The organism is Nonomuraea fuscirosea, from assembly GCF_003001935.1.
GTDB lineage: Bacteria > Actinomycetota > Actinomycetes > Streptosporangiales > Streptosporangiaceae > Nonomuraea > Nonomuraea fuscirosea.
The window spans coordinates 113,695-229,037 of the sequence record NZ_PVNG01000014.1; the positions used below are offsets into that span (position 1 = coordinate 113,695).

Genomic DNA, 115,343 nt, shown 5'->3' on the forward strand with positions numbered 1-115,343 from the left:
GCCAGGTCTCCAGCAGGGCGTGCGAGACCAGCGACAGCGCGCCCACCTGGCCGCGCGCCTCGTCCACGATCAGGTCGACCAGCTCCGGCTCGACCTTGACGCCCGCGTGCCTGGCCGGGCCGACGATGACGGCGCGCAGGTCGTCGTCCTCCATCGGCCCGATCAGCACCTGGTTGTCCTGCAGCGCGGCGACCAGTTCCTCGTGGTGGGCGCAGTGCCCGTAGAAGTCGGCCCGCACGCCGAGCACGACGCGTACGCGCGGCTCGCGGGCGGCGGACAGCAGCACGTCGACGAAGCGGCGGCGTTCGTCCTCGTCGTGGCAGAGTGTGAAGATCTCCTCGAACTGGTCGACGGCGATCACCAGGCGGGCCTGACCGGCCGCTCCGGTCAGGCTCTGCTCCCAGAGCAGGTGTACGGAGCTCGCCGGGTCGAGCAGCACACCGTGGACGGAGTCGGCCGCGACGGCGCACGCCTGGGCCAGGTGCAGCGACAGCTCCCGCAGCGGCCGCTCACCTGGGGTGAGGAACACGACCCGCGAGCCGTTCGCGGGCTCGGCGAGCGCGGGCAGCAGCCCCGCCCGCAGGACCGACGACTTTCCCGATCCCGAAGGGCCGAACAACGCCAGCAGCGGCGATTCGGCGAGCCGTTCCTGTAAGTGGCGGACGAGGCGCTCGCGGCCGAAGAATAAAGGCGCGTCGGCCGGCCCGAAAGGCACCAGCCCCAAATAGGGAGCCGCTTCCCGGGCCCGGGACGGCGTTTCGGCCGGGGGAAGTTCGTTCATCAGGCAATGCCATCGGCTTTCCCATTGCCGGGTATCGCCGTCGCACGCCTCGACGTAACCGAGGGTGACCGCGAGGCTGGGCACGACCACTCCGCCGGCCGCCTCGGAAAGCGCCGTCACCGAGAAATGCGCGCGTTTGGCCAGCTCACGGTAACTGGGCTGACCGGCCTTGACCCGCAGCTGCCTGAGCTCGTGCGCGAACCGGTGGAGCGGGTCGTTGTCCGGATCCAGCACCCGCTCAGGACGTGCCATCGCCCGCATCCCCCGTGACAGAGAAGGTCAATGTCAGCACAAGCCGCTGTCAGCATATCGGGTCGTGTGGGCGGCGCCACCGCTTATTTCCGCGCCATTCCCTGGGCCGGACGACGCCCCGCTGTCGTTTGTCCGGTCTTCTCGACGGTGTCCGGACAACGGCTCGCACTCCCGCGACGGAATCGATTCGCGGACCCCCGTGAATCGACGCGGGCGCCTATTCGGGAAAGGCGGGTTCTGGCGTGGCCGGTGAGAGGTCGTGGTCCGGCAGCCGCGCCCGTACGTCGTCGGCGGCGGGGTGCCCCAGCTCGACCAGGATGGCCAGGGAGCGCCGCCAGGTGTGCGCCGCCTGGCCGGTCCGGCCGGCGGCCTGGAGCGTGTCGCCGAGGTGGAGCAGGATCTCGGCCTCGTCGTAGCGGTGGCCGAGCGCGCCGCACGAGGCCAGGGCGCGGCGGAAGTGCGCGATCGCGTCGTCGTGCTCGCCCCGGTGGTGCCTGATCATCCCCAGCGTGTCGAGGATGTGGCCCCGCACGGACTCGTCGCCCCGTTCCGTGGCGATGGCCATCGCCTTCTCGCCGGCCTGGAGTGCTCGCTCGTGGTCGCCGAGGGCGCACCGGCACCAGGCGATCAGGTTCAGGACGTAGGCCTCCGTGACGGTCAGGCGGGCCGCGCGCAGGGGTTCGAGTGCGGCCCGCGCGTGGCCCAGCGCCTCCTCCATCCGTCCCCCGTGCACACAGGCCAGGCCGATGTCGAAGAGGGAGAAGGCCTCCTCGGCCAGGTCGCCGGCCTCGCGGGCGTAGGCGAGCGCCCGGCGGAAGTGCGTGTACGCCTGGTCGGACTCGCCGCGTTCGGCGGTCACCGGGATGAGCCAGCGGTGCGTGGCCGCCCGCGCCCGCTGATCGCCCGTGCGGGCGGCCGCCTCCAGGGCCACGCGCAGGCAGTCGAGGTGTTCCTGCCGGTGTCCTCTGCGCATCAGCCAGAACTGCAGCGCCGAGACCAGCCGGACCGCCTGGGCGTGGCGGCCGTCGGCCATGGCCTGGCGGAGCACCGCCGCCAGGACCGCGTGCTCGGCCTGGAACCAGGCCAGCGCCTGCCGGTGTCCCGCCGGGGATTCGGCGCGGACGCCGGGCGCGGGCGGCCCGGGGGGCAGCAGCCACTCGGCGGGCACGTGCAGGCGCAGGGCGGCCTCGTACGCGGTGTGCAGGTAGTGATCCAGGACCCGGTCCGCCGCCGCTCGCCGCACCGCCGCCTCCCCCGCCCCGCCGGCGGCGCCCGCGGCGCCGATCTCGCCGGCCTTCACGGCCCCGTCCGCAGTGCCGATCTCGCCGGCCTTCGCGGCCCCGTCCGCGGCGCCGATCTCGCCGGTCCCCGCGGCTCCGTCCGCCAGCTCCAGCGCGAAGGCGCGGAGCAGGTCGTGGCAGGCGTAGCGGCCGTGCGTCACCTCCGTGATCAGGTGCGCGTCGAGCAGGGCGGCGAGCAGCCGCGAGACCCGGGCCTCGTCGACGCCCGCCAGGCTGGCCGCCGCCGCCACGGTGAGGTCGGGTCCCGGATGGACGGCGAGCAGCCGGAACAGGCCGGCCACGTCGCCGGGCAGCACGTCGTAGGAGCGGGCCAGCACGAGCCGCAGGCTGGTGGCCGGGTCGCCGGTGCTCAGCCCGCCCAGGTCGCCGCCGTCCCGCCGCAGGTCCGCGGCCAGGGCGTCGAGCGGCAGGACGGGGCTGGTGACCGCCCGTCCCGCGGCGATGGCCAGGGCCAGGGGCAGCCGCGCGCACGCGTCGATGATCGCGTCGGTGGCGGCGGGGGCCGCCTCGATCCGGTCGCGGCCGAGGCGGTGGGCGAGCAGGTCGCGTGACTCCGTCCGCGAGAGCAGGTCCAGCGTGACGAGACCGGCCCCCTCCGCCGTGATCAGGCCGCTCAGGCTGCGCCGGCTGGTGACGATGACGCCGCAGTCCGGGCCGCCGGGCAGCAGCCAGCGCACCTGCTCGGCGTCGCGGGCGTTGTCGAGCACGACCAGGACGCGCTTGTCCGCCAGCGTCGTCCGGTACAGCGCGGCCCTGGCCGCCTGCTCCTCCGGGATGCGCCGCGGCGGCACGCCCATGGCCTCCAGGAACGCCCCCAGCGCCTCCCGCGGATCGACCGCGTCGCCGGCCGGCCCGAACCCCTGCAGGTTCAGGTAGAGCTCGCCGTCCTCGAACCGGCCGCGCGCCCGGTGCGCCCAGTGCAGCGCCAGGGACGTCTTGCCGACGCCGGCCGTGCCGGTGACGACGCAGATCCTCGTCCCGCCCGCGCCCGCGTCGAGGTGACGGTCCAGCTCCTCCAGCGCTCCCGTACGCCCGGCGAACCCGGCCACGCCGACCGGCAACTGCCGGGGCCTGGGCGGGACGGGGGCGATCGCCTCGGGCGGCTCGTCGCCGTCCCGCTCATCAGGCTCCGCGGCCGGTACGGCCTGCGAACGGGCCACGGCGGTGAGCACGTCCTGCTCCCGCGGGTCGAGCCCGAGTGCGTCGGCCAGCAGCCGGAGCGAGGCTGCGCGGGGCCGCTCCACGAGGTCGCCTTCGAGCCGGCGGATGGTCCTGGCGTTGACGCCGGCCCGGTCGGCGAGCTGTTCCTGGGTCAGCAGCGCCCGGTCCCGCCACGCGCGCAGGAGTGTTCCCAGGCTGCGGCCCGCCTCGCCGGAGCCCTCTGCTGTCCCAATTGACATGACACTCCCTCGATCCCCGATGCCGGCGGCGGGCACTCGCCATGACACCACAATGTCACGCGGCCATCGCCCACGAGTCCGGATGAACGGGGCACTCCACCCGACGGCCTCGCGCCCTGGGGAGGCGAGTTTCGCCGCCGATGCACCGGGCGATGGGGAGTCGGAGCGCAGGCGGGTCCGATCCTCCCTCGCTGCCGGTCCTCCGGGCGAGGGAGCCGGGTCAGGGGCGACTCCTCCGTGCTGGCGATCCTCCGGTGGTGGGGAGCCGGGTCAGCGGCGGGTCCGGTCCTTGCCCCTGCCGATCCTCCAGGCGATGCCGATGGCGATCATGATGCCGATGGCGGAGATGATCCAGCCTGCGGTGTCCATTGAGCCTCCTCGTCGTCGGACGGACGTCCGGCGGCGCCGTCCGGCGGTCGCGTCGTCCGCGTCCCGCCGTCAGCCCGCCGATCCCGCAAGGTGGTAGCGCTGCCCCGATCCGCGCCGGGCCAAACAGGACGGCCGCCGATCACCCGCCAGCCCCGCGCATTAGATTGGTGACCACGTCGTCGTGCGGGAGGGCCGCCGCATGGCGGGCCGCGCCCCACTGTCGTGCCGCACGAGGCGAAGGGCGTGCCGATCGGCGACGGCAACACCCAGACCGACACGTTCACCTGACCCGCCGGCCGGCGGGCGTCAGTTCACGGCCCGGTCGGACTCGGCCTCGGGCAGCGACTCCTCCTCGGGCGGGGCGGACGGGGTGATCTTCGTGGGGCGGATCCGGCCGCCCAGCTTCGTCCGCCAGTACGGACGCCCCCGCCGTGCCCCGCCTGCCGTACCCCCTTCCGGGCCGTGCTCCGCGTCGTGCTCCGGCTCGCTCGCCGGGACGGGCTCGGCGCGGGCCGAGGAGACCGGCGTCGAGGACGCCGGCGTGGCGGTCGGGGGCGTGCGGCCGGGCTCGGCCTCGCCGTGTTCGCCGTGCCAGTGGGCCAGCCGCCCGCCCCTGCCGACGGCGCGCAGCCGCTGCTCGACCCGGCCACGGGTGTCGGGCGTGGTGACGATCAGGACCTCGTCGCCTTCCCGTAGGAGCGTTCCCGGCTCGGGGACGAGCGTGTCGCCGTCGCGGACGATGAGGGTGACGATGGACGGCTTCGGCAGCCGCAGCTCGAAGATCTCCACGCCGTGCAGCCGCGAACCGGGCGGAACGGTGAGCGTGAGCAGTTCGGCGGCCAGGACGTCGAGGGGCGCGGACTCGATGTCGACCTCTCTGGCCTCGTGCGGCTGGACGATGCCGAGCAGGCGGGCGAGCAACGGCAGCGTCGGCCCCTGGAGCAGCGTAAACAGGACGACCAGGACGAAGACGATGTTGAGCAGCTGGCGGCTGCCCGGCACCTCGGCGACGATGGGGTAGGTGGCCAGCACGATCGGCACCGCCCCGCGCAGCCCGGCCCAGGAGATGAAGACGTGCTGCCGCCAGCCGGTGCGAAAGGGGAACAGGCTGGCCAGGACGGACGCGGGCCGGGCCACCAGCAGCAGGACCGCGCCGATGACGACGGCGGGCAGCAGCACGCCGGGCAGCTCGCTCGGGGTGACCAGCAGGCCGAGCATGACGAACAGGCCGATCTGGGCCAGCCAGCCGATGCCGTCGGCGAAGGAGCGGGTGGCGGCGCGGTGCGGCAGGACGGCGTTGCCGAGCACGAGGCCGGCCAGGTAGGCGGCGATGTAGCCGGAGGCGTGCACGGCACCCGCCGCGGCGAAGGAGATCACGCCCAGGCCGACGGTGGCCAGCGGGTAGAGGCCGGTGGCGGGCAGGGCCACGTAGCGCAGCGCGAGGGTGCCGGCCCAGCCGCAGGCCAGCCCGATCGCGGCCCCCGCCACCAGCTCGAAGGAGATCTGCCCGGCGATGGCGAGCGGTTCGCCCAGTTTGTCGGGGGTGGCGGAGAACACCAGCACCAGGATGACGGTGGGGGCGTCGTTGAAGCCGGATTCGGCCTCCAGCATGCCGGCCACGCGGCGGGGCAGGGGCAGCACGCGCAGGACGGAGAAGACGGCGGCGGCGTCGGTGGAGGAGATGATCGCGCCCAGCAGCAGCGCCAGTTGCAGGTTCATGCCGAGCAGGTAGTGCGCGCTCACGGCCGTGATCACCACGCTGACCGTGACGCCTACCGTCGCCAGCAGGGCCGAGGGCAGCAGCAACCGGCGGATGTCGGCCCACCGGGTGCTCAGCCCGCCCTCGACGAGGATGACGGCCAGCGCCGAGGTGCCCAGCGTCTGGGCCAGCTGGGCGTCGTCGAAGTCGATGCCGAGCACGTCCTCGCCGAGCAGCACGCCGAGGGCCAGGAACAGCAGCAGGCTGGGCAAGCCGAGCCTGCTGGCGGTGCGTGCCGCGGCGATGCCGGCGAGCAGCACCATCCCGCCGGCCAGTAACACCCCGTACAGCTGCTGCAGACTCATCGTGAACCCTTACGTGACGGCGGAAAGTGTCTGGATCTGTGACGATACGGGGCATAGCTTCGCGTCGGCACGTACCGGATCACGGTGTCGTCGATGCGTGAGCGGCGCGCGAACGGTTCCACGCCGGCGCCACCCCGGGGCTGTACCCATCAGGAGCGGAAGTGATGTCCACGGTTTTGGCCAGGTACGGTCTCGGAAATGATCGGGATGCGGGGCGCGGTCTACGCGTACCGGGACATGACGTGAGGTGGCCGGTGGAGATCGAGCAGACGGCGTTGCCAGGGATCGGACTACGACATTTGTTCGGGACGAGCTCGGGGCGGCGCATCGGGGTGGTGTCGTACCGCACCGGCCGCCGGGACCTGGTCATCTACGACGCCGACGATCCGGACCAGGCGGGCGCGGTCGTCGTGCTGAACGACAACGAGGCCGACGCCCTGGCCGAACTGCTCGGCGCGCCGCGCATCATCCGGCGGCTCGACGCGCTGCACGACCAGGTGGAGGGGCTGGTCAGCGAGAAACTCCCCATCCAGGCCGGCTCCCCGTACGCCGGCCGGCCCATGGGTGACGCGCGGGTGCGCACCCGTACCGGCGCGTCGATCGTGGCGGTGGTGCGCGGCGCGCAGATCGCCTCCAGTCCCGGGCCCGAGTTCACGCTGGCCGCCGGCGACGTGATCGTCGTCGTGGGCAGTGAGGAGAGCGTGCACGAGGTCGCGGGCATCCTGACGGGCGGGTAGGCCCGTCCGCTCCCGGCTGCGGTGTCGCCTCGTGATCGGCGGCCGTCCTACGATGTGCTGCGGCCGACACCCGACGTACCCCACCAGGAGCGGTTCATGGAGCTGGACCTCGGCGCCGTCAGGACCTTTCTCGCCGTCGTCGAGGACGGGCACTTCACCGAGGCGGCCGCCCGCGTGGGCATGAGCCAGCAGGCCGTGTCCAAGCGGATCGCCAAGCTCGAATCCGACCTGGGCGTGTCGCTGCTGCTCAGGTCGCGCACCGGGGTCAGGCCGACCGAGGACGGAGCGGCCTTCCTTCCGCACGCCCGGGCGCTGATCAGCATGGCCGACCAGGCCGCGGCGATGCTCCGCGCGCGCCGCCGGGCCCTGCGCATCGACGTGCTCGGCCGTGACACGGCCTCCATGGACCTGGTCCGGGCCTTCTACGAGGCGGGTGACGCCGACGTCGACATCGTCGTCTCCCGCGGCGCCGGCGCGCGGGGGTCGATGCTCGCCGAGGGCTCGGTGGACGCGGCGTTCGGCCGCGCCATGGAGCCGCTCGCTCAGGGGATCCGGCGCGTCCCCGCCTGCCTGGAGCCGATCCCCGTCCTGGTCGGGCGGCGGCACCGGCTGGCCAGGCGCAGGCGGGTCCGGATGGAGGAGTTGTCGGGCTCGACGGCGTGGATGCCGGGCAACGCCGCCCACGACAGCGAGTGGGCGGACTTCTACCGGTTCCTCAGCGCCGAGTTCGGCGTGCGCATCGACAGCTCCGGCCCGTTCTTCGGCCGGGACCACATCGCGGAGCGGGTCGCGGGCTCGCCCGAGGTCGTCACGTTCGGCAACAAGCGGCAGTATCCGTTCCCTCTCGACGTCGTCGAGATTCCGATCGTCGATCCCACGCCGGTGTACCCGTGGTCGCTCATGTGGCACGAGGCGAACCGGCATCCGTCGCTGCCGCTGCTCATCGCGTACGTGAAGGAGCGGTTCCGCCCGTACGCCACCGGGGACCACTGGCTGCCCGGCCCCGACCGCGCCCTCTTCCCGGCCTGATCAGCGCCTGGCCGCGCCGGCGGCATGGACATCGCGCCGTTCGGCGGGCTCAATGGTGATCAGAACCGCGGGTCGGCGGAGGAGGCCGGAGTTGCCGTACGACGGAGATCACCCTGTCGAGCCGGCCCCGGCCTGGACGGACGACCTCGACGCCCTGCGCGCGATGGCCGCGCTGCTGGCCGCGGAGCTGCGCTGCTCCCCCGCCGATCTGGACGCGAACCGGGACGGCCGGCTGGCCCCCGGGCAGCGGCGCCGGCTGATCCGCCGCCTCGCCCTGCACGTGGCGGGGCTGGCCCTGGGCGGCGTGGTGGTGCTGGTGCTGCTCGTCGTCCCCCTGCTGGTCTCACTGATCAACGTGGTGATCGGAGCGCCTCGCACCGGCGACAGCCTGTTCGTCCTCGTCTTCTTCGGCCCGTTCACCGTGCTCCTTCTCATGGGCATGGTCGTGGGCCTGACCCACAGCCAGGCGCGTGACCTGCTCGGCGTGCTGCGCGCTCCGGCCCCCGTGCGGCGGGTGGTGGGAGAGGTACTGGACGGCGACGGCGGCGGCCGGGAGGTGCGGCTCGGCACCTTGACCTCCGCGTTGACGGCGAGGGTGGACGCGGCCCTGCTGGCGCCGGGCCGGTACGCGGCCTACCACGTCGGGTCTCCCTACGACTCGCCCATCCTGCTGTCGGCCGAGTTGCTCGCGGCCGAGACACCCGGCTGAGCCGCCCGATACTCACCGCCACATTCCGGCAGGCGACGCGATGACCGCCGCCTCCAGCGTCTCCGCCGGCCGGCGGAAGACGATCGGGCTGATCGCCGTCGAGGTGGCGGGCCCGCTCGCCGTCTTCTACGGGCTGCGCGGCGCCGGCGCCGGCCAGTTGCCCGCGCTGCTGGCGGCCGCCACCTGCGCAGACACGGCCTCGGCCGGCGCGGCGCCGAGATCTACCGCCTCTCCGACGAAGCACGCCCACGACGAGACCGACATCCGACCCGATACCCCCGCCCATGACCGGGATCGGCCGCCGGGCCGGGCCCGTCGCGCTCGTCACGGGTGGGGGTGGTGGCATCGGCTCCGCCGTGGCCCGGCGGCTGGCACGCTCGGGTGTCCGGGTCACCGTCGCCGGCCTCGACGCCGTCCGGGGCGGGGCCGTCGCCGACGAGATCGGCGGTCTGTTCGTCCGGCTGGACGTCACGCGGCCCGAGGAGAATCACGCCGCCGTCGCCGAGACGATCTCCGCCTACGGCCGGCTGGACGTCGCCGTGCTCAACGCCGGCGGCCCCGGGAGCTGCGGCCGGCACGACTTCACCGCCGAACGTTACCGCGCGACCATGGCCGTCGACCTCGACGGCGCCGTCTACGGGCTCCAGGCCTGCCTGCCGGCGTTCCGCGCGCAGGCGTCGGGCTCCGTCGTCGTGGTCTCCAGCATCGCCGGGCTCAGCCCCTCCCCCGACGTCTTCTACTCCGCCGCCAAGCACGCGCTGATCGGACTGGTCCGCTCATCGGCCCTGGTGCCGGCCGCCGACGGCATCCGCGTCAACGCCCTGTGCCCCGGCCTGGTGGACACGCCGATCCTCGCCCTGGTCGAGCCGCCCCACGTCGCCCTCGCCACCACGGAACGGTGAGTCGGTGTGGTGGTGGACAAGGACTCCAGGTTGCCTGCCGTAGACGTGCGCGTACCCGCCGGCGGTGTGCGGAGCGGGCAGGATCGAGATCACCGCGCGGCTGACGGCCGGAGGCGTCGAGGCCGTCTCAGGTGCCGTATCGCTCGATGAGCGCGTTGCCGATCAGGGTGAGGTGGTCCCGCACACCGGGTGGGCCGGTCACTTCGAGCCATTCGACGAGCCCGGCGAGCTCGCCCGCGAGCGCGTACTCGTTGTAGCCGCGGATCACGACCTCGATGCGGCCGTCGACCGTGGAACCGCCCACCTCGAGCCGGTCCCCGAGCGACATCCGGAGCTTGCCGACCCCTTCGGGAGTGCACACGGCCCGGGCTTCGAGGGGTGTTCGCATGCGGTCGACTCTGTCGGCGATCTCCCTCCAGCTCTCAGCGAGGTTGAACCCGTCGGGTCGGTGCACGGGATCGCCGGTCGGCTCGACGGATGACACGCGGTCGATCCGGAACGTCCGTCGGCCGGCGTCAGTGTGAGTGACGAGGTACCACGTCGATCCTTTGGCGACGATGCCCAGCGGATGGACGGTTCGCTCGGTTTCGGCGCCTTCGCGGTCGACGTAGCCGAGCCGCACCTGGACGCCGCGGATCACCGCGTCCTGGAGTTCGTCGAGGCGGCGAGGCGGCCGGTGCTCGACCCGGCTCGACCCCCATCGTTGCGGGTCCATGACCAACGACGACGCCGCCGCCTCGGCCTGCACCCGGAAGGGTTCCGGCAGGGCATGGACGAGTTTGCGCAGCGCCGCTTTCACGGCCGGCGTCGCCACCGAGGCCTGGCCGGCGACCAGGAACAGGGCGCGGGCCTCACTCGCGGTCAATCCGGACAGGTCGGTGCGGGCGCCGCCCACGAGGCGCCAGCCGCCGCTTCGGCCCTGTATGGAGTACACGGGCACCCCGGCCATGGCCAGGGCGTCGAGATCGCGGCGGGCGGTGCGCTCGGAGACCTCCAGCTCCCGGGCGACCTCTGCCGCTGTCACCTGCTCGCGCCGTTGCAGCATGAGGAGGATGGCCACCAGCCGGTCCGTTCGCACGCCGCCAACACTTCCACAGAAAACCGGTCATGAGGTGACCGGTTTCGGTGGGCAAGATGGCGACCTGATCTCACCGACGAGGTCGACCGCGAGCGGACACCAAGGGTGCGCCGACGTTTTCTTCGGGACCTTCGTCGCCCGATCGCCCCGAAAAGACAGAGAGGAAACGCGATGCTCAATCCCACCGATTTTCCCGAGCCCACTCTTGTTCCGGTCAACGGTGTGGAACTCGAAGTCTTCGAAGCGGGCCGGGAAAACGCGGGAAAACCCATCGTGCTCTGCCACGGCTGGCCGGAGCACGCCTTCTCCTGGCGCCACCAGATGCCCGCCCTCGCCGCGGCCGGCTACCACGTCATCGCACCGAACCAGCGGGGTTACGGCAACTCGTCCCGCCCGGCCGAAGTGACGGACTATGACATCGAACACCTGTCAGGTGACCTCGTCGCGCTCCTCGACCACTATGGATACGAAGACGCCACCTTCGTCGGCCATGACTGGGGTGCGTTCGTCGTCTGGGGACTGACCTTGCTGCACCCCGGCCGGGTGAACAAGGTGATCAACCTGAGCCTGCCCTACCAGGCGCGCGGAGAGAAGCCGTGGGTCGAGTTCATGGAAGAGATGTTCGGCGGCGACTTCTACTTCGTCCACTTCAATCGGCAGCCGGGCGTCGCGGACGCCGTGTTCGACGACCACACCTTCCAGTTTCTCCGCAACCTGTACCGGAAGAACGAGCCCCCGGGAAAGCCTCGGCCGGGCATGGCGCTGATCGATCTCGCCAGAGCGGAAACACCACTCGGTGAGCCCGTCATGAGCGACGGCGAACTGGCCGTCCTCGTCTCCGCCTTCGAATCATCGGGATTCACGGGCGGCATCAACTGGTACCGGAACCTCGACCGCAACTGGCACCTGCTGGCGGACGTGGACCCGATCATCCGGCAGCCCGCCCTCATGATCTATGGCGACAGGGATGTGATCGCACGGGGTGAGAACCTGGCGGAGTTCGTCCCCGGCGTGGAGGTGATCAGCTTTGACTGCGGTCACTGGATCCAGCAGGAGAAGCCGGAGGAGACGAACCGGGCGATGGTGAAGTGGCTGGAACAGCAGGATGCCGCCTGAGCGCGATACGACCGGCCGGCATCCGGGAAGTGGCCGTTCCGCTCGGCGCCGGCCGGCCACGATCAGCCCCCGTCGCCCCGAAGCAGTTCGGCGAGCACGGCCGCTTCGCTGATCTCCGCCTGCTTGGTGGCGGTGAGCAGGGTCAGCGCGCCGCCCTCCGCGAGCTCGCGCAGGTGCGCCAGGGCGGCCGCCCGTTCCGGCTCGGTGAGCTCCTCGCGGTAGCGGCGGCCGAACTCGGCGAACAGGTCGGGGTCGTGGTGGTACCAGGTACGCAGCTCCGTCGAGGGGGCGATCTCCTTGCACCACTCGTCGAGGTGCGCCCTCTCCTTGGTCATCCCGCGCGGCCAGATCCGGTCCACCAGCACCCTGGTGCCGTCGTCGCCGGCCGGCTCCTCGTAGACCCGGCGCACCTGCACCCTGTCGTCACCCGCCATGATGTGCCCCTTCCCGCCGGGGCGTGCCCGCCGCTGTCCCTCTCATGGCATCGACGCTACGCCGGTGGACGTCAAGCCGGGTTCAGGGACTCCTCCACGGCGGTGCAGCCCCTGACAAGCGGGTCACCGTACCCGTACTCACTCGGAACGGACCTCCCGTGGCGATCGGGTGACGCTGTCGGCGAACCAGCGGGTGAGGGTCGTGGGGTGCGTGATGGCGGTGCCGACGACGACGGCGTGGGCGCCCGCCTCGATGGCCGCACCGGCCTGCTCCGGCGTGTGGATGCGGCCCTCGGCGATCACCGGGACGGGCAGGTCGCGGCTGAGCGCGGCGACCAGGTCGAGGTCCGGGCTCGGTCCCGGCCGTGAGTACGGGGTGTGCCCGGACAGGGTCGTCCCGACGACGTCCGCGCCCGCCTCGGCGGCGGCCACGCCCTCCTCGTAGGTGGAGACGTCCGCCATGACGAGCCTGCCCGTGCGGTCGTGCACGGCGGCGACGATCTCCGCGAACGTACGGCCGTCGGGGCGCGGCCGGAGGGTGCCGTCCACGGCCACGATGTCGGCCCCCGTGCCGGCGACGGCGAGGGCGTGATCGAGGGTCGGCGTGATGAACACCTCGCCGTCGCCGTCCTTCCACAGGCCGATGAGCGGCAGGTCGAGCGCGGCCCTGATGCGGCGCAGATCCTCGATGCCCTGAGCCCGGATCCCGGCGGCCCCGCCTTCTGCCGCGGCCTGGGCGATGCGGCACATGGTGCCGGGGTCGCGCATCGGCTCGCCGGGATAGGCCTGACAGGAGACCACGAGCCGGCCACGGATCGCCTCCAGCACCGCCGGATGACCGGGGGTCGTGGACGTCATGGGGCCTTGCTGGTGGGACGTCATGGGTTCTTCCTGGTGAATGGTGGTTCTTCCGCCGCCGCGTCCGTCACTGAGCGGGGCAAGGTGTCCGCCGCTGTCTGGGGCAAGGTGCCTGCCGAGGTGTCCCCCGTTCCTGTCGCTGTGACCATCGCCGTCTGGCTCATGGTGCCTGCCGGTGTGTCCGGCGTTCTTGTCGCTGTGGCCGTCGTCATAGCCGTCGGTGTGGTGGTCAGGGGCAGGCGGGCGGCGCCGAGGAGGGCGGCGGTCGAGGAAAGGGCGGCGGGCACGATCGGGACGTCGCGCAGGGCGGGCAGCGTCTCGGCGGCGATGGCCGCGCGTACCGGCTGCCACCAGGGGTCGCCGCAGCCGGTGACGCCTCCTCCGATCACCACGATCTCCGGGTCGATGACGTTCATCAGCCCGCCGATCGCCTGGCCGAGCGCGGTCCCGCCGGTGATCAGGACGTCCGTGGCCAGCGGGTCGCCGGCGGCGGCGAGCCGGGCGACCCCGGCGAGGTCGGCGGCGCGCGTCCCGCCCCTGCGCAGGTACTCGGCGAGGAGCGCGGGGCCGGACGCGACCGCCTCCACGTGTCCCGTTCCGCCGCAAGGGCAGGGCGCGCCGGCCGCCGCCGGTACGGGTACGTGGCCCGCGTGCCCGGCCACGGCGTGCGGCCCGTGCCGTACCCGGCCGCCGAGCACGATGGAGGCGCCGACGCCGGTGCCGACGGCGATCAGCAGCACGTCCGCGCATCCCGCCGCGGCGCCGCGCCAGTGCTCGCCGAGGGCGTGCGCGTGCACGTCGTTGGCGGTCGCGACAGGCAGGCCGCCGAGTCTGCGGGACAGGCCGCCGCGCAGGTCGGTGCCCGCCCAGCCGGTCAGGGAGGTGGTGGCGGAGACCACCACCCCGCGTTCCGGATCGATGACACCCGCGCTGCCGACGCCGACCGCGGTGACGCTCCCCCACCGGTCACCGGCGACGGAACGGACGAGCTCGGCGGCGGTGTCGAGGATGGCCTCGCACCCCTCGGCGGCGGGGGTCGGCCGGGTCGCGCTGGCCAGCAGGGCACCGGACGGGTCGACCAGCCCCGCAGCGGTCTTCGTCCCACCGATGTCCACCCCGACGACCAGCCCGGCGGAGGTCTTCGTTTCGCCGAAGTCGGTTCCGGCGACCCGATCGGGGGCGGTTTTCGCCTCGCCGACCCGTCTGGCAGTGGCCTCCGTTCCGCCGAAGCCGGCTCCGGCGACCGGGCCGGGCACGCTGCTCATCCCTGTGGCCCTCACTGCGGCGTCCTTCCTCCGTTCTTTGCGGAGCTCTCTTCCGGGGTCACAGTAGACGGGCCGCTTCCGGGCACTGGGCCGGGGGACGGAGTCATGGGGGTGAGGCCGAGGGTGGCGAGGGCGGAGGCGCCGCGTTCGGCGTGGTCGCCGCCTGCGAGCACCAAGGTCCGGGCGGACTGGTAGGGGCAGCCGGCGGCGGCGAACGCGTCCGCCGTGGCGATCAGCGTCTCCTCGTCGCCATCGAGCAGGGCTTCGGCTCGGCGCACGATGGCGGCGGCGACCGGGTTGCCCTCGACCAGGTCTCCGGCCTCGGTCAGCCGGGCGCGGGCGTCGAGACTTCCGGCTAGTACGGCGGCCTCGGCCCGGAGTGCGACGTACCAGTGGAGCCAGATCCAGGTGACCCACTTCCACACCTGGCGGGGCTCCGGGGCCATCCGCTCCAGTGCCTCTGCCGCCTGCCCGTGGTGCAGCAGGAGGATCGCGTCGAAGACCGCCCCGTAGCCGTAGGTGTGCTCCGGCGGGGTGCCGAGTTGCCGCACCACCTCCTGCCATTCGTGCCGGGCGTCGTGATCGCCGCGGAGGCCGTGGATCATCGCCACGCCGGCCGCCGCCGGAGACAGGATCTGCCGGGAGGGGCTGCCGGCCCGCCGCCATGAGTCGAGGAACCGTACGCTGCCGGTGAGCACCTCACCCACGTCGCCCGCCAGCGCGTCGACCATCAGCAGCCGGCACGTGGCACGATGACCCGCCTCGGCCAGCGACGGATGGTCGGCCAGCCGACGCGCCCACTGACGGGCGCCGAGCACGTCCCCCGCACCGAGGCCGGCCTCGACGGCGATGCCGAGCGCGTCGATCATCTCGTGCGTAGCGGCCGGCGAGAGCATCTCGTGCGTGCCCGTCTGCGACGTCGGCTCACGGGTACCGGTCAGCCACATCGTCTCGTAGGTGCCGGTCGACAGGGACGACAGGAGCGCGATCCGGTGCCGGGCCGTGGCCGCTGTGGCGAACGTGTCGCCGGCCCAGCTCAGCGCTCCGGTGAGCGCGTCGAGTGCGGCCGAGACGGCGAGCGGGTCGCCGGTCTCGCGGGCCAGCTCGACCGCCCGCTCGGCGCGCGCGTTCGTCTCCGGTACGGCGTTGCCCGGCGGCCCCTGGGCGGCCCCGAACGTATCGGTGATCACCGCCGCCTCAGCCAGCGCCACAGCAGCCCGTACGGCCGGATCCGCTCCGACCAGACCTTCATCGGCCGAATCCACCCCAGCCGAACCCTGCCCGACCGGACCCGCGCCAGCCGGGCCCTCGCCGACCAGGCCCGCGCCAGCCGCGTGTGCGCCAGCGGGACCCGCTCCAGCCGGGCCCTGGCCGGTCAGACGGTCACCGGGCGGATGGCCGGTGGCTGCCTTGCGTGCCCCGGCGATCAGGGTGAGTGCTTCGTCCCGGGTCGGGAGTCGTGTGAACGTGCTGGAGAAGCGGAATGCGATGGTGGCGGCGGTGGCCAGGTCGACGGCGGTGCCGGCCGTGTCCCCGGCCTCGCGGGCGGCTTCCGCGGCTGCGCGGCGCAGGCGGTACATGTCGTCGCCCGCCGTGCGGCAGCCGGCCACGGCTGCGGCCTGCCGGAGCATCGCGGCGGTGACGGCGGGGTCGGTCGCGAGTCCGGCCGCCTGCTCGTAGCGCCGCTGGGACTCGCCGGTCAGGTTGCGGGTGAAGGTCAGCTCCGCCAGCATTCGGGCCAGGTCGCAGGCGTCGGCGCGCTGTTCCGGCTGCTCGGCCGCCCATGCCAGGGCCGCGCGGAGGTCGTCGGCCACCAGGTCGAATCTGGCCCGCCAGTCCTGCCGGACCACGGCCAGCCCGGCGGCTTGGGCCAGGCACCAGCGCAGGTGACGGGTCCGGGTGGCAGCCAGTTCGCCGGCCTCGGTGAGGCGCTCCGTCCCGTACTGGCGGATGGTCTCCAGCGCGCGGTACTCCGTGCCGGCGGCGGAGGCCGTCACCGTCAGCAGGCTCTGCTCGGCGAGCCGGGCCAGCCCGTCCGCGACCAGGCCCTCGTCCGAACCGGCCACCTCGGCCGCCGCCGCGACGGTGAACGGCGCCACGAACACCGACACCCGGCGCAGCAGCGCACGGTCGGACGGCTCCAGCAGGGTGTGGCTCCAGTCCAGCGCCGCCCGCATCGAACGGTGGCGCTCGTCGGCCCGCGACCCGCCGGTGAGCATCCTGAGCGGATGGGACAGGGCCGCGGTGATGCCGTCCAGGCCGAGCGTGGGATACCGGGCGGCGGCCAGCTCGATCGCCAGCGCCATCCCGTCCAGCCGCTCGCAGATCACGGAGATCCGCTCCCTGAGCGAGGCCCCCGGGAGGGCGTCTGGTGAGAGGGATGTGGTGCTTCGGGGATCCGGCACGGAATCCTGCGCAGGATGGCTCTCGTGACCGGCCGACAACGGATCGGTTCCGGGTCCGAATCCGGGTCCGGTTACGGGTCCGGTTACGGGTCCTGGCCCGGTTCCGAATCTGGGTCCGGGTCCGGGATCCCGCGTGCGGCCCGGCTCGGCATCGGTGCTGGAATCCGGCGTGCCGCCCGACGCGGGATCGGTCCCAGGGGTCGGCGTACTGCTCTGCGTGGAGGCGGTCCCGGGGGCCGGCGTGCCGCCCGACGCGAAATCGGTCCTGGAGGGCGGTGGGTGGTTGTGGCTGGGGGGGGGGGGGGGGTTCGGGGGGTGGCCGGTCGCGGCGGCGCGTTCCAGGAAGAGGGCGACCGCGTCCGAGCTGCCGTCGGCGCTCAGCGACAGGCGTGGGACCGGGTACACCCGTTCGAACGGCACCATCAGCCGGGCCCGGCTGGTGGCCAGCACCGTGAGGCGGGGGCAGGCCGCGAGGAGGCGTTCAAGGAAGAGGGCCACCCCGTCCACCACCTGCTCGCAGTTGTCCAGGATGAGCAGGGCGTGCCGGTCGGCCAGGGCGGCGAGGACGGACTCGGTCAGGTCGCGGCCGGGCTGTTCGCCGAGGCCGAGTGCGCCGGCGACCGCGGTGGCGATCATGCCGGGGTCGGCGACCGGGACCAGGTCGACGAACCAGACGCCGTCCGCGTAGTCGCCGGCGGCGTCGGCGGCCACCGCCAGTGCGAGCCGGGTCTTGCCCACCCCGCCGGGCCCGACGGCGGTGATCTGGCGGTGCGTTCTGATCAAGTCGGTCAGCTGGGCCCGCTCGGTCACCCGGCCGACGAACGAGGTCAGCGGGGCCGGCAGCACCGGGGCCGGGCGCGAGGGGCCGGATCCCGAGGAGCCGGATCCGGCCGGTTCGGGTGCGCGCTGGGCCAGTGCCCGCCGGTCCGGCGCCTCCAGCTTGCGCAGCAGCGAGGAGACGTGGCTCTCCACGGTACGGACCGAGATGCACAGCTTGGCCGCGATCTCGGCGTTGCTGAGGTGGGCACCGACCAGCTCCAGTACCTCGGCCTCGCGAGGTGATATCTCCACTTCTGCCAGCACCGTCCTAGTTTGCCGCACGTCAGCATGTCCCCTCCGCGTCGCCCCTGTGCCACCCCTTCGCGGCGCCCCGTACGTCTCTTCGGGCGTGTGTCCGTGCGCAGCGATCCGTACGGATCCGTGACGTGCATCCGTACCGGGAATCCGTGGTCGGTTCCGTGGTCACCACGGATGTGGGCGGGGCGGTCCCGGCGAGAGGCTGTGGACACGAAGACAGCGGGCCGCCCACCGGCCCCCGACCACAGGAGCGACCATGACCGCCTCGTCATCCCAGGGCATCAAGACCGTGCTGCACCCCGTGTCCGACCTGTCGAAGGCCAAGGCCGTCTACACGGCCCTGCTCGGCGTCCAGCCGCAGACCGACGCGTCCTACTACGTCGGCTTCGACGTCGCGGGCCAGCACATCGGCCTGGTGCCGGGTGGCGGGCCGCAGGGGATGACGGCGCCGGTGGCGTACTGGCACGTGGAGGACATCGAGGCGAAGCTGGCCGAGCTGACCGCCGCCGGCGCCACCGTGCAGGAGCCCGCGCACGAGGTCGGCGGCGGCCGGGTGACGGCCACCGTGATCGACCCCGACGGCAACGTCCTCGGGCTGCTCCAGGACCAGTGAGCACACTCGACCACCCCACATCACGACAAACCTGGAAGGACCAGTCATGACCACTCTCGCCTCCGTCACCCTGGAGACCCCCGACCCCGCGTCCGCGGACGCCTTCTACGCGGCGTTCGGCCTGAGCTCGTACGTGAGCGTGCGCGCCTCCGACGCGCCGGCGGCCGGTTTCCGCGGGTTCGCGCTGTCCCTCGTGGTGTCCCAGCCCGGCGACGTGGACGCCCTCGTCGGCGTGGCGCTCGACGCCGGCGCCACCACGCTGAAGCCGGCCACGAAGAGCTTCTGGGGGTACGGCGCCGTCGTCCGCGCCCCCGACGGGACGATCTGCAAGATCGCCACCTCGAAGAAGAAGGACTCCGGCCCCGTCACCCGCCGCATCGACCAGGTCGCGCTGCTGCTGGGCGTGGCGGACGTCAAGGCGAGCAAGCGCTTCTACGTCGATCGCGGCCTGGCCGTGGCCAAGAGCTTCGGCGGCAAGTACGTCGAGTTCGACACCCCGTCCTCGGCCGTCACGCTCGCGCTCTACCCGCGCCGCGCGCTCGCCAAGGACACCGGCATGCCTCAGGAGGGCACCGGCTCGCACGGGATCGTGATGGGCGGCGCCGCGGGTCCCTGCACCGACCCGGACGGTTTCGTCTGGGAAGCGGCGTCCGTGCCCGCCTGAGCCGGAGCACGCCCGCGCAAAGAGCGAGCGACCTCCTCTTGAGCCGGAGCACGCCGCGCGAGAAACGGCGCCCTCCGCCTGAGCCGGAGCAAGCCGTGCGTGGAGCGGCGGCGTCCGTCTGAGGCGAGGCCGCAGGGTGGCGAGGTCTTCCGTGCCCGCCAGTGGGTAGGTGACCACGCGTTAGCGCGTTCCCCCCGCCAGGCAGGGCCGGACGCGGTGGCCCCAGGCCACCGTGCCCGCCGATCGGAGGGACCTTCAGATGACATCACCGGCTGACGGGCGGCCCGACGCCGAGCGGCGGATGCTGGGCGGGGCGCCGGGCGAGCCCGCGCTCGGCCGCGGCCCCGCCCCCGGCGACTACTCGCGCCACGACTACCACCATCCGGCCGCGGGATGGGGCGCGTCGCGCAGCGTGGCGCACGTGCTCCGGCGCGCGGGCGAGCCCGTGGAGGGCCTGCGCGCGCTGCTCGTGATGAACCACGAGGACGGCGGGTTCGACTGTCCCGGCTGCGCATGGCCGGACGACCCGAGCGGGCTGCGGCTGGACATCTGCGAGAACGGCATCAAGCACGCGACGTGGGAGCTGGCGCCGGCCAAGGCCGATCGTGACTTCTTCGCCGCCCACACCGTCGCCGAGCTGTCCCAGTGGAGTGACCACGACCTGGAGGCCGTGGGCCGGCTCGCCGAGCCGATGGCGTACGACCCCGGCAGCGACACGTACCGGCCGATCTCCTGGGAGGACGCGTTCGCGCTGGTCGGCGAGACGCTGCGCGGGCTGGACAGCCCGCATCGGGCCGCGTTCTACACCTCGGGGCGGCTCGGGAACGAGGCGACCTTCCTCTACCAGCTCTGGGTCCGTGAGTACGGCACGAACAACATGCCGGACTGCTCCAACATGTGCCACGAGGCCAGCGGCCGGGCGCTGACGGCGGCGATCGGCACCGGCAAGGGCACGGTCGACCTCAACGACTGGGAGCAGGCGGACGCGATCTGGCTGATGGGCGACAACGCCGCCACGAACGCCCCGCGGATGCTGACGTGGCTGGCCGAGGCCGACCGGCGCGGCGCGCAGCTGATCCACGTCAATCCGCTGATCGAGGCGGCGTCACGGCGGACGATCGTGCCGCACGAGTTCATCGACATGGCCACGTTCCGGACGACCAGGACCGGCACGATGAATGTCCAGGTGCGCATCGGCGGCGACCTGGCCCTGATGCGCGGCGTCGCCAAGGCCGTGCTGGAGCGGGCGGAGCAGACGCCCGAGGTCCTCGACCGCGACTTCATCGCCCGCTACACGCACGGCTTCGAGGAGTACCGCGCGGCCGTGGCGGCCACCCCGTGGGCGGACCTGGTCAGCGGGTCCGGCGTGGAGGAGCAGGCGATCCGCCGGCTGGCCGACTCCTACCTGGCGTCGGAACGGGTGATCATCGCCTGGTGCCTGGGCCTGACGCAGCACGAGCACGGCGTCGACACCATCAGGGAGATCGTCAACGTGCTGATGCTGCGGGGCAACCTCGGCCGCGAGGGGGCCGGGCCGTGTCCCGTCCGCGGGCACAGCAACGTGCAGGGCAACCGCACCTGCGGCGTCAACAACCGCCCTGACGCGGCGTTCCTCGACCGGCTGGCGGAGGTCTGCGGGATCGATCCGCCGCGCGAGCCCGGCCTGGGCACCGTGGGGACGATCGAGGCGATGCGCCGGGGCGAGGTGAAGGTGTTCGTCGCGCTGGGCGGCAACTTCGCGCTGGCCACGCCCGACCAGGCGTACACGTTCGAGGCGCTGCGCGCGTGCGAACTGACCGTGCAGGTGAGCACCAAGCTCAACCGCAGTCACCTCGTGCACGGCCGGCGCGCGCTCATCCTGCCCTGCCTGGCCAGGACCGACGAGGACCACCAGGCCGGCGGGGTGCAGGGCGTCACGGTCGAGGACTCCATGTCGATGGTGCACATCTCGTACGGGATGAAGCCTCCGGCCTCGCCGCACCTGCGTTCCGAGTGCGCGATCATCGCGGGCATGGCCGAGGCGACGCTGCCGGGCAGCCGGACGCCGTGGCAGGACTACGTGGACGACTACGACCGGGTCAGGGACACGATGGCCCGGGTGCTGGACGGGTTCGAGGACTTCAACGCCCGCGCCCGCCATCCGCACGGCTTCCGCATCCGCCAGCTCGCCCGCGAGCGGGTCTTCCTGACGGCGTCCGGCCGCGCCGAGTTCGCCTGCCCGCCGCTGCCCGACGACACCGACCCGGGCGAGGGGCGGCTGCTGCTGACCACGGTGCGCTCGCACGACCAGTTCAACACCACCATCTACTCCAACGACGACCGCTACCGCGGCGTCAAGGGGCTGCGCACGATCGTGTTCATGAACGAGGGCGACATGCGCGAGCGCGGGCTCGGGGAGTTCGACCTGGTCGACATCACCAGCATCTCCAGGGACGGATCGCGGCGGACGGTGCACGGCTACCGGGCGGTCCGCTACGAGATTCCGCCGGGGTGCGCCGCCGGCTACATGCCGGAGCTCAACGTCCTGTGCGGGATCGCCGACGTCAGCACGCAGAGCGCCCAGCCCGTCACGAAACACCTCGTCGTGGAGGTGACACCCGCCCGCGAAACGGGCGCGCCCGGCTGACGACGGCGGACCGGCTCAGGATTCCGCCGCCACGAGGGTGAACGTGGCCGCGGCGCAGGCGACCAGCAGGATCACGCCGACGGCGAGGACCCAGCCGGGACCGGCCAGGACGGTCATGGCCACGCCGGCGACCAGCGTGACACCGGCGAACGCCGCGTGCCGGCCACGCGCGATCGAACGTCCGGCGGCGCCTCTGGCAGGCCCGGCGGAGGGCCCCGCGGCGGCTTCGGCGGCGGCGGGGGCGGCGCCGTGGTCGAGGTCGCCGCGCAGGAAGAGCCGGAACAGCAGGAACAGCGCGGGGAACAGCACGACCACCCCGATCACGGCCGTGACGATGACGGCCGTCAGGGTCGAGCGCCCGGCCGCGGCCTGGTCGAGGGTGAGCCCGCGCAGCACGTACGGCCGCTGCGCCAGGGCCCAGCCGGCGACCATGGCCGCGACGGCGAGCGCCGCCGAGGCGCGGGCGGGACCGAAGCGGTGCCGCCAGACCAGCAGCAGGGTGGCCAGGCCGGCGAGCCCGGAGACGGCCACCATCACCGCGCCTCCGTCACTGGTCAGCCCGGCGGACAGCGCGGGCGCGTCGTACCGGACGAGGATGAGCCCGGCCAGCGCGAGCGCGCCCGCGCAGCCGCCCGCGACGAGCGCACGGGTGCGGAAGGCAGACTCCAGCGAGCGGGATCCCACCCGGTGGGCGTCGGCGGCCAGGTAGACGGCCGACAGGTAGGCGCCGGTGGCGACGGCGAGCGCGCCGATGAACACCGAGGTGGGGTTCAGCCAGCTCGTGACGAGGTCCCCCGCGGCGTTGCCCACCGGGACGCGCCCCGAGGCGATGCCGCCCACGACCGTGCCCAGCGCGAACGGCGTCAGGATCGAGGAGAGCGCGAACAGGTACTCGACCGGCCGCTCGCCGGGAGCGCCGTCGAGCTGGCCGCGCAGCGCGTACGAGGCGCCGCGCAGGATGATCCCGACGGCCGCGAGGAACAGCGGCACCGCCAGCGTGGACATGATCGAGCCGAACGCGACCGGGTACGCCGTCCAGCACACGACCAGCACGAAGATCAGCCAGACGTGGTTGGCCTCCCAGACGGGGCCCATCGCGTGCCGGGCGTAATGGCGCAGCTCGTCGCGGCTCTCCCGCCCGCCGGCCAGCAGCGTCCACAGGCCCGCGCCGAAGTCCGCGCCGGCCAGCACGGTGTAGGCGGCGAGACCGGCCAGGATGAGCAGCATCGGGATCTCAGTCATGGTGCTCCTCCAGCGGCACGCGGCTGAAGCGGTGCAGCAGCCACCAGACTCCGCCGGCGAGTCCCAGGTAGACGACGATCAGCGTGCCGTAGCCGATGGGGATGCCGGACGCGCCGGTCACCGCCTGGCCGGTCCGCATCACGCCGTACACGATCCAGGGTTGCCGGCCGACCTCCGTGGTGACCCAGCCGGCGAGGAGGGCGACGACCGACAGAGGGCCGGCCGCCACGACCGCGCGGTAGAACCAGCGCGAGCCGGGCAGCCGTTTGTGGCGCAGGCGTACGTAGAGGAAGACCAGGCCGAGCAGGGCCAGCAGGGTGCCGATGCCGACCATGCTCTGGAAGGCCAGCCGGACGACGTTGACCGGCGGGATATCCTGCACCGGCACCGTGTTCAGGCCGGCGACCGTCGCGTCCGGGTCGTGGAAGGCGAGCAGGGACAGCAGCCGCGGGATCTCGATGCCGTAGACGACCTCGGCGCCGTTGTACCAGCCCAGCAGGTGCTCGGACGCGCCTCTGGTGGTCTTCCCGAGCCCTTCGAGCGCGGCCAGCTTCACCGGCTGGTGCCGGGCGATCTCGCGCGCGGCCCAGTCGCCGATCACGATCTGCAGCGGCGCGGCGACCGCCGCGGCCGACAGCCCGACCGTCAGGGCCGTGCGGTGGTACCGGCTCCAGCGGCCGCGCAGGAAGCTCCACGCGTACGGGACGGCGATCAGGAAGCCGGCCACGATGTACCCGGCGAAGTACATGTGCACGAACTCGTGCCAGAAGAACTCGTTGGCGAACAGCGCCGACCACGGGCGCGCCTCGACCGCCCGGCCGTCCCGCAGCGCGAAGCCGCCGGGATGGTTCATCCAGCCGTTGACGGAGATCACGAACCACGATCCGGTGATCCCCGCGGCCACCACCGGGATGCCCATGAGGAAGTGTGTGCGCGGCCGCAGCCGGTCCCAGCCGTAGACGTAGATCGCGATGAAGATGGCCTCGATGAAGAACGAGAAGCCCTCCATGGTGAAGCCGAGGCCGAACACGTTGCCGAAGCTCGCCATGAAGCCCGGCCAGAGCAGCCCGAGCTCGAAGCTGAGGATGGTCCCCGTCACGACGCCGATGGCGAACAGCGCCAGCATCACCTTCGCCCAGCGCCGGGCCAGCGTGCGGTAGAGCGCGTCGCCGGTCCGCAGCCAGCGCCACTCGCAGAACAGCACCATCGCCGGGAAGGCGATGCCGAAGCACACCAGCGGGATGTGCACGATGAACGACAGCGCCTGCATCTGCCGCGCCTCGAACAGGTATTCCTGGTCCGCTGCCGCGAACGCGCCCGCGACGGCCGTGATCATCCGCACTCCCCTCGCTGTGTGCCTGGCCGGCACGCGGGGGAGGTCGGAGCTGCGTACGGCCCTGTTTCCGCAGGTTACGCCGCAGGTGGGGGTGAGAGGGCGTTCTCGCGTGGTGTGTCGCGGTTCCGCTCAGCCGGACTGTGGGGCTTCGAGCGGGACACGGCCGACGCCGCCCAGGATGCCGCCCTTGTCCAGGCCGGGGGCGACGATCGGGTCGTCGTTGCGCCAGTCCTGGACCGGCACGAGACCGGGTTCGAGCAGCTCCAGGCCGTCGAAGTAGGCGCGCACCGTGTCGCGGTCGCGCCAGTGCAGCACGCCGGCGGTGGTGCGCCGGTAGACCTCCTCTGTGCCGGCCTTGCGCTCGCCGGAGCTCTGCCCCTCTTCCACGTACGCGTGCGAGATGATCAGGTGGCTGCCCGGCACCAGCGGCTCGCGCAGGGTCCGAACGATGCCGGCCACCTCGTCGTCGTCGGCCAGGTAGTGGAACAGCGCGACGGCCAGGACCGCCACCGGCTCGCCGAAGTCGAGGTGGCGGGCGGCGGCGTCGAGCAGGCCCTTGGGGTCGTGCGCGTCGCCCTCGACGATCACCGTGTGCGGGTCGCCGGTCAGCAGCGCGCGGGCGTGGACCAGCACGACCGGGTCGTTGTCGGAGTAGACGACCCTGGCGTCGGGGACGATCCGGTGGGCGACCTGGTGCACGTTGTCCTGGGTGGGCAGGCCGGTGCCGATGTCGAGGAACTGCCGCACGCCGGCCCTGGCGGCCGCCTCCACCGCGCGGACCAGGAAGCCCCGGTTCGCCCGCGCCATCTCCCGTACGTCGGCGCCGCCCTTGCCGCTCAGCTGGACGATGCGCTCGGCGGCCTCGCGGTCGGCGGGGAAGTTGTCCTTACCACCCAGGAAATAGTCGTACATCCGGGCGACGGTGGGGACGTTCGGGTCGATCTTCCCCGCGGGTCGCTCACTCTCGGTCACGCGTCACCCTTCTCTGCCTTATGACCGCATCTTAGGGGGAATCGGCGTTCTGTGATCGGATCTTTCGCGGTCTTCCTCCCGGTTATCCCACCGGGCTCAGGCGTCTCAGGACCGCCCCGAGGACGGCACCCACAACGGGGCCCAAGACGGGCCGGACGCGACGGGTCGCTTCTGCTGAAGGCAGCGTCACACCTGTGATAGAGTTCTACACGTTGCAGTTATGGCACCCATAGTGACTTTGCGCGCCTGACAGACATGATCTGCAGGCGCGTTTTTCGTTTACCGGTCTTCTCCGGATGGGCTCATCGCGGCGACACGAGATCCGCGCGGTGCGGATTCTCTCGTTCCTGCAATTTCTGAAGGAGATCGACATGGCTACTGGCACCGTGAAGTGGTTCAACTCTGAAAAGGGCTTCGGCTTCATCGCGCAGGACGGCGGCGGCGCCGACGTCTTCGCGCACTACTCCAACATCGTCTCCAACGGTGGCTACCGCGAGCTGACCGAGGGTCAGAAGGTGTCGTTCGACGTCGTGCAGGGCCAGAAGGGCCCGCAGGCGGAGAACATCGTAGCCGCCTGATCAGGCGAGCAGCATGAGGCCGGGCCCGCACCCCTCGGGGGGCGGGCCCGTTCTCGTTCCGTCTCCGGAACCCCGGAAGAGCGTTTCCCGAATCCGGCGAGCCGTTCCCGGCACCCGGCGGGTAACCGGAAGGCCGGCTTACCGGCACTTCCCCGCCATCTCCAACAGGCCAGGGTATGAATTCCACCAGTATCTGGTGGTTTCGGTCGCTTTATCTCCCGGTAAGGACCATAATCAAGCCAATGAGGCCCTATCAAGCCGCCACCCGGCGCCAGCTGCCTACCAGCCCCTTCAAAGTCCCCGACGTACCCCCGCCCGCGATTGAGCAATTCGTCACGGGAGACCGGGTGAGCCACGACAAATACGGCCTCGGCCGCGTGATCGCGGTGCACCAGGACGTCGCCGTGATCGTCGACTTCGGCTCGGAGACCTACCGGCTGACCGCGCCGTACGCCAAGCTCGAGAAGCTGTAGTCACCGCGCGCGACCACCGGACGCCGCCACCGGACGCCGCCACCGGGCGTCGCCGGCACCGCGCGCGACCGCCGAGCGCCGGCACCACGCGCGATCCGCAGGCGCGTGGTCACCGCGGGCGCCGCGGCGCCGCGCTCCGAGCGCGCGGGAAGGCGGGCACGGGCCGCCGCCCGCACCCGCCCCTTGTCATCGTCCTAGCCGCAGTGCTCGGACGGACTGTCGTAGACGTTCGTCCCGGCCTTGCCGCCCCACTTGACGCACTGACCGGCCGCCGAGGCACGCACCGGGCCGGCGTAGTAGGCGAAGTTGCCGCTGTCGGTGACCCGCGCCTTGCCCTTGACCTCCAGGTACGCGCTGGTCGCGCTGGCCGTGCCGATCGAGGTCTTCTTGATCGTGGCCACGCAGTTGTAACCGTTGCCCGAGTTGTAGAGCAGGTAGACCGTGCCGGCCGAGCCCAGCGCGGCCGAGTCGATCACCTTGTAGCCGCTGCCGCACACCGATTCCGGCGTGTGCGGGTTGGTGGGGCCGCCGCCGCCACCGGTGACGTACTGCATGTAGGTGTTCCAGTTCCAGTTGCCGCCCGGGTCCGTGTGGTCGGCCCCCGGGACCTGGCTGTGGCCGACGATGTGCGTGCGGTCCTTGGGGATGCCGTACCGGTCGGCGATGTTGCGGGTCAGCGCGGCCGAGGAGCGGTACATCGCGTCGGTGAACCAGGACGCGTCGTTGACGAAGCCCTCGTGCTCGATGCCGACCGAGCGCCGGTTGTAGTCGCCGGCGTGGAAGGCCCGGTCCTTCTCCCGCACCATCTGGGTGACGGCGCCGTCCGACGAGCGCACCACGTAGTGGGAGCTGACCTTCGCGGACGGGTTCTGGAACCAGGAGATCGTCCCGGCGTAGGAGCCCTGCGCCACGTGGATGACGATCCGGTCGATCTTGTCGCTGGACGGGCGGCTGGACACCGCGTAGTTGGCGCTGTTGGCCGCCACCCACGTGGCCTGCGGGTAGTCGACCGCGGCGGCGAGGGTGCCGGGGCCGTCCAGGTCCTTGGCCTTGGCGTACGGGCCGCGGTCGGGCTCGACGGCGCGCGGCTTGACCGTGACGCTCTCGCCGCCGGTCGTGGTGCCGCGCACGCCCTGGGCCAGCAGGTCGTAGACGGTGTCGGCGTACAGGCGGGCCACGTCGGGGGAGGTGGCGCCGCCGTAGCGGGCGACGGGCTCGTACCAGCGGGCGGCGTCCTTGCGGGCGGCGGCGTCCAGCCCGGCCTCGTCGGCGTAGGCGCGCAGCACGGCGGCGCCGCCGGCGATGTTGGCGGCGTCGTCGCTCTTGAGCGCGGACACGGGCCGCCCGGTCAGCTTGGCCGCGCGCTCCAGCGTGCGGGAGGTGACCAGGTGCATCACGCCGTAGCCGCCGCTGGCGCTGGGCTCGCCGGCGTGGCCGTCCAGATGGGTCTCGGCGTAGGCGAGGGAGACCAGCAGGTCACGCGGCACCTCGTAGGTGGCCGCCGCCTCGGCGAACGCCCCCGACACGGGGTCGGCGGCGGCCGTGGCCGCGGCGGGATGGCCGATCAGCAGCGAGGCGGGGATCAGCGCGCCGGTCAGCAGCACGGCTGAGCGGCGCAGTCGGGCTCGCACAGTGTTCTCCTCAGGAAGGGGGGTGTCGTAAGGGAACGCGGGGCGCCCGGCACGGCACGATGCGCGCGGGCGCCGTGTGGTGTCAGCCGCAGTGCTCGAAGTCGCTGTTGTACGTGCTCGACCCGGCCTTGCCGCCCCACTTGACGCACTGACCGGCCGCGGAGGCACGCACCGGGCCGGCGTAGTAGCCGAAGTTGCCGCTGTCGGTGATCCGCGACTTGCCCTTGACCTCCAGGTACGCGCTGGTCGCGGTGTTCTTGCCGAGCGAGGTCTTCTTGATCGTGGCCACGCAGTTGTAGCCGTTGCCCGAGTTGTAGAGCAGGTAGGCGGTGCCGGCCGAGCCCAGGGCGGCGGAGTCGATCACCTTGTAGCCGCTGCCGCACACGGACGTCGCGGTGTGCGGGTTGGTGCTGCCGCCGCCGCAGCTGTTCTTCGAGGTCAGGGTCTGGTTCGGGTAGCCGAACGTGGCGCCGTTGAAGACGGCCTTGCGCACGTTGGCCGGGTAGCTGGCGCCGTTGCGGACCTCGTAGTGCAGGTGCGGGCTGATGTTGTTGCCCGGCTTGCTGGTGTTGCCGACCGTGCCGATCTTCTGGCCCTGGCGGACCTGGGTGCCGGCGCTGACGGAGCGCGCGTTCAGGTGCGCGTAGTACGACGTCCAGCCGCCACCGTGGTCGATCTTGACCAGGTTGCCGTAGCCGTTCGTGGAGCCCTGGTGGGCGGAGATGACCACGGTGCCGGCCGCGGCGGCCACGACGGTGTCGCCGAGGTCGGCGGAGGCGGTGCTGCCGCGGTTGAAGTCGATCTCGTACGAGCGGTGCGCGCTGCTGCCGCTGGAGTTGCCGGTCCAGCTCTGGCCGCAGGGGAAGGGCAGCTGGAAGCTGGGCGCGGCCAGGGTGGAGACCTCGGGAACGTCGACCTGGTCCGGCGGGTTGTTCTGGTCCTGCCCAGGGCCCGTGGTCGGCGTGCCGCTCGGAGCCGCGCTCGGTGTGGGAGCGGGCGTGGGGGCGGCGGAGGCCGTCTGCCCGGCCACGAGCCCGCACGTAAGGACGAACCCCACCGTAAGCACCCTGCTGGCTCTCATAAGGATCCTTTCCGTACGGCTCCGGGGACGAGGTCGACCCGGAGCCGAGCATGATCAAATGGATCTCACGACGTGCGCTTGCTGGGGGTCAAGATTGCGAGTACGGCATACAGAGAACATCCAAAATCGGTATAAAGACTCAGCCAGCCCGAACGAACAACCCGGCAATGGTTGCAATACCTCCAGCTGAGGAGTAGGTGCGGTCATAGTGGTTGATCAGCCAACATTCGCCGTCCTTGGCCCGTTACAGGTCAGGGCCGCGGACCAGAGCGTGCGCATCGCGGGCACCAAGCCGCGGCTGCTGCTCGCCACGCTGCTGCTCGACGCGAACCAGGTGGTCGCCTCCGACGCCCTGATCGAAGTGCTGTGGACCGGCACCCCGCCCTCGTCCGCGACGGCCAACCTGCGCACGTACGTGAGCTCCTTACGCGGCGTCCTCGGCGCGACGGAGGCCCGCATCGCCGCCCACCCGTCCGGTTACGCCGTCGAGGTGGAGGCGGAGCGGCTGGACCTGCTGCTGTTCGAGGACCTGGTGACCAGGGCGCGGGCGAGCGCGCGTACCGAGGAGGCGGCCCCCCACCTGCGCCGGGCGCTCGCGCTGTGGCGCGGCACCCCGCTCGGCGACCTGCCCGCGAGCCCCGTGTGGGACGCGCGGCTGCGCTCGATCACCCAGGCCAGGCTGGCCGCCGCCGAGGAGCTGATCGCGGTCAAGCTCGCCGCGGGCGAGCACGCCTCCGCCGCCGAGGACCTGCGCGAGCTGGTCGGCGAGCACCCCTACCGCGAGGACCTCTGGCAGCGGCTCATCCTGGCGCTGCACCACACCGGCAGGCGGGCCGAGGCGCTGCACGCCTACACCGCCGTCAGACGGCAGCTCATCGAGGATCTCGGCGTCGAACCCGGCCAGGACCTGCGCGAGGCGCACGCCCGCGTCCTGGCCGGAGAGCCCGTGCCCGCCCTCCTGCCCGCCTCTGTGCCCGCCTCTGTGCCCGCCTCTGTGCCCGCCGCCCCGCCCCCGCCCTACCAGCTGCCGGCCGACATCCCGGACTTCACCGGCCGGGCCGCGGCCGTCGCCGCCCTGACCAGGTCACTGTCCGCCGAGGAGCTCGCGCCCGAGGGGCCGCCGTCGATCGCCATGGTCGTCGGGCCGCCCGGCGTCGGCAAGACCGCGCTGGCCGTGCACTGCGCCCACGCCGTACGGGGCGGCTACCCGGCCGGGCAACTGCACCTGTGTCTCGGCGGCACCGACGCGACCCCCGCCGACCCGGCGGAGCTGCTGGCCGAGGCGCTGCGCGCGCTGGGCGTCGGCGCCGCGGCCCTGCCGCCCACCGTGCACGAACGCTCCGCGCTCTACCGCTCCCTGCTGGCGGAACGGCCGATGCTCGTCTTCCTCGACGACGCGGCCGACGCCGCCCAGGTACGCGCCCTGCTGCCCGGCAACGGCTGCGCGGTCCTGGTCACCAGCCGCCGCCGCATCACCGAGCTGCCCGGCACCCGGCTGCTGGAGCTGGACGTCCTGCCGCCGGAGGAGGCCGAGGAGCTGCTCGGGCGCATCGTCGGCCCGGCGCGGCTGGCCGCCGAGCGGCAGGCGGCCCTGGCCATCCTCGACTCCTGCGGCCACCTGCCCCTGGCCGTCCGGGTCGCCGGCGCCCGCCTGGCCGGCCGTCCCGGCTGGCCGCTCAGCGTGCTCCAGCAGCGCCTGGCCGACGAGTCCAGCAGGCTGGACGAGCTACGCGCCGGCGACCTGGAGGTACGCGGCTCCTTCGAACGCAGCACCCGCCGCCTGACCAGCGAAGCGGCCGCCACCTTCCGCGCGCTCGGCCTGCTCGGCCCCGCCTCCGTGCCCGGCTGGGTGGCCGACGCCGTGCTCGGCCGCCGGCGCGGCGAGGCCGTCGTGGACTCCCTCGTGGACGCCAACCTCGTCCGGCTGGACGGCACCGACGCCCTCGGCCAGCCCCGCTACCGGCTGTACGACCTGATGCGCTGCCAGGCCAGGCAGCAGAACGGCGGCGAGGCGGAGCGGCAGGCGCTCGCCCGCGTGCTCGGCGGCTGGACCAGCGCCACCGGGCACGCCACCGCGCGCCTGCCCACCACCCTGTTCAGCCTGACCCCCGAGGAGCCCGCCCCCTGGAGCCTGCCGGAGGAGACCCTGGCCCGGCTGACCTCCGACCCGCTGCCGTGGTTCGAGGCCGAACGCCAGTCGCTGGTGGAGGCCGTGCAGCTGGCCGCGGGCACCGGGCTGGCCACCTCCGCGTGGGGACTGGCCGCCGCCCTCGTCCCCTACTTCGACCTGCACTGCCGGTTCGACGACTGGCAGCTCACGCACCGGCTGGCGCTCGACAGCGCCCGCGCGGCCGGCGACCGCCGCGGCGAGGCCGCCATGCTCCGCGGCCTCGGCCAGGTCTGCCTCTACCAGGACCGTTACGCCGAGGCCTGCGACATGCTCAAGCGCGCCCGGACGATCTTCCACGAGCTGGGGGACGTACGCGGCGAGGCGATCTCGATCTGCGGGCTCGGCGCGGCCAGCCAGTTCTCCGGCGAGCACCTGCGGGCGCTCGGGTCCTTCCGGCACGCCCTGGCCATGTTCCTGGCCGTCGGCGACCGCGGCGGCGAGGCGTACGCGCGGCAGGCGATCGGGCGCATCTACCTGTCGCTGCAGGACCTGCGCCAGGCGTCCCGGTGGCTGTCCGAGGCGCTGCGGCTGGCCAGGGAGCTCGGCGACACCCACCGTGAGGGCTGCGTCTCGATGCACCTGGGCCGCCTGCACGACCTGAAGGCCGACGCCGACGAGGCGATGCGCTGCCAGGGCCGGGCGCTGGACATCTTCGAGACGCTCGGGGACCGGCACTGCGGCGCGTACGCGATGCAGAGCCTGGGCGGCCTCCAGGTGGCCAGAGGCGAGCGGTCCGACGGATCCGACCGGCTGCGGGCGTCGCTGGCGGTCTTCCAGCAGCTCGGCGACCGCAGCGGGGAGGCGGCCACGTTCCAGACGCTCGGCGAGCTGTACCGCTCGGCCGGGCGGACCGCGCTGGCCTCCACTTACCTGCACCGGGCCGTCGAGCTGCGCCAGGAGCTGCGCGAGGGCGCCGGTCTGTGATGACGGCGCCCGGATCGCGTGCGGTGCCGGGGCCGGCCCGCGGTGGCCCGCCGGGGGGTCACCGGGAGCCGACGAGAGGTTACGTCAGGGTCGTCCTCACGGCTCTGTACGCTGCCCCTCCGTCTCGGTACGGTAGGGATCGACAGCGGCCGGTCAGGCCGCTTCGGCTCCTCACGTCAGGGGAGGGTGCACGTGCGGGAACTGACGTTCGCGACACAGAGACTGCCCGGGGTGAGCGTGATCTCCGTCGCGGGTGAGATCGACGCCGCCACCGCCGGCCAGCTGGACCGCTACCTTCAGGCGAGCCGGCGCGCGCCGCACGAACATCTGGTCATCGATCTCAGTGACGCGCAACTGCTGGGCAGCGCCGGGCTCCGGGTCCTGCTCAACACGCACGCCTTCGCCCGCCAGCACGGCGGCAGCCTGCGTCTGGCCGCGCCGCATCCCAAGCTGGCCAGCATGATGCGGATCACCTGCGCGCACACCGTGCTGAGCGTCCACGACTCCGTGGAACAGGCCGTCCTGGCCGCGCTCCAGTCCGGTGAGCCCGCCGCCGCACAGGTGTGAGGGCCACCGGTCGTCCGGCGCGGACAGGTTTCGCACGACATGTCCGCGAACACGACCAGACCCGCCGTCCCGGGGCGGATGTTCATCCCGGTCCGGCGGGTCAGCGCACTGGCGTGGCAGCGAGCGTCCCTGACGGAGGTCAGCTCAGCTCTTCCGGCCACCACCAGTTACCGTCGTCGTACTTGTCCGGCTTCACGTCCTCCTTGACCGGCTCCTCCTTGACCGGCTTCACCACCGGGGCCGGCTTGACCTCCTCGCGGCGCTCGAAGCGGTGCCTCGGGTGGTGGTTGCGCGAGTGGTTGCGGTTGTCGACGATGACGTCGATCCGCGGCGGACGGTAGTGCGGGTTGCGCAGGATCGGCTTCTCCCGCGGGACGTACCTCGGCTTGTAGACGTGCTTGACCGGCGCCGGCGGGCCTCCGGCCTGGACGGTGGAGAAGCCGGCGCTCGCGCTGGCCACCCCCATGCCCAGGGGCAGAAGCATGACGCTGGCGGCGGCACCGGTCAGAGCTAGCGCCGCGAACAGCCCATGGCGCGGCGCGCGCGATTGCGAAATTCTAGTATTCACGTGCTCTCGTTTCCGTTCATGGATATTTCGGCCAGAAGCCGGCGTCCGCCCTATAAGCGGGCGCCCAGACGGAAGCAGACGTACCCATGCAGATGTTCTCAGTTACCTCCTTAAACCCAAACAACCCGTCAAAGCCCACAGACCCCATTCGTTGCGAGCGTCCCACCGCGCGACGAACCGCCCCGCTTGTCTGCCTGGTGCCGCCGGCCGCTCGCCCGTGAACGCCGGGTCAGCCGGTCGATTCACGGGCGACCAAGGAGAAGGGGCTGACGAACTCGCGCGGCGCCTGCCTGGCCGCGCCCTTCTCCGCCATCCGCTTGACCAGGAAGCCGACGGCCGTGCCGGCCATGAGCGCGTGGTCGGGGTCGATCGAGGACAGCGACGGCACGCTGTAGGCGCCTTCGGCGATGTTGTCGAAGCCGATGACCTTGACGTCGTCCGGCACCCGCAGCCCGCTGTCGGCCAGGCCGCGCAGCGCGCCGAGCGCGACCGTGTCGGTCACGCAGAAGACGCCGTCGAACCCGGCCCCCGAGCCGGCCAGGCGGCGCGCGGCCGCCGCTCCCCGCTCCATGGTGAGCTGCTCGATGGGGGCCACGAGCGCCGGGTCGAACGGGAGGCCCGCCTCGTCGAGCGCCTCGCGGTAGCCGTCGTAGCGCAGGCTGGAGACGTCGACCTCGCCCCGCTGCGGGCCGTCGATGAGTGCGACGCGACGGCAGCCCCGTTCGAGGAGATGGCGGGTCGCGGCCCTGGCGCCCGCGCTGTTGGGCATCGCCACGTGGTCCACGGGCCCGTCGAAGATGCGCTCCCCCAGGATGACCACGGGGTGGTCGACCCTGAGCAGGTCGGTGTCGGCCGGGCCGAGCCCGACCGTGCTGAGGATGAGGCCGTCGTAGAGCCGGTTGCGGGACAGCGCGAGGGCGGCGAGCTCGCCCTCGCGTGAGGCGCCGGTCTGCTCGATGGCGACCCTGAGGTGGTGCCCTGCCGCCACCTTGATGATCTCGGCGGCGAGCTGCCCGTAGTAGGGGCGGTCGATCTCGGGGACGGCCAGGCCGATCGTCCCGGTACGCCCGGTGCGCAGGTTGCGGGCCGCGACGTTGACCCGGTAGTCCAGCTCCTCGATGGCCCGCAGCACGCGCTCGCGCGTCTCGGTCCTGACGTGCGGGTGGTCGTTGATGACGTGGGAGACGGTCATGGGCGAGACCCCTGCGGCCTTCGCCACGTCCTGTATCGTCACCACGCCAGCATCCTTTCACGGCCGCACGGCCCGAAACCCCGCCGCCGCCGTGCCCCCGCCGCCGTGCCGCCGCCGTGCCGCCGCCGTGCCGCCGCCGTGCCGCCGTTCCCCGTCTCAGTGCCACCGCATGCGCTTATTTGCGCGCGGATATCGGCGTTTTTTGCAGTATGTTGCGGTTTGTGGCATTGCGAGAGCTTTCATGAGCGCCCCCGACGTCGAGGTGATGCGGCAGGCGGTGCTGCGCTTCCTCGGCTCGCTCGACCCCGAGCGGAAGGCCGCGGCGACGGCGGCGTTCGACGCGGCCGAGCGTACCGAGTGGTCGTATCTGCCCGGCCCCCGTCCGGGCCTGCCGCTGGTCGAGATGACCCCGGCCCAGGAGGAGCTGGCGCTCGCCCTGCTGGAGATCGGCTGCGGCGTCAGCGGCGCGCGTACGGCCAGGGGCGTCATCGAGCTCGAACGCGTCCGCCGCCGCCTGGTGACCGGCGTGGACGAGATCGACGGCGACCGCTACTGGTTCCGCGTCTTCGGCGATCCGGCCGGTGCGGCCCCGTGGATGTGGCGGATCAACGGCCACCACCTCGCCGTGCACATCACGGTCGCCGGCGACTCGATCACGGTCACGCCGAGCTTCCTCGGCGCCGAGCCGGCCCTGGTGCTGTCCGGGCCGCGGCGGGGCCTGCGGCTGCTCGCCGAGGAGGAGGAGCTGGGCCGGGCGCTGCTCGCCGGCCTCGCGCCGCACCAGCGTTCGATCGCGATCACCAGCCCGGTCGCTCCCGACGACGTCCTGACCCGTAACGACCCCGCGGCCGACGCCGCCCTCATCCCCCATGGGCTGCCGTACGCCGACATGACGGCGACGTCGCGGGACATGCTCGAACGACTGGTCCGCCGCTACTTCGACCGCGCCCCCGGCTGGTACGGCGAGACCTGCTGGCGGGACGCGCGAGACGCCGGACTGGACCGGGTGACCTTCGCCTGGATGGGCTCGGACCGGCGCGGGCAGGGTCACTACTACTGCGTCACCGGGCCGACGTTCCTGCTGGAGTACGACAACACGCAGGACGACGCCAACCACGTCCACTCCGTGTGGCGCGACCTGCGTCACGACTGGGGCGGCGACCTGCTCGCCCGGCACTACGCCGACCAGCACTGATCGCCCCCGGCCGCCTTCGGCGGTCCGGGAGGTCGTGGCGGCGCGGCCGCTCAGCGGTCGTCGTCGGCCGCGGCGCCGAGATAGGTGAGGACGGCGCGCACCCGGCGGTTGATGTCGTCGTCGGCGGCCAGGCCGAGCTTGGCGAAGATCGTGGTCGTGTACTTGCTGATCGCGCCCTCGCTGAGGAACAGCCGGCCCGCGACGGCGGCGTTCGACAGGCCCTCGGCCATCAGTTCCAGCACCGAGCGCTCCCGTTCGGTGAGCGTGGCGAGCGGATCGGCGCGCGCGGGCCGGCCCAGCAGCTTGGCGACCACCACCGGGTCGAGCGCGGTGCCGCCGCCGGCGACGCGGTCGAGCGCGTCCATGAACTGGGCGGCGTCGAGGACGCGGTCCTTGAGCTGGTAGCCGACGCCGCCGTGGCCGTCGGCGAGGAGTTCGCGCGCGTACAGCTGCTCGACGTGCTGGGACAGGATCAGCACGGGCAGGCCCGGCACCCGCTCGCGGGCCGCGAGCGCGGCCTGCAGCCCCTCGTCGGAGAACGTCGGCGGCAGCCGCACGTCCACGATCGCCACGTCGGGACGGGTCTCGACCAGCGCCGCGAGCGTCTCCGGCCCGGTGCCGACCGCCGCGACCACGTCGTGCCCGTACGCGCCCAGCAGGCGCACCAGCCCGTCGCGCAGCAGGAACAGGTCTTCGGCTACGACAACGCGCATGGCACCGCCACGGTGACGCGGGTGGGCCCGCCGGCCGGGCTGTCGATGTCGAGGCGCCCGCCGAACGCCGCCATCCGGCGTCCGATCCCGCTCAGCCCCGAGCCCGCCGACAGGTCGGCCCCGCCGGCTCCGTCGTCGGTCACGGTCGCGCTGAGCGTGCGGTCCGCGTAGCCGAGCTCGACCGTCGCGCGGGTGGCGCCGGCGTGCTTGGACACGTTCGCCAGCAGCTCGGCCACGGCGAAGTAGAGGGCCGACTCGACCGGCCGCTCGGGCCTGGACGGGACCGCGCTGCGCACGGCGACCTCGACGGGGGCGTCGAGCGCCAGGGCGCGGACGGCGTCCACCAGGCCGCGCTCGGCGAGCACGGGCGGGTTGATGCCGCGGACCAGCGAGCGCAGCTCGGTCAGGGCGGCCACGGACGAGGCGCGGGCCTCGGCGAGGATCGCCTTGGCGGCGGCGGGGTCGGCGTCGACGAGGTGCTCGGCCGCCTGCATCGACATGCCCATGGCGACCAGCCTGGCCTGGGCCCCGTCGTGCAGGCCGCGTTCGATGCGGTCCAGCTCGGCCGCCTGAGTCGCGGTCATGTCGGCGCGGATGGCCTCCAGCTCCTTGATCCGCCGGCCGAGCCGCGAGCTCGGGATCGGCCCGAGGAACCGGCCCGCCACCGGCCCGATCACCCGCCACGCCCATGGCGCGGCGGCCAAGCCGGCGACGACCAGGAGCACGCCGTACGCGAGCAGGCCGGGGGTGAGCGCCAGGTAGCCGCCGGCAGCACGGTCACGCCCGCGACCAGGTTCCACAGCCCGTCCCAGTACACCTGCGGATCGTGGATCCTGGCGTGCTGCCTGGCCTTGCGGCGGGCCTCGCGCTCGGACCTGTGGTATTCGCGGCCGTCCCACCAGTAGCCGGTGGACATGGAGGTGACCGGCGGCACGGGCCGGTAGTCGACCTCGATGCGGGTGCCGAGCCAGCGCCGTACGAGGCGGCGGGCGGCCCGGCTGAACGCGCGGCTGGTCACCGCGTGCGTCATCCAGAGGGTGGCGGCGATCCACACGCCGACCACCAGCGTCTCACCGGCCGCGGCCGGCACGCGCAGGACGAGAGGGGCGGTCATCCCCGCCGACCAGGAGTAGGCCAGCCGGGAACCGAAGTACCCGACGGTCACGGCGGCGGCCGGCATGAGGACGGTGAGCCCAGTGAGCACCGCCGACCGGTAGAGGCCGGGCCCGATCCCGGAGCACCAGCGCAGGAGGCGGCCTCCCGTGGACCGTCTCATCCGCCTGCCCCTTCGACCACGTCAGCCATTGTGCCAGCGCCCCCCGCAGCCGCTCGCGGTCGGGCGTGCGGGCCGGTCCGCACCGGCAGCCCGTGATCTGTCATGTCCGCCCTCCCCCACTTCCCGGGCGCTGTCCGATGCGCCCGACATGGAGAAGGTACGGCCGGCGCTCGCGCGCCGTCATCCCGCTACGCCCCGCGCCCGGTGGGTCCAGCCCCACTCCCCGGCCGTACCGCCTCCACCTGGTACGCCGCGCCTCCCAGCGGACCGACCCGGCGCAGCGGCAACGCCCAGCCGCGCGGCAGGCCGCGGGAGGCGGCGGGCAGGTGCAGCAGGCCCCGGGCCGCCTGCCAGGAGGCGACGATCACGAACGTGACGCTGACCAGCAGCGCCCACGCCCCGAACTTGGCCGGATGCACCAGCTGCCAGGTCTCCCGCTGGTACGGGTACTGCCAGGCGCCGAGGTAGGTCGCCAGGTTCTCGGCCACCCACAGGAAGAACCCGATGAGCGTCAGCGACAACGCCAGCGGCATCTGGTAGCGGTGCGCGCCCACGGTGAAGTGCACCACCGTCCCCCAGGTCGCCAGCACGAGCAGCACGGCCAGCGGCAGCCGCAGGTCGATCCACCAGTGCTGGCTGACGAAGTTCACGTAGATCGCCAGCGCCACCAGCGTGACCGGCACGGTCCGGTAGGCCACCAGGCGCAGCGAGAAGATCCGCCAGGCCGTGCAGACGTAGCTGCCCACCGCCGCGTAGAGGAACCCGCTGTAGAGCGGCACCCCGCCGATCTTGGTGTGGGCCGGCTCGGGATAGCTCCACGACCCGAGCCGTACCTTGATCAGCTCGAAGGCCAGCCCGACCAGGTGGAACCCGGCGATGACGGCCGTCTCGCCACTGCTCTCCCAGCGCAGCGCGCGCAGCGTCACGGTGACCGCGACGGCGTAGATCAGCAGCGCGTCGTAGCGCGGGATCGGCAGCGGCACGACGGACGAGGCGGCCAGACCGGCGAACATGGCCACCGCGAACAGGCACGATCTGGCCTCGGCCCAGGCGAACCGGAAGAGTTGCGCGACGAAGAACCTCACGCCCTTATCCGACCATTCGCACCCTGCCGGAGTTGCTCGGGTTTCGGGGAGGTCCTGTGAAGAAACGCAGGCCCATGACGAGCGAGGTCCCGGCGGGCGGGACCGCCGCTCGCGCCACGCCGCGCGGCACACTCTACAGACTGTAGAGTAAGCCTTCGGTGATCGGACGGAAAGGGTGGATCGTGCTGCGCTGGTTTCGACTCGTGGCGGTGGCCGAGGCGTGCTCGTGGGCGGGGCTGCTGGTCGGGATGTTCTTCAAGTACGTGACGGAGACCAGCGAGCTCGGGGTGAAGGTGTTCGGGCCGATCCACGGGGCGCTGTTCGTGCTGTACGCGGCCGGGGTGCTGCTGTCGGCGCGGGAGGCGGGCTGGAGCCGGGGCACGGCGGTGCTGGGCCTGGCCTGCGCGGTGCCGCCGTTCACCTCGGTGTGGTTCGAACGCCGGATGGCGGCCCGCACGGCGACGGCGGCGGCGGCCACCTGACCGGAACGCGTCCGCCCGGCGGAGCCGGCACCTGACCGCCTGGCCCGGTGCCGCCCGACCGGGCGAATGCCACCGCCCACCGGCTCCAGACGCTAGAACATCTGGGCCACTGCCACGATGACGGCGATCAGCGTGATCGGGCCGAGCACGGCGGTCGAGACGACGATCGCGCTGCCGCCGGGCAGGATGCGGGCGAGCGCTCCCGAGGCGGCCCTGCGCACCGGGGCCGCGCCGGGCAGCACGAACAGTCCCAGTGTGAACAGGCCCGCGCCCAGGCTCTCCGCGTGGCCGGCGTTCAGCCGTCCGGCCATGTGGAGCAGGCCACCGGCGGCCAGCCCGAACGCCACCGACAGCAGCAGGTGGCCCACGGCCACGAGCCCGGCCGTGGAAAACGGCGGCCGGTCCTCGGCGAGGTAGTGGTCGGCGGCGCGCAGCGCCAGCGCGAGCGCCGCCGCCCCCAGCCCGCCGGAGACCGGGTTCATCACGGTCAGCGCCATGAGGATCACTAGCATGAGCAGGCCGACGAAGCCGCTGCCGTGCACGAACCGCCTCAGGTCGAACGGCTCCGCAGGAGGCGCGGGCGGACGCCGCCGCTCGGGCTGATCGGACTGGCCGGAGTGCTCGGACCAGTCGGAGCTGAGGGTCGGCGCGGGGACGGCGGGCCGCTCCTCCCGCGGCCTGGTGGCGTAGGTGACCGGCGGCAGCAGGTCGGAGAGGGTGTCCATGGCCTGGGTGCGGTCCGGGCGCCGCGGGGCGCCGCTCGCCGGGTCGAGCGCCCTGGCCGTGCGCAGCAGCTCGCGGGCGTCGGGCCTGGCGGTGGGATCGACCTGGAGGGCGTTGCTCAGCCAGCCCCGCAGCCAGGCGGGCGCCTTGTCGATCTGCGAGCGCCCTTCCATGGTGTTGTAGCAGACCGCCTCGAACGTCCCCGTGCCGAACGGCGGCAGCCCCGTCGCGGCGAAGAACACCGTCGAGGCCAGGGAGTGCACGTCGGCGGCCTGGGTGACGTGGGAGGCGCGGATGATCTCGGGCGCCAGGTAGCCGGGCGTGCCCACGACCATGCCGGTCGCCGTCAGCCTGGCCGCGTCCACCAGGTGCGCGATGCCGAAGTCGATGACCAGCGGCTGGCCGCCGACCAGCATGACGTTGGACGGCTTGAGGTCGCGGTGGATCACGCCGGCCTCGTGGATGTCCACCAGCGCCTGGGCCAGCCCCTGGGCGAGCGTGACGACCTCGTGCGCCGCCAGCGGGCCCTGGGTCAGCACGGTGTCCTCAAGTGTGCGGCCGGGGGCGAACCTGGTCACCACGTACGGCTTGCCGCCGGCCAGCTCGGCGTCGAGCACCTCGGCGACGAAGCGGCTGCGGACCCGCCGCATGGTCTCCACCTCGCGGAACAGGCGGTCGCGTGCCTTGAGGTCGGCGGCGACGTGCGGGTGCAGCACTTTGATCGCGACTTCCCGGCCCGCGGCGTCAAGACCGAGGTGGGCGACCCCCATACCGCCCTCGCCGATCTTCCGGATCATCCGGTAGGGGCCGAGTTGTTCCTGCGTCTGAGCACCCATTCCCGACTTCATCCTCCGTGTTTCCCCCGGAACGCCGCGGCCCCGCCACTCGGGACGGCCCGGACATTCTCCCGTAATGCATCCCCCGAGATGCACAGTAAGCGAGAATCCGCCCGCGCGCGGCGGGCTCGGCGATGCCGGCCGCACCGAAAGCCCCGCTCGGAGAGCTCCGCCGAAAGGCCGGCCTCAGGTCGAGACGGGGTAGTTGGCGCGGAAGGTGCCGTCCGGGTCGTGCCGGCGTTCGAGATCCCGGAGGCGCTGGAGCGCGGCGGGAGCGAAGGCGTCGGCGGGCGTCTCGCCGGGGCCGAGGAAGGTGAAGGGTTTGCGGCCGCTCACCGGGAGGGCGCCGGCGAGCGCGCGCTGCCTGGCCGCGATGGCCGCGGCCGTCGCCGGGTCGGCCGGCACGCCGAACAGGTAGAGCGCGTACGGCTCGGTCAGGGGCCCGTGGGGGCTGTCGGACGGGCGGGCGAACGCGCCGCCCAGGTGCCGCAGCTGCACGTTCATCAGCGGGGCGATCGGGTCGGCCAGCAGGGTCTTGACCACCGCGTCGTCCAGCTCGGTGAGCAGTTCGGCGCGCGAGGAGCCCGCGCTGGGCTCGGTGGGCTCCGCGGTGATGGCGCCGAGTTCGGCGACCGTCATGGTCCGCCTGCCGTCGGCGAGCGGGCGGGGCAGCCGATCCAGCGGGGCGAGCAGGTCGCGGGCCGCGTCGTCAGGGCCGAGGTAGGTGGCGTCGACGGCGACGAGGGGGTCGGAGCCGGGGAAGTGCAGCAGGTCCAGCCAAACGGTCAGGTCGTCGGGCGCGATGGCGGTGATCCGGCGGTAGGCGTCCATCACGTCCAGGGCGTGCTCGGCGGGCCACATCATCCGGCCGCCGTACAGGTGCGGCGCGGGGTGGAGGGTGAGCTCCAGGGCCGTGACGATCGCGAGCGATCCGCCGCCGCCGCGCAGGGCCCAGAAGAGGCCGGGGTCGGTGTCGCCGGTGACGCGCCGCCGCTCGCCTTCCGCGTCCACGATGTCGAACGCGGTCACGCTGTCGGCGACCCAGCCGTACCTGCGGCCGAACCAGCTGAGCCCGCCGCCGAGCGCGACCCCGGCGACGCTGACGACCGGGGAGCTGCCGGGCAGGCCGGTCAGGCCGTGCGCCGCCGCGGCGGCCTGGAGGACGCCCGAGGCCACGCCCGCGCCGACGCGGGCTCGCCGGGCGGCCGGGTCGATCTCGACGGAGTTCAGGTGGCGGGTGCGCAGCAGGACGGCGCCGTCGAGGCCGGTCGTGGCGCCGTGGCCGTTCGGCTGGGCCGCGACGGCCAGGCCGCGGGCGCGGGCGAAGCGGACCACGGCCGCGACGTCGGCGGCGTCGGCCGCTTCGACGACGGCGGGGACGAGCTGTTCGACGGCCCGGTTCCAGGGCTGCCTGGCCTCGTCGAACCCGTCGTCCCCGGGGAGGAGCACCCGTCCGCGGACGAGGGCGCGCAGGTCGTGCAACGTGTCGGTCATCTGTCTTCCGATCGTGAGGTTGGGGAACGTCGCCATCCGGGTGGGCGCGTTCCACTCTGGTCCGCGGGGAGGCGCCGATCAATGGGGCCCTGTGCGAGAATCGTGAAGCTGGAGTTAACGATCGGGGGGGTCATGCTGGAGCGCCACGAGCTGGAGGCGTTCCTGACGCTGGCCGAGGAGCTGCACTTCGGCCGCACCGCCGAGCGGCTGCGCGTGTCCACCGCCCGGATCAGCCAGACCATCGCCAAGCTGGAGCGCCGGGCCGGGGTGCCGCTGTTCGTCCGCACCAGCCGCCGGGTGGAGCTGACCGCCGTGGGCCGGCGGCTGGCCGAGGAGGTCGGGCCCGCCTGGGAGCAGATCGGCGCGGCGTTCGCGCGGGCGGTCGACACCGGCCACGGCCTGACCGGCGTCCTGCGGGCGGCCTTCGTCGGCGCGGCGGCCGGTCAGTTGCTCGCCGGCGCCGCCGAGTCGTTCCGCCGCCGGCTGCCCGGCTGCGACGTACGGCTGCGCGAGGCGCAGATGGTCGATCTGATGCCCTGGCTGCGTGACGGCCAGGTCGATCTCGCGCTGGGCACGTTCCCCATCGACGAGCCGGACATCGCCACGGGTCCCGTGCTGGTGTCGGAGGCGCGCATGCTGGCCGTGCCGTCCGGGCACGCGTTCGCCCGCCGTACGTCGATCTCGCTCGAAGACCTGGCCCGGGTGAAGCTGCTCCAACTGCCGGACACGCTGCCCGTCACACTGCGGGCCGACCGCACCCCCAGCGCGACTCCGGCGGGACGGCCGATCGAGCCGGGCCCTTCCGCCGCGACGTTCAACGAGATGCTGACCCTCATCGGCGCCGGCCAGGGCGCCTTCCCCGTCGGGGCCCAGGCCAGGCGCTACTACGCCCGTCCCGACGTCGCCTACATCCCGATCAGTGACGCTCCGCCGCTGCGCTGGGGCCTGCTGTGGCGGACCGACGGCGCCACCGCCCGGGTCCGCGCCTTCGCCCAGGCCGCCCACGACCTGGTGCTCTCTGCCTGAACGACCGCCCGGTCCGTGATTTCCTGGGCCGGCTGTAACGGCGGGCACTGGCAGGAGGGGCGGCGCTGCGCACGATGGGTGACGGAATCCAGCACCCAACGGAAGGTGAAATCGTGCGTCTGCTCGCCGGGTTGACGATGAGTACCGTGCTCGCCGCCGGGCTTCTGGCGGCTCCGCCCGCCCTGGCCGCCCAGGCTGTCCCCTTCTCCGCCGACTCGGGCGACTCGTGCCGCCGCGGGTTCACGGAGGGCACGATCGAACGGTACGACGGGCCGGTGATCCGGCCCCGCGTCGACGTCGAAGGGTTACTCTCCGACGAAGCCACCCCGACCATCTGCCGTCCCGACGACATGCACTCCCTGGCCACCTTCAGCGCCTACCGCGGCAGCGAGCTGGTGGACAGCGCGACGCAGAAGGCCGACGACGAGCAGGTCAAGTTCGCCTTCTCGCTGTCCGACCAGGGGTCGGTGCGCACCATCGACCGGGTGGTCGTGCAGGTGTGCCGCCGCAGCAACTCGCCCATCGGGATCGGGTACTGCGGCAAGGCGCAGGAGTACCGGATCCCTTGACCTCCTCCCCGGTCTGAAGGCCGAGGATGCTCCCGTCGCGTCGCGGTTAAGCGGCGCGCGGGGGTTGACGCTTCGCAGACCGGGTGAGCCCGAGGTCTCCACGTCCTGACACCGCAGGTCCTGCGGCGTTGTTGATGTTGATCGCGGCGTTGGTGTCGGCATGGCCGACCCACCCGCACACGGGATTGACGCAGGCCAGCACGGTGCCGTTGCGGCTGGCCGGGTCGCGGTGCCCGCACCGGTGGCAGGTCTGTGAGGTGCCCGGCGCGGGAACCTTCACGACCTGCCCGCCCCGCTCGGCGCTCTTGTATGCGAGCAGGGTGACGGTCCGGCCCCATGCCTGGTCGCTGATCGACCGGTTCAGGCCCGCCTTCTGGGCGACGTTCCTGCCAGGGGCCTCGACCGTGCCCTTGGCGGATTTGACCATGTTGAGGATGGCGAGTTTCTCCACCTTGATCACCGCAAACGTGCCGGCGAGTTCGGTGGTGGTCTGGTGCTGCCAGTCGACGGCTCTGCGCTTGGCTTTCGCGCGGAGCCGGGCGATCTGGTCGTAGGTGCGCTGTTCGCGTCCCGAGGGGCGGGTCTTCCTGGGCCGGGCCGCGCGCTGACGGGCCGACTTCTTCTCCAGGCGGCGTAGGTGTCCGGCCTCGCGGCCGGTGAGCCAGGGGCTGTGCTCGCGCATGGTCCCATCGGACAGGGCCAGCGCGACCGTGATGCCCCGGTCGATCCCGACCTGCTCGCCCGGGTGCGGGGCAGCGGGTTCGGCAAGAGTCTCGGTGCGGAACACGATGCTCCACCCGAACGCGTCCTTGACCAGGCGGGCTCCGGTCACCTTCCCCGCGGGGCAGTTCTTTCCGACGCCGGGCAGCCCTTTGGTCCACCGGAACCGGACCCGACCCACCATCGGCAGGGTGAACTGTCCCCACTTGGCCGACAGGCGGACGATCCGCATGGTGCGGGCCTGCGGCACGTCGACCGCCGGCCGAGGCCGGTTCTTCTTGGACTTGAAGGTTGGCCGCTTGGCAGGGTGGCCGGGGTTGAAGAAGTTCTCCCACGCCTGCCGATACGTTTTCAGGACGGCCTGGGCGGCCTGGGCGGGCAAGGCCGCCAGGAACGGGACATCCGTGCGGGCTTGGCGGATCGCCTGATCGGCCTGGGCCAGGGTCGGCCTTCTGCCGGGGAAATGCGTCCAGTAGGCGTGCAGGCAGTTCCATAGGGTGATCGCGGCGGACGCCTGCTCCTCCAGGATCGCGGACTGGTCGCGGGTCAGCTCCAGACGCGCTCTATGCCCGCGCTGCCGTTTGACCAACTCCCGCCCGCTCATGACCATAATTTTCCCTGATCTAGCATTGGGTTATGGCCAATACAGCGAGATAAGGACCGGCAGATACGATGTTTTCCTGCTGCACGCTCACTTGGTTTTCGTGACCAAATACCGGCACCGGCGTCCCGGCGGATGCGCCAAGAGTTCCCCGAGCTGGCCGCCCACTACTACCGAGCCATCAAGCTATGGTCCGGCTCGTACTTCGCGGGGAGCGTGGGGGGCGCTGCCCTCGCCCCTGCCGGGGAAGGGCTCGGCCGCGTCCACGGGGACCCTGTTGAGGCTGCCGGGCCGTGACAGCCGTTCCGTGATCATCGAGCTGTGATCGCGTAGCCTGGGGCGCATGGTGCGTTACGCGGTCGGGCTGCCGAATCTCGGCGAGTTCGGGGATCCTCAGGTGCTGGTCGAGCTCGCCGTGGCGGCCGAGGAACGGGGCTGGGACGGCGTCTATCTCTGGGACCACCTGCTCTACCACGACCGCGACTGGCCCGTGGTCAACCCGACGGTGGTGCTGTCGGCCATCGCGGCCCGGACCAGCCGGATCAGGATCGGCGTGCTGATGACGGCGCTGCCGCGGCGGCGGGTGCAGATGGTGGCGAAGGAGACCGCGACGCTGGACCTGCTGTCCGGGGGGCGGCTGGTCGTCGGCGCGGGCCTCGGCTCGGTCGACGCGGAGTACGCCGACTTCGGCGAGGACCCCGATCTGAAGGCGCGCGCCGCCAAGCTGGACCAGGGGCTGGAGGAGCTGACGCGGCTGTGGAAGGAGCTGCCGCCGTCGCCGGTCCAGCGCCCGCGCATCCCGATCTGGTGCCCAGGACGCTGGCCGACCAAGGTCGGCTTCCGGCGGGCGGCCCGGTGGGACGGCGCGATGCCGACCTTCCACGAATACGGCCAGGACCTGCCGCCGGTGCCGGTCTCCGAGTTCGCGCGGGTGGTGGACTTCCTGGCCGAGCAGCGGGGCTCGCTGGACGGCTTCGACATCGCGCTGGAGGGTCGTGCCGCGGACGGGCTGGTCGACGGGTACGCGGCGGCGGGCATGACGTGGTGGGTGGAGGCGATGGGCTGGTGGCGCGGCGGCGTCGCGGACGCCCGGGCCACCATCGCCGCCGGCCCACCACGGTAACGGGGCGGTTCAGGCGGCCGGTCGGGCGCGCACAGGCGGCCGGGCCGGCCGGGCAGGTAGCCCCGACGGGCCGGGCGGGCCGGGCGAGCAGACCGGGCGGGCCGGGAGGTCAGCGGGCTCTGGCGGTGGTGCCCCGGGGGACGAGTACGGGGGTCGGGGCGGGGCCGTGCTCCGTCTCGCCCCGGCCGACGAGGTCCATGAGGCGGCGCGTGACCTCGGCGCCGAAGGCGAACACGTCGTGGCTCATGGCCGACAGCGGCGGATGGGTGAGCCGGCAGAGCTGGGAGTCGTCCCAGGCCAGCAGGGACAGCTCGGCCGGCACGGGCACGCCCATCTCGGTGGCCACCGACAGGCCGGCCACGGCCATGATGTCGTTGTCGTACAGGATCGCGGTGGGCCGCCGGGCGGAGGAGAGCAGCGCGCGGGTGGCGCGGGCGCCCTGCTCGCCCGAGAAGTCGGTGGTCAGGATGCGGGCGGGTTCGAGGTTCAGGTCCGCGATCGCCCGGGTGAACGCCTCGCTCCTGAGCGCCGTATGCCCGAGCCTGGCCGGGCCGGCCACGCGGGCCAGGCGGCGGTGGCCGAGCGCCGCCAGGTAGCGGGCCGCCTCGGTGACGGCCGCCGCGTCGTCGGTCCAGACGGACGGCAGCCCGCCGGTCAGGTCCGGATGCCCGACGGCGATCACCGGCAGGCCCAGCGCCGCCACGGCGGCGACGCGCGGGTCGTCGAGGGTGAAGTCGACCATGACGGAGCCGCTGATCTGCCTGCTGCGGCTCCATCCGTCGAGGACGTCGATCTCCTCCGCCACGTCGCGGACGAGCCGCAGCAGCAACGAGTGGGACCGCTCGGCCAGCACGCTCTCGATGCCGGAGACGAACTCCATGTAGAACGGTTCGAGCCCCAGCATGCGGGCCGGCCGGGCGATGACCAGGCCCACGTTGCTCACCTGCGTGGTGGCCGACGACAGCGACCTGGCCGCCTGGTTGGGCAGCCAGCCCAGCTCGCGGGCGGCCTCGCGCACCTTCCGCCGCGTGGCGGCGGACACGCCCGGCTTGTCGTTCATGGCCAGCGAGACCGAGCCCTTGGACACCCCGGCCAGCTGGGCGACCTCGGCGATCGTCACCTTGCCCGCCGGCCGGGCGGCGCGCGTCATGGCCGGGCGGCCTCCTCCGCCGCGTTGACGCTGAACAGCGCCGACCGCACCGCGGCCTCGTCGATCGCGCCGGTCTGGCCGGTTCCACCGATTTCGCCGGTTCCGCCCGCGCTGTCGGCCCCACCCCCGGCCTCGCTGTCGGCGCCGTCGGCGCCGCCTGCTCCCCGCGCGTTCAGGCCGGTCACGGTGATCGTGACGGTCTCGCCGGGCAGCAGCGTGACCAGGCCGCGGTCCGCCACGGCGCCGGGGGCGAGCCGGTCGGCCTGCAGCAGCAGGTCGCGGACGAAGGCGCGGGCGGTGATCACGACGCCGAGCGTGTCGCCGGAGGGGTCGAGGCGCAGGTCGAGGTCGGGAGCCGGGTAGGCGAAGTCCTTGTCCGGGCGGCCGAGCACGACGTCGCGCAGCCCGTCGGCCTCCGCCACCAGCAGTTCCTCGCTCGCGTCCTTGAACTCGGCGACCGTCAGGGGCAGCAGCGCGACCGTGCGGGCCGGCACCTCGAACGGCACCCGCTCCTCCGCCAGCGTCGTCCCGTCCGCGCGCAGCCTGCGCACGAGCGCGCTGCCCCGCCACGGCTCGGGCGACTGGTTGTCGACGGCGAGCACGCGGGCGTCGTCCCGGACCTGGAACGTCAGCAGCCGGTCGGCGTAGAGACGGCGCAGCTCGTGGTAGAGCGGCTTGGGCCGGGCCTCGCCGTCGATGGCCGCCCACGAGGTGACCGGCCAGCAGTCGTTGAGCTGCCAGACGACGGTGCCGGCGCAGAGCGGCCAGTGGGAGCGCCAGTGCGCGACGCCGGTCGCGATGGCGCGGGCCTGGTTGACCTGGGTGAGGTAGTGCCAGTGGTCGAAGTCGGCCGGCGCGGTGAAGTGATGGGCCAGGCCCCGGGCCAGCTTGCCGTTGCCGTCCTCGGCCTTCTGGTGGTGCAGCATGGCGGGCGAGGCGGCGTCGAGCTGGTCGTCGCCGAGCGATTCGCGCAGGGTGGCGTGCACGGGCGGCGCCTGCCAGCCGAACTCGGCGGCGAAGCGCGGCACGTCGTCGAGGTAGCCGGTGTAGTCGCGCCGGTTCCACACCTCCCAGAAGTGGGACGGGCCGTGCGCCGGGTCGTTGGGATGACGATCCCATGAGCCTGACCAGGGGCTGCCCGCCTGGTAGGGGCGGGTGGGGTCGAGGTCGGCCACCACACGCGGCAGCAGCCCGAGGTAGTAGCCCTCGCCCCAGCTCTCGCCGGCCAGCTCCGGCTCCCAGCCCCAGTCGCGAAAGCCCCACAGGTTCTCGTTGTTGCCGTTCCACAGCACCAGGCTGGGGTGCGGGGCGAGCCGGACGACGTTCTCGCGGGCCTCGGCCTCGACCTCGCCGCGCAGCGGCTGCTCCTCCGGGTAGGCGGCGCAGGCGAACAGGAAGTCCTGCCACACCATCAGGCCCAGCTCGTCGCAGGCGTCGTAGAAGGCGTGGTCCTCGTAGATGCCGCCGCCCCAGACCCGGACCAGGTCGACGCCCGCCTCGGCGGCCTGGGTCAGCCGGTGCCGGTAGCGCTCGGGGGTGAGGCGGACGGGCAGGGCGTCGTCGGGGATCCAGTTGACGCCACGGGCGAAGATCGGCCGGCCGTTGACGCGGAAGGTGAAGGCGGTGCCGTGCTCGTCCGGAGTCCGGTCGAGCTCGATCGTGCGGAAGCCGACGCGCCGCCGCCAGGTGTCCAGGACCTGGCCGGTGGCGGCGTCGGACAGGACCACCGCGCACTCGTACAGGGGCTGATCGCCGTGCCCGCGCGGCCACCACAGGTCCGGTGCGGGGATCTCCAGGACCGCCACGGCGCTGCCCGCGCCGGCGGGCACGGTCCGGGTGGCCGTCCGCCCTCCCGCCTCGATCGTCAGCGTCAGCTCGCGGTCCGCGCCGCTCTCGGTGCGTTCCAGCTCGACGTGCGCCTCGATCCTGCCGTCGGCCCGGGTGCCGCCGCTGCCTTCGCCGGCGCCGCCGGTGACCGTGACCAGGGGTCTGACCTGCGCCAGCCGGGCGGTGCTCCAGCTCTCCAGGCGGACCGGCCGCCAGATGCCGGCGGTGACGAGGGTGGGTCCCCAGTCCCAGCCGAAGCCGGCGGCCATCTTCCTGATGAAGTTGAACGGTTCAGGGTAGGCGTTCGGCCGCGCGCCCAGCCGTTCGCGCTGCGCCTCGGCCTCGGTGTAGGCGGAGGTGAACAGCACCGACAAAGCCGAGCCGTCCCGTACGCGCCCGGTCACGTCGAACCGGTACGAACGGTGCATGTTCCTGGTCCGGCCCAGCTCCTCCCCGTCCAGCAGCACCGTGGCGACCGTGTCGAGCCCCTCGAAGACCAGGTCCGTCCGCTCGAAACCGGCCGGCGCCGCCGCCAGTGCCGTCTCGTAGCGCCAGTCGGCCCGGCCTGCCCAGGCCACCTCCAGCTCGTTGAGCCCCTGGTACGGATCCGGGATCAGCCCGGCCGTCAGAAGGTCCGCGTGCACGCAGCCGGGCACCCGGGCCGGCACGGCCTCGCTCGTGAGCCGGTCGAGGCCGGCGGCCGGCGCACCGCCCGCCAGGCGGAGCGTCCATCCCGAGTGCAACGACGTGCTCTGCTTAGCCAAGTCCTGCTCCTCAATCACGAGAATGGGGCAAATGTCCCGATAAATCACGATCAACGTACCGAGCGCCCCTGAACCTGTCTAGACCGTTTCAGTCCAGCACGGAACCCCGGCCCTTGACACCCTCGTGCGCCGGTCCCCTTGCCGTGCTTACCCGGTAAAGCCACCCGGACGACGGGGGCCGCTATTCCGCCCACACCCCCGCGCGCGCGGCGGCCAGAGCCGTCTCCGCCGCCCGGTCGGCCGCCGCCTCGTCGAGAGGTTCCCCGGTGTTCAGCAGCGCGTAGTACAGCGGCGCGGAGACGCCGGCGATGACCCGCCGGGGATCGGTCCCCGAGGGCAGTTCGCCCCGTTCGACGGCGTCCGCGACGCAGCCGGCCCACTCGTCGATGCGCACGGCGTAGAAGCGGCGCAGCGCCAGGGCCGCCTGCTCGTCGCAGAGCGAGGCGGCGATGAGCGCCTTGAACAGCCGCCCCTGGCGCGGATCGGTCAGGGTCCTGACCACCAGGCGCGCGTTCTCCCGCAGGTCGTCCCGTACGTTCCCGGTCCTGGACCGGGGCAGGGACTGCGCGGCCATGTCGTCGAGAAGGTCGGCGGCGAGCGCTCCCGGGCTGCCCCAGCGGCGGTAGACGGTGGTCTTGCCCACCTCCGCGACCCGGGCGATCTCGGCCAGGTCGAGCGCGTCGAACCCCTTCTCCACGAGGGTGTCGGCGGCGGCCCGCAGCACGGACTCGCGCACGCGGGCCGTCCGCCCGCCGGGACGGACGGCCCCGCGCGGTGGCACGTCGGCCATACAGAACTCCTTATCGGGACTCTGGTTCCATTAAAAGCCATCGCGATGCTACATTCCCTAACGGAACCATAGACCCGTTAAGAGCATCTCCGAACACCATGCCGGAAGGACGTCCCGTCATGTCCACCCTCGCCTCCGCCCCCGCCCGGCCACCACGGCTCACCGGCCGGCTCAAAGTCGTCCTCGCGGTCCTGCTGGTCGCCCAGTTCACGCTCGCCGTCGACTTCTCGATCCTGAACGTCGCCCTCCCCCTGATCGGCGACGGCCTCGGCTTCTCCCTGGCGAACCTGCAGTGGATCGCCACCGCCTTCGCCCTGTCGGCGGCCGGGTTCACCCTGCTCTTCGGCCGCGTCGGCGACCTCGTCGGCCGCAAGCGCGTCTTCCTCGCCAGCCTCGCCCTGCTCGGCCTCGCCTCCCTCGCCGGCGGCCTCGCGCCGACCCCCGAGATCCTCATCGCCGCCCGCGTCGCCCAGGGGCTCGCGACGGCCGCCGCCACACCGGCGGGCCTGGCCCTGCTCACCACCTCCTTCCCCGAGGGGCCGCTGCGGCAGAAGGCGCTCGGACTGAACGGCGCCCTGATGTCGGCCGGGTTCACCACCGGCGCGATCCTCGGCGGCGTGCTGACCGACCTGCTCTCCTGGCGCTGGGCCTTCTTCGTCAACGTGCCCGTCGCGCTCGCCGTCCTGCTGGTCGCGCCCGCCGTCATCGAGGAGTCACGCCCCGCCGACCGGCCCAGGATCGACCTGCCCGGCGCGCTGTCCGTCACCCTCGGCCTGCTCGCCCTGGTCTACGGCCTCACCCAGGCCGGAGAGCACGGCTGGACCCATCCGGCCACGCTCGCGGGCCTGCTCGCCGGCGCCGTCCTGCTGGTGGTCTTCTACGCGGTCGAGAGCCGGGCGGAGCAGCCGCTCATCCCCGTGCACGTGCTGCGGAAGCGCACGGTGGCGTGGGGCAACGTCCTCGGCCTGCTGGCGTTCGTGACCGAGACGTCGCTGGTGTACCTGCTCACCCTCTACCTGCAGAAGACGCTGGGCTTCTCCGCCCTGGCCGCCGGGGTCTCCTTCGCCTGCCTCGGCCTCGGGACGGTGCTCGGCGGCCTGCTCGCCCCCAGGGTCATCGCCCGCGCGTCCGCACGGGCCGCGCTGGTCGGCGGCGGACTGCTGCAGGCGGCCTTCACCGCCGTCCTGCTCCTCCTCGGCGGTACGCCGGCCTCCCTGTGGCTGCAACTGCCCGCCACCTTCCTCGGCGGGGTCGGCAACATGCTGGTCATCGTGGGCTTCATGGTCACCGCCACGGCCGGGCTGCCCGATCGCGAGCAGGGGCTGGCCACCGGGCTGGCGTCGATGTCGCAGCAGGTGGGCATCACCATGGGCACGCCGATCATGTCGGCGATCGTCACCGCCACCTCGGCGGGGGCGGTGAGCGCCGGGGCGGTGCTGCACGGCGTCAGGGCCGCCGTCGCCGTGAACGCCGCCCTGGTCCTCCTCGGCGTGCTCGTCGCCGTCGCCGCCCTGCGCGGGGCGGGCGCGCGGGGCGCGGACCCGGCACATTAACGTACATCTGTAGGTTATCTTTGCCGTCGGCAACCACATCGAATGGCACACCGAATGGGGAGAATTTTGACGATTGACCCCGCTGCGACGCTCGAAACCACCCGCGGCTGCCCGTACGCCCCACCCGAGCAGCACCTGCGTCTTCTGCGGGAGCAGCCGGTCGCCAAGGTCACGCTGCCCGCCGGAGGCGAGGCGTGGGTCGCGGCCCGCTACGACGACATCAGGACGATCCTGACCGACCCGCGCTTCACCGCCGACCGCCGCCATCCCAGCATGCCGCGGCTGGCCCAGGACACCGGGAGCGGGCTGGCCGACTCGCCGCTGCCCAAGATGATGCTGGAGATGGACCCGCCCGAGCACGGGCCGGCCCGGCGCGCCGTGATCGGCGAGTTCACCGTCCGGCGCATGGCGGCGCTGCGCCCGCGCATCCAGCAGATCGTGGACGAGCACCTGGACGCCATGCTCGACGGGCCGAAGCCGGCCGACCTGGTCCGCGCGCTGGCGATGCCGGTGCCCTCCCTGGTCATCTGCGAGCTGCTCGGCGTGCCGTACGCCGACCACGACTTCTTCCAGCTGCACTCGGCGCGGCTGCTGGACCGCAGGACCACGCAGGACGAGCGCGGGCACGCCGTGCTGGAGCTGGCCCTCTACCTGGACAAGCTGATCAAGGCCAAGGAGCAGGAGCCCACCGACGACCTGCTCAGCCGGCAGATCGCCAAGCAGCGCGAGAACGACGGCGCGGTGGACGGCCCGGCGCTGCTCAGCCTGGCGTTCCTGCTGCTCATCGCCGGGCACGAGACCACGGCCAACATGATCTCGCTCGGCACGTACCAGCTGCTGCGCGACCCTGAGGCGCTGGCCGCGCTGCGTGCCGACCCGGCGAAGACGGTGAACGCCGTCGAGGAGATGCTGCGTTACTTCACCATCGCCGAGTTCGCCATGGTGCGGGTGGCCACGGCCGACGTGGAGCTCGGCGGCACGGTGATCCCGGCGAACTCCGGGGTGCTCATGCTGGCCAACGCCGGCAACCGCGACCCGGAGACGTTCACGGACGCGCAGCGCTTCGACGTCGACCGCGGCGCCCGCAACCACCTGGCCTTCGGCTACGGCGCCCACCAGTGCCTGGGGCAGAACCTGGCCCGGGTGGAGCTGGAGATCGTCTTCGAGACGCTGCTGCGGCGGATGCCCGGGCTGCGGCTGGCCGTGCCGGAGGAGGAGCTGGCGTTCAAGGAGGATTCGACGGTGTACGGCATGTACGAGCTGCCGGTCACCTGGTGACCGTCGGAGCGTTAGTTTCAGCTAGTTTCCGATAGTTACCGAAAACTCGCGGCACGTACGCGCTGTACAGCGGCTCAATACCGAGCAAGCCCTCCGAAATTTTTCGGAGTCTTCTTGACATGTTTCGGAGGGCTTCCCACACTGATCGCCAACGCCCCCACCCGGGAGGGAGAGCTCTGGTGATCATCAGCTTGGTCCGCTCCAGGATGCTCGCACGAGTCGTCGCCCTGGCGGCCGCGACGACGCTCACGTTCGCCGGAGGGGCGCCGGTGGCGGGGGCCGCGGCCGTGCCGCCCGTTCAGGCCGCCGCGGCGCACGGAGCCGTCGCGGCTGCTGCCGGTGACGAGAACGAGGGCGCCGACTGTGTGGTGCCCGGTCTGCCCGACGCCGGCTCGCTGCCGTCGATCTCCCGGCTGCCCGACCCGTTCAGGAAGCTGAACGGGTCGCGGATCACCAGCAGGGCCGACTGGCGGTGCCTGCGCGAGGAGACCAAGCGGCTCGCGGAGAAGTTCGTCTACGGCGAGAAGCCGCCCAAGCCGTCGAGCGTCACGGGGACGGTCTCGAGCACCGGCATCACCGTGAACGTGAGCCACAACGGCAGAAGCTCCAGTTTCTCGGCGAGCGTCTCGCTGCCGAGCGGCACCGGGCCCTTCCCCGCCGTCGTCGTCCTCGGCGGGTTCGGCGCGGACACGGCCGCCATCAGGGCCGCCGGCGCCGCCGTCATCAGCTACGACCCGTACGCGGTCGGCCGGGAGGGCACGCCGCGCAGCAACAAGCAGGGCGCCTTCTACAGCGTCTACGGCTCCTCCAGCAGCACCGGGCTGCTGCTCGCCTGGGGCTGGGGCGTGAGCCGGATCATCGACGTCATCGAGCAGTCGGGCGGCGATCTGCTCAAGGCGGACGCCACCGGCGTCACCGGCTGCTCCCGCTTCGGCAAGGGCGCCTTCGTGGCCGGCGCCTTCGACCAGCGCATCGCGCTCACCATGCCGATCGAGTCGGGCAGCGCCGGCGTGCCGATCTTCCGGGGCATCCCAGGAGAGGGCGCCCAGAGCCTGAGCAGCGCGTACGGCGAGCAGCCGTGGCTGGGCGACGCGTTCGGCTCGTTCACCGGCAGCCCGGCCCGGCTGCCCGTGGACACCCACCAGCTCGTGGCCATGGTCGCGCCGCGCGGACTGTTCGTCATGGACAACCCGCACATCACCAACCTCGGCCCCAGGTCCGCGAGCGTGGCGGCGCTGGGCGGAGCCGAGGTGTACAAGGCGCTCGGAGCGGGCGAGAACATCACGTACTGGTCCGACGTACAGGACGGCAGCCACTGCGCCAACCGGCCCGAATGGCGCACCCCGCTGCAGCAGCACATCCAGAAGTTCCTGCTGCGGACGGGCGACGCGCCCGGCGCCATGCGGATCTCGGCCAGGGCGGCCGGCAACCTGGCGGAGTGGCGCGACTGGCAGACGCCCGCGCTCGGCGGCGGCTCCGGCGACACGACCGCGCCGAGCCCGCCCGGCACCCCGGCCGCGTCCGCCGTGACCGCCACCGGCGCCACGCTGACCTGGGCCGCCTCGACCGACGACACCGGCGTCACCGGGTACGACGTGCTGCGCGCGCCCGGCGCGAGCGGCGGCACGTTCACACAGGCCGGCTCCTCGGCCACGACCTCCTTCAGCGACACCGGGCTGTCGCCCGGCACCACCTACCGCTACCAGGTCAGGGCGCGGGACGCCGCGGGCAACGCCTCGCCGGTGTCGGGCACCGTCCAGGTCACCACCCAGCCCGGCCCCTCCACCGGGGGCTGCACGGCCCTCGCCACCGTGCAGACCCAGTGGGCCACCGGGTACGTCGTCCAGCCCCTGACCATCACCAACACCGGCACGTCCGCCATCGGCGGCTGGACGGTCACCTTCACGCTGCCGGCCGGGCACACGCTGACCGGCTCGTGGAACGTCGCCGCCACCGTCAGCGGGCAGACCGTGACCTTCAGGAACGCCGCCCACAACGGCTCGCTCGCCCCGGGGGCGGCCACCACCAGCGTCGGCTTCCAGGCCACCCGCCCGAACGGCGACACCGCCCTTCCGTCCGGCTACACCTGCGCCTGACCGCCTTCCGGACCTTCCGGCCCGCCCGGGACCTCCTGGCCCGCTCGCGGGACGGAGGGTCAGCTGGTGACGGTCACGTCGCGCAGCAGGAAGTAGCTCATGGAGTCGGCCTGCATGTAGAGGTGGAACTTCTCGGCCCTGGCCTTGGCCGTCTTGTCCGCCGTGACGATGGTGACGACGACGTACTTCTTCGAGGGGTTCGTCCGGATCGCTCCGTAGGCGAACGTGGAGAAGGTCATGTCGCTGCGGATGTTCACCGCGTTCGAGTTGAGCTTGGCCAGCCGGGTCGCCGCGGCCTTGGCCGCCGTGTCCGTCGGGAACATCATCATGACCTGCACCGCCTTGAGGTGGCCCCGGTAGGCGGTGTAGGCGACCTGGACGGCGCTCGTGCACTTGTTCTTGGCCAGCACGCCCCGCCCGTCCACGGGGTCGCAGCTGTCGTACGTCCAGCCGGCCACCTTGGCGGCGGAGAACCTGACCCCGCTCAGGTTGAACTTCCAGTCGCCGAACTCGGTGTGCGCGATCGGCGAGCCCGGCTGGGCCCGGCCGGAGGCGGGCGGGGTGGCCGTGGGGTCGGCGGCCGGCTCCGACGGCTCACCCGACGGTTCGGCCTCCGGTTCGTCGGAGGCCCCGGCCGACGCCTCGTCCGCGGGCCCGCCCGACGGCTCGTCACCGGCGTCGCCGGCCGCGTCGGAGGGCGCGTCGGACTGCCACGGCGCCGTCGTCGGGAACGAGGTCGCGCTGCTCGGCAGGGCGGCGGGCGCCTCCGGGGAGCCGAGGTAGGTCACCGCGCCCACCGTGCCGCCGGCCAGCAGGAGCAGGCCCAGCCCGATGGACAGGCCGATGACCAGGGTGTTGCCGCGCCGGGGCGCCGTGCCGTAGTCGTGCCGGGGCAGCCCGTACAGGTCGGCCTGCCCGTACTGGGTCGCCCGGCCGTAGGCGTCACCCTGCCCGTAGGCGTCGCCCCGCCCGTCAGCATCGCCCCGCCCGTAGGCGTCAGCCTGTCCGTGGCCGTTGCCCCGCCCGTAGGCGTCGCTCTGTCCGTACGTGTCTCCCTGCCCGTAGGCGTCGGCGCGTCCGTGCCGGGTCGGCCGGCTGTACCGGTCCTGCGGCTCGTACGGGCCCGCCTGCCCATGCCGGCCCGATCGGGCGTACTGGTCCCCCTGTTCGTACGAGCCCGCATGCCCGTGCCGGCCGTACTGGTCCGCCTGCTCGTAGGGACCGGGCGGGCCGGGTAAGCGGGGTGAGCCGAAGTCGGGTGGCGGGCCGCCCTGCCGGGGCTGTGGGCCGTTGCCGGGCCGGCCGGGGCCTGAGCCGGCTGACCGGGGGCCGTGGCCCGGCCATGGCGCGGCGGGAGCGGGCTGCGGCCTGCCGTCCGGGGTCCCCTGCGCGGCCCGGGGATCTTGCGGATGATGAGGTGGAGGGTAGGTCATGGCCTCATTGTGCGGCGGCGATCCGGCCCTGGACCGGCTCCACGGCAGTCCGGCATCAGAGTGAACCAGCGCCGCGCGGCCGTACGTACTAGAGCGATACCCGCACGCGACCCCGGCCGAGGATGCTGCGGAGAGTGCGGCGGGCGGCCGGATGACCGGAGAACATCCCGGCGATCTGTCCCGGCCGCCCGGCGCGGGTCAGGAGTTGCAGCCGCAGCTGCAACCGGCGGCACATGAGCAGGACGATCCGTGTCCGCAGGAGCAGGACTTCTTCGTGGTTGCCGTCATGCAGGCATTTATTGCGCGAAGTGAGCACCGCCTAACTCTCCGCGAGGCGACAAACCCCCTCCCTTCCCGCGACAGCCCCCTGCACGCCGCCGTCCCCCTCCCCTGCCCGGAGACCTCGATCAACGGGCGGGAAACGTCCCGTGTTAAGGGCACGACCTGCGGGCAGGGGTCGCCTCATGGCCCGCCGACGCCGGGCTGTTAAGGGGGATGCGTCATGGGGGGAAACGCCGGCAGGATGCGCGCCGTCGCGTACCGGAAGAGCCTTCCGCTGGACGACGGCGAGAGCTTGGTGGACGTCGAGCTGCCCGTCCCCGAGCCGGGACCGACCGATCTGCTGGTCCGGGTGGAGGCCGTCGCGGTCAACCCCGTCGACTACCAGACGCGTAAGTACACCGACCCGGGAGGCGAGCCCAAAGTGCTCGGCTGGGACGCGGCGGGCACGGTCGTCGCGACCGGCGACCGGGCCGAGCTGTTCAGGACCGGGGACGAGGTGTACTACGCGGGCGCGCACGACCGTCCCGGTTGCGACTCCGAGTACCACGTCGTGGACGAGCGGCTCGTCGCCCGCAAGCCCGCCACGCTGACCTTCACCGAGGCCGCCGCGCTGCCGCTGACCTCGCTGACCGCGTGGGAGGGCCTGTTCGAACGGCTGGGCCTGCGCCGGGCGTCGCTGGAGCGGGCCGGGGCGCTGCTGGTCACCGCGGCGGCGGGCGGCGTCGGCTCGATGGTGGTGCAGCTCGCCGGGGCACTCACCGCGCTCACCGTGATCGGCACCGCCTCGCGGCCCGAGACCGTGGAGTTCGCCCGGCGCATGGGCGCCCACCACCTGGTCGACCATCACGAGCCGCTGCCGCCCCAGGTGGCCGGGATCGTGCCCGACGGTCTCGACTACGTCTTCAGCACCGCGGGCACGGACCGGAACCTGCCGGCGTACGCCGAGATGCTCAGGCCGTTCGGCGACATCGTCGTGATCGACGACCACGACACGCTGCCCGTCGGGGTGCTGCAGTCGAAGGCGATCTCGTTCCACTGGGAGCTGATGTTCACCCGCTCCCTCTACGGCACGCCCGACCGGATCGCGCAGCACCGCATCCTGACCCAGGTCGCCCGGCTGGTGGACCGCGGTGTCCTGACCACCACGGCGACCAGGGACCTGGGCCGGATCGACGCCGCCCACCTGCGCGAGGCGCACCGGATCATGGAGTCCGGCACGGCCGTGGGCAAGGTGACGCTCACCGGTTTCGGCGACTGACCGGCCGGCCGTCACAAGGCCGACCCCTCACGAGGCCGGCCGATCAGCGGCACTGGTTGATCAGCGACGCTGGTTGATCAGTCGACCTCCACGGCGGCCTGGGCGAACTGGGCCGAGTACAGCCGGGCGTACGCGCCGTCCGCCGCCAGCAGCGACTCGTGCGTGCCCTGCTCGACGATCCGCCCGTTCTCCATGACCAGGATCAGGCTGGCGTCGCGGATGGTGGACAGGCGGTGGGCGATCACGAAGCTGGTCCGCCCCTCGCGCAGCGAGCTCATCGCCCGCTGGATGAGCACCTCGGTCCTGGTGTCCACCGAGCTGGTCGCCTCGTCCAGGATGAGGATGGCCGGCTCGGACAGGAAGGCGCGGGCGATCGTGATCAGCTGCTTCTCGCCCGCGCTGACCGTGTTGCCCTCCTCGTCGACCACGGTGTCGTAGCCGTCGGGCAGCGTGTGGGCGACGCGGTCCACGTGGGCGGCCCGCGCGGCGGCCTCGATCCGCTCCTTAGTGGCGTCCTCGGCCCCGTAGCCGATGTTCTCCGCGATGGTGCCGCCGAACAGCCAGGTGTCCTGCAGCACCATGCCGATGTTGGCGCGCAGCTCCTCCCTGGACATCTCGGCGATGTCGACGCCGTCCAGCGTGATGCGCCCGCCGGTCACCTCGTAGAAGCGCATGACGAGGTTGACCAGCGTCGTCTTGCCGGCGCCGGTCGGGCCGACGATGGCCACGGTCTGGCCGGGCTCGACGGTCAGCGACAGGTCCTCGATCAGCGGCCGGTCGGGCGCGTACCGGAAGGACACGTTCTCGAACGCGACCCGTCCGCGCACCTCGGCGGGCCGCGCGGGCTGCTCCGGCTCGGGCGACTGCTCGGGCGCTTCGAGCAGCTCGAAGACCCGTTCGGCGGAGGCGACGCCGGACTGCACGAGGTTCGCCATGCCGGCCACCTGGGTCAGCGGCTGGCTGAACTGCCGCGAGTACTGGACGAACGCCTGCACGTCGCCCAGCGAGATGGAGCCCGAGGCCACCTTGAGCCCGCCCACCACGGCGACCAGCACGTAGTTGAGGTTGCCGATGAACATCATGGCCGGCTGGATCATCCCGGAGATGAACTGGGCCTTGAAGCTGGCGTTGAACAGGTCCTGGTTGTGCTCGGCGAAGGTGCCGGCGGCCTCCTTCTGCCGGCCGAACACCTTGACCAGCGTGTGGCCGCCGTACATCTCCTCGATGTGGCCGTTGAGCTTGCCCGTGGACGACCACTGCTTGATGAACTGCGGCTGCGACCGCTTGCCGATGACGGCGGTGACGTAGACCGACAGCGGCACCGAGATCAGCGCGATGAGCGCGAGCACCGGTGAGATCCAGAACATGACGACCAGCACCGCGATGACCGTCAGCAGCGAGGAGATGAGCTGGCTCATCGTCTGCTGCAGCGACTGGGCGATGTTGTCGGTGTCGTTGGTGGCGCGGCTGAGGATCTCGCCGCGCGGCTGGCCGTCGAAGTAGCTCAGCGGCAGCCGGCCCAGCTTGGCCTCGATCCGCTCGCGCAGCCGGGACGCGGCCCGCTGGACCACGATCGTGGTGAGCCGGAACTGCACGATGCCGAGCAGCCCCGCCAGCACGTAGACCGCCAGCACCCAGCCGAGCACATGGGCCAGCGCGGTGAAGTCGATGCCCTGACCGGGCACCACGCTCATGGCCGAGACCATGTCGGCGAAGGTGTCCTGGCCGCGGGCGCGCAGCCCGGCCACGGCCTCCGCCTTGGTGCTCCCGGCGGGCAGCTGGGCGCCGATGATGCCGGAGAAGATCAGGTCGGTGGCGTGGCCGAGGATCTTGGGGCCGGACACGGTCAGCGCCACGCTGGCCGTGCCGAGGGCCAGGATGACGGCCAGCATCGCCCGCTCGGGGCGCAGCAGGCGGACCAGGCGGCGCAGGGTGCCGCCGAAGTCGAGGGCCTTCTCGGCGGGCCCGCTCAGCATCCGGCCCGGGCCGAATCCTGGCTGGGGACGGCGCGGGGGCGCCTGGGTGGTCACGCCGCGGCCTCCTGTTCGGTGAGCTGGGACAGCACGATCTCCCGGTACGTCGGGCACGTGCTCATGAGTTCGGCGTGGTCGCCGCTGCCGATGATCCGGCCCTCCTCGATGACGAGGATGCGGTCGGCGTCGCGGATGGTGTTCACCCGCTGGGCCACGATGACGATGGTGGCGTCGGTGATCTCCTCGGCCAGGGCGGCGCGCAGCCGGGCGTCGGTGGCGTAGTCGAGGGCGGAAAAGGAGTCGTCGAAGAGGTAGATCTCGGGCCGGTGCACCAGGGTCCTGGCGATGGCCAGGCGCTGGCGCTGGCCGCCCGAGACGTTCGTGCCGCCCTGGGCGATGGGCTCCTCCAGGCCGCCGGGCATCGCCTCGACGAACTCGCGGGCCTGGGCCACCTCCAGGGCCCGCCACAGCTCCTCGTCGGTGGCGTCGGGCCTGCCGTACCTGAGGTTGGAGGCGATGGTGCCGGAGAAGAGGTACGGCGACTGCGGGACGAGCCCGACGGCGCGGGCCAGCGCGGCGGGGTCGAGGTCGCGCACGTCGACGCCGTCGACCAGGACGTCGCCGGAGGTCGCGTCGAACAGGCGCGGAATGAGGTTGAGCAGGGTCGTCTTGCCGCTGCCCGTGCTGCCGATGATCGCGGTCGTCCGGCCCGGCCGGGCCGTGAAGCTCACGTCGCTCAGCACCGGCGCCTCCGCGCCCGGATAACGGAAGGCCACGGAGCGCAGCTCCAGCTCGCCTATCTGCCGGTCGGGGGTGACGGACCGGGCCGGCGGGTGGACGGTCGGCTCGGTGCCGAGCACCTCCTCGATGCGCTCGGCGCAGACCTCGGCCCGCGGGATCATCATGAACATGAACATGGCCATCATCACCGACATGAGGATCTGCATCAGGTAGGAGATGACCGCGGTCAGCGCGCCGACCTGCATCGTCCCGTCGGCGATGCGGTGACCGCCGAACCACACCACGGCGACGCTGGACAGGTTCACCACCAGCATGACGGTGGGGAACATCAGCGCCATCAGCCGGCCGACCCGCAGCGACACGTCCGTCAGCTGCTCGTTGGCGACGGCGAAGCGCTCGCGCTCGTGCCGGTCGCGGACGAACGCCCTGATCACCCGGATGCCGGTGATCTGCTCGCGCAGCACCTGGTTGATCCGGTCGATGCGCTCCTGCATCGTCCGGAACAGCGGCCGCATCAGCACCACGATCGTGCCCACGACGGCGATCATCAGCGGCAGCACGACGAGCAGCAGCGAGGACAGCGTCGTGTCCTGGTTCAGCGCCAGCACGATCCCGCCGACGCACATGATCGGCGCCGCCACCATCATCGTGAACGTCATGAGCACGAGCAGCTGGATCTGCTGCACGTCGTTGGTGGTCCTGGTGATCAGGGACGGCGGCCCGAACCGGTTGACCTCCTGGGCGGAGAAGTCCTGCACCCGGTGGAAGATCGCGGCCCGCAGGTCGCGGCCCAGGGCCATCGAGGTGCGGGCGCCGTAGTAGACGGCGACGATCGAGCAGACGATCTGGACCAGCGTGACGGCCAGCATCACCATCCCGACACGCATGATGTAACCGGTGTCGCCCTTGACGACGCCGTCGTCGATGATGTCGGCGTTGAGGGTGGGGAGATAGAGCGTGGCCAGCGTCTGCACGAACTGGAAGAGGACGACGAGCGTGATCTCTTTCCCGTACGGCTTGAGCTGGTCCCGCAGCAGGCGGAACAGCATCAGCAGGGGCTTTCTGTCAAAGGGGTGAGATCGGGCCGCGTGAGCAGCCCGTCGAGCAGGACGGAGACGATCTCCTCGTCGTCCATGCCGCCCAGGTCGTCTCCGCCGAGGCCGCCGAGGCCGTGGTGGACGGTGACGGCGACCAGCATGAGCAGCAGTTGTGCCGTGGCGCCAGGAGAGCGGCGCAGCCGCTCGCGGTCGGGTTCGACCAGGGTGGCGATGGCTTCCATGATCCGGCGGCGGCTCTCCAGCATGCGCTCGCCGAACTCGGGGTCGTCGGTCAGCAACTCCCTGGGTGCGGCGTGCAGCTTGGCGTTGGCGTGCATGCCCTTGCGCAGCATCGCCACCGCCTCGCACAGCCGCGCGCGCAGCTCCGGCGTGGTGCCGACGGTGGCCAGGGCGCTCACCGCCGGCTCCGGGTCGAAGGCGGCCATCAGGGCGGCCCGCAGCAGCGAGATCTTGTCGGGGAAGACGCCGAAGATCGTGCCCTCGGCCACGCCGGCGGCCTCGGCGATCTGGCGCGTGGTGACGGCGGTGCCGTGTTCGCGCAGGAGGGGGATGGTGGCGGCGATGAGCGCGGCCCTGCGGTCCTCAGGCGCCATGGCCGGCACCCTTCGCCTTCTCGTCATGGGGACGAATCGTAATGAGCGAGTACTCACTCGTTCAAATGGTTTTCGCGTGTATCGCCGCCCGTGCAGGGGGTCCCGGGTTAAAGTGACCAGGTCAGCGGGCTGATCGCGGGGGGAAATGCCGATGCTGGACGTGGCGCGATCCGGAGCGCAGCAGACGGAAACAGACCAACGCGACCTTCCGGCCGCCGGGGCGGCGGATCAGCGCCATCCGGCGACCTCTCGGGCGGCGGCGGATCAGCGGGATCCGGTGGCGGGCAGGGCGGCGCAGGCGGATCCGGTGGCGGCCGGGGTGGCCGGGGTCACGATCGTGTGGGCCGACAACAACGGCATCCCGCGCTCCCGTACGGTGCCGGCCGGCCAGTACGACGCCGCCGTCGAGCGCGGGGTCGGCATCACGCCGCTGTTCGCGGTCTTCGACTCCCACGACGGGATCACCTTCGAGCACGCCCCGCTGGGCACGCCCTCGGGCGACATCCGGCTGATGCCCGTCGCCGACCGGCTCGTCCGGCTCGCGGGGCAGCCCGGGTTCGCATGGGTGCCGGGGCGGCAGGTGGCGGCCGACGGCTCCGCGTGGCCGTACGACCAGCGGGGTGTGCTGGAGCGGCAGGTCGCCAGGGCCGCGGCGCTCGGGCTCGACCTCCTGGCGGGCTACGAGATGGAGTTCCATCTGAGCCGGGCGGGCGACGACGGCGACGGCGACGTGCGTCCGGTCTACGACGGGCCCTCCTACGGCCCGGCCAAGATGCTGGCCGTGGACGCCTTCGCCGAGCAGTTGCTGCGCGACCTCGACCGCAACGGCGTCCCCGTCGGCCAGTTCCACGGCGAGTACGGCCCCGGGCAGTTCGAGTTCAACATCGCCCCCGCCGACCCGGTCACCGCGGCCGACCGGCAGCTGCTGGCGCGGCAGACCGTGCACGCGGCGGCCCGCGCCCACGGCCTGCGGGCGAGCTTCGCCCCGCTGGTGACGCTCGGCCAGGTGGGCAACGGCTGGCACCTGCACACCTCGGTGTCCCGCGCGGGGGCCAACCTGCTGTCGGGCGGCGACGGGCCCGGGGGCCTGACCGCCGAGGGCGGCGCCTACCTGGCCGGCCTGCTGCGCGACCTGCCCGCGATCGTGGCCGTCAGCGCGCCGAGCCTGTCGTCGTTGCAGCGCAGGCGGCCCGGGTACTGGTGCGGGGCCTACACGTTCTGGGGGGTCGAGAACCGGGAGGCGTCGCTGCGGTTCGTACCGGCCACTCCCCTGCTCGGCGCCGGGCACGCCAACGTCGAGCTCAAGCCGTCCGACGCCTCGGCCAACCCCTACCTCGCGCTGGCCGCCGTGATCGCGGCGGGCGTCGCCGGCGTCGAGGACGGCCTCACGCCGCCCGATCCGGTGCAGGAGGATCCCGGCGGCTGGAGCGAGGAACGGCGCGCGGCGCACGGCATCCGCCGGCTGCCCGTCACGGTCGAGGAGCAGCTCGCCGAGCTGCGGGCTAACGAGCGTATCCGCGCGGCGCTGGGCGAGGAGCTGGTCGGCGCCTTCATCGCGGTACGCGAGTCCGACGCCGCCCGCGCGACCGGCCGGGACGCGGCGGACGTGGTGCGCTCCTACCGCTGGCTCTACTGATCAACGCGGACGGGCCTCTCCCAGGTCAGTGCGGGGGCCTCTTCCGGGTCAGTGCGGGTGGGCCTCTTCCAGGGGCAGTCCGGCCAGCCGGGCGTCCAGGGCGGCGGTGAAGTTGTGGCAGGCGGGCAGCTCGTCGTGCGGGCAGCCGAGCGCGTGGGCGACGGCCTTCCTGGCGATCTGGGCCCTGGCGATCTGTTCGTCGAGCTCGGCGAGCTTGCGCCGGACCAGCTCCCGCCAGTCGTCGCCGCGCGTCTGTGCGGCCAGGAACTCCGTGCACTCGTGCAGCGAGAATCCGCAGTCGCGCAGCAGCAGGATCGTGCCGACGAGCGCCGTCGCCGACTCCGGGTAGCGGCGCCGGCCCGAGATCCGCTCGGGGGCCGGGATCAGGCCGAGCTCCTCGTAGTAGCGCAGCGCCGAGGTGGCGACGCCGGTGCTCCTCGCCAGCTCGCCGATCGTCAGGTGCCGTTCCCCCATGATGCCTTCGAGCGTACGTCAGGAGGCGGGGCGGCGCCCGGCGTGGACGTACGCGCGATTATGCTCTATAACTCGTAGTACTACGATAAGTAGAGCAGAAGCGGGGGCCGCGCATGCGGGTGATCGTGGCAGGAGCGGGGATCAGCGGGCTCGCCACCGCGCGGGGGCTGATCGCGGCGGGACACGAGGTGACGGTGCTGGAACGCGCGCCGCGGCCGCGCACCGGAGGCGGAGCCATCACCCTGTGGTGCAACGGCACCGCCATCCTGCGCGACCTCGGCGTCGGCCTGGAGGGGACCGGGCAGCGGCTGACCACGCTGCGGTTACGGACCTCGCGGGGGCGCGAGGTGCTGGAGATGGACCTGGAGGCGCTGGCGGAACGGTTCGGCTCGGAGGCCCGGGTGATCCCGCGATCGTCGCTGATCGGCCTGCTGGCGGGCGGGCTGCCCGAGGGCACCGTCCGGTTCGGCGCGCGGGTCACGGGCCTGCGGGCCGACGGTGACGGCGTACGGGTGCGGACCGAGGAGGGGCAGGAGTACGACGGCGACTTCCTGGTGGGGGCCGACGGGGTGCGCTCGCGGGTGCGCGCCCTGGTGCTGGGCGACGGCGAGGCGGCGCTGACCGGGGTGGCGATCTGGCAGGGGCTGACGCCGGCGCCGTTCGACCCCGGGCCCACCTCGACGCTGATGATCGGCCGGCAGGGCGACTTCGGGTACATGGGAGCCGGTGACGGGCTCATGCAATGGTTCTTCGACGTGCCGTACGTGCGGGGGGCGCCCGCCGCCGACCCGGTGCGGCTGCTGCGCCGGCGGTTCGGCCGCTGGGCGGCGCCGGTCGAGGAACTGCTGGCCTCGCTCGGTGAAGGCGACGCCGAGTGGTTCCCGCACACCCGGCACAAGGTGCCCTCCCGCTGGGGCGCGGGCCGGTGCGTGCTGCTCGGGGACGCCGCGCACGGAATGCCGCCCTTCATGGCGCAGGGCACGAACCAGGCGCTGGAGGACGTGGCGACCCTGGTGCACTGCCTGGCCACCGTGCCCGACCCGGCCCAGGTGGTCGGCGTCTACTCCGCCAAGCGCAAACGGCGCGCGGCCCTGGCCTCGACGATGGCCACGCACGGGCTCGCGGTGTCGGGGCCACGGTCGCTGATGCAGAGCGAGTACGTCATGCGCATGAACGCGGCCACCTCTCCACGTGTGGCCACCCGGGTATTCGGCCGCCTCCTCAGCACCCTCAGCGACCGCATCTGACCCACCTCCGGAACCGCCCCCTTGAGGCTGCGGGGCCGCCGGTGTCCGAAGACGGTCAGTGGGAGGATCCGGCGGCCGTGAAGGCTGTCCTGGGCCCGGGCGGAGATCTACGATGCGGCCATGCGACTGGTTGATATCCGGGTTTATCCGGTCAAGTCGGGGGCTGGGCTGCCCGTGGCGGACGTCGCCGTGGAGCCGTGGGGGCTGGCCGGGGATCGCCGGTGGGCGGTGGTCGACGAGGCGGGTGAGCACCTCTGGCTGGCCGACTACCCCCGGATGGTCTCGGTCCGTGCGCGGAACCTCGACGGCGGCGGACTGCTGCTCTCCGCCCCAGGACGGCCCGACCTGGAGGTCTCCCCGCCCACGGGCGAGCCGGTCCCCGTGAAGTTCACCGGCCTGGACCACGCGGTGCCCGCCGGTGACGCCGCCTGCGCCTGGTTCACCGAACTGCTCGGCCGCCCCGCCCGGCTCGTCTGGCTGGACGACCCCGGCCGCCGATCCATCGACCCCGCGCACGGCGGCCTGCCCGGCGAGGTGGTCAGTTTCGCCTGGGACGCCCCGCTGCTGCTGACGTCCGCCGCGTCGCTCCGGCTGCTGGACGAGCAGATCGGCGGCGACACGCCGCTCGACATGGCACGGTTCCGACCGAGCGTGGTGGTGGACGGCGGCGAGCCCTACGCCGAGGACGCGTGGAAGGAGGTCAGGATCGGCGAGGTGGACTTCCGCGTCTCGGAGGCGTGCGACCGGTGCGCGGTCACCACCATCGACCCGGTCACCGGGGCCAGGGGCAAGGAGCCGCTCAGGACGCTGGCCCGGCATCGCCTCCGGGACGGCAAGACGTGGTTCGGCATCCGCCTCGTGCCCAGGGGACCCGGCCGGATCCGGCTCGGCGATCCGGTGACCGCCTGAACGACGCCGCGGCTTCCATCCGGTGACCGCCTGAACGGCCTCGGCCCCCGGACCCGGGTGAAGGCGGTCAGGAGCCGGCGGTGGCCTGGTCGAGGAGTTCCAGGAGGTGCTGGTACGGCTTTCCGGTGGCGCGGGTCATACCGAGCTCGCACGTCCGGTTGACCGAGGCGTGGGCGGCGAAGTCCCCGGCCGTCACGGTGGCGGCCTCGGCCCGGGTGGCGGAGGCGGTGAGTTCGGGGTGGAGCAGGCCGCGGTCCCCGGCGAAGGCGCAGCACTGCCAGCCCTCCGGGATCACCACCTCGTCGGCCACGGCCCGTGCGATGCCGTCGATGGCCGCGTCCAGGCCCAGCCGGGTGGAGGAGCAGGTGGGGTGCAGGGCCAGGGACGGCAGCCGGCGGGCGGCGGGAAGCCGGGGCAGGAGGTGCTCGGCGGTGTAGGCGACGGCGTCCAGCACCTTCAGGTCGGGGACGAGGTGGGCGTACCCCTCGGTGCAGGAGGCGGCGTCGGTGACGACCGGGACGCGGCCGTCGCGGGTGGCCCGGGCGAGGGCGTCGCGGACGCGCCCGGCCATCGTCTCGTGGCCATCGGCGTACCCCTTGGACGACCAGGGGGTGCCGCAGCACAGCCCGGCGATCTCGGCGGGCACGCGCAGCGTGACGCCGGCCCGCTCGGCCAGACGCTGGAAGGCGGTCATGACGCCGGGCCCGTCGCCGGCGGGGGCGAACATGGTGTTCAGGCAGGACGGGAGGTAGACGGCGTCGGGGTCGGTGGCGGGGACCGGGCGGCGCCTGGCCCCGCCCCTGGGCAGGTCGCGGCTCCACTGCGGGACCGTCTCCGAGCCGGCCAGCGCGCGGGCGGCCCGGCTGCCGGCCTCGGGGAGGGCGGGCGGGGTCGCGGCGGCGGCGTCCAGGGCCAGGTTCATCGCGCGGGTGAGGCCGTCCCAGTGCCTGGCGGCGCTGTTCCAGCCCTTCTTCGCGGCCCGGCCGTGCCGCTCGGCGCGCAGGCGCTTGGTCAGGTCGCCGGTGTTGATCAGGACGGGGCAGGCGGTGGCGCACATGCCGTCCACGGCGCAGGTGTCCACGGCGTCGTAGCCGTAGTCCTCCTCCAGCGCGCGGGCCAGGTCGTGATCGCCGGCCGCCTCGGCGGCGGCCATCTCGCGGCGCAGCACGATGCGCTGGCGCGGAGTGGTGGTCAGGTCGCGGCTGGGGCAGACGGGCTCGCAGTAGCCGCACTCGACGCAGCGGTCGACCTCGGGCTCGACGGTGACGACCCGCTTGAGGTCGCGCAGGTGGGCGTCGTCGCGGTCGGTGAGCACGACGCCGGGGTTGAGCGTGCCCGCCGGGTCGCACAGGCGCTTGATCTCGCGCATGACGTCGTAGAGCTCGTCGCCGTACTGGCGGCGGACGAACGGGGCCATGACGCGGCCGGTGCCGTGCTCGGCCTTGAGCGTGCCGCCGCGCCCCAGCACGGCCTCGACCATGTCCTCGGTGAAGTCGGCGTAACGCTGCAGCTCGGTGCCGAAGCGTTCGTTCAGCATGAAGTGCAGGTTGCCGTCCTTGGCGTGGCCGAAGATGACGCTGCGCTCGTAGCGGTGCTTGGCGAACAGCTCGGTGAGGTCGTCGCACAGGTCCGCGAGGACGGGTACGGGAACGGCGACGTCCTCCAGCAGGGCGGTGGTGCCGCTGGGCCGGGCGCCGGCCACGGAGGCGTACAGACCCTTGCGGATGTGCCACAGCGCGGCCCTGACGCCGGCCTGCCTGCCGAGCCGGGCGGGGACGGACAGGGGCAGCCCGGCGAACGCCAGCTCGGCGGCCCGCTCGCGCTCGGTGAGCAGGTCGGCGTCGGACTCCTGCCACTCGACCAGCAGCGCGGCGTGCCCGGCGACGTCGAGGGAGCGCAGCACGTCGTCGGCCTTGGGGTCGGCCTGGGCCACCCGCAGCGACTCGGCGTCCAGCAGCTCGACCGCGGCCGGCCCGGCGGCGACGAGTTCGGGCATCGCGGCCATCGCCGCGCGCAGCGTCGGCAGCACGAGCAGGCCGGTGGCGGCCAGGCGGTGCGCGGGGACCGTGCGGAAGACCGCCTCGGCGACGAAGCCGAGCGTGCCCTCGCTGCCGATGATCAGGTGGGCGAGGATCTGCGCGGGCGAATCGTGGTCGAGGAGGCTGTTGAGGCCGTACCCCATGGTGTTCTTGAGCGAGAACTGGGCGGTGATGCGGCGCACCGACTCGGCGTCGCCGCGCACGCGGTCGCGCAGCCGGGCCAGCCCGTCGGCGAGCGCGGGCTCCAGCGCCCGCAGCCGCTCGTCCGCGTCGGGGGCGCCGGTGTCGACGACGGTGCCGCTGGGCAGCACGACCGTCATCGACTCCAGGGTCCGGTACGTGTTCGCGTGCGTGCCGCAGGTCATGCCGCTGGAGTTGTTGGCCACCACGCCGCCGATCGTGCACGCCGACTCGCTGGCCGGGTCGGGGCCGAGCTTGCGGCCGTACGGGGCCAGGCGGGCGTTGACCTGCCGCAGCACCGCGCCGGGCTGGACACGGACGCGCTCGCCCTCGTCCAGCACCTCGATGCCGCGGAAGTGCCGCCGGGTGTCCACCAGCAGGTGCTCGCTGACGCCCTGCCCGCTCAGGCTGGTGCCGCCGGAGCGGAAGGTGAGCGGCAGGCCCGTCCGCAGCAGCGCGGCGACCTGCTCGGCGCTCTCCGGGACCAGGACGGCCTGCGGGGTGAGCAGGTAGTGGGAGGCGTCGTGGGCCATGCCGAGCCGGTCGCCGGCCCGGGTACGGGCGATACCCGGCACGGCGGCCTCCACCGTGGCCAGGACTGCGGGATCCGGCGCGTTCATCACGTTTCCTACTCTTTCATCGGCACGATCCGCGCCGAACTCCGGCCCACCGGGCGCGGAGCTGTGGAAGCCCCCGGCCTAGCGGCGCGGGTCTATGTGGATCTTGGGGCCCGGGCCGGCGGCGGGCGGGCGGTGTCCGGCCAGGATGCCGGGGGTCTCGGCCAGGCCGACCGTGGTGGCCACCAGCGGCCGGGCGTCCACCGAGCCGTCGGTGTAGGCGGCGGCCGCCGCGGCCAGTCCGGCCGAGCCGCCCAGGATACCGACGGCGGTGACGTCCTTGAGCAGCAGGTCACGGGTGTCGAGGGTGCTCGGCATGCCGGCCAGGCCGATGTAGACCACGCGCCCGGCCGGTTCGACGAGGTCGGCGGCGAGCGCGGGTAACTCGGGCGCGTTGGAGGCGTCAACGACCGCGTCCCAGGCGAGCGGCGGCAGCTCGGGCCTGGTCCAGACGCCGGCGAAACCGAGCGTGGCGGCCAGGCGCAGCCCTTCCCGGTCGCGGCCCATCAGGTGCGTCTCGACCCCCCTGGCCCGCGCGAACAGCGCCGCCAGCAGGCCGATCGTGCCGGTGCCGAGGATCAGCAGCCGCCCTCCCCGGCCGAGCCCGGCGGCCTCGACGGCCCGCACGGCGTTGCCGCCCGGCTCCACCAGCGCGCCGAGCGCCGGATCCAGCTCGGCGGGCAGCGGGCGCAGGGCGGCGACCGGCACGGCGAGCCGTTCGGCCAGCGCTCCGGCGAAGCCGCGGCTGATGCCGATCTCGGCCAGGTCCGCGCACACGTGGTGGCGGCCGGCCAGGCAGCGCGCGCAGTCCCCGCAGCCGAGCATGGTGTCGCCGGTGACCCGGCGGCCCAGCCAGCGGCGCTCCACACCCGCGCCCACCCTGGTGACGATCCCGCACCACTCGTGGCCGGGGCGCAGCGGGTACCAGGAGCGGCCGGTGCGCAGGTAGCTCATCTCGCCGGTGAACAGCTCGACGTCGGTGCCGCACACCCCGGCCCGCTCCACGTCCACGACGACCTGCCCGGCCCCGGCGACCGGCGGCTCGACGTCGTGCACCGCGGCCTCTGCAGGACCGGTGATGACGAGGGCGCGCACCTAGCGGGGCCCCACGACCCGCTGACGCTGGCTGCCCAGGCCGTCGATGCCCAGCTCCATCACGTCGCCGGGCTGGAGCCAGATCTGCGGCTTGTGACCCATGCCGACTCCGGGCGGAGTGCCGGTGTTGATCAGGTCGCCCGGCTCCAGCACCATGAACTGGCTCAGGTGGTGGACGAGGAAGTACGGGTCGAAGATCATCGTCGCGGTGCTGCCGGTCTGGCGGCGGGTGCCGCTGACGTCCAGCCACATGCCCAAATTCCGTACGTCGGCGATCTCGTCGGGGGTGACCAGCCACGGCCCGGCCGGGTTGAACGTCTCGGCCGACTTGCCCTTGCTCCACTGGCCGCCGCGCTCCATCTGGAAGGCGCGCTCGCTGACGTCGTTGACCACGCAGTAGCCGGCGATGGCGGCGCCGGCCTCCTCGACGGAGTCGAGGTAGGAGGTACGCCGGCCGATGACGATGCCCAGCTCCACCTCCCAGTCGGGCTTGGTGGAGCCGCGGGGGATGCGCACGTCGTCGTACGGGCCGATGAGGGTGTTGGGCGGCTTGGTGAACAGGATCGGCTCGTCCGGCACGGCCTGACCGGTCTCGGCGGCGTGGTCGCTGTAATTGAGCCCGATGCACAGGATCTGGTGCGGCCTGGCGATCGGCGCGCCGATCCGCTCACCGGCGAACGCGCGGCGCTCCCCGGTCGCCACCCGCTCGGCGAGCAGCGCGGGGCCGCCCGCGGCGAAGAATCTCTCGTCGAAGTCGGGGGTGACGTCGGAGACGTCGACGTAGTGGGTGTCGTCCACGCGGACGACGGGCTTCTCGGCGCCGGGCGGGCCGATGCGCATGAGGTACACGAAGGATCTCCGCTGTCAGGAGGTCGGCGAGGCCGGGGCCGCCATGCGGGTGACGCCCGGCTCGGCCACCGGATCGGGCATGTTCCGAACCTTAGACCACCGTTCACGAAGCCGGAATACGGGGGTGAATCAGGCGAACCGCACCTCGGCGCTGACGAGCGCGCCGCCGTCGGCGTCGAGCACCCACAGCCGCGCCCCGTCCGGCTCGGGCCGGCCGGCCAGCCTGACGGGGGTACCGAGGTGGACGGGGGCGAGGGCGCGCATGGAGTACGTCGCCGGGGTACGGCCCGGACTGCGGCGCAGGGCGAGGTCGAGCAGCAGCATGCTGGTGAGCGGGCCGTGGACGAGCAGGCCCGGCTGCCCTTCCACCTCGCGGGTCCACGGGTCGTTGTAGTGGACGAGGTGGCTGTTGTAGGTCAGCGCGGAGTAGCGGAACAGGTGCACGGGGCCCAGTTCGAGCGGCTCGTCCCAGGTCAGCTCGGCCGGGCCGGGGCCCGGCTGGGGGCGGGCGGGGGCGGTGGGGCCGAGGAAGACGTCGTGCTGGCGTACGGTCACGGCGGGCCCGTCCGGTCCGCCGATCGTCCTCGCGATCGTCACGAACACGAGCCTGCCGCTGCGGCCCCGCTTGTCGTCCATCCGGTCGAGCGTGGCGGTCAGATCGAGCGTCTCGCCGTAGCGGATCGGGCGGTGGAAGGTCATCTCCTCCCCCGCGAACAGGCGGCGCGGCAGGTCGATGTCCGGCACGACGCCGTCACGGGCCGGGGTGCCGTCGGGACGCAGCGCGTCAAGGCCGAGGTCGGGCAGGAAGTAGAGCCCGTGCCGGCCTGGCGGCAGCGCCCCGCCCTCGACCGGCTCGGGGTCGTCCGGCGCGAAGGTGTCCCGATAGGCCCGCGCGGGCCACAACCGGATGGTGTCGGTCCTGGTGATCGTGCTCACAGGGCTCCTCCCGTGCGGGACGTCGGTCCGGATGGTGATCGCAAGGCCCTCCCGTGCGGGTCGGCGGTCACAGGTTTCTCCAGGTCCAGTGGCCGGCGAGGAGGGTGCCCGCGACGGGCATCGTGCGCAGTTCGTCGCGGTCGGCGGTGGCCGGGTCGCGGTCGAGGACGACCAGGTCGGCGGGGTCGCCGGGGGCGAAGCCGGCCCGCCCGCGGGAGGCGGCGGCCAGGGCCACGCCGCGCGGCAGGCGCTGCTCCGGATGCCACGGCTCGCGCTCGCCGCGGCTGCGGCTGATCGCGGAGGCGACGGCCTGCCACGGATCCAGCGGCGCGACGGGGGCGTCGGAGCCGAGCCGCAGGGCGACCCCGGCCTCGTGCAGCGAGGCGAAGGCGAAGGCTCGGCCGGTCCGCCCCTCCCACAGCCGGTCGGCGACGTCACGATCGTCCATGGCGTGCTCGGGCTGGACGCTGGCCACGAGCCCGAGCCGGGCGAAGCGGGCGAAGTCCCCGGCCCGGACGAGCTGCGCGTGCTCGATCACCCCCGGCCGCCCCAGCTCCTCGAACACGTCGACGACCTGGCTGTTCGCCCGGTCTCCAATGGCGTGCACGGCGGCCTCGATCCCGCCGGGCCAGGCCAGGGTGAGCAGGTCGCGCAGCTCTTCGACGGTGTAGCTCTCGACGCCGCACGCGTGCGGGTCCCCCGGATCGAGCCCCGGGTACGGGTCCCAGCACAGCGCGGTCCTGGTGTTGAGCGAGCCGTCCACGACGACCTTCAGCCGGCCGACGGTCACCAGCCCGGCGGGGTCGAGGGGCGCGCCGGTGCGCAGGCCCCGCGCGAGGGCGTCGTCCAGCCGGTCGGGCCAGATGGACGCCTCCACCCGCAGGCTCGTCAGCCCCTCGGCCACCCGCTCGGGCCACAGCCGGACATTGTCGGCGTGCTCGAAGTCGACGATGCCGACGACCCCGCGCCGGGCCGCCGCCCGTGCCGTGTCGCGGTAGTCGGCCACCGTCAGCGAGCCCTCCGCGTCCAGGCCGGGCGAGCCGATCCAGTCGCCCTCGCGCAGCACCCCCGACTCGTCCACGGTCACGCCCATCCGGGCGGCGGCGGCCGAGTTGATCCAGCCGCAGTGCAGGTCGGCGCTGACCAGCACGACCGGGGTGCCGGGGGCGGCCTCGTCGAGGGCGCGCAGGGTGGGCCGGTCGGGCCAGAGCGCGTCGCGGAAGCCGTACCCGGACAGGACTCCCCCGGCGGGCACGGGCGTGCGGGTGAGCGCCGCGCGGACCAGGGCGGCGGTCTCGGCGGCGCCGGCCGCGCCGGACAGGTCCACGCGGCGGCTCTGGACCACCCACTGGGTGAAGTGCACGTGCTCGTCCCACAGGCCGGGCCCGAGGTGGCGCCCGTCGAGTCTCACCGGCTCGGCGCCGGGTGCGGGCACCGTGCCGGCCGGACCGGCCGCAACGATCCGCCCGTCGCGTACGTGCACGTCGATGAGGGCGTCGTCGCCGTAGCGGCGGGCGTCGCGCAACAGCAGCCCGTTCGTGCCCGTCATCCCCGGCGCCCCGGATCGCACCGGCCCGTTCGTGCCCGTCATCCCCGGTGCCTCGGATCGCGCCGACCCGTTCGTGTCCGTCATCTCCGGCGTCTCACCTCGCGCCGGCCCTGTGTCCGTCATCCCCCGGCCTCAGATCGCGCCGGCGGCGCGGAGGGCGGCGATCTTGTCGGGGTCGTAGCCGGCCAGCGCGCCCAGGACGACCTCGGTGTCCCGGCCGAGCTCCGGCGCCGGGCGGCCGACGTCCGCCGGTGTGGCGCTCAGCTTGATCGGCTGACCGAACATCCGTACCGGGCCGAAGCCCGGATGATCGACGCTCACCACCATGTCGCGTTCGGCGGTCCCCGGGTCCTCGACCACGTCCTTGATGGACTTGACCACCGTGAGCGGCAGCACCTCCCCGGCCATCCGCTCCAGCTCCTCGCCCGTACGCCCGGCCAGCCACCGCGCGATGACGGGCCGCACGCGGCGCTCGTAGACGTCCTCGTCGAAGCGCTTGCGCATGGTGTCGATCTCGGGGTCGGCGGCCAGGCCGGGCTCGCCGAACAGCTCGCACGCCAGCCGCCAGAACTTGTCGGTGTAGGCGCCGAAGAACACGTGACCGTCCCGGCACGGGAACAGCTCGTACGGCCGCACCCACGGATGCCGGTTGCCGGTGTGCCGCGCGACGTCGCCGTCCACCGTGTAGTTGACGACGGCGTTCTCGGTGAGCGCGATGACGCTGTCCACCTGGGCGACGTCCACGAGCTGCCCCTGCCCCGTGCCTTCGGCGTGGCGCAGCGCCAGCAGCGTGCCCGTGACGGCGAAGAGGGTCGCGGCCAGGTCGCCGAGCACGGTGCCGACCCGGACGGGCGGGCCGCCCGGGTCGCCGTTCATCGACCACAGCCCGCCGGCCGCCTGCGCGGTGCTGTCGAACGCGGGCCGCCGGCTGCGCGAGCCCGTCTGCCCGTATCCGGAGATCGCCGTGTAGACCAGGCGCGGGTTGACCTCGGCGAGGGTCTCGTAGCCGACGCCGAGCTTGGCCATGGTGCCGGGGCGGAAGTTCTCGACGAGGATGTCCGCCCTGGCGGCCAGGTCCTTGAGCGCCGTGCGGCCCGCCTCGGTGGACAGGTCGAGCGTGATGGTCAGCTTGCCGCGGTTGTACTGGGCGTAGTAGCCGCTCAGCTCCCGCTCCCCCGCCCGCACGTACGGCGGGAAGCCGCGCGTGACGTCGGGGTCCCTCGGGTTCTCCACCTTGATCACGGTCGCCCCGAAGTCGGCCAGGATCTGCCCGCAGTACGGCCCGGCGAGCACGCGGGACAGGTCGAGCACCACGACCCCGGACAGCGCGCCCGGCTGCTCCGGAAGCCCTGGAAACATGTCAGCGGTCACTCTCTCTCCCTGATGTCGTGTCGTCATCGCCCAGCGGCGGGGACTGCGGCGGCGAGTGCGGTGGTGACCCGGGACGGCAGCCCGGTGCGGCCCAGTTGCGCGCCGATCCAGCGCGACACGCCGGCCAGCGCGTCCAGGTCGGCCCCGGTCGCGATCCCCATGCCGTGCAGCAGCCAGACCAGGTCCTCGGTGGCCAGGTTCCCGGTCGCGCCGCGCGCGTACGGGCAGCGCCCCAGCCCGCCGACCGAGGAGTCGAACTCGCGCACGCCCGCGTCGAGCCCGGCGACGACGTTGGCCAGCGCCTGCCCGTACGTGTCGTGCAGGTGCAGCGCGAGGTCGCCGGCGGGGACGCCGAGCGCGGCCAGGTCGCGCACGATCGCGTGGACGTGCCCGGGTGTGGCGACGCCGATGGTGTCCCCGAGCGCGACCGTCGAGCAGCCGGCCGCGAGGAGCGCGGCGGCGGTGGCGGCCACCACGGCGCGGTCCACGGGCCCCTCCCAGGGGTCGCCGAACGCCATCGAGACGTAGCCGCGCACCCCGAGCCCCTGCTCACGCGCCGCCCGCGTCACCTCCGTGGCGGTGTCGAGCGCCGCCTGCCTGGCCGCGTTGAGGTTGGCGCGGGCGAAGCTCTCCGTGGCGCTCACGACCACGGCGACGTGCCGGGTTCCCGCTTCGACGGCCCGGTCCAGGCCGCGCCGGTTGGGCACGAGCGCGACCGTACGCACGCCGTCCAGGTCGGCGAGGGCGGGCAGCACCTCGGCGGCGTCGGTCAGCTGCGGGATCCACGACGGCGGGACGAAGCTCGTCGCCTCGATGTCGCGCAGCCCGGCAGCGGCGAGGCGGCGGCAGAGCTCGATCTTCGTCCTGGCCGGGATGACGGCCGGCTCGGCCTGCAGCCCGTCGCGCGGCCCGACCTCGTAGACGCGCACCCGCTCCGGGGCCCGATCCATCCGCTCGACGATCGGCCGGGGCCGCCAGCGTTCGCGGGGCGGGGTGCTCACGCGCGTTCACCCCGCAGCGAGGCCAGCACCTCGCGGGCGTGCTCCTCCTGGATCTTCCCGTCCCGGACCAGCAGCTCCGCGACCCGCGGCACCTCGTCGGAGGTGGCGCCGGCGGTGGCCGCGACCGTCCTGGCGTGCAGCCGCATGTGCCCGTGCTGGATGCCCTCGGCGGCCAGGGCTCGGCAGGCGGCCAGGTTCTGGGCCAGGCCGACGGAGACGATGACCTCGGCCAGCTCCGCCGCCGAGGTGACGCCGAGGATCTTGACGGCCGCCTGCGCCACCGGGTGCGCGCGGGTGGCCCCGCCGACGAGGCCGACCGGCATCGGCACCTCCAGCGTGCCGGTGAGGTTGCCGTCGCGGTCCTTCTCGAAGCGCGACAGGGCGGTGTAGGCGCCGTCGCGGGCGGCGTGCGCGTGGCAGCCCGCCTCGACGGCCCGGGTGTCGTTGCCGGTCGCGAGGACGACGGCGCTGATGCCGTTCATGATGCCCTTGTTGTGGGTGGCGGCGCGGTACGGGTCCGCCTCCGCGAACGCCGAGGCCGCCACGATGTCGTCCACCACCCGCGGGCCGCCGAGCAGCTCCGCGTCGAAGACGGCCCGCGCCCGGACGAGCCGGGTGTCGGCCTTGTTGCTCAGGATGCGCAGCAGCGGCCGGCCTCCCGCGCGCTCGGCGAGCACCGGCGCGATCGCCTCGGCCATCGTGTTGACGGCGTTGGCGCCCATGGCGTCGCGCACGTCCACCAGCAGGTGGGCGATCACCTGGGGGCCCGCGCGGGTCGGGAGGACGCGGGCGGTCAGGTCGCGGGCGCCGCCGCCGAGCCGGACGAGCACGGGGTCCTGGGCGTCGGCCAGCGCCAGGATCTCCTCGCGGGCCTCCAGCACGCGGTTGCGCGCCCCGTGCGGGTCGATCACGTCCACGACCTGGATCTGGGCGATCATCACCGGGCCGGTCCCCGAGGCGTGGAAGCCGCCGTGGACGCGGGCGATCCGCGCGGCGTTGCTCGCGGCGGCCACCACGGACGGCTCCTCCGTGGCCATCGGCACCAGGCGGTCGCGCCCGTTCACTTTCACGTTGGTGGCCACGCCGAGCGGCAGCCCGATCGTGCCGATGACGTTCTCGATCATGTGGTCGGCCTGGTCCAGGGCGAGGCCGCCGGTGTCGAGCGCGCTGAGCGCGGCGGCCGCCACGCCCGCGCCGTCCGCCACCAGGGCGCGCCGCTCGGCGACGCTCCTGTCCTTGAACCCGGAGATCCGGCTGTTGACCGCCACGTGTGCTCCTCGTCGTCCGGTGGGCGCGCCGCGGGACCGATCACCGCGCGACGCCGCTGGTCCCGTCAACGTAGGACGCGCCGGCCCGGCCGGGCCATGGGTGTTCACCCCAGCCCGCCCGGCTGTTCGTGTGACGATGCCCCGCCTGCTTGACCACTGGCCGCGCTCATCAGCTCCCGCAGCCGCACGGCCAGCGAGATGCGGAAGAAGCGGTCGTCCTCGCGCCAGCCGGGGCCGAGCAGGGCGTCGAGGCGTTCGAGGCGCTGCAGGATCGTGTTGGGGTGGAAGCCGAGCATCCTGGCGGCCCTGGTGGGGCTGGCGTTGCAGCGGGCGAAGGCGCGCAGGGTGGCCTCCAGCTCGGTGCCGCGTTCGGCGTCGTAGTCGAGCACGGGGCCGATCAGCCGGGTCACGAACGAGGTCAGCGAGCGGGCGTCGGCGTCGAACACGCTCACGTACGGGAGGTAGTCGTCGGTGCCGGCCACCTCGTCGTCCACCCCGATCACCGCGAGCAGGCGGCTGGTGCGCAGGGCGAGCGTGAAGCGCGTGACGAGGCCCGCCACCGCCGCCTCGACCGGGTCACCGGTCCCGTCACGGGCCGGCTCATCGGGCGGCGGGACCACGGCGAGGACCGGGCCGCCGGCGTGGCGGGCGATGTGCTCCCTGACGGCGTGCGCGCCCACACCGGGCCGGCGCGAGTCCAGCAGCACCACCACGGCCTCGTGGCTCAGCCCGGCCAGCCCGCCCGCGCCGACGCACCGCCGCGCCGCCGCCAGGGCGCGGGCCCGCCGCCCGGCGGGGACGACGTAGAGCTGCACGGTGTCGAGCCGGGAGAGCTCGACGCCGAACGCGCGGGCGCGGCGCTCCAGATCGTCGCGGCGCCCCGGTTGCCCGTCCAGGATGTCCGCGACGAGGTCGGTGAGCAGCCGGCCCTCGGCCCGCGCCACGGCCTGCTGCTGCAGCTCCAGCAGGGAGCACACCTGGGCGGCGCGCTCGATCGTACGGCGGTCGACCGGGCCCAGCTCGAAGTCACCGGGGCCGAACAGCAGCGCCCCGAAGTCCTGCGCCCCCGCCCGCATCGCGCCCACGGCGGCCACCTCGCGGTCCGCTCCTGCGAGCACCTGGCAGCGGCCCGTCCGCGCGCCGGCCGCGACGGCGGCCAGGACCGGCGGGGTCAGCTCCACCGGGCCGCCCGCCCGCTCGCTCATGAACGGCGCGGCCGGCCCCGACGCGGCGATGACGCGATCCTCCGCGTCGATCACGGTGACACCGCGCCCGAGGGCCGCGGAGAGCGCCCGCACGAGCTGGCCGAACCCGCCGCCGTCCAGCACGACCTGGACGAGCTCCCGGTGCACCGCGCCGGCGCGGTCCCGCTCGGCCAGGTGCTCGGTGAGCCGCGCCAGCGCCGCGCGCGCCTCCTCTTCGGAACGCCACAGGTCGCGCAGCGTGTGCGCGGTCCGCAGGACGACGGAGGCGTGGTCGGCCAGCGCCGACAGCAGCGCGATCTGGTCGGGGGTGAACGAGCGCTCCTCGCGCGTCGCCACGAACAGCACGCCGAGCACGTCGTCGCCGGACACCATCGGCACGCCCAGGATGGAGACGACGCCCTCCAGCTCGACCGCCCGGTCGATGTCCGGGACGCGGCGGTCCGCCAGGTACTCGCTGTAGCGCGGCACCCAGCGGGGCATCCGCAGCTCGATGACCTCGCCGGCCAGGCCGTAGCCCGCGGGCACGTTCAGGTGGCGGAACTCGCCGCTGTAGGCGCCGGCGGTGGTGCGCACGTTGAGCTCCCTGGTGCGCGCGTCGTACTCCGACAGGTACGTCACGTCGCAGCCGAGGATCTCGTGCGCCCGCTGGACCAGCCGTTCGAGCAGGGCCTTCCCGTCGCGCGCGGCGGCCAGCTCGCGGGCGCTGGAGAACAGGGCGGCCAGCTCGTGCTCGCGGCGGCGCAGCCGTACGTGCTCGCCGCGCGCCCGGTGGACGTGCTCGCGCGCCCGCTCCTGGCGCGGGGCGGGCACGCCCAGCGTCTCCAGGGCGGCGCCGAGGTCGCGCGGGCTGACGGCGGCGTCGCCGGTGACGGCGCCGAGCACGGTGGCCAGTGCCGCCGACCGCGCGGAGATGTCGTCGCGCACGTTTCCTGCCTCCTCACGCGGCGGGTCGGACCGCCGCTGCTGCCTCCTCACGCGGCGGTCAGAGCGCCTCCTCCCCGTCGAACGGCTCCCCCATGACCGGCACGGCGGCCAGCAGCTCGCGCGTGTACGGATGCGCCGGCGCGGACAGCACGCTCTCGGTCTCCCCCGACTCCACGATCCGGCCGTGCCGCATGACGCTCACGGTGTCGCACACGTACCGGACGACGGCGAGGTTGTGCGAGATGAACAGGACGGTCAGGTCCAGCTCGGCGCGCAGCTCGCGGAGCAGGTTGAGCACGACGCCCTGCACGGAGACGTCGAGCGCGGAGGTGATCTCGTCGGCGATGACGACGTCCGGCTCGGCGGCCAGCGCCCTGGCTATGGTGACGCGCTGGCACTGGCCGCCGGAGAAGGCCGAGGGGAGGTCGCCGGCCCGCTTCGGGTCGAGGTGGACCAGGCCCAGCAGCTCCTCGACCCTGCGCTGTCTGTCCGCCCTGGACAGGCGGCGGCCGGTGGCGCGCATGGCCTCCGCGATCGAGACCCCGACGGGCATCCTGGGGTCGAGCGCCGCGTACGGGTCCTGGAAGACGAGCTGGACCCGCCTGCGGGCGGTGCGCGCGGCGGCGGAGCTCCCGGCGATGTCGGCGCCGTCCAGCCGGATGGTGCCGGCCACGGGCCTGACCAGCCCCACAGCGGCGGCGGCCAGGGTGGACTTGCCCGAGCCCGACTCGCCGACGAGCCCGTGGACGCCGCCCGAGGCGACGGTGAGGTCCACGCCGTCCACGGCGACGTGCGCGCCGGCGCCGTGCCCGTAACGCACGGTCGTGCCGGTGAATTCGAGTGTGCTCACGCTCGCGCCTCCTCGGCGACGCCGCCGCTCTCGTCGATGACGGGCAGCGGGCGGGTTCGGTCGGTGCCCATGTGCGGGACGCACGCCACCAGGGCCCGCGTGTACGGGTGCCGCGCCTCGTCCAGCCGCGCCGCGGCCACCTCCTCGACGATCTGCCCGTCCTTCATCACCAGCACCCGGTCACAGAACCCGCTGACCAGCGCGATGTCGTGGGAGATGAACAGGATGGCGCTGCCGGTCCGCCGCCGCGCGTCGCGCAGCACGCGCAGCACCTGGCGCTGCACGGTCACGTCGAGCGCGGTCGTCGGCTCGTCCGCGATGACCAGCCGCGGCCGGCCCATGAGCCCCATCCCGATCATGGCCCGCTGCCGCATGCCGCCGGACAGCTCGTGCGGGTACTGGCGGGCGCGGCGCTCGGGCCGCGCGATCCCGACCGAGGCGAGCACGTCCCTGGCCCGGTGCCGGGCCGCGGCCCTGGGGACGCCGTCGTGGGTCCGGCTCACCTCGGTGAGCTGCCGGCCGACCGTGAGCGAGGGGTTGAGCGAGGTGAGCGGGTCCTGGAAGACCACGGCCAGCTCCAGGCCGAGCCTGCGGCGGTCGGCGGCGCGCGGCGCGGCGGTCATGTCGATGCCCTGGAAGCTCAGCCGGGTGGCGTCGATCGCGGCCTCGGGGCCGAGCAGGCCGGCGACGGCCATGGCGGTGACGGACTTGCCCGACCCCGAGGCGCCGACGATGCCGACGGTCTCCCCGGGCCGGATGGTCAGGCTCACGCCGCGTACCCGCTCGACGAGCCGTCCTTGCCGGTCGGGGAAGCTGACGCGCAGGTCCTCGACCTCCACGAGCACCTCAGGATCGCCGGCCCCGGCCCGTGCGCGTGCCTTGCTCGCCCGGGGCCGCAGGGGCGTCTTCGAGGCGGACTCGCCGGTCAGCGAGCCGATCGCGTTGAGGATCAGGCCGGTGAGGACGATCGCGATGCCGGGGCCGAGGGCCGCCATCGGGTTGACGTAGATGCGCGCGATGCCTTCGCGCAGCAGGCGGCCCCAGTCGAAGCCGGGGGCCTGCACGCCCAGGCCGAGGAACGACAGCCCGGCGAAGGAGAGCAGCGCGGTGGAGGCGTACGCGGCGGTGTTGACCAGCATCGGCGGCGCGATGTTGGGGATCACGTGGCGGAGGATGACGCCGGCCGGTCCGACGCCGACGATCCTGGCGGCCCGGACGAAGTCGCGCCCGGTCACAGAGGAGGCCAGCGTGTACGTCAGCCGCGCGATCGACGGCACCCCCGCGAACCCCACGGCCAGCATGGCGCCGCTCGCGGTGGCGCCCCAGATCACGGAGAAGAACAGCGCGAGCAGCAGCCACGGGAACGACAGCAGGATGTCGATGAACGCGCTGACCAGCCGCCGCAGCGGGCAGGGCAGCACGGTCGCGACGACGCCGAGCACGATCCCGCCGCTCACGGCGACGGCCGTGGCCCCGAGCGCGAGCAGCACCGACAGCCGGGCCGCGATGAGCACGCGGGCCAGGACGTCTCGGCCGAGGTCGTCGGTGCCGAACGGATGGGCGGCGCTCGGCCCCTGGACGCGGTCGGCCACGGAGGTCGCGGTGGCGGCGTCGCCCCACACGTACGGCGCGAGCACGATGACGAGCAGCAGCGCGAACGCGCCGAGAACGGTCACGACGCCTTGCGGGCCGCGCAGCCCGCGCGGGAGGCCGGAGCGCACGATGTCAGCCCTCCATGATCGACGAACGGGGGTCGAGGGTGGCCAGAACCAGGTCGATGAGCAGATTGAGGCCGAGGACGAGCACGGCGTAGACGAGGACGACCCCCTGGATCATCGGATAGTCCTTCGCCGTGATCGACGAGACGATCGTCGAGCCGAGCCCTGGGATCACGAACACGGCCTCGATGAGCACGGTGCCGGCCACGAGCCCGGTGAGGATGAGCCCTCCGGTCGTGAGCGCGGCGGTGATCATGTTGGGCAGCGCGTGCCGCAGGTAGAGCAGGCGCGCGGGCAGCCGTTTGCCGCGCGCGGTCGTCATGTACGGGGTCTCCAGCACGGCCAGCATCTCCACGTGCACGATCCGGGCGAGGTAGGCCAGCGGCCCGACGGCCAGGGCGGCGACCGGCAGCACGGCCTGGGCGGCCCCGCCCCATCCGGCCACGGGCAGCGCGTTCAGCGTGACGCCGAACAGCGCGATGAGGCCGACGGCGAGCAGGAAGTTCGGGATGGCGATCAGGCCGCTGAGCGCCCAGGAGACCCCGGCGCCGGCCGCGCGCCCGCGCCCGCCGCGCGCCGCTACCGCCGTGGCGACGCCGATGGGCACGGCGCCGAGCGCGGCAACGAGGAAGGCGAGCAGGGAGAGGACGAGCGTGGTGGGGAACCGGTCGGCGAGCGTGGCGGCCACGGGACGGTGGGACCGCAGCGAGACGCCGAGGTCGCCGTGCAGCAGGCCGCTCAGGTAGCCGGTGAACTGCCGCCAGGCCGGCTGGTCCAGCCCCAGCTCCGCCCGGGTGCGTTCGACCAGCTCGGGGGTCGCGCTGGGGCCGAGCGCGGCGCGGACGGGGTCGCCGGGCACGAGGTGCACGACGAGGAACGTGGCGACCACGACGACGGCGAGCGAGACCAGCGCCCGGCCGAGGCGGCGCAGCACGAACGAGGCGCGGGGCGACAGCCGCGGCAGGGCGTGGCGATCCCCCCGGCGCGCCGGATCGGGCCCGGTGGCCGGTCCGGCGGGCGTCGGCCCGGTGGGGGTGGCCGGAGAGATCGCCATGGTGTCACCCCAGCATCCTGATCGTGGTGGGCGCGACGAAGTTCGGCTGCTCCAGCTCGACCCCGGACAGGTAGGTGCGCTGCTCGTTGTCGGCCAGCGGGAACACGTCGGTGCGCTCGACGAGCGCGGCCTCGGCCTGCTGCCACAGGTCGCACGTCGTCTCCGGCGTGGCGGTGGCGGCCTTCTTCGCCAGCGCCTCGTACTCGGGGTTGTCGACGAACATGAAGTTGTTGCCGCCCTTGTCGGGGGTCGCCCCGGCGAAGAACGTGCTCACCGTGACCGGGCCGCCGGGCGCGATCTGGACGAAGCCGGTGTCCCAGTCGAACGTCTGGAACAGCTGCTCCGACCAGGCGTTGGCGTCGTTCGCGGAGAGCTTGGTGGTGACGCCGAGCTTGTCCCAGGTCTGCTGGACCAGCTCGGCGGCGGGGGCGTGCGTGCCCGTGGCCGCGTCGTAGATGAACTTCACGGTCAGCGGCTTGCCGTCCTTCTCCCGTTTGCCGCCCGCGCCGAGCCGCCAGCCGGCCTGGTCGAGCAGGGATCCGGCCTTGGCCAGGTCGGTGGCGGGCAGCGTCCACTTCGGGCCGCCGGCCACGCACAGGAGCGGGTTCTTGACCACCAATGACCGGGAGTCCATCGCGGAGCCGTCGCTCACCACGTCGCCGATGGCCTTGCGGTCGAGCGCCGTGACGAGGGCCTGACGGACGAGCGGGTCGGAGGTGGGGCGCTCGGCGCGCTCGTTGAACAGCATCTCGCCGACCGGGTTGCGCACGCCGACCGAGCCGAGTTTCGCGCCGTCGAGGCGCTTGCGGTCGGTGCCGAGGACGACGGCCGCGTTGATCTCGCCGGACAGCAGCAGGTTGGCCGCGGTGCTCTCGTCGGTGACCACGCGGATCTCCAGGCTGTCCGGCAGGCCCTTCGTCTCGCTCGTGACACCCTTCGGGCCCCACGTGTAGTCCTTGCGCTTGGCGTAGGTGTACGTGGCGCCGGGGGTCGAGCCGCCCAGGGCGTACAGGCCGGTGCCGTCGGTCGTGGTCTTGAGCTTCGCGGGGTCGGCGAGGCCCGCCCCGCACACCATCTCGATCGTCCCCGTGTTGGCGAGCAGGAAGGGGTCGTTCTCCTTGGTGGTGACGGTGAGCGTGTTCCCCTCGGCCTCGGCCGAGACGCCCTTGTGGATCTGCGAGCCGTAGTAGAAGGTCGCGTGCTCGGGGTCGGCGTGGTAGTTGATGTTGTCCGCCGCCGTCTGGGCGGTGAACGGCTTGCCGTCGGAGCAGGTGACGCCGTCGTGCAGGGTGTAGGTGATCTTCTTGTCGCCCAGCTCCCAGCGGGTGGCCAGCCAGGGCTCGAACTTCCCGTCCGGGGTGGAGTAGACGAGCGACTCGTAGGCGTAGCCGACCATCTCGCGGGCGGCCAGGGAGACGCCGGTCAGCGGGTCGAGGTGGCCGGGGTCGGCGGAGATCGCCTTGACGAAGACGCCGCCGGAGACGTGCGTACCGGCTTCCGCCTGCCCGCCCGGGTCGCCGGAGCCGCCGCTCTGCCCGGAGCCGCACGCCGTCAGGCCGGTCGCGGCCAGGATGACGGCGACGGTCGCGGACGCCCTGCCGTGTCTGCTCATGTTGGTTCCTTCCGTCCGATGTGGGCCACCGGCCCCGCGGCCTTGACCGCGACCTTGAGCGTGGGCTGCGTCACGTACGTCACCGGCGTCTCCAGCACGTCGATGACCTCGACGCGGGCGGGGTCGGCCCCCGCCTGCACGGCCTTGTCGATCGCCGCCTTGCTGGCCTCCTCGATGGCGGCCACGCGGTCGGCGACGGCGCACAGCCGGTCGGCCCGGCCGCCCGCGAGGGCGATCGCGGCGCCGACCGCGTTCGCGACCGCGCCGCGTTCCGGCCGGACGACCTCGCTGGCGCCGAGGACCCGGTCGGGGACGAGGAACTCGCCACCGCCGACGACCACCAGCGGCAGCCCGGTGCGCCCGAGCGACATGCGCTCGACGGCCGACTCGATCCGGTCGTGCGCGACGGCCAGCGCCTCGGCCAGCCCCTTGCGTACGGACCGGTCCAGCGGCGGCAGCTCCCGGCCCGCCACGACCGCGCCGGCCGTGGCCGCCGCGTCGGTGAGGGTCGGGGTGGAGCCGCCGAACAGCAGCGCCTCCTCCGCGATGCGGTAGCCGACCGAGTCGGTGCCCGGCGTGCCCGCGGCCACGTCCACGATGGTGCCGCCGCCGACGCCGAGGCTGAGGATGTCCGGCATGCGGAAGTTCGTCCGTACGCCGCCGACCTCGCGCGGCAGCGTCGACTCCCTGGGGAAGCGGCCGACCAGGACGCCGAGGTCGCTGGTGGTGCCGCCGACGTCGATGACGATGGCGTCGTCCGCGCCGGACAGGGCGGCGGCGCCGCGGATCGAGTTCGCGGGGCCGGAGCCGATCGTCAGCACGGGGTAGCGGGCGGCGTACTCGACGGCCATGAACGTGCCGTCGTTCTGCGCGAAGAACGTGGCCGCGTCCAGCCCGTGCTCGACGACGACGGTCGTGAGCGCGGAGGTGATGTCGCGCGCCACCGCGTAGAGTGCGGCGTTGAGCACGGTCGCGTTCTCGCGTTCGAGCAGGCCCAGCGCCCCGATCTCGCTGCTCAGGGAGATCGGCACGTCCACGCCCACGTGGTCCTGGACGAGCGCCTCCACCTCCAGCTCCTGCTCGGGGAAGGACGGGCTGAAGATGCCGCACACGGCGACCGCGTCGAAACGGCCCTCCAGCTCGTCGAGCAGCCGGCGGACGGCGTCGCGGTCCAGCTCGGCGATGGGGTAGCCGTCCACGAGGTGCCCACCGCCGGCCAGCACGTACCCGGCCAGGACCGCCTGGCGCAGGTCGGCCGGCCAGCCGGCGAGCGGCGGGTAGACGGTGGAGGCCGGCGCGCCGAGCCGGATCACGGCGACCCGGCCCAGGTCGCGGCGGCGCACGATCGCGTTCGTCGCGTGCGTGGTGCCGAGCATCACCCGCGAGACCGCGCCCCGGTCGGGGCCGAGCTGGTCCAGCACGGCGGCCAGGCTCGACCTGATGCCCGCGGTGACGTCGCCGGTGGTGGCGCTCTTCGTCCAGGCGATGACCTCACCCGACGGGGAGATCACCACGGCGTCGGTGTTGGTGCCGCCGACGTCGATGCCGACGGACAGGTCGGTGCGGGCGTTCATCGGCGTCCTCCGACGGACGGGTCGGTGCGGGTGCTCATCGGCGTCCTCCGTCGAACGGGACGTAGTCGAGGTCGTATCCGAACGCCCTGGGGCCGGTCAGCTCCAGGCCGCGCTCGGTGCGCCACAGCGGGTCGCACGCCCACGCCAGCACGCTGACCCGCTGGCCGAAACGGAGCAGCTCGGTGGAGATCGCCTCACCGGTCTCGGAGTCGACCACGGTGATGAGGTCGGGAACGCTGGCGACGACGACACCGTCCTCGATGATCACCAGGTTCTCGTTCTGGATCTCGACCCGGGTGAGGCGGCCCCGGTCGGCGCCGACGCCCTCGACGGTCACCGACCCGCGGGTGAAGCCGCCCTCGGTGTTGCGCTCGACGTCGATCACCTTGCCCGAGACGACGACCGTGGCGGCCAGTTCGGCGGCCAGTTCCGAGACGGGCTCGGACGCGGCGAGCAGGCGGCGGCCGACCTGGACGGCGCGGCTCACCGTGCCCTCGATGACGGCGCCGGGAGCGGTCTCGGCGGTGAGCACGTAGTGGGCGCCGAGCGAGATCGCGCCGCTGGCCACGGTGATGGCGCGGGCGTGGCGCTCCAGCCAGGCGAGGTTGATCGTCCGCAGCACCGAGACGTTGCCGATGGTGTCGGCCATGACGGCGAACTCGCTCGGCAGCCCGGCCACGTTCATCGAGATCATCGTGCCCTGGGGGAAGGCGCGGCCCATGCCGTCGGCGTCGAGGACCTTGAGCCCCATCCCCGCGGCCCAGCCCACCGGGGCCACGCCGTTGCTGCCGCCGATCTCGGCCGCCATCACCGCCGTCATCGGGCGGCCCGTGATCCGTTCGACCTCGCGGACGATCGTCTCCGTCTGGCCCTCGGCGGGCAGCATCTCGATGCCGACCGACGGCGCCCCGATCGCCGACAGCACGATCACGGCGTCGTCCTCGGTGAGCTCCCCGACGGTGACGACGGGCACCGGGCCGTGCTTCTCGATCGCCGCCGCGACGGCCATCTGCTCGGTCTGGACGGCGCCTCCGCCGCCCGTGCCGAAGATGGCGGCGCCGGCCGCGAGGGCGGCGACGTCGTCCGCGGCGATCTCGCACAGGCGCGCGGGCGCGGCGGTCCTGGCGGTCGCGGCGGTTCCGGCGGTTCCGGCGGTTCCGGCGGGCGGGTGCGCGGACGTGGTCGTGGCGGCGGGCGGGTGCACGGGCGCGCCGCCGCCTCCGGTAGGCAGGTCCTGGTCGGGCATGTCTTGAGGCTAGGGAGCCCGGTCAAACCCAACAATGTGCCAAGCACCCAGAGAAACACGCCAGACTGTGCTCATGGAACAAGTCAGCCTGGCGGACATCGTCGCCCAGGGCGACAGGATGGGCATCCGGTGCGTCGCGGGCGATCCCGAGGGCGTCGGAGTGTCGGGCGTGCAGATCGTGGCCAAGGACGACCTGCGCCAGGCGTCGCCGGGCCGGCTGGTGATCGTGGCCATGCCGCACGGGGCGGTGCCGCGGCCGTACCAGGTGGACATCGCCATCAGGCATGCCATCGGCGCGCGCTGCGCCGGCATCGTGTTCGCCGGCGACTTCCCGATCGCCGAGACCGCCCGCGCGCTCGCCGAGCGCGGCGGGCTGCCGGTGCTGATGAGCGCGGTGACGCCGTCCGAGCTGGCGGTGCTGCTCGACCGGGCGATCCGCGGCGGCGCCGAGGAGGCGCTGTCCAGGGCCGAGTACGCCATCGCGCGGGCCACGGAGGCAGCCGGAGAGTCGCCGGGGCGGCCGATGGAGGCCGTGCTCGACGAGGTCGGCGCGGCGCTCGGCGCCCGGCTCACCCTCGTCGAGGACCCCGGCGTGCCGTGGTCGGAGCCGCACGCCGTCTGTGTGGGCGAGGTGCCGGTCGGGCGTCTGGTCGCCGACCGCGACGACGCCTCCGTCACGGTGGCGCTCCCGGTGATCGCCGCGATGCTCTCCCGCATCCTGCAACGGCAGCTCCAGGCCAGGTTCGGGCCGGTACGCTCGCGCGCCGACCTCATCATCGAGCTCGTCTTCGCCGAGTCCTCGCGCATCGACCGGCTCGCCATCGAGGCCACCCGCGCCGGGCTGCCGGTGTCGCTGTCCCACGCGGTCGCCTGGCTCATCCCCACCCACCGCGACGACCCCGAGCAGCGCCCGCCCGCCGTGCTCGCGTCCTCCGTCGAGCTGCACGCGCTGCAACTCGTGGACCGGCGCGACGAGGTGTGGCACCTGGCCACGTTCCACGACGACACCGTCATGGTGGCCTCGGAGGAGACCGGCGCCGCCGACCACCAGCGGCGGCTGCGCGACGTCATGGAGGCCGTGGCCGCCCACGCCCGCTCTGTCGCGGGCGAGGAGTGGTCGTTCACCGTGGGGCTCGGCACGCCGCAGAGCGGGGCGGCCGGGCTGCGGCAGTCCGCGACGGAGGCGCACATCGCCGCCGACGCGGCCGTCGCGGGCGGCCGGGCGGGCGGCATCGAGGTCACCGACGTCACCGGGCTGCGCCGGGTGCTGCTCGACTTCTACGCCTCACCGCTGAGCCGGTCGCTGCTGGACGACATCCTGGCCCCCCTCGACGCGCTCGGGCCCGAACGCGCGGCGATCGCCATGCGCACCCTGGTCGCCTACCTCGGCCACCGCAACTCGCTGGCCCGGGCGGGCGCGGAGCTCAACCTGCACGCCAACGCGGTCAACTACCGCGTCAGGCGGATCGAGCAGACGCTCGGGCTCGACCTCACCGCGCCGGACGTGCGCTTCTCCGTCGAACTGGCCTGCCGCGTACGCCTCGCCGCCTCGGGCCGCTGACCCCGTGGGCCCGCCGCATCGTCACGCCGACCTCGCCGGATCGCCGCGGATCGGGGCCGCCGGCCTCGCCGGCTCGTAGGATCGGGACGCCGACCTGGCCTGCTCTGTTCACCCTTCCCTCATTCGCCTGGTAGACGTTGAGACCCATGCACGGACACACTGCGCGCGACCCCGAGACCGAACGTTCCCGCCGCTGGCTGCTGAACCGGGCGCTGCTGCTCGGCGGCGCCGCCGCGGTGACGGCCATGACCGGCTGCTCCCCCAGCTCGCCCGGCGGCGCCCCGGCCAGCGCCGCCCGCTCCTCCGGCGCGCCTCCTCCCGGCGGGGCGGCCCCCAGACCCGGCGAGATCTCCTACGACGACTTCGTCGGCGTCACCACCGACGGCAAGGTGGTCGAGGACCTGTACGCGGTCCACTCCACGGGCGTCTCCACCGCCGCGCTCGTCAAGGCGGCCAAGGCGTTCCTCAAGGGGCTCCCGGCGGCGCAGCGGCGGGAGACGCTGTACGACGTACGCGCCGACGAGTGGCTGGCCTGGAGCAACCTCGACGGCTTCGAGCGCAAGGGCGTCCGCATGGGCGACCTGACCAAGGCCCAGCGCGCCCGGGGCTACGCGGTGCTGGAGGCGGCGCTGTCCGCCGACGGGCTGACCCAGACCCGCAACATCATGAAGCTCAACGCGTTCCTGGGCGAGCAGGCCGGCGGCGGCAGGGAGAGCCTCACCGAGGGCCACTACTTCTTCACGGTCATGGGCACGCCGTCCGCCACGCAGCCCTGGGGCTTCCAGTTCGAGGGTCACCACCTGGCCGTCAACTACTTCGTGCTCAAGGACCAGGTGGTCATGACGCCGACGTTCATGGGCTCCGAGCCGACGTCGGCCACATACAGGGGCGAGCGCGTCACCGTGTTCACCAGGGAGACCGAGGCCGGGCTCGCGCTGCTGCACGCGCTGACCCCGGAGCAGCGCGCCGAGGTGATCTCCACGACGGAGGTGAAGCGCGGCGCCAACATGAAGGCGGGCGCCGGCGCCGACAACCTCCGCCTCCCCTACGCCGGCCTGGCCGCCTCCCGCTTCACGCCCGAACAGCGCGGCAAACTGCTCGACCTCCTCCGCGTCTACGTCGGCTACCAGGCCGAGGGGCACGCGGCCGTACGGATGAAGGAGGTCGAGGAGCACCTGGACGAGACGTACTTCTGCTGGCTCGGCGAGACCGGCGACGACTCCGCGTTCTACTACCGCGTGCACAGCCCGGTCGTGCTCATCGAGTACGACGCCCAGGCCCCGATCGCGTACGGCGACGAACGCGGCCCCGGCGGGGAGCCGACCCGCCAGCACATCCACACCGTCGTCCGCACCCCCAACGGCAACGACTACGGCGCCGACCTGCTCCGCCTCCACCTGGAGACCGACCACAGTTCCTGAGGCGGGTTCGGTGGAGGGAGGACGTCATGGACGTCGCCGGGCTCGGCTCGTTCCCGAGGCCGGCCTGCCGCCCTCATCGCCGCCGTCCGCTTCCCCTCACGCGACGTTACGCCGCCTGCGAACCTCGCCCGCATCGCGTCGGCGCAGGTGATTGAGTGCTCGCATGAACGTACTCATTCTTGGCGGGACGGCTTGGCTCGGGCGCGAGGTGGCGCGGCAGGCGGCCGGGCGTGGTCACGCGGTGACGTGCCTGGCACGCGGCGAGAGCGGTCCCGTGGCCGGCGGCACGACGCTGGTGACGGCGGACCGGCGGGCCGCGGACGCGTATGAGCAGGTGCGGCGCCAGGACTGGGACGCGGTCGTGGAGGTGTCGTGGCAGCCGGGCCTGGTGCGCGGCGCCTTGGCGGCCCTCGGTGAGCGGGCGAAGCACTGGGTCTACGTGTCCTCCGTCAGCGCCTATGCCGATCACGGGGTGCCCGGCGCCGACGAGTCCGCGCCGTTGCTGGAGCCGACCGACGTCGACGAGGCCGACAGGGAGCTCTACGGCGAGGCGAAGGCCGCCTGCGAGCTGGCCTCGGCCGAGATTCTGGGCGACCGGCTGCTCATCGCGCGGGCCGGGCTGATCGGCGGGCCCGGCGACCACAGCGGGCGCTCCGGCTACTGGGTGGCGCGGGCCGCCCGCGACCCGCACGCGCCGCTGCTGGTGCCCGACTCCGCCGGCATCCCCACCCAGGTGATCGACGCTCGTGACCTGGCCGCGTGGCTGCTCGACTGCGCCGAGACCGGCACCACCGGCACGTACAACACGGTCGGGCCGCAGGTGCCCTTCGGCGAGTGGATCGAGCTGTGCCGCACCATCGGCGGGCACACCGGCCCGGTGGTCACCGCCGATCCCGCGTGGCTGCTTGAGCAGGGCGTCGCCGAGTACATGGGGCCTGAGTCGCTGCCGATGTGGCTGGTCGAGCAGGGTTGGGAGGGCTGGTCGTCCCGTTCCGGCCAGGCCGCACTGTCCGCCGGCCTCCGCCACCGCCCCCGGGCCGACCTGCTCACCGACCTGCTGGCGTGGGAGCGGGAGGAGGGGCTCGACCGGGACCGGCGGGCTGGGCTCAGCGCGGGGCGGGAGCGGGAGTTGCTCACCCTCCTCGGCGACACGGCACGCTAGGAAGCGGGAAGCGGGAAGCGGAGTCCCGTCCGGGACGGGCGCCTCTGTGCTGGTCGACCGTTTCTCCGCTGTCGGCGGTCCATCAAGCGCTCCTCGTCTGCTCGACGAGTCCGCCTGGCTCGCCGCTGCTGCTCAGCGCCCCGCTTGGCGGGTGCGTCTCGTCTGCGCAGGTCAACGTCGTGCGGGGTGCGGTTTCCCGCGTGCGGCTGGGGGCAGTGGCGGGGTCGAGGAGGTGCCTGTGACTGCAGCCGACCATGCGCGAGCCCGCGGCCACCGGCAGCCGTGTGCCCACGGGCGGCACGGTGGCTTGGGGCTACCCGGCGACTTCGGGCAACACGGTGACCTGGGCCGGCACCCTGACCCGGGCCAGCACCGCCGCCCAGGCCCGCGCCGTGACCCCGGCCGGCACGGGGGCTTCTGGCAACGCCGTCAACCGGCGCGACGCTGTCTGCTCGGGCAGCTTGGGCGCTTTGGGCGACGTTGTGAGTTCGTGCGGCACCGTCTTGATGGCGGGTGGGTGGGTGATGGCGGCGTGTGGGGTCGTCGGGTGGCTCGTGGGAGGGTGTTGTGAGACTGCCCGCACCGCGTGGTCCGCTCACCTCGTTGCTGTTCGAGCGGCTGGTTCACCCGCCGGAGGCGTACCCGTACCGGGCGAACGGGCGGGCGGGTCAGGGGCGGTTCACGGACCACCAGCATCCGCGAGCGCCGCACGGGCACCTCAGCGAACGGCGGCCGGCGGCCGATGGGCGGTCGGCGCATGCGTACGCGCATCTCATCGGCGGGCATGGGGCGGAAGGGTGGCCTTCGCCGTTGCATGTCGGCGATGGTGGTCTGGGGGATGACGACTTCCAGTTGGCCCTGTTCGCCTGCTACGAGCTGCACTACCAGGGCTTCCAGGACGTGGACGACCGCTGGGAGTGGCATCCGTGGCTGCTGGCCGCGCGGGCCGTACTGGAGGAGCGGTTCGAGGAGGCGCTGGGTCGGGCCGTGGCCCGGCCGTCGCTGGACGGGCCGAAAGGGGTGCGGCGGGCGCTCAACGAGCTGACCGCCGACGACGCGGGACCCTCCGTGTCCACGTTCCTGGCTCGTCACGCCGACCGCGGACAGTTCCGCGAGTTCGTCGTGCATCGGTCGATCTACCACCTGAAGGAGGCCGACCCGCACACCTGGGCGATCCCGCGCCTGCGTGGCGCGGCGAAGGCGGCGCTGGTGGAGATCCAGGCCGACGAGTACGGCGGCGGCCGGCCGGAACGCATGCACTCCGAGCTGTTCCGCGCCACCATGCGCGGCCTCGGCCTGGACGACTCCTACGGCGCCTACCTCGGGCAGGTGCCGGGCATCACGCTGGCCGTCTCGAACGCCATGTCCCTGTTCGGCCTGCACCGGCGCCTGCGCGGCGCGCTCGCCGGGCACCTGGCCGCGCTGGAGATGACCTCCTCCCTGCCCAATCGCCGCTACGCGACCGGTCTGCGCAGGCTCGGCGGCGACGATGACGCCGCCCGCTTCTATGACGAGCACGTGCAGGCCGACGCGGTGCACGAGCAGATCGCCGCCCACGACCTGTGCGCGAACCTGGCCGCCGGTGAACCCGCGCTCGCGCAGGACATCCTGTACGGAGCCGCGTGCGCCCTGGAGCTGGAGCGCCTGTGGGCGGGGCACGTCCTCGACCGGTGGGAACGGGGGGTCACCTCCCTCGTCGAGGCACCGGCCGCGAAGGTGCCCGCGCGGGAGGGATGCGATGCCGCCTCGAAACGATGACGCCGCGATGGAGAGGGACGGTGCGGCGGCGGGCGACCATGGCGCCGCACCAGGTTCGGACCCGCACGCGGAGGCGAAGGCGAAGCCGGGCACGGAGGCGGGTTCCGGGGTGGTGACGGTGACGACCTGTGAGGACGGGCCGCTGCTGGTGCGGGGGGCGTTCGAGCTGGTGACTCAGGACGGTGAGTCCATTCCGGCCGGGCGGGCCACGGTCGCGTTGTGCCGGTGCGGCTTGTCGTCGGTGAAGCCGTTCTGCGACGGGTCGCACAAGGCGGCGGGGTTCAAGGCGGCGAGCGAGCCCGACCTGCCGGGCTGACCCGGCGACCGGCCCACGTGCTGGGCCGGCTGCCGGCCGAGCCCCTGGGCCCGCTGTCTGCGCAGGTCCCGGCGCAGCCGGCGGACGGAGTGGGCCGCGCGGCTGAGTTTCCGGCCCGCGTACGGCACTCCGCCGCGTACGGAGGCGGCCAGGGCGAGCCAGCTGCACGTCGCCCGTTCCAGCACCCAGATCGGGGCGCACAGTGCGGCGGCGGCGGGGAAGACGTGCCTGCCTCCGGCTCGGCGGCGGCCGGTTTCGGCCAGGGCCACGGTGAGCGCGGCGCCTGCGGCCAGGGCGGTGTATCTCCGGCGCAGCAGGCAGACGGCCACGGCGGGGAGCACGGACAGGAACACCGCCATGCGGACGGGCTGGGCCAGGTCGTCGTACGCCTGCCGGACCCGCTGCCCCCAGAAGCGGGCGGCGTCGGGGGGCAGGCGGCGCACGTAGAGGTCGAGCGGGCGGAGCTCCCTGCCGCCGTGGGCCCGGACGGTGCGGATGAGCTCAAGGTTCTCGAACAGGACGTCGCCGTCGTACCCGCCGCCCATCCGTTCGACGAAGGAGCGGCGCAGGCCGAACGTCCCGGGATAGTCGGCGCCGACACAGCGGTTGAGCAGCGTGCGGGCGGTGTCCCAGAGGGCGTGCCAGGGCAGGTGGGTGAAGTGGTTCTGGGGGCGGACGAGGTCGGCGCCGGCGAGGAGGGCGTCCATCCTGGCGAGGGTGTGCCGGTCGTACCGTACGTCGTCGTCGGCGATGATCACGTGCTCGGCGCGGGCCAGGCGCAGGCCGGTGATGACGCCGTTGACCTTGCCGTTGGCGAAGCGGAGGTCGGGCGCGGGGCGTACGTGCTCGGCGAGGCCGCGCCAGGCGGCGGCGTGCCGTTCGAACAGCGGCGGGGCGGAGCCGTCGACGACGATGACCCGCACGTGCCGGCGGAGGGAGCCGAGGTAGGCGGTCAGCTCGTCGAGGCCGGAGTCGTCCGCCCAGCGCAGCGGCAGCACGTAGTCCACATCGCCGCGCCTGCCCGGCAGGAGTGCCGCTAAACGGACGGTTGAAATGGGTGTTTCGGACCGCCCCGATCGTGGTCACGATATCCGAACATACTGGTGGTTGGTCATGTCCGAATATCGCTGGTCCGGCGTCGCGGGGGCTGCGATGCTGCTCGCCGCCGACGTTGACCTCTTCGGAAGGACCTGATCGTGACCTCCACTTCGATCGACCACGCGGCCCGGTTCCGCGCCCTGCACCAGGGTGCCGTCCTCGTGCTGCCCAATGCCTGGGACGCGGCCTCGGCCGCCCTCGTCGAGGCCGCGGGAGCCCAGGCCGTCGCGACGACGAGCGCCGGCGTCTCGTGGGCGAACGGCGCCCCCGACGGCTCAGGGCTGGGACGGGAGGCGATGGCCGCCGCGGTCGCGCGGATCGTGGCGGCGGTGCGCGTGCCGGTCACCGCGGACATCGAGGGCGGGTACGGCGACGTCGGCGGCACCGTGCGCGCGGTGATCCAGGCCGGCGCGGTCGGCATCAACCTGGAGGACTCCCCCGGCTCTCCCCTGCTTCCGGCCGGCGAGCAGGCCGAGCGCATCGCCGCCGCCCGGGCCGCCGCCGAGGCGGAGGGCGTGGACCTGTTCGTCAACGCCCGCACCGACGTCTACCTGGCGGGTGTTCCGGGGGATCAGGCGGCCGAGGTGGAGGAGCGGGCGCGGGTCTACGCCGAGGCGGGGGCGGACGGGCTGTTCGTGCCCGGGCTGCTCGACCAGGACGTCATCGCCCGTCTGGCCAAGGGGCCGCTGCCGCTGAACGTGATGGCCGGCCCGGGAGCGCCGCCGGTGGCCGAGCTGGCGGCGGCCGGGGTGGCCAGGGTGAGCGTGGGCTCGGCGATCGCCCAGTCCGCGTACGCGGTCGCCGCCCGGGCCGCGGCCGAACTGCTGGCGGGCGGCACGTACGAGACGCTCGCGGACGGCCTCGCCTACGGCGCGCTGAACGACACCCTGCGCTGACCGGCCCCCACCACGCTCGACCCTGAGCGGGGCTTTTGCAGGGGGTTGATCGGGGGCACGACCCTCCGGAGGGCTGCGAGCTGGAGGTTCGATGCGTCTGGACACGCTGTTCGTCAACGGCCGGTTCACCACCCTGGATCCCGACCGGCCGTACGCCACCCGACTCGGCGTGTTCGGCGGCCGGGTCGCCGGGCTGGACGACGAGCTCGACGGCGTGGGCGCGGACGTGGTCGTGGACCTGGGCGGGGCGCCGGTGGTGCCGGGGTTCAACGACGCCCACCACCATCTGAGCCTGCGCGGCCAGCGGATGCGTGAGCTGGACCTGCGGGTGGCCACCCTGGACGAGTTGTACGCGCGGGTGGCCGAGCGGGCCGCCACGCTGCCCGAGGGCGCATGGGTGCGCGGCGGCGGCTACGACCAGTACAAGCTGGGCGCCCACCCCGACCGTGAGGCCCTGGACCGGGCGGCGGGCGGCCGGCCGGTCTGGGTCCAGCACACCTCGTGCCACATGGGCGTGGCGAGCACGGCGGCGTTCGCGCTCATGGGGTTCCCCGCGCTGGAGGACGTGCCCGACGTGCCGGGCGGCGCGGTGAGCCGCGACGAGCGCGGGCTGCCGGACGGGCTGCTGGCCGAGCAGGCCCAGGAGCTGGCCCTGCGGCTGCTGCGGCCCCTGGCGCACGAGGAGTTCGTCGCGGGCATCGCGCTGGCCTCGCGGGCCGCCGCCGCCGAGGGCCTGACCAGCTTCACCGAGCCGGGCGTCGGTCTGGGCCTGGCGGGCAACGGGCCCTGGGACATCGCGGACTTCCAGGACGCCGTGCACCGCGGCCTGCTCCTGCAGCGCGCCACGCTCATGCCGGGCTCGGCCAATCTGCACGCCGTGGAGGCCAGGTTCGGGCTGGATCTGGGCGTACGCACCGGCCTCGGCGACGAGTGGCTGCGGATCGGCCCGGTGAAGCTGTTCTCGGACGGCTCGCTGATCGGCAGGACGGCCGCCATGTGCCACGACTACGAGGGCGAGCCGGGCAACCGGGGCTTCCTCCAGGAGGAGGAGACGGCGCTGCGTACGTTCATCCTGCACGCCCACGGCTCGGGCTGGCAGGTGGCCACGCACGCCATCGGCGACGCGGCCGTGGACGTGGTGCTGGACGCCTACGCCGAGGCCCAGGCGCGGCATCCGCGCCCCGGCGCGAGACACCGGATCGAGCACTGCGGCCTGACCACCGACGCGCAGGTGGAAAGGATCGCCGAGCTCGGCGTCATCCCGGTCCCGCAGGGCCGGTTCGTGACGGAGCTCGGTGACGGGATGCTGGCGGCGCTGGGCCGGGGCCGGATCCGCGGCTGCTACCGGCAGCGCTCGTTCCTGGAGGCGGGGATCGTGCTGCCGGGCAGCTCCGACTGCCCGGTGGTCGAGGGCGCGCCGCTGCTCGGCATCCACGACCTGGTCAACCAGACGACCGCGGCGGGGGTGCCGTTCAACCCGGACGAGGCGCTGACCGTGGAGCAGGCGTTGCGGGCGTACACGACAGGGTCGGCGTACGCGGTGCGCGAGGAGGAGCGCAAGGGCACGCTGGGCCGCGGCATGCTGGCGGACTTCGCGGTGCTCTCCGACGACCTGCTCGCGACCGGACAGGAGCGGATCGGGGACATCGTGGTGATCGCCACGGTCGTGGGCGGCCGGCTGGTGCACGACGTCCGGTGACGGCGGTGGGGCCTGAACCGCCTCGGCGGCGAACCTGGAGGATCCGGGCGAACGGGGCCGGACATCGTCCGGGGCCGCCCGGCGGCCGTACGCGGAACCGGTGGACGGACGGAAGGCCGCCTTCCCGCGGGCGAAGCGGGGAGGCGGCCTTCCGGGCCCCCATGGTCTAGGCGGTGGTGCCGGCGACCTCCGGCTTCGGCGCCGGCCCCGGCTCCGAGATGTCCAGGCTGTCGCGGAGCTGGGCGGGCTTGAGGAAGATCGCGGCGATGAGCCCGACGACGGCGATGGCCGCCGAGACGAGGAAGATGTGCCCCGTGGCGTCGCCGTAGGCGGCGCGCACGATCTCCTTGATGGGCTCGGGCAGGGCCGCGATGTTCAGGCTGCCGCCGGCCGCCGCGGCGTCCCCCGTGACCGGGATGCCCGCCTTGGCCAGGCCCTCGCTGATGTTGGTCGCGACCTGACCGGCCAGGATGGCGCCGAGCACCGAGACGCCGACGGTGCCGCCGAGCGAGCGGAAGAAGGTGACCGCGCCGCTGGCCGCGCCGATCTCGCGCAGCGGGACCGTGTTCTGGATGACCAGGACGAGGTTCTGCATGGACATGCCGACGCCGACGCCCACGAGGAGCATGTACGCCGAGACCAGCACGAGCGGGGTCTCGTGGTCGATCGTGGCCAGACCGGCGAAGCCCGCCAGCAGGACGATCAGTCCGGCCAGGATGTACGGCTTCGTCCGGCCGCTCTTGGAGACCATCCGGCCGCTGATGGTCGAGGAGAACAGCACGCCGACCATCATGGGGATGGTCAGCAGGCCGGCGGTGGTGGGCCCGTACCCGCGGCCGATCTGGAAGTACTGACCGAGGAAGACCGAGCCGCCGAACATGGCCATGCCGACCGCGAGGCTGGCCAGGATGGCCAGCGCGGGGGTGCGGCGGCTGATGACGTGCAGCGGCACGACCGGCTCCTTGACCACGGACTCGACGAAGACGGCCGCGACGAGCAGCAGCACGCCGCCGCCCGCCATCACGGCGGTCTGCCAGGAGAGCCAGTCGAAGGAGTTGCCGACGAACGTGACCCAGATGAGCAGGACGCTGACGCCCGCGGCGATGAGGGTCGCGCCCCAGTAGTCGATGCTCACGTCGGCGCGGCGCACCGTCGGCATGTTCAGCGTCTTGGCCAGCATCGCGAAGGCGGCGACGGTGAACGGCACGGCGATGAAGAAGCACCAGCGCCAGCCGAGCCAGGAGGTGTCGGCGATGAGGCCGCCGAGCAGCGGACCGCCGACCGTGGCCACGGCCATGACGGCGCCGAGGTAGCCGTTGTACCGGCCGCGCTCCTTCGGCGGGATCATGGCGGCGATCACGACCTGCGTGAGGATCTGCAGCGCGCCCATGCCCAGGCCCTGGATCGCCCGAAAGGCGATGAGCTGGCCGGTGTTCTGGGCGAAGCCGCAGGCCAGCGAGCTGACCATGAAGATGACGATGGCGATCTGGAGCAGCAGCTTCTTGTTGAACAGGTCGGCGAGCTTGCCCCAGATGGGCGTCGAGGCGGTCGAGGCCAGCAGGGATGCGGTGACGACCCAGGTGTACTGCGACTGGCTGCCCTCAAGGGCGCCGATGATCTGCGGCAGCGCGACCGAGACGATGGTGGCGCTGATCATGGCGACGAACAGGACGAGGAGCAGGCCGCTGAGGGCTTCGAGGATCTGGCGGTGGGTCATCGGCTCCGCCGCCGCGGACGGCGCTGCCGGCTGGGCACTCACACGCAACCTCCGATCAAGGGGAAAGGGATGCAACCTGGACACCTTACATGCTCATGTGGCAACTTTGCGCATTGAGCATTTATTCCCCTTGGGTAAGCTTGGACACATCATGAGCATGACAGGGCTGCGCGAGCGCAAGAAGGCCGAGACGAGGCAGGCGGTGCACGAGGCCGCGCTGCGGCTCACCGTCGAGCACGGCCTGGAGAACGTCACCGTCGAGGCCATCGCCGACGCCGCCAACATCTCCCGCCGTACGTTCTCGAACTACTTCGACGGCAAGGAGGACGCGCTGCTGTACGGCGAGTCGCAACGCCTCGGCACACTCGTCCGGCGGGTACGCGAGCAGCCGCCCGACCGGTCCGCCTGGCGGGCGCTGCGCGGCGCGCTGGACAGCCTGCACGAGGAGAGTGACGTCGCCGACCGCGCGCAGCACGTGCGCGCCCGGCTGGCCATGAATCACCCCTCCTTGATGGCCCGGCAGCTGGCCTACCGGGTCCGGCTGGAGCAGGAGCTCAGCGCGGCGGTGGCCGGGCGGGAGCAGGCCGGCGACGCGGGCCCCGAGCTGCTCACCGCCGCGTTCCTGACCGCGCTGCGGGTCGCCGCCCAGTGGTGGTGCGCCGAGCAGGAGACCCGGTCGTTGCACCAGCTGAGCGTCCTGGCCCTCGACCAGATCGCCCGGCCGTTCACCTGACCGCGGCGGGCCGACTTGAGCGGAGCCCGGTGCGCCGCCGTGCCGTATGGATCGTGGGAACGCTTCTGGGACACACTGAGCAGACCGGTCGTACGCCACTCCTCACCGCTGGAGCGTCCATGAACCTGGAACCGATCCCCACCGACCAGCTCGCCTTCCGGATGCCGCCCACCTTCGACGACGTGGCGGACGAGCGGCGTCACCGGCAGGAACGTCTGGTGGCGGCGCTGCGCCTGTTCGGCAGGTTCGGCTTCGAGGAGGGCGTCGCCGGGCACATCACCGCCCGCGACCCCGAGCACCTGGACCACTTCTGGGTCAACCCGTTCGGCATGAGCTTCAAGCACATCAGGGTCAGTGACCTGATCCTGGTCAACCACCAGGGGCAGGTGGTGCACGGCGGCCACCACGTCAACCAGGCCGCGTTCGCGATCCACTCGATGGTGCACCAGGCCCGTCCCGACGCGGTCGCCGCCGCCCACTCCCACTCCGTGCACGGCAAGGCGCTGTCGTCCCTCGGCGTCCTGCTCGAACCGCTCACCCAGGACGCCTGCGCCTTCTACGAGGACCACGGGCTGTTCGACGACTACACCGGCGTGGTGCTGGACGTCGAGGAGGGCCGCCGGATCGCCCGGGCGCTCGGCTCGCACAAGGCCGTCATCCTGCGCAACCACGGCCTGTTGACCGTGGGCGGCTCGGTGGACGCGGCGGCCTGGTGGTTCATCACCATGGAACGCTCGTGCCAGGCGCAGCTGCTGGCCAAGGCGGCCGGGCCGACGGTCTCCATCGAGCACGAGCAGGCCAAGCTGACGCACGGGCAGATCGGCGGCGACTTCGCCGGCTGGCTCAACTTCCAGCCGCTGTACGACCAGATCGTCCGCTCCGACCCGGACCTGTTCGACTGACCAGAGCTGGTCGATCGGCGGGGGTCTGTTCGGGCTGACAGGGCCTGTCCGACCGGCAGGGCCTGTCCGACCGGCAGGGCCTGTCCGACCGGCAGGGCCTGTCCGACCGGCAGGGCCTGCTCGACTGACAGGGCCTGCTTGCCCGGCAGGGCGTGACCGTCCTGCCGGGTGGCTAGCGGGCCGGCAGGGTGGTCAGGGTCTTCCTGCCGTCCGTCACGATGATACGGAAGTCGTCCACGCCGGAGGCCAGGGCGAGCTCGTCGTCCCCGTCGCCGTCGTAGTCGCCCGCCGCCAGCGGCCTGGACCCGGCCGCCGCGGCGAGCCGCCCGCCCGCGCGCAGGCCGCCCGCCGCGCCCCAGAAGGTCAGGATCGGCCGGGACCCGCCGCCGAAGGCGAGGTCGTCGCGGCCGTCGCCGTCGAAGTCGCCCGACACCGCCCGGCCCGCGGTGCCCTTGAACGTGCCGGTGCGCCCGCCGCCGTAGTAGACGGTCAGGGTCTGATCGACCGAGGGCGCCTCGCTCTCGTAGCCGGGCTCGTCGTTGCGGCTGCCGTCGTCGCCGACGGCCACGTCTCTGGAACCGTCGCCGTCGAAGTCGCCGAACGCCGCCGACATCCCCTTGTTGAGCTTGCGCCCCTGCTTGGCGGGCCCGCCACGGCCGGGGGTGAGCAGCCAGCCGGAGGTCTGCTCCCCGTCGTCGCCCTCGTACACGAGCAGGGCCGTGGCGTGACCGGGGCCGATCCGGTCCACGCTCATCCGCCAGAACTCCGAGCCGGTCGGGGACGGCTGGACGCTCCGCCTGCGCGGGGCGCCGTCGCGGGCGAAGGGCCCGTACAGGACGGCCAGGTTCGTGTCGGAGGCGCCGTGCGCCGGCGGGCTGGACATGGCCACGTCGGCGGCGCCGTCGCCGTCGAAGTCACCGGCGACGGCGCGGTAGTTGCCCACGTCGCCGGCCACGGGGAGCGGCACCGGGGTCGGCGTCGCCGTGGCCGCGATGCCGCGCGGGCCGCCCCAGAAGATGTGCGGGCCCATCCGGTGCTCGCCGCCGCCCGGCCGGCCGTACGCGAGGACGTCGCCGAAGCCGTCGCCGTCGAGGTCGGCCCTGATGCCGTCGTCGATCAGCCAGGGGTCGAACGTCTCGGACGTGATGAGCGTGCGCCTGCGGGGGTCGAGGCCCTGGGGCGAGCCGTGGACGATGGACAGGTAGCGCCGGTCCTCGCGCGGCAGATCGACCTGGACGACCAGGTCGGAGCGGCCGTCACCGTCGATGTCGTCGGCGCGCCGCGCACCCGGTGCGGTGGGCGGCGCATCCGGCGTGGTGGGCGGCGCATCCGCGGAGACGGGCGGCGCGGACGTCGCCGGGGTGGAGGTGGCGGGCGCCGGAGTGGCCGGCGGGCGCGGCGTCGTCCCGGGGCCGCACGCGGTGACCAGCAGGGCCAGCACCGGCCAGATCATCACCTTACGCGGCACGACCACAGCCTAGCCGCCGTCCCGCCGCCGCGCCCTGCGCACGCGGCACGCCGCGACCCCGCCCAGGCGCGCCCGTTCACGAAACGCCGGAGCGCCGCCCCGCCTGCACGAAAGGCCGGAGCGCCGCCCCGCCCGCACGAAACGCCGGAGCGCCGCCGCGCCTCGTTCACCCGCACGCGGCGGAGCCGCGGGTCACCAGTCGCCGCGGTAGAGCTGGCCGCGGATCGCGCCGCCGGGGAACGCGGCGGTGTGCAGGTTCACGTACCAGTTCTTCGGGTTGTTCCAGATGCGGCGCGAGGTCGCGCGGTCGGCCTTCACGCTGCCGGCCACACCGTTGACGCTGGGGGGCAGGCCCTTGTCGGCCGCGAAGAAGGGCACCACCACGGGCCCGTTCTTGCCCTTGGGGGCGCGGTGGATGTGCGCCCCGACCGGCGCGCCGATCCGCTTCCAGGCGGAGGCGAACCACACCCGGTCGCCTTCCGGCTGCACCAGCCATCCGGCGCGGCCGTTGTGGTCGCCGACCTTCATGCCGGGCGCGGGCACCTCCTGCCGGCCGTTGGCCTGCGTGGTGAGCGTCTTGCCGAAGCCGTGCGACAGCACCGACTCCAGCTCGACCGGGCGGATCCGGTACAGCTGGCCGCGTACGGCCCCACCGCCGAAGTCGGCGTTGTGCAGGTTGGCGTACCAGTTGCGCGGGTTGGTGAGGATGCGGCGCAGCAGGTGGCCGTCCTTGACCAGGACCGTGCCCTTGACGGCGTGCAGGGAGGCGGGCAGTGCCTGGCCGATGAACGGGATCCTGACGTCGCCGTTCTCACCGGCCCGGCCTCGGTGGATGTGGAAGCCGCTGGGCGCGTTCACCTTGCTCCAGCGGACGGCGTAGTCGACCCGGTTGCCGTGGATCCGGAACACGGCGAGGGCGCCGCCGTCCGGGTCGCCGACCTTGGTCCCCTGGGCGGGCACCTCGTTGTCGCCGTCGAGCGAGGCGGCCAGGTAGATGGGGGTGACGGCCTGCGCGGACACGGGGCTGAGCGCGGTCGCGATCAGTGCCGTGGCGGCGGTCAGGCCGGTAAGGACGAGGGTGCGCTTGGTCATGGTTACCCTTTCGGTGCTCTCTGGGCCTGGTACGGCTGCCTGGCTCGCCGGGTTCAACCACCCCCTGTGACCGGGGCGGCTTCCCGGAGCGCCGGAAGGGCGGGGCAGGGCTAGGCGGCGCCGCGGCGGGCAGGGACCTCAGGTATGAACGTCCCGCTCGTGCTGGCCGTCGTCGCGCTGTTCGCCGGCGTCGTCGTGGCCCTCAGTCAGAAGGCGTGGCCGGTGGCCCTGCTGTGCGCCGCCCTGATCCTGGCCGCCCTGTCGGACGCCGGGGTGATCGCCGGCTGAGGCGCGTCGGTCATCCATGGTTTGCGCAGGTTGACCATTTCTCGCACCGGAGCGTTCGTATGCGGGTGGTTCCTGGCTCAGTCGTCGCCGCCTTGGTCGCCGGACCCCGTTCCATCGCCGCCACCGCGCCGATCCACGGGTACTTCGTGGACGAGCGAGCATTGATCGGGACCCCGGCATGGCGGATTTGGCAAGGGTAGCCTAACCTTAGCTCCATGACCGAGGAGATCTCTCTCCGCGGCGCGGAGCTATCCCTCAGTTACCACGGCACCACCGTGGTCGAGGACGGTCGCATCACCTTGCGGCCCGGCCACGTGACCGCCCTGGTGGGCCCGAACGGCAGCGGCAAGTCCACGCTGCTGCGCGCGCTCGCCCGACTGCACCGCCCCGACGGCGGCACCGTGACGCTGGCCGACGGCACGAGCGCGCTCGGTCTCTCGGCCCGTGACTTCGCCCGGCGGGTGACGCTGCTTGCGCAGAGCCGTCCCACGCCGGGCGGCGTCCAGGTGCGCGACGTCGTCGGGTACGGGCGCCACCCGTACCGGCGCCGCTGGAAGGCCGGTGACCCCGACGGCGCCGCCGCCGTCGCCAGGGCGATGGAGCTGACCGGCGTCACCACCATGGCGGAGCGGCCCGTGGACGAGCTGTCGGGAGGCGAGCTGCAGCGCGTGTGGCTGGCCACCTGCCTGGCCCAGGACACCGGCGTCCTGCTGCTCGACGAGCCCACCACGTTCCTCGACCTGCGTTACCAGGTGGAGCTGCTCGAACTGATCCGCGACCTGGCCGACGAGCACGGCGTGGCGATCGGCGTCGTCCTGCACGACCTCAACCAGGCCGCCGAGATCGCCGACCACGTCGTCCTGCTGCACCAGGGGCGCGTCCGCGCGGACGGGCCGCCCGCCCTGGTCCTCACCGAGGACCTGCTCACCGCCGCGTACGGCATCCGCATCGAGGTCAGCGCCGACCCGATCACCGGAACCGTCATCACCCGGCCGATCGGCCGGCACAACACCAGCGGACGCCAGGACGCCGGCGTCTCCGCCACGACATGACAGGAAGCACCATGCGCAGAGCCTTGACGGCTGCCCTGACCACCGCCGCCGCCATGGTCGTTCTCGCCGCGTGCGGCACGACCGAGGCCCCCGTACCGGAGCAGGCCGCCGCGAGTGGCACGCCGTCCGCCACCGCCACCCCCGTGACCGTCACCGACAGCCGCGGCAAGCAGGTCACGTTCGAGCGCCCGGCCACGCGGGTGGTCAGCCTGGAGTGGGGCGAGACCGAGATGCTGGCCGGCCTCGGCGTCATGCCGGTCGGGGCGGCCGACGTGAAGGGCTACGCCACCTGGGACACCGCCGTCAAGCTCGACTCCTCGGTCAAGGACGTCGGCGACCGGCAGGAGCCCAGCGTCGACTCCATCAGCGCCCTGCAGCCGGACCTGGTCCTGATGGAGTCCGACGACGCCGGGCTGATCGACCAGCTGGAGAAGTTCGTACCGGTGCTGGTGGCCAAGGGCAGCGACGCCGGCGACAACCTCAAGCGCATGCGCGACGACCTCAACATGATCGCCTCGGCCGTCGGCAAGACCGACGTGGCCACCCGGCAGATCGCGGACTTCGAGGCGGCCCTGGCCGCCGGCAAGCAGCAGATCGAGGCCGCGGGCGGGGGCGGCAAGCCGTTCGTGATGGCCGACGGCTGGAAGCAGGGCAGCACGATCTCCGTCCGCCTGTTCGGCAAGGGCGCGCTCGTCTCCGACGTGGCCGAGCAGCTCGGGCTCAAGAACGGCTGGAGCGGCAAGGTCGACAAGGACTGGGGCCTCGGCACCACCGACGTCGAGGGCCTGAGCGTGCTCAAGGACCCCGACCTGCGCTTCTTCTACAGCGCCTCCGACGGCGTGGACGTGTTCACCGACGGGCTGCAGGACAACGCCATCTGGAAGTCGCTGCCGTTCGTCGAGAAGAAGCAGGTCGTCAAGCTGCCTGACGGGATCTGGACCTTCGGCGGGCCGCTGTCCTGCCGGCAGTTCGCCGACGCGCTGGTGAAGGCGTACACGGGTTGAGCACGGACGTCCTGACCCCGGCGGCGCCGCCCGACACCCCGCTGCGGCGGATCGGCGCCGCCGGGGTCGTCCTTCTCACGCTGGCGGCCACCGTGCTGGTGGCCGCCGTGCACGTGACGCAGGGCACCTCGTCGATCGGCGCGCTCGACCTGCTGGCGCTGCCGTTCGGCGGCAGTGACGAGGCCGCCCGCGTGCTGCTGGCCTCCCGGCTGCCCCGGCTGCTGGCCGGAGTCTGCGTCGGGCTCGCGCTGGGCGTGGCGGGCTCGCTGTTGCAGACGATCGCCCGCAACGCGATGGCCTCGCCGGACACGCTGGCCGTCAGCGCGGGCGCGTACCTGGCCGTGGCCGCCGCCGCGGCGTTCGGGCTGGTGCTGCCGGTGCCGGTGTCCGGCGGGCTGGCCCTGTTCGGCGGGCTGGCCGCGGCGGCCCTGGTGATGGCGCTGTCGGCGGGCGGGCGCAGCGGGACCACCCGGCTGATCCTGGCCGGCTCGGCCACCGCGCTGGCGCTCTCCTCGATGACGAACCTGGTCATGATCCTGTTCCAGCAGGAGACGGTCGGGCTGTTCGCCTGGGGCAGCGGCTCGCTCGTGCAGAGCGACCTGAACGCCGTCACCCAGCTCGGCCCGGTCATCCTGGCGGTGCTGGGCGCCGCGATGCTGGCCGGGCCCCGGCTGGACATCCTCGGGCTGGGCGACGACACCGCCACCGTGCTCGGCGTGAACGTCCGGCGGCTGCGGCTCTGGCTGACCGTGCTGGCGGTGCTGCTGTCGGCGGCGGCGGTGACCATCGCCGGGCCGATCGGCTTCGTCGGGCTGTGCGCGCCGGTGATCGTGCGGCTGCTGCCCAGGTCCATCCCCGCGCTGCACCGCAACCGCACCATGCTCCCCCTGTCGGGGCTGGCCGGCGTGCTCATCGTGCTCGCCTCCGACATCCTGCTGCGTGCCGTGCTCGGCGCGCAGGCCGGGGTCGAGGTGCCGCCCGGCGTGGTCACCACGGTCATCGGCGCGATCGTCATGGTCTGGCTGGCCCGCCGTTACCGCGACGCGGGCCCCACCAGGCGGCCCCCGGCCGTGGGCACCGGCGCGGGCCGCTCGCGGGCGGCGTTCCTCACCGTGGCCGGCGTGTGCGCGGTGCTGCTGGCGGGCGCGCTCGTCCTCGGCCTGCTCGGCGGGGACCGCTGGCTGCTCACCGGCGACGTCGCCAACTGGCTGCAGGCCCGCAGCGGGCGGGCCCTGACCTTCGTGCTCGACCAGCGCTGGCCGCGCGTGCTGGCCGCCGCCCTGGCGGGCGCCGCGCTGGCCGTGGCGGGCGCGGCCGTGCAGGCCGTGTGCCGCAACCCGCTGGCCGAGCCGGGCGTGCTGGGCGTCACCGCCGGAGCCGGGGTCGGCGCGATCGGGCTGATCACGCTGGCGCCGATGGCCGGGATCTGGATGATGTCCGCGACCGCGGGCCTGGGCGCGCTGCTCGCCTTCGCCCTCGTGTACGGGCTGGCCTGGCGCGGCGGGCTGAGCTCCGACCGGCTGGTGCTGATCGGCCTGGCCGTGCAGGCCGCGTGCACGGCGATCACCATCCTGATCATCGTGCGGTCCGACCCGTGGAACACCGCCAAGGCCCTGACGTGGCTGTCCGGCTCCACCTACGGCCGCGTGCCGGCCCAGCTCATCCCCGTCACGCTGGCGCTGCTGATCGTGCTGCCGCTGCTGGTCTGGCTGCGCCGGGACCTCGACCTGCTCTCCCTCGACGAGGACACGCCGCGCGTCCTGGGCGTGCCCCTGGAGCCGGTACGCCTCGGCGCGCTGGCCGGGGCCGTGCTGCTCACCTCGACGGCGGTGTCGGCGGTCGGCGTCATCGGCTTCGTCGGCCTGGTCGCCCCGCACGCCGCCCGCGCCCTGGTCGGGGCCCACCACACCCGGCTGCTGCCGGTGGCCGCGCTGCTCGGCGCCCTGCTGGTGAGCCTGGCCGACACACTCGGGCGTACCGTGATCGCGCCCGCGCAGGTGCCGGCGGGGCTGGTGACGGCGCTGATCGGCACGCCGTACTTCATCTACCTGCTGTGGCGGGCGCGCGCCTCCGCCTGAGCCCCCTTCACGGGGGGCTCAGGTCCGCAGGAACTCCAGCAGGTCGGCGTTGAAGCGCTCCTTGGTGCCCGGCACGTTGGCCAGCCCGTGGGAGCCGCCCTCGTACACCTTGTACGTGCACGTGGGGATGATCTTCGATGACTTGGCGCCGGCCGCCGCGATGGGCACCACCTGGTCGTCGTCCCCGTGCACGACGAGCGTCGGGATGTCGAACTTCTTCAGGTCCTCGGTGAAGTCGGTGTAGCCGAACGCGTCCACGCAGCGCACCGCCGCCTGGATGTTCTCCTGCATCGCCATGAGCCAGAAGGCGTCCTTGTTGCCCTGCGTCACCCGGTTGCCCGGCCGGTTCGCGCCGAAGAAGGTCTCCGCGGTGTCGCGCCAGAACTGCGAGCGCTCGGCGATGATGCCCTCCTTGATGCCGTCGAACACCGCGTCGGGCGTGCCCTCGGGATTGTCCGCCGACTTGACCATGATCGGCGGGATCGCCGCCAGCAGCACCGCCTTGCTCACCCGGCCGGTGCCGTGCCTGCCGATGTAGCGGGCCAGCTCGCCCCCGCCCATCGAGTGGGCGACCAGCGCGACGTCCCGCAGGTCCAGCTGGGTGATCAGGTCGTTGAGGTCGTCGGCGAAGGTGTCGAAGTCGTAGCCGTCCCAGGGCTGGGAGGAACGGCCGTGGCCGCGGCGGTCGTGCGCGATGCCGCGGAAGCGGTTGTCGGCGACCATCTTCATCTGGTCGTCCCACGCGTCGGCGTTCAGCGGCCAGCCATGACAGAAGACCACCGGAGTGCCGGTGCCCCAGTCCTTGTAGAAGATCTCGTTGCCGTCCCGCGTGGTGACGTAAGGCATGGTCGTGCTCCCCCGTGCTCGGTGGTCGTGCCCTGTCCACGAGCGCGATACCCACCCCGGTGCGACCGCCTACCGCGCATCTCCCCAAAATCGGGTATTCAGCCCTTTACCGGACGCTGCACCCGACCTTGGCAGGGCTATACGATCTTGTCTGTCCGTACGCCGACCCGAGGAGCCACGTGGGCCTGTTTCCTGAGACGAACCAGTGGGAGCTGCTGACCGCCGCCGGGCTGCGCGGCGACTTCCAGGCCGCCTGGATCGAGGGCGACGACGTCGACGCGATCGCCGCCGAGGCCGGCTGCGACCCCGGCGACACCCTCGACTGCGGCCTGACCACCGCGCTGCGCTGGCACGGGCTCGGTTCGCGCGCCACCCTCGCCTGGATGGGCCCGCACGCGCCCGGCTGGACGTTCGCCCTCGTGTTCGGCGACGCGGATCCCCGCCTCGGTCTGACGGAGCGGCGCGTCTTCGACCTGTGGTACGCGCGCGAGATCGACGAGTTCTCCGGCCCCGGCGCCCTCTACGAGGAGGAAGGACTGGACGACCTCGACCTCAACGACGACGTGGGCGACGAGGACGACCTCGAACCTCACCTGGTCGCCGTCGGGCGGCTCACCGGCCGCTTCGTCGACGCCGCCTGGCTCGCCGAACGGCGGACGCTGCGCCGGGTGACGGCCTCGTGACGCACGAGGCGCAGTGGCCCCTGCTCGCGGCGCGCGGGCTCGGCGACCTGTTCGCCGGGATCTGGATCGAGGGCGACCCCGGCGACGTGGCCCGTCTGATGGGCGCCGACCCGGCCGCCGGGGTCGCCTGCGGGTTCGGCGAGGCGATGCGGTCGTACGAGCCGTACGCGTTCAAGGAGTTGCTCTGGATCGGCGAGCACTCCCCCGGCTGGACCCACGCCATCACCATCGCGGGCCCGCCGCCGCGCACCGACCTGCCTGCCGCCGGCGGACGCCGGTTCGTGCGGGTGGTGTGGGACCGTCACGGCATCGGCGTGCACGACCTGTCCTACTCGGACGGGACCACGGCCGGGGAGCTGAGCCCTCGGGACATCGCCACGCCCTGGGCCCTTCGCGAGCACGCCGACGGCCTCCTGCCGAGCCGTCCCGGTTTGATCGACTTCCACACGACCGGGCCGGCCGAGCCGGTGGGCAGCCTGGGACTGTGGCTGGAGAACTGGCTCGTGGTGGCGGGGCGGCTGTCGGGGCGTTTCATGGACGCCCGGTACCTGGACGCGACCCGGCTGCTGTGCCGCGTCCCCCTTTGACCGTGCTCAGCGACCTGCGGGCCGCTTTCGGGGCCGGTTGGCGGGGCGCAGGGAGGGCGGGGTCAGTGTTTCGCCGGTGATGTGGGTGGCGGCGTCCGAGCACAGCCAGACGACGGCGCCGGCGATCTCGTCCGGGCCGCCCGCGGTCACCGCGTTGACCCGGATCCCCGAGCCGGCGAGCCGCCGCGCCGTCGCCCGGGTCAGGGCGATGCCGGCGGGGCCGGGCGTCAGGTTGACGATGGAGCCGCCGGTGCGCATCGAGGCGATCTCGTACCGCATCGCCAGCGCCAGCCCGTGCGCCCGTTCGTCGTTCGCCGCGGCGTCAGTCCATGCGGCGTCGTGGCAGGCGGCATCGCAGGAGGCATCGCAGGCGGCGTCGTCGCAGGTGCCGCTGCAAGCGGTGTTGTTGCAGGCGGCGTCGAGGCGGCCGAAGGCGCCGAGTGTCTGCTCGACCAGGCGCCGTACCGCCACCTGGTCCGTCAGATCCGTGCGGACGGCGATGGCGTGGCCGCCGGCCGCACCGATGCGCGCGGCCTGCTCCTCCAGCGGCTCCGCGTCGCCGGCGGCGAGCACCACGCTCGCTCCGGCCCTGCTCAGCGCCCAGGCCACCGCCGCGCCCGCACCCCCAGCCGCGCCGGTGACGAGGACGGTACGGCCCTGGAGCGGCTCGTGCGACGCTTCGTGCACTGCCTCGTACGCCATGGAGATGATCCCCGCCCTCGGCTCGTCCGCTGGACTCCGGCTGGACTTCCGTTCCCGACGCTAGGAGCCGGGCCGTCGCGGGCGCATCAGTGAAATCGCCGGTCCGCCGGGCCGAAAGGCGTTGTCACCGGTGCCGGACCCTTTCTATGCTCGCCGTGTGCTGGGGAGAGACGGCGAGACCGCGCTGCTCGACTCCCTGCTGCGGCGGGCGCGCGAAGGGCGCGGCGGCGGGGTCGTCCTGCACGGGGAGCCCGGCATCGGGAAGACCGCGCTGCTGTCGTACGCGGAGGAGCGGGCCACCGGTTTCCGGCTGCTGCGCGCCGTCGGCGTCGCCCCGGAGGCCGACCTTCCCTACGCGACCCTGCACCAGCTCCTGCTCCCCGCGCTCGACGCGGTGGACGAGCTTCCCGGCCCGCAGGCGCAGGCCCTGAGCGTGCTGTTCGGGCGGGCGCACGGCACGCCGCCGGACCCGTTCCTGGTCGGATTATCCGCATTGTCGCTGCTGTCGCTGTGGGCCGGCGAGCAGCCGGTGTTGTGCGTCATCGACGACGCGCACTGGGCGGACCAGCCGACGCTGAAGACGGTGGCGTTCGTCGCGCGCCGCCTGGACAACGAGCCCGTGGTGGTGGCGCTGGCCGCGCGCGCCGACGAAGGGCACGACACCGACCTGCCCGCGCTGCGCCGCGTACCCCTCATGGGTCTCAAGCCCGACGCGGCCAGGGCGCTGCTGGCCGGGCGGCGGCTGAGCGACGGCGAACAGCGCCGGCTGCTGGCCGTCACCGGCGGAAACCCGCTGGCCCTGCTCGAACTCGCCGGCCGCGAGCCGCATCCGGAAGGGGCGCAGCAGCCGCCGGCCATGACCGAGGAGCTGCAGCGCTCGTTCCTGGCCAAGGTCATGGACCGGCACGCCGCGGAGCTGCCGCTGCTCCAGCTCATCGCCGCCGACGGCTCGGGCAGCGTCGACACCGTCGAGCGGGCCGCCGCCACGCTGCGGATCCCGTCCGAACCGCTGCACCGCGCCGAGATCGACGAGCTGCTCACGTACGACGGGACGCGGCTGGTGTTCCGGCATCCGCTGATCCGTTCCGCGATCTATCACAGCGCCTCCGTGCACCGGCGCGCGGCGATCCACCGGGCGCTCGCCGCCGCCTTCGACGGGCAGGCCGACCAGCACCGGCGCGCCTGGCACCTCGGGCAGGCGGCCGTCGGGCACGACGAGCGGGCCGCCGCCGAACTGGAACGCTCGGCCGAGCACGCCGCCCTGCGCGGCGGTCCGGCGGCGGCCATGTCCGCGCTGTCGAGGGCCGCCGAGCTCACCGCCGACGGCCCGCGCCGAGGGCGTCGACTCTGGGGCGCCGCCCTGGCCGCCGTCCAGGGCGGGCTCACCGCCGCCGCCACCGACCTGCTCGACCGTGCCGTACGCGAGCCGCACCTGGAGGAGGCCGACCGGATCGCGCTGGCGGCGGTACGGGCCATCGTGGCGGAGTTCGCCGGCTCGACCGAGGACGCGCTGGAGCTCATCAGGCCCTGGATCCCGCGCGCGCTGCGGGTCGACCGGCGGCTGTTCACCCCCACCGTCGCGATGTACGGCGACCTCGGCCTGCGCGCCAACCGGCCGGAAACCTGGGCCGACCTGGCCGGCTGGCTCGCCGAGGTCCCCCTGGACGAGCCGGAGGACGAGGTCCTGCGCCTCCTCCACCGCCTCAGCCTCACCCGCACGGGCCACCCCCTCCGGCCACCGTCCACCGGGCGGGCGCCGGCGTCCGGCGAGGTAGCGCCTGGCCTGGGTGGGGCGGGGGTTCACGACGGTCGTGATGGGTTCGAGGCGATCACCGATCCGGCCACGCTCACCCTGGCCGGGGGCGTTGCCCGGCAGCTCGGTGAGCACGAGCTGAGCCGGCGGCTCTACCGCGAGGCCGGGCGGCTGGCCAGGGCCGGTGGGTCGCTGGGCGGGCTGGCGTGGAACCTCGAATACCAGGCCGCCGACGAGCTCGCGCGGGGCAGGTTCGGGCTGGCCGAGGCCCACGCCGAGGAGGGCTGCCAGTTCGCCGCCGACGCCAGCCAGCCGAACACCGCCTGCCGCAACCGGGGCCTGCTGGCCCTGTGCGCCGCCCTCAGGGGACGACCGGACGCGGCGCGGCTGGCCACCGAGGTCCTGGCCGAGGCGAGCGGCCGCAAGCTGTGCGACGCGATGGCGTACGCCAGGCGGGCGCTGGGGCTGATCGAACTGGTGGCCGGTCGGCATGGTGAGGCCGCCAGGCACTTCGAGTCGATCGGCGACTGGACCGCCGACCCCCCGCCCGACCTGGCCATGGGCGTCCTTCCCGACCTCGTCGAAGCCCTCGTACGCGCCGGCGAGAACGCCCGAGCGGCCGATGCGACGACCCGCTACGAGAAGTGGACGGGCCACACCGCCCGGCTCGAACCGACGGGAACCGGGCCCGCATCGGCGGCGACGGGAGCCGGCCTCGCGGCGGACGTGGCGGCGCTGGTGGCTCGTTGCCGGGCACTGGTCGGCGCCGATGGGGATGCGGACGGTCATTACGCCGAGGCGCTGCGCCTGCACGCGATGTCCGACTCGCCGTTCGAGTGCGCCCGTACGCGACTGCTGCGCGGTGAGCAACTGCGGCGGGATCGGCGGCGCAACGAGGCGCAGGTGCATCTGCGGGAGGCGGCCGACAGCTTCCGCCGGATGGGCGCCCGTGCCTGGGCCGAGCGGGCGGAGGGCGAGTTGCGCGCCACCGGCGAGTCGACCCGCCCCAGGGCCTCCGGGGAGCTGTCACCGGCGCGGACCGACACTCGGACGGCACACGCGAGAGCCGCCGCCGAGACGACGGAACTGGCGAGAGCCACCGCCGATACGGCACGCGCGAGGGTTGCCGACGGGCCGACGCCGGAGGAGACGTCCGGGGAGGCGACGTCCGCGGACGCGGCGCGAGGCCGGGTGGGTGGTGAGGTGACGCGGCGGGGTGCCACCGGCGAGTCTCGTGGTGCCGCCGGTGAGTACGGGGATGCGCTGGGCATGCTCACCCCGCAGGAGTTGCGGGTCTCGCTGGCCGTCGCCGAGGGGCTGACGAACCGTGAGATCGCCGCCCGGCTGTTCCTCAGCCCGCGCACCGTGGACTACCACCTGCGCAAGGTCTTCCAGAAGGCCGGCATCGCCTCCAGGGCCGAGCTCATCCGCCTGGTCCTGGCCGAGCGCCTCGCCTCCTGACACGGCCGGACGGCTCGCCTCGTGAACAAGCGCCACGCCTCCTGACCGACCGGGCGCCACACCTCGTGAACGAGGACCGGCGACTTCACTGATTCGGCCGTGCCGCCTTGTTCTCTAACGTCGGCGACGTCACGATCCCCCGTACGTCAGGAGCACGGCCATGGCCGCCCACGACCCCCAGCAAACCAGACACCGCCCTGTAGTCCGGTTCATCTGGCACTACGTCGAGATGGTCATCGCGATGTTCGCCGGAATGCTGCTGCTCGACCCGTTATGGGGCCTGTTCCTCCCCCCGAACCCAGGGACGGATGTGGAGGTCCTGGTCATGGCCGCCGACATGGTCATCGGCATGTCGATCTGGATGCGGGTGCGTCACCACGGCTGGGCCGCCGTCGCGGAGATGGGGCTGGCGATGTTCGCGCCGTTCCTGATCCTGCTCGTCCCCTACTGGTTCGGCGTGCTGGCGGGTGATGTGGTGATGTCGGCCGGCCACGTGCTCATGTTCGTCTTCATGGCGCTGGCCATGCTGCGGCGGCGGGAGGAGTACACGCGCCACACCCACCGGCTCACCATCAACCCGAAGTGGGCGAAGCGGGCGGTGGTGCTGCTGGTCGCGCTGCTCGTCCCGGGGGCGGTGGCCGCGGTGAACACGATCGGCA

General features: G+C 73.1%; 92 protein-coding genes and 2 pseudogenes (2 of these 94 only partly in view). 42 read left to right on the forward strand and 52 right to left on the reverse strand.

Annotated elements, in window-relative coordinates; all coding sequences use genetic code 11:
* The 3 genes from B0I32_RS30320 to B0I32_RS30330 form a co-directional block, all read right to left on the reverse strand.
* A protein-coding gene (locus B0I32_RS30320) for an nSTAND1 domain-containing NTPase (RefSeq protein WP_146178362.1) crosses the window boundary here: on the reverse strand, positions 1 to 1,033 show its 5' end (the start). 2,627 nt of this gene lie to the left of the window's left edge; 1,033 of the gene's 3,660 nt are visible here — the first part of the coding sequence; it begins with the start codon at positions 1,031 to 1,033; its stop codon lies off the left edge, out of view.
* Positions 1,034 to 1,250: 217 nt separating this feature from the next.
* On the reverse strand, positions 1,251 to 3,734 hold the full coding sequence (locus tag B0I32_RS61055) for an ATP-binding protein (protein ID WP_106245591.1): 2,484 nt from the start codon (positions 3,732 to 3,734) through the stop codon (positions 1,251 to 1,253).
* 675 nt (positions 3,735 to 4,409) lie between these two features.
* Positions 4,410 to 6,167, reverse strand: coding sequence for a potassium/proton antiporter (locus tag B0I32_RS30330; protein WP_245956118.1), 1,758 nt, complete (start codon positions 6,165 to 6,167; stop codon positions 4,410 to 4,412).
* Between the two features lie 254 nt (positions 6,168 to 6,421).
* Between B0I32_RS30330 and B0I32_RS30335 the strand changes: the two genes are divergently transcribed.
* From B0I32_RS30335 to B0I32_RS30350, 4 genes are all read left to right on the forward strand, one after another.
* Complete coding sequence (locus tag B0I32_RS30335) at positions 6,422 to 6,904, forward strand: cation:proton antiporter regulatory subunit (protein ID WP_106245593.1); 483 nt, start codon at positions 6,422 to 6,424, stop codon at positions 6,902 to 6,904.
* A 96-nt stretch (positions 6,905 to 7,000) separates the two neighbouring features.
* Positions 7,001 to 7,933, forward strand: coding sequence for a LysR family transcriptional regulator (locus B0I32_RS30340; protein ID WP_106245884.1), 933 nt, complete (start codon positions 7,001 to 7,003; stop codon positions 7,931 to 7,933).
* 91 nt (positions 7,934 to 8,024) lie between these two features.
* On the forward strand, positions 8,025 to 8,642 hold the full coding sequence (locus B0I32_RS30345; RefSeq protein WP_106245594.1) for a hypothetical protein: 618 nt from the start codon (positions 8,025 to 8,027) through the stop codon (positions 8,640 to 8,642).
* A 284-nt stretch (positions 8,643 to 8,926) separates the two neighbouring features.
* On the forward strand, positions 8,927 to 9,544 hold the full coding sequence (locus B0I32_RS30350; RefSeq protein WP_106245596.1) for an SDR family NAD(P)-dependent oxidoreductase: 618 nt from the start codon (positions 8,927 to 8,929) through the stop codon (positions 9,542 to 9,544).
* Between the two features lie 127 nt (positions 9,545 to 9,671).
* Here B0I32_RS30350 and B0I32_RS30355 read toward each other — a convergent pair whose 3' ends face one another.
* Positions 9,672 to 10,622 (reverse strand): helix-turn-helix transcriptional regulator, encoded by a 951-nt coding sequence (locus tag B0I32_RS30355; RefSeq protein ID WP_106245597.1) that lies wholly within the window; start codon positions 10,620 to 10,622, stop codon positions 9,672 to 9,674.
* Positions 10,623 to 10,793: 171 nt separating this feature from the next.
* On the opposite strand from B0I32_RS30355, the gene B0I32_RS30360 reads away from it, so the two are divergent.
* Positions 10,794 to 11,738 (forward strand): alpha/beta fold hydrolase, encoded by a 945-nt coding sequence (locus tag B0I32_RS30360; protein WP_106245599.1) that lies wholly within the window; start codon positions 10,794 to 10,796, stop codon positions 11,736 to 11,738.
* Between the two features lie 62 nt (positions 11,739 to 11,800).
* Here the strand turns inward: B0I32_RS30360 and B0I32_RS30365 are convergent, their stop codons facing one another.
* The 4 genes from B0I32_RS30365 to B0I32_RS60150 form a co-directional block, all read right to left on the reverse strand.
* A complete protein-coding gene (locus tag B0I32_RS30365) occupies positions 11,801 to 12,172 on the reverse strand; it encodes a DUF488 domain-containing protein (protein ID WP_106245600.1) in 372 nt (123 codons plus the stop codon).
* Positions 12,173 to 12,310: 138 nt separating this feature from the next.
* The gene (locus B0I32_RS30370) at positions 12,311 to 13,030 is read right to left on the reverse strand and encodes an N-acetylmannosamine-6-phosphate 2-epimerase (RefSeq protein ID WP_181307935.1); all 720 of its coding nucleotides are present in this window, start codon (positions 13,028 to 13,030) and stop codon (positions 12,311 to 12,313) included.
* 20 nt (positions 13,031 to 13,050) lie between these two features.
* The gene (locus tag B0I32_RS30375; RefSeq protein WP_245956119.1) at positions 13,051 to 14,310 is read right to left on the reverse strand and encodes an ROK family protein; all 1,260 of its coding nucleotides are present in this window, start codon (positions 14,308 to 14,310) and stop codon (positions 13,051 to 13,053) included.
* Entirely contained in the window at positions 14,307 to 17,783 is a 3,477-nt protein-coding gene (locus B0I32_RS60150) for a LuxR C-terminal-related transcriptional regulator (protein ID WP_245956120.1), read from the reverse strand. The genes B0I32_RS30375 and B0I32_RS60150 overlap by 4 nt, the downstream gene beginning before the upstream one ends.
* 250 nt (positions 17,784 to 18,033) lie before the next feature.
* On the opposite strand from B0I32_RS60150, the gene B0I32_RS30390 reads away from it, so the two are divergent.
* The 3 genes from B0I32_RS30390 to B0I32_RS30400 all read left to right on the forward strand — a co-directional run bounded on the left by B0I32_RS30390 (position 18,034) and on the right by B0I32_RS30400 (position 21,680).
* Positions 18,034 to 18,390 carry a VOC family protein gene (locus B0I32_RS30390; RefSeq protein WP_106245606.1) on the forward strand — a complete coding sequence of 119 codons (357 nt, stop codon included), beginning with the start codon at positions 18,034 to 18,036 and terminating at the stop codon, positions 18,388 to 18,390.
* 46 nt (positions 18,391 to 18,436) lie between these two features.
* Positions 18,437 to 19,054: a VOC family protein gene (locus tag B0I32_RS30395; protein ID WP_106245608.1), complete on the forward strand. Its 618-nt coding sequence runs from the start codon at positions 18,437 to 18,439 to the stop codon at positions 19,052 to 19,054.
* A gap of 259 nt (positions 19,055 to 19,313) precedes the next feature.
* Positions 19,314 to 21,680: an FdhF/YdeP family oxidoreductase gene (locus tag B0I32_RS30400; protein WP_219912075.1), complete on the forward strand. Its 2,367-nt coding sequence runs from the start codon at positions 19,314 to 19,316 to the stop codon at positions 21,678 to 21,680.
* 15 nt (positions 21,681 to 21,695) lie between these two features.
* Here the strand turns inward: B0I32_RS30400 and B0I32_RS30405 are convergent, their stop codons facing one another.
* The 3 genes from B0I32_RS30405 to B0I32_RS30415 all read right to left on the reverse strand — a co-directional run bounded on the left by B0I32_RS30405 (position 21,696) and on the right by B0I32_RS30415 (position 25,230).
* Positions 21,696 to 22,922: a cytochrome d ubiquinol oxidase subunit II gene (locus B0I32_RS30405; protein WP_106245611.1), complete on the reverse strand. Its 1,227-nt coding sequence runs from the start codon at positions 22,920 to 22,922 to the stop codon at positions 21,696 to 21,698.
* Positions 22,915 to 24,258 (reverse strand): cytochrome ubiquinol oxidase subunit I, encoded by a 1,344-nt coding sequence (locus tag B0I32_RS30410; protein WP_106245613.1) that lies wholly within the window; start codon positions 24,256 to 24,258, stop codon positions 22,915 to 22,917. The genes B0I32_RS30405 and B0I32_RS30410 overlap by 8 nt, the downstream gene beginning before the upstream one ends.
* Before the next feature lie 129 nt (positions 24,259 to 24,387).
* A complete protein-coding gene (locus B0I32_RS30415) occupies positions 24,388 to 25,230 on the reverse strand; it encodes an SAM-dependent methyltransferase (RefSeq protein ID WP_245956121.1) in 843 nt (280 codons plus the stop codon).
* A gap of 371 nt (positions 25,231 to 25,601) precedes the next feature.
* On the opposite strand from B0I32_RS30415, the gene B0I32_RS30420 reads away from it, so the two are divergent.
* Together B0I32_RS30420 and B0I32_RS61060 are read left to right on the forward strand one after the other, a co-directional pair.
* A complete protein-coding gene (locus B0I32_RS30420) occupies positions 25,602 to 25,808 on the forward strand; it encodes a cold-shock protein (RefSeq protein WP_106245888.1) in 207 nt (68 codons plus the stop codon).
* Between the two features lie 347 nt (positions 25,809 to 26,155).
* The gene (locus B0I32_RS61060) at positions 26,156 to 26,281 is read left to right on the forward strand and encodes a hypothetical protein (protein WP_281262627.1); all 126 of its coding nucleotides are present in this window, start codon (positions 26,156 to 26,158) and stop codon (positions 26,279 to 26,281) included.
* A gap of 194 nt (positions 26,282 to 26,475) precedes the next feature.
* On the opposite strand, the gene B0I32_RS30430 is transcribed toward B0I32_RS61060, so the two are convergent.
* Positions 26,476 to 27,912, reverse strand: a complete 1,437-nt coding sequence (locus tag B0I32_RS30430) for an N-acetylmuramoyl-L-alanine amidase (RefSeq protein WP_106245616.1) — start codon at positions 27,910 to 27,912, stop codon at positions 26,476 to 26,478.
* A gap of 82 nt (positions 27,913 to 27,994) precedes the next feature.
* Positions 27,995 to 28,969: a M23 family metallopeptidase gene (locus tag B0I32_RS30435; RefSeq protein WP_106245618.1), complete on the reverse strand. Its 975-nt coding sequence runs from the start codon at positions 28,967 to 28,969 to the stop codon at positions 27,995 to 27,997.
* Between the two features lie 295 nt (positions 28,970 to 29,264).
* Here B0I32_RS30435 and B0I32_RS30440 point away from each other — a divergent pair, with 295 nt between their 5' ends.
* Both B0I32_RS30440 and B0I32_RS57945 read left to right on the forward strand, forming a co-directional pair.
* A complete protein-coding gene (locus B0I32_RS30440) occupies positions 29,265 to 32,087 on the forward strand; it encodes an AfsR/SARP family transcriptional regulator (RefSeq protein WP_245956122.1) in 2,823 nt (940 codons plus the stop codon).
* A 192-nt stretch (positions 32,088 to 32,279) separates the two neighbouring features.
* The gene (locus B0I32_RS57945) at positions 32,280 to 32,654 is read left to right on the forward strand and encodes an STAS domain-containing protein (protein WP_281262628.1); all 375 of its coding nucleotides are present in this window, start codon (positions 32,280 to 32,282) and stop codon (positions 32,652 to 32,654) included.
* Positions 32,655 to 32,793: 139 nt separating this feature from the next.
* Here the strand turns inward: B0I32_RS57945 and B0I32_RS30450 are convergent, their stop codons facing one another.
* Together B0I32_RS30450 and B0I32_RS30455 are read right to left on the reverse strand one after the other, a co-directional pair.
* The gene (locus tag B0I32_RS30450) at positions 32,794 to 33,138 is read right to left on the reverse strand and encodes a hypothetical protein (protein WP_106245624.1); all 345 of its coding nucleotides are present in this window, start codon (positions 33,136 to 33,138) and stop codon (positions 32,794 to 32,796) included.
* Between the two features lie 313 nt (positions 33,139 to 33,451).
* Positions 33,452 to 34,459 (reverse strand): LacI family DNA-binding transcriptional regulator, encoded by a 1,008-nt coding sequence (locus B0I32_RS30455; RefSeq protein WP_106245626.1) that lies wholly within the window; start codon positions 34,457 to 34,459, stop codon positions 33,452 to 33,454.
* Between the two features lie 196 nt (positions 34,460 to 34,655).
* Here B0I32_RS30455 and B0I32_RS30460 point away from each other — a divergent pair, with 196 nt between their 5' ends.
* Positions 34,656 to 35,609, forward strand: a complete 954-nt coding sequence (locus tag B0I32_RS30460) for a DUF3500 domain-containing protein (protein WP_106245627.1) — start codon at positions 34,656 to 34,658, stop codon at positions 35,607 to 35,609.
* Positions 35,610 to 35,659: 50 nt separating this feature from the next.
* On the opposite strand, the gene B0I32_RS30465 is transcribed toward B0I32_RS30460, so the two are convergent.
* The 4 genes from B0I32_RS30465 to B0I32_RS30475 form a co-directional block, all read right to left on the reverse strand.
* Entirely contained in the window at positions 35,660 to 36,322 is a 663-nt protein-coding gene (locus tag B0I32_RS30465) for a response regulator transcription factor (protein WP_106245629.1), read from the reverse strand.
* Positions 36,307 to 36,906 (reverse strand): sensor histidine kinase, encoded by a 600-nt coding sequence (locus B0I32_RS60155; protein ID WP_281262629.1) that lies wholly within the window; start codon positions 36,904 to 36,906, stop codon positions 36,307 to 36,309. Before B0I32_RS60155 ends, B0I32_RS30465 begins: the two co-directional genes overlap by 16 nt.
* A gap of 89 nt (positions 36,907 to 36,995) precedes the next feature.
* Complete coding sequence (locus B0I32_RS60160; protein ID WP_245956123.1) at positions 36,996 to 37,598, reverse strand: hypothetical protein; 603 nt, start codon at positions 37,596 to 37,598, stop codon at positions 36,996 to 36,998.
* Between the two features lie 188 nt (positions 37,599 to 37,786).
* Positions 37,787 to 38,683 (reverse strand): DUF817 domain-containing protein, encoded by an 897-nt coding sequence (locus B0I32_RS30475; protein WP_106245630.1) that lies wholly within the window; start codon positions 38,681 to 38,683, stop codon positions 37,787 to 37,789.
* Between the two features lie 182 nt (positions 38,684 to 38,865).
* Here B0I32_RS30475 and B0I32_RS30480 point away from each other — a divergent pair, with 182 nt between their 5' ends.
* Positions 38,866 to 39,165, forward strand: coding sequence for a DUF3817 domain-containing protein (locus tag B0I32_RS30480; protein WP_245956124.1), 300 nt, complete (start codon positions 38,866 to 38,868; stop codon positions 39,163 to 39,165).
* Positions 39,166 to 39,257: 92 nt separating this feature from the next.
* Here the strand turns inward: B0I32_RS30480 and B0I32_RS30485 are convergent, their stop codons facing one another.
* Positions 39,258 to 40,724, reverse strand: coding sequence for a serine/threonine-protein kinase (locus B0I32_RS30485; RefSeq protein ID WP_106245632.1), 1,467 nt, complete (start codon positions 40,722 to 40,724; stop codon positions 39,258 to 39,260).
* Between the two features lie 186 nt (positions 40,725 to 40,910).
* Positions 40,911 to 42,218: an FAD-binding oxidoreductase gene (locus B0I32_RS30490; RefSeq protein ID WP_106245892.1), complete on the reverse strand. Its 1,308-nt coding sequence runs from the start codon at positions 42,216 to 42,218 to the stop codon at positions 40,911 to 40,913.
* 102 nt (positions 42,219 to 42,320) lie between these two features.
* Between B0I32_RS30490 and B0I32_RS30495 the strand changes: the two genes are divergently transcribed.
* Complete coding sequence (locus tag B0I32_RS30495) at positions 42,321 to 43,244, forward strand: LysR family transcriptional regulator (protein ID WP_245956125.1); 924 nt, start codon at positions 42,321 to 42,323, stop codon at positions 43,242 to 43,244.
* Positions 43,245 to 43,357: 113 nt separating this feature from the next.
* Complete coding sequence (locus B0I32_RS30500; RefSeq protein ID WP_146178363.1) at positions 43,358 to 43,813, forward strand: hypothetical protein; 456 nt, start codon at positions 43,358 to 43,360, stop codon at positions 43,811 to 43,813.
* 46 nt (positions 43,814 to 43,859) lie between these two features.
* Here the strand turns inward: B0I32_RS30500 and B0I32_RS30505 are convergent, their stop codons facing one another.
* Positions 43,860 to 45,137 carry an RNA-guided endonuclease InsQ/TnpB family protein gene (locus B0I32_RS30505; protein WP_106245894.1) on the reverse strand — a complete coding sequence of 426 codons (1,278 nt, stop codon included), beginning with the start codon at positions 45,135 to 45,137 and terminating at the stop codon, positions 43,860 to 43,862.
* Here B0I32_RS30505 and B0I32_RS30510 point away from each other — a divergent pair.
* Together B0I32_RS30510 and B0I32_RS30515 are read left to right on the forward strand one after the other, a co-directional pair.
* Positions 45,136 to 45,431 (forward strand): annotated as a pseudogene (locus B0I32_RS30510) (transposase). The gene B0I32_RS30505 and the pseudogene B0I32_RS30510 overlap by 2 nt on opposite strands.
* 46 nt (positions 45,432 to 45,477) lie before the next feature.
* Positions 45,478 to 46,257 (forward strand): LLM class flavin-dependent oxidoreductase, encoded by a 780-nt coding sequence (locus B0I32_RS30515; protein WP_106245638.1) that lies wholly within the window; start codon positions 45,478 to 45,480, stop codon positions 46,255 to 46,257.
* Between the two features lie 109 nt (positions 46,258 to 46,366).
* On the opposite strand, the gene B0I32_RS30520 is transcribed toward B0I32_RS30515, so the two are convergent.
* The 3 genes from B0I32_RS30520 to B0I32_RS30530 form a co-directional block, all read right to left on the reverse strand.
* A complete protein-coding gene (locus tag B0I32_RS30520) occupies positions 46,367 to 47,407 on the reverse strand; it encodes a LacI family DNA-binding transcriptional regulator (protein WP_106245640.1) in 1,041 nt (346 codons plus the stop codon).
* Positions 47,404 to 49,998 (reverse strand): glycoside hydrolase family 2 protein, encoded by a 2,595-nt coding sequence (locus B0I32_RS30525; RefSeq protein WP_106245896.1) that lies wholly within the window; start codon positions 49,996 to 49,998, stop codon positions 47,404 to 47,406. The genes B0I32_RS30520 and B0I32_RS30525 overlap by 4 nt, the downstream gene beginning before the upstream one ends.
* A gap of 181 nt (positions 49,999 to 50,179) precedes the next feature.
* Positions 50,180 to 50,788, reverse strand: coding sequence for a TetR/AcrR family transcriptional regulator (locus B0I32_RS30530; RefSeq protein ID WP_106245641.1), 609 nt, complete (start codon positions 50,786 to 50,788; stop codon positions 50,180 to 50,182).
* A 119-nt stretch (positions 50,789 to 50,907) separates the two neighbouring features.
* Between B0I32_RS30530 and B0I32_RS30535 the strand changes: the two genes are divergently transcribed.
* The 3 genes from B0I32_RS30535 (at position 50,908) to B0I32_RS60165 (ending at position 55,715) form a co-directional block, all read left to right on the forward strand.
* Positions 50,908 to 52,341: an MFS transporter gene (locus B0I32_RS30535; protein ID WP_106245643.1), complete on the forward strand. Its 1,434-nt coding sequence runs from the start codon at positions 50,908 to 50,910 to the stop codon at positions 52,339 to 52,341.
* A gap of 66 nt (positions 52,342 to 52,407) precedes the next feature.
* Positions 52,408 to 53,619: a cytochrome P450 gene (locus B0I32_RS30540; RefSeq protein WP_219912077.1), complete on the forward strand. Its 1,212-nt coding sequence runs from the start codon at positions 52,408 to 52,410 to the stop codon at positions 53,617 to 53,619.
* 179 nt (positions 53,620 to 53,798) lie between these two features.
* A complete protein-coding gene (locus B0I32_RS60165; RefSeq protein ID WP_245956126.1) occupies positions 53,799 to 55,715 on the forward strand; it encodes a glucuronyl esterase domain-containing protein in 1,917 nt (638 codons plus the stop codon).
* A 59-nt stretch (positions 55,716 to 55,774) separates the two neighbouring features.
* Here B0I32_RS60165 and B0I32_RS30550 read toward each other — a convergent pair whose 3' ends face one another.
* Together B0I32_RS30550 and B0I32_RS30555 are read right to left on the reverse strand one after the other, a co-directional pair.
* A complete protein-coding gene (locus B0I32_RS30550) occupies positions 55,775 to 57,148 on the reverse strand; it encodes a collagen-like domain-containing protein (RefSeq protein WP_106245646.1) in 1,374 nt (457 codons plus the stop codon).
* 88 nt (positions 57,149 to 57,236) lie between these two features.
* Positions 57,237 to 57,464 carry a hypothetical protein gene (locus tag B0I32_RS30555; RefSeq protein WP_106245648.1) on the reverse strand — a complete coding sequence of 76 codons (228 nt, stop codon included), beginning with the start codon at positions 57,462 to 57,464 and terminating at the stop codon, positions 57,237 to 57,239.
* Positions 57,465 to 57,650: 186 nt separating this feature from the next.
* Between B0I32_RS30555 and B0I32_RS30560 the strand changes: the two genes are divergently transcribed.
* The gene (locus tag B0I32_RS30560) at positions 57,651 to 58,688 is read left to right on the forward strand and encodes a zinc-binding alcohol dehydrogenase family protein (RefSeq protein ID WP_219912078.1); all 1,038 of its coding nucleotides are present in this window, start codon (positions 57,651 to 57,653) and stop codon (positions 58,686 to 58,688) included.
* 77 nt (positions 58,689 to 58,765) lie between these two features.
* Here the strand turns inward: B0I32_RS30560 and B0I32_RS30565 are convergent, their stop codons facing one another.
* The 3 genes from B0I32_RS30565 to B0I32_RS30575 are packed head-to-tail and all read right to left on the reverse strand — an operon-like array spanning position 58,766 to position 63,080.
* Positions 58,766 to 60,718: an ABC transporter ATP-binding protein gene (locus B0I32_RS30565; RefSeq protein ID WP_342751785.1), complete on the reverse strand. Its 1,953-nt coding sequence runs from the start codon at positions 60,716 to 60,718 to the stop codon at positions 58,766 to 58,768.
* Entirely contained in the window at positions 60,715 to 62,451 is a 1,737-nt protein-coding gene (locus B0I32_RS30570) for an ABC transporter ATP-binding protein (protein ID WP_181307939.1), read from the reverse strand. The genes B0I32_RS30565 and B0I32_RS30570 overlap by 4 nt, the downstream gene beginning before the upstream one ends.
* Positions 62,451 to 63,080 (reverse strand): TetR/AcrR family transcriptional regulator, encoded by a 630-nt coding sequence (locus B0I32_RS30575; RefSeq protein WP_106245652.1) that lies wholly within the window; start codon positions 63,078 to 63,080, stop codon positions 62,451 to 62,453. Before B0I32_RS30575 ends, B0I32_RS30570 begins: the two co-directional genes overlap by 1 nt.
* A gap of 124 nt (positions 63,081 to 63,204) precedes the next feature.
* Here B0I32_RS30575 and B0I32_RS30580 point away from each other — a divergent pair, with 124 nt between their 5' ends.
* Complete coding sequence (locus B0I32_RS30580) at positions 63,205 to 64,689, forward strand: type I glutamate--ammonia ligase (protein ID WP_106245901.1); 1,485 nt, start codon at positions 63,205 to 63,207, stop codon at positions 64,687 to 64,689.
* A gap of 48 nt (positions 64,690 to 64,737) precedes the next feature.
* Here the strand turns inward: B0I32_RS30580 and B0I32_RS30585 are convergent, their stop codons facing one another.
* Positions 64,738 to 65,163, reverse strand: coding sequence for a MerR family DNA-binding transcriptional regulator (locus B0I32_RS30585; RefSeq protein WP_106245653.1), 426 nt, complete (start codon positions 65,161 to 65,163; stop codon positions 64,738 to 64,740).
* A gap of 113 nt (positions 65,164 to 65,276) precedes the next feature.
* On the opposite strand from B0I32_RS30585, the gene B0I32_RS30590 reads away from it, so the two are divergent.
* Together B0I32_RS30590 and B0I32_RS30595 are read left to right on the forward strand one after the other, a co-directional pair.
* On the forward strand, positions 65,277 to 66,410 hold the full coding sequence (locus B0I32_RS30590) for an FAD-dependent oxidoreductase (protein WP_106245655.1): 1,134 nt from the start codon (positions 65,277 to 65,279) through the stop codon (positions 66,408 to 66,410).
* Between the two features lie 120 nt (positions 66,411 to 66,530).
* Positions 66,531 to 67,319 carry an MOSC domain-containing protein gene (locus B0I32_RS30595; protein WP_106245657.1) on the forward strand — a complete coding sequence of 263 codons (789 nt, stop codon included), beginning with the start codon at positions 66,531 to 66,533 and terminating at the stop codon, positions 67,317 to 67,319.
* 67 nt (positions 67,320 to 67,386) lie between these two features.
* Here B0I32_RS30595 and B0I32_RS30600 read toward each other — a convergent pair whose 3' ends face one another.
* From B0I32_RS30600 to B0I32_RS30670, 15 genes are all read right to left on the reverse strand, one after another.
* Positions 67,387 to 70,158 (reverse strand): FAD-binding and (Fe-S)-binding domain-containing protein, encoded by a 2,772-nt coding sequence (locus B0I32_RS30600; RefSeq protein ID WP_106245659.1) that lies wholly within the window; start codon positions 70,156 to 70,158, stop codon positions 67,387 to 67,389.
* A 78-nt stretch (positions 70,159 to 70,236) separates the two neighbouring features.
* Complete coding sequence (locus tag B0I32_RS30605; RefSeq protein WP_106245661.1) at positions 70,237 to 71,250, reverse strand: zinc-dependent alcohol dehydrogenase; 1,014 nt, start codon at positions 71,248 to 71,250, stop codon at positions 70,237 to 70,239.
* Positions 71,251 to 72,099, reverse strand: a complete 849-nt coding sequence (locus B0I32_RS30610; protein ID WP_106245663.1) for a fumarylacetoacetate hydrolase family protein — start codon at positions 72,097 to 72,099, stop codon at positions 71,251 to 71,253.
* Between the two features lie 129 nt (positions 72,100 to 72,228).
* Positions 72,229 to 73,035 (reverse strand): HTD2 family dehydratase, encoded by an 807-nt coding sequence (locus B0I32_RS57950; RefSeq protein ID WP_181307941.1) that lies wholly within the window; start codon positions 73,033 to 73,035, stop codon positions 72,229 to 72,231.
* A gap of 67 nt (positions 73,036 to 73,102) precedes the next feature.
* Entirely contained in the window at positions 73,103 to 74,584 is a 1,482-nt protein-coding gene (locus B0I32_RS30620; RefSeq protein ID WP_106245903.1) for an amidohydrolase, read from the reverse strand.
* A gap of 132 nt (positions 74,585 to 74,716) precedes the next feature.
* Entirely contained in the window at positions 74,717 to 75,955 is a 1,239-nt protein-coding gene (locus B0I32_RS30625) for a CaiB/BaiF CoA transferase family protein (RefSeq protein WP_219912079.1), read from the reverse strand.
* A 23-nt stretch (positions 75,956 to 75,978) separates the two neighbouring features.
* The gene (locus B0I32_RS30630; RefSeq protein WP_245956127.1) at positions 75,979 to 76,956 is read right to left on the reverse strand and encodes a hydroxymethylglutaryl-CoA lyase; all 978 of its coding nucleotides are present in this window, start codon (positions 76,954 to 76,956) and stop codon (positions 75,979 to 75,981) included.
* Positions 76,953 to 78,224 carry a hydroxymethylglutaryl-CoA reductase, degradative gene (locus B0I32_RS30635; RefSeq protein WP_106245668.1) on the reverse strand — a complete coding sequence of 424 codons (1,272 nt, stop codon included), beginning with the start codon at positions 78,222 to 78,224 and terminating at the stop codon, positions 76,953 to 76,955. The genes B0I32_RS30630 and B0I32_RS30635 overlap by 4 nt, the downstream gene beginning before the upstream one ends.
* Before the next feature lie 104 nt (positions 78,225 to 78,328).
* Positions 78,329 to 80,353: a helix-turn-helix domain-containing protein gene (locus B0I32_RS30640; RefSeq protein WP_106245670.1), complete on the reverse strand. Its 2,025-nt coding sequence runs from the start codon at positions 80,351 to 80,353 to the stop codon at positions 78,329 to 78,331.
* Between the two features lie 58 nt (positions 80,354 to 80,411).
* Positions 80,412 to 81,203 (reverse strand): ABC transporter ATP-binding protein, encoded by a 792-nt coding sequence (locus B0I32_RS30645; protein ID WP_106245671.1) that lies wholly within the window; start codon positions 81,201 to 81,203, stop codon positions 80,412 to 80,414.
* Positions 81,200 to 82,924, reverse strand: a complete 1,725-nt coding sequence (locus B0I32_RS30650; protein ID WP_106245673.1) for a dipeptide/oligopeptide/nickel ABC transporter permease/ATP-binding protein — start codon at positions 82,922 to 82,924, stop codon at positions 81,200 to 81,202. Before B0I32_RS30650 ends, B0I32_RS30645 begins: the two co-directional genes overlap by 4 nt.
* A gap of 4 nt (positions 82,925 to 82,928) precedes the next feature.
* A complete protein-coding gene (locus tag B0I32_RS30655; RefSeq protein WP_106245675.1) occupies positions 82,929 to 83,975 on the reverse strand; it encodes an ABC transporter permease in 1,047 nt (348 codons plus the stop codon).
* Between the two features lie 4 nt (positions 83,976 to 83,979).
* Positions 83,980 to 85,587, reverse strand: coding sequence for an ABC transporter substrate-binding protein (locus B0I32_RS30660; RefSeq protein WP_106245676.1), 1,608 nt, complete (start codon positions 85,585 to 85,587; stop codon positions 83,980 to 83,982).
* A complete protein-coding gene (locus tag B0I32_RS30665) occupies positions 85,584 to 87,161 on the reverse strand; it encodes a hydantoinase/oxoprolinase N-terminal domain-containing protein (RefSeq protein ID WP_106245678.1) in 1,578 nt (525 codons plus the stop codon). The genes B0I32_RS30660 and B0I32_RS30665 overlap by 4 nt, the downstream gene beginning before the upstream one ends.
* Positions 87,162 to 87,195: 34 nt before the next feature.
* Positions 87,196 to 88,407 (reverse strand): S-methyl thiohydantoin desulfurase family protein, encoded by a 1,212-nt coding sequence (locus tag B0I32_RS30670; RefSeq protein ID WP_106245680.1) that lies wholly within the window; start codon positions 88,405 to 88,407, stop codon positions 87,196 to 87,198.
* Between the two features lie 73 nt (positions 88,408 to 88,480).
* Here B0I32_RS30670 and B0I32_RS30675 point away from each other — a divergent pair, with 73 nt between their 5' ends.
* From B0I32_RS30675 to B0I32_RS61735, 5 genes and pseudogenes are all read left to right on the forward strand, one after another.
* Positions 88,481 to 89,968, forward strand: coding sequence for a helix-turn-helix domain-containing protein (locus B0I32_RS30675; protein WP_106245681.1), 1,488 nt, complete (start codon positions 88,481 to 88,483; stop codon positions 89,966 to 89,968).
* A gap of 146 nt (positions 89,969 to 90,114) precedes the next feature.
* Positions 90,115 to 91,389 carry a DUF3500 domain-containing protein gene (locus B0I32_RS30680; RefSeq protein ID WP_106245683.1) on the forward strand — a complete coding sequence of 425 codons (1,275 nt, stop codon included), beginning with the start codon at positions 90,115 to 90,117 and terminating at the stop codon, positions 91,387 to 91,389.
* Between the two features lie 163 nt (positions 91,390 to 91,552).
* Complete coding sequence (locus B0I32_RS30685) at positions 91,553 to 92,551, forward strand: Rossmann-fold NAD(P)-binding domain-containing protein (protein ID WP_106245685.1); 999 nt, start codon at positions 91,553 to 91,555, stop codon at positions 92,549 to 92,551.
* Between the two features lie 567 nt (positions 92,552 to 93,118).
* Complete coding sequence (locus tag B0I32_RS30690; RefSeq protein WP_245956128.1) at positions 93,119 to 94,309, forward strand: iron-containing redox enzyme family protein; 1,191 nt, start codon at positions 93,119 to 93,121, stop codon at positions 94,307 to 94,309.
* A gap of 7 nt (positions 94,310 to 94,316) precedes the next feature.
* A pseudogene (locus B0I32_RS61735) lies at positions 94,317 to 94,520 on the forward strand (hypothetical protein); the annotation flags it as partial.
* Here the strand turns inward: B0I32_RS61735 and B0I32_RS30700 are convergent.
* On the reverse strand, positions 94,484 to 95,632 hold the full coding sequence (locus tag B0I32_RS30700; RefSeq protein WP_245956129.1) for a glycosyltransferase family 2 protein: 1,149 nt from the start codon (positions 95,630 to 95,632) through the stop codon (positions 94,484 to 94,486). The pseudogene B0I32_RS61735 and the gene B0I32_RS30700 overlap by 37 nt on opposite strands.
* Positions 95,633 to 95,821: 189 nt before the next feature.
* Here B0I32_RS30700 and B0I32_RS30705 point away from each other — a divergent pair, with 189 nt between their 5' ends.
* Together B0I32_RS30705 and B0I32_RS30710 are read left to right on the forward strand one after the other, a co-directional pair.
* Complete coding sequence (locus B0I32_RS30705; RefSeq protein ID WP_181307943.1) at positions 95,822 to 96,619, forward strand: isocitrate lyase/PEP mutase family protein; 798 nt, start codon at positions 95,822 to 95,824, stop codon at positions 96,617 to 96,619.
* A gap of 91 nt (positions 96,620 to 96,710) precedes the next feature.
* Positions 96,711 to 98,318, forward strand: coding sequence for an amidohydrolase (locus tag B0I32_RS30710; RefSeq protein ID WP_106245691.1), 1,608 nt, complete (start codon positions 96,711 to 96,713; stop codon positions 98,316 to 98,318).
* A gap of 166 nt (positions 98,319 to 98,484) precedes the next feature.
* On the opposite strand, the gene B0I32_RS30715 is transcribed toward B0I32_RS30710, so the two are convergent.
* Positions 98,485 to 100,035: an MDR family MFS transporter gene (locus tag B0I32_RS30715; protein ID WP_106245693.1), complete on the reverse strand. Its 1,551-nt coding sequence runs from the start codon at positions 100,033 to 100,035 to the stop codon at positions 98,485 to 98,487.
* A 151-nt stretch (positions 100,036 to 100,186) separates the two neighbouring features.
* Here B0I32_RS30715 and B0I32_RS30720 point away from each other — a divergent pair, with 151 nt between their 5' ends.
* Positions 100,187 to 100,768 carry a TetR/AcrR family transcriptional regulator gene (locus B0I32_RS30720; protein ID WP_219912080.1) on the forward strand — a complete coding sequence of 194 codons (582 nt, stop codon included), beginning with the start codon at positions 100,187 to 100,189 and terminating at the stop codon, positions 100,766 to 100,768.
* A gap of 119 nt (positions 100,769 to 100,887) precedes the next feature.
* A complete protein-coding gene (locus tag B0I32_RS30725) occupies positions 100,888 to 101,670 on the forward strand; it encodes a class II aldolase/adducin family protein (RefSeq protein ID WP_106245695.1) in 783 nt (260 codons plus the stop codon).
* Positions 101,671 to 101,842: 172 nt separating this feature from the next.
* On the opposite strand, the gene B0I32_RS30730 is transcribed toward B0I32_RS30725, so the two are convergent.
* Complete coding sequence (locus B0I32_RS30730) at positions 101,843 to 103,138, reverse strand: FG-GAP repeat domain-containing protein (RefSeq protein ID WP_146178365.1); 1,296 nt, start codon at positions 103,136 to 103,138, stop codon at positions 101,843 to 101,845.
* 192 nt (positions 103,139 to 103,330) lie between these two features.
* A complete protein-coding gene (locus B0I32_RS30735) occupies positions 103,331 to 104,230 on the reverse strand; it encodes a CHRD domain-containing protein (RefSeq protein ID WP_106245699.1) in 900 nt (299 codons plus the stop codon).
* Positions 104,231 to 104,374: 144 nt separating this feature from the next.
* Between B0I32_RS30735 and B0I32_RS57960 the strand changes: the two genes are divergently transcribed.
* The 4 genes from B0I32_RS57960 to B0I32_RS30750 all read left to right on the forward strand — a co-directional run bounded on the left by B0I32_RS57960 (position 104,375) and on the right by B0I32_RS30750 (position 108,652).
* Positions 104,375 to 104,518, forward strand: a complete 144-nt coding sequence (locus tag B0I32_RS57960; protein ID WP_181307945.1) for a hypothetical protein — start codon at positions 104,375 to 104,377, stop codon at positions 104,516 to 104,518.
* 215 nt (positions 104,519 to 104,733) lie between these two features.
* Positions 104,734 to 105,570 (forward strand): ABC transporter ATP-binding protein, encoded by an 837-nt coding sequence (locus B0I32_RS30740; RefSeq protein WP_106245701.1) that lies wholly within the window; start codon positions 104,734 to 104,736, stop codon positions 105,568 to 105,570.
* Between the two features lie 11 nt (positions 105,571 to 105,581).
* Entirely contained in the window at positions 105,582 to 106,574 is a 993-nt protein-coding gene (locus tag B0I32_RS30745) for an ABC transporter substrate-binding protein (protein ID WP_106245702.1), read from the forward strand.
* Positions 106,571 to 108,652, forward strand: a complete 2,082-nt coding sequence (locus B0I32_RS30750; RefSeq protein ID WP_106245704.1) for an iron ABC transporter permease — start codon at positions 106,571 to 106,573, stop codon at positions 108,650 to 108,652. The genes B0I32_RS30745 and B0I32_RS30750 overlap by 4 nt, the downstream gene beginning before the upstream one ends.
* A gap of 18 nt (positions 108,653 to 108,670) precedes the next feature.
* Here the strand turns inward: B0I32_RS30750 and B0I32_RS30755 are convergent, their stop codons facing one another.
* Entirely contained in the window at positions 108,671 to 109,498 is an 828-nt protein-coding gene (locus B0I32_RS30755) for an alpha/beta fold hydrolase (RefSeq protein WP_106245705.1), read from the reverse strand.
* A gap of 179 nt (positions 109,499 to 109,677) precedes the next feature.
* On the opposite strand from B0I32_RS30755, the gene B0I32_RS30760 reads away from it, so the two are divergent.
* Entirely contained in the window at positions 109,678 to 110,181 is a 504-nt protein-coding gene (locus tag B0I32_RS30760; RefSeq protein ID WP_106245707.1) for a hypothetical protein, read from the forward strand.
* A complete protein-coding gene (locus B0I32_RS30765; RefSeq protein ID WP_106245709.1) occupies positions 110,178 to 110,768 on the forward strand; it encodes a hypothetical protein in 591 nt (196 codons plus the stop codon). The genes B0I32_RS30760 and B0I32_RS30765 overlap by 4 nt, the downstream gene beginning before the upstream one ends.
* 6 nt (positions 110,769 to 110,774) lie before the next feature.
* On the opposite strand, the gene B0I32_RS30770 is transcribed toward B0I32_RS30765, so the two are convergent.
* On the reverse strand, positions 110,775 to 111,470 hold the full coding sequence (locus B0I32_RS30770; RefSeq protein WP_106245710.1) for an SDR family oxidoreductase: 696 nt from the start codon (positions 111,468 to 111,470) through the stop codon (positions 110,775 to 110,777).
* Between the two features lie 157 nt (positions 111,471 to 111,627).
* On the opposite strand from B0I32_RS30770, the gene B0I32_RS57965 reads away from it, so the two are divergent.
* Both B0I32_RS57965 and B0I32_RS30790 read left to right on the forward strand, forming a co-directional pair.
* Positions 111,628 to 114,684, forward strand: a complete 3,057-nt coding sequence (locus B0I32_RS57965; protein ID WP_181307947.1) for a helix-turn-helix transcriptional regulator — start codon at positions 111,628 to 111,630, stop codon at positions 114,682 to 114,684.
* Between the two features lie 160 nt (positions 114,685 to 114,844).
* Positions 114,845 to 115,343: the start of a DJ-1/PfpI family protein gene (locus B0I32_RS30790; protein WP_106245712.1), read on the forward strand. 1,250 nt of this gene lie beyond the right edge of the window; 499 of the gene's 1,749 nt are visible here — the first part of the coding sequence; it begins with the start codon at positions 114,845 to 114,847; its stop codon lies off the right edge, out of view.

Excerpts from the sequence above, each read along its gene's own strand:
- B0I32_RS30680 (WP_106245683.1), top strand. The coding sequence starts at position 90,115 with ATGCACGGACACACTGCGCGCGACCCCGAGACCGAACGTTCCCGCCGC.
- B0I32_RS30770 (WP_106245710.1), bottom strand. The coding sequence starts at position 111,470 with ATGGCGTACGAGGCAGTGCACGAAGCGTCGCACGAGCCGCTCCAGGGC.
- B0I32_RS61055 (WP_106245591.1), bottom strand. The coding sequence starts at position 3,734 with ATGTCAATTGGGACAGCAGAGGGCTCCGGCGAGGCGGGCCGCAGCCTG.
- B0I32_RS60160 (WP_245956123.1), bottom strand. The coding sequence starts at position 37,598 with ATGAGACGGTCCACGGGAGGCCGCCTCCTGCGCTGGTGCTCCGGGATC.
- B0I32_RS30745 (WP_106245702.1), top strand. The coding sequence starts at position 105,582 with ATGCGCAGAGCCTTGACGGCTGCCCTGACCACCGCCGCCGCCATGGTC.
- B0I32_RS30370 (WP_181307935.1), bottom strand. The coding sequence starts at position 13,030 with ATGACGTCCACGACCCCCGGTCATCCGGCGGTGCTGGAGGCGATCCGT.
- B0I32_RS30505 (WP_106245894.1), bottom strand. The coding sequence starts at position 45,137 with ATGAGCGGGCGGGAGTTGGTCAAACGGCAGCGCGGGCATAGAGCGCGT.
- B0I32_RS30665 (WP_106245678.1), bottom strand. The coding sequence starts at position 87,161 with ATGAACGCCCGCACCGACCTGTCCGTCGGCATCGACGTCGGCGGCACC.
- B0I32_RS30515 (WP_106245638.1), top strand. The coding sequence starts at position 45,478 with ATGGTGCGTTACGCGGTCGGGCTGCCGAATCTCGGCGAGTTCGGGGAT.
- B0I32_RS30550 (WP_106245646.1), bottom strand. The coding sequence starts at position 57,148 with ATGACCTACCCTCCACCTCATCATCCGCAAGATCCCCGGGCCGCGCAG.
- B0I32_RS30655 (WP_106245675.1), bottom strand. The coding sequence starts at position 83,975 with ATGGCGATCTCTCCGGCCACCCCCACCGGGCCGACGCCCGCCGGACCG.
- B0I32_RS30720 (WP_219912080.1), top strand. The coding sequence starts at position 100,187 with ATGAGCATGACAGGGCTGCGCGAGCGCAAGAAGGCCGAGACGAGGCAG.
- B0I32_RS30360 (WP_106245599.1), top strand. The coding sequence starts at position 10,794 with ATGCTCAATCCCACCGATTTTCCCGAGCCCACTCTTGTTCCGGTCAAC.
- B0I32_RS30490 (WP_106245892.1), bottom strand. The coding sequence starts at position 42,218 with ATGACCGACACGTTGCACGACCTGCGCGCCCTCGTCCGCGGACGGGTG.
- B0I32_RS57960 (WP_181307945.1), top strand. The coding sequence starts at position 104,375 with ATGAACGTCCCGCTCGTGCTGGCCGTCGTCGCGCTGTTCGCCGGCGTC.
- B0I32_RS30405 (WP_106245611.1), bottom strand. The coding sequence starts at position 22,922 with ATGACTGAGATCCCGATGCTGCTCATCCTGGCCGGTCTCGCCGCCTAC.
- B0I32_RS30570 (WP_181307939.1), bottom strand. The coding sequence starts at position 62,451 with ATGCTGTTCCGCCTGCTGCGGGACCAGCTCAAGCCGTACGGGAAAGAG.
- B0I32_RS30740 (WP_106245701.1), top strand. The coding sequence starts at position 104,734 with ATGACCGAGGAGATCTCTCTCCGCGGCGCGGAGCTATCCCTCAGTTAC.
- B0I32_RS30400 (WP_219912075.1), top strand. The coding sequence starts at position 19,314 with ATGACATCACCGGCTGACGGGCGGCCCGACGCCGAGCGGCGGATGCTG.
- B0I32_RS30390 (WP_106245606.1), top strand. The coding sequence starts at position 18,034 with ATGACCGCCTCGTCATCCCAGGGCATCAAGACCGTGCTGCACCCCGTG.
- B0I32_RS30365 (WP_106245600.1), bottom strand. The coding sequence starts at position 12,172 with ATGGCGGGTGACGACAGGGTGCAGGTGCGCCGGGTCTACGAGGAGCCG.
- B0I32_RS30595 (WP_106245657.1), top strand. The coding sequence starts at position 66,531 with ATGCGACTGGTTGATATCCGGGTTTATCCGGTCAAGTCGGGGGCTGGG.
- B0I32_RS30715 (WP_106245693.1), bottom strand. The coding sequence starts at position 100,035 with ATGACCCACCGCCAGATCCTCGAAGCCCTCAGCGGCCTGCTCCTCGTC.
- B0I32_RS30620 (WP_106245903.1), bottom strand. The coding sequence starts at position 74,584 with ATGACGGGCACGAACGGGCTGCTGTTGCGCGACGCCCGCCGCTACGGC.
- B0I32_RS30410 (WP_106245613.1), bottom strand. The coding sequence starts at position 24,258 with ATGATCACGGCCGTCGCGGGCGCGTTCGCGGCAGCGGACCAGGAATAC.
- B0I32_RS30340 (WP_106245884.1), top strand. The coding sequence starts at position 7,001 with ATGGAGCTGGACCTCGGCGCCGTCAGGACCTTTCTCGCCGTCGTCGAG.
- B0I32_RS30585 (WP_106245653.1), bottom strand. The coding sequence starts at position 65,163 with ATGGGGGAACGGCACCTGACGATCGGCGAGCTGGCGAGGAGCACCGGC.
- B0I32_RS30530 (WP_106245641.1), bottom strand. The coding sequence starts at position 50,788 with ATGGCCGACGTGCCACCGCGCGGGGCCGTCCGTCCCGGCGGGCGGACG.
- B0I32_RS30330 (WP_245956118.1), bottom strand. The coding sequence starts at position 6,167 with ATGAGTCTGCAGCAGCTGTACGGGGTGTTACTGGCCGGCGGGATGGTG.
- B0I32_RS30575 (WP_106245652.1), bottom strand. The coding sequence starts at position 63,080 with ATGACGAGAAGGCGAAGGGTGCCGGCCATGGCGCCTGAGGACCGCAGG.
- B0I32_RS30675 (WP_106245681.1), top strand. The coding sequence starts at position 88,481 with ATGGAACAAGTCAGCCTGGCGGACATCGTCGCCCAGGGCGACAGGATG.
- B0I32_RS30485 (WP_106245632.1), bottom strand. The coding sequence starts at position 40,724 with ATGGGTGCTCAGACGCAGGAACAACTCGGCCCCTACCGGATGATCCGG.
- B0I32_RS30350 (WP_106245596.1), top strand. The coding sequence starts at position 8,927 with ATGACCGGGATCGGCCGCCGGGCCGGGCCCGTCGCGCTCGTCACGGGT.
- B0I32_RS30450 (WP_106245624.1), bottom strand. The coding sequence starts at position 33,138 with ATGCTTCTGCCCCTGGGCATGGGGGTGGCCAGCGCGAGCGCCGGCTTC.
- B0I32_RS30755 (WP_106245705.1), bottom strand. The coding sequence starts at position 109,498 with ATGCCTTACGTCACCACGCGGGACGGCAACGAGATCTTCTACAAGGAC.
- B0I32_RS30580 (WP_106245901.1), top strand. The coding sequence starts at position 63,205 with ATGCTGGACGTGGCGCGATCCGGAGCGCAGCAGACGGAAACAGACCAA.
- B0I32_RS60155 (WP_281262629.1), bottom strand. The coding sequence starts at position 36,906 with ATGACCGCGACTCAGGCGGCCGAGCTGGACCGCATCGAACGCGGCCTG.
- B0I32_RS30560 (WP_219912078.1), top strand. The coding sequence starts at position 57,651 with ATGGGGGGAAACGCCGGCAGGATGCGCGCCGTCGCGTACCGGAAGAGC.
- B0I32_RS30710 (WP_106245691.1), top strand. The coding sequence starts at position 96,711 with ATGCGTCTGGACACGCTGTTCGTCAACGGCCGGTTCACCACCCTGGAT.
- B0I32_RS30660 (WP_106245676.1), bottom strand. The coding sequence starts at position 85,587 with ATGAGCAGACACGGCAGGGCGTCCGCGACCGTCGCCGTCATCCTGGCC.
- B0I32_RS30535 (WP_106245643.1), top strand. The coding sequence starts at position 50,908 with ATGTCCACCCTCGCCTCCGCCCCCGCCCGGCCACCACGGCTCACCGGC.
- B0I32_RS30520 (WP_106245640.1), bottom strand. The coding sequence starts at position 47,407 with ATGACGCGCGCCGCCCGGCCGGCGGGCAAGGTGACGATCGCCGAGGTC.
- B0I32_RS30420 (WP_106245888.1), top strand. The coding sequence starts at position 25,602 with ATGGCTACTGGCACCGTGAAGTGGTTCAACTCTGAAAAGGGCTTCGGC.
- B0I32_RS30460 (WP_106245627.1), top strand. The coding sequence starts at position 34,656 with ATGAGCGCCCCCGACGTCGAGGTGATGCGGCAGGCGGTGCTGCGCTTC.
- B0I32_RS30465 (WP_106245629.1), bottom strand. The coding sequence starts at position 36,322 with ATGCGCGTTGTCGTAGCCGAAGACCTGTTCCTGCTGCGCGACGGGCTG.
- B0I32_RS30590 (WP_106245655.1), top strand. The coding sequence starts at position 65,277 with ATGCGGGTGATCGTGGCAGGAGCGGGGATCAGCGGGCTCGCCACCGCG.
- B0I32_RS30725 (WP_106245695.1), top strand. The coding sequence starts at position 100,888 with ATGAACCTGGAACCGATCCCCACCGACCAGCTCGCCTTCCGGATGCCG.
- B0I32_RS30735 (WP_106245699.1), bottom strand. The coding sequence starts at position 104,230 with ATGACCAAGCGCACCCTCGTCCTTACCGGCCTGACCGCCGCCACGGCA.
- B0I32_RS30600 (WP_106245659.1), bottom strand. The coding sequence starts at position 70,158 with ATGAACGCGCCGGATCCCGCAGTCCTGGCCACGGTGGAGGCCGCCGTG.
- B0I32_RS30670 (WP_106245680.1), bottom strand. The coding sequence starts at position 88,407 with ATGCCCGACCAGGACCTGCCTACCGGAGGCGGCGGCGCGCCCGTGCAC.
- B0I32_RS30395 (WP_106245608.1), top strand. The coding sequence starts at position 18,437 with ATGACCACTCTCGCCTCCGTCACCCTGGAGACCCCCGACCCCGCGTCC.
- B0I32_RS30685 (WP_106245685.1), top strand. The coding sequence starts at position 91,553 with ATGAACGTACTCATTCTTGGCGGGACGGCTTGGCTCGGGCGCGAGGTG.